This window comes from Mesorhizobium sp. M0768 (assembly GCF_040320195.1).
Lineage (GTDB): Bacteria > Pseudomonadota > Alphaproteobacteria > Rhizobiales > Rhizobiaceae > Mesorhizobium.
Window position 1 is genome coordinate 169,769 of the sequence record NZ_JAMYPD010000006.1, and the last position, 98,783, is coordinate 268,551.

Sequence of the window (98,783 nt, forward strand, 5' to 3'; positions counted from 1 at the left end):
AGGCGGAAAACCTCGCCCAGTCCGCACCGCGCAGGTCCGCTGTCGTGATGCCGACCGCGCCGGCCTTGGCGACGCTGTCGGGATTGTCGTCCCAGGCCAGCACATCCGCGCCGCCCTCGATCAGCGCGCGCGCCGTGGCAATCCCCGAGCCACCGAGCCCGAAGAGCGAAACGCGCTTGCCTGAAAAGGATGCGGCGGGGATCAAGCGGCCTCCTATCTGAGCTTCAGGGTCGACAGGCCGACCAGCGCCAGGATGACGGCGATGATCCAGAAGCGGATCACCACCTGGCTTTCGGTCCAGCCGAGCTTTTCGAAATGATGGTGGATCGGCGCCATCAGGAAGACGCGCTTGCCGGTCATCTTGAAGTAGCCGACCTGGATGATGACCGAGAATATCTCGACGACGAACAGGCCGCCGACGATGACCAGCACGATCTCGTGCTTGGTCGCCACCGCGACCGTGCCGATCAGCCCACCCAGCGCCAGCGAGCCGGTGTCGCCCATGAAGATCGCCGCCGGCGGCGCATTGAACCAGAGGAAGCCGAGACCGGCGCCGATCACCGCTCCAAGGACCACCGCAAGTTCGCCGGTGCCGGGCACGAAATGGATCTGCAGATATTCGGCGAACACCGCGTTGCCAGAGAGATAGGCGATGACGCCGAAGGATGCGGCCGCGATCATGATCGGCACGATCGCCAGCCCGTCGAGACCGTCGGTCAGGTTCACCGCATTGCCGGCGCCGACGATGACGAAGCACGAGAACGGGATGAAGAACCAGCCGAGATTGACGAGAAACTCCTTGGCGAAAGGGAATGTCAGCGATGACGAGAACGGCGCCTGGCCGTTATGCATGATCACCCAGGCGGCGATGCCGGCGATAACGAATTCGAGCCCCAGCCGCGCCTTGCCGGAAAAGCCGAGATGCGATTGCTTGGTTACTTTGAGATAATCGTCGTAAAAGCCGATCGAGCCGAATCCCAGCGTCACCAGCAGGACCACCCAGACGTAGATGCTCGACAGGTTCGCCCACAGCAGCGACGAACCGACGATGCCGGACAGGATCATCAGTCCGCCCATTGTCGGCGTTCCCGCCTTCTTGAAATGCGTCTGCGGCCCGTCGGCACGGATCGGCTGGCCCTTGCCTTGCCGCAGCCGCAGCGAATTGATGATGGTCGGTCCGAAGATGAACACGATCAGCGCCGCTGTGATCAGCGCTCCGCCGGTGCGGAATGTTATGTAGCGGAAGACGTTGAAGACCGAGATCTTGTCCGCAAATTCGACGAGCAGTGTTAGCATGCGCTTGCGTCCCCCGGACCGATCCTAGGTCTGTCTGCTGGTTGTGGCTTCCGCCGGAAACTTGCCGAGCAACGCCTCGACCAGCTTTGAAAAGCCTATGCCCTTCGACGATTTGATCATGACCACGTCGCCGGGCTTCAATTCCGATAGAAGAACCGGTTTCAGATCTTCCGCACCGGCGCGGTATTCCGTCTTGATCTCGTCGGGCAAAACGTCGGCCAGCGCCCGCATTTCCGGACCGCCGAGAAAGACCGTGCGCGTGTCGGTGCCGACGATCAGACCGGCAAGCGCGGCATGCAATTTCGCCGAATGGCTGCCGAGCTCGAGCATATCGCCGAGCACGGCAATGCGCCTGCCCTCGCCCGACACCGGCGTCGTGTTGAGCAGTGCCATTGCAGCGCTCATCGACGCCGGATTGGCGTTGTAGCTCTCGTCGATCAGCGTGATCGGCCCGTTGGGGTGACGCAACACATAGCGCTTGCCGCGTCCGCGTTCGGGCGAAAGATCGGCCAGCGCCTGCGCAACCCTGTTAACGTCGGCACCGACCAGATGCGCGGCACCAAGCACCGCGAGCACGTTCTGCACCATATGGCGGCCCGGCGCGCCGATCCTGGCGACAATCTCGTGCCCGCCAATCTTGGCGGTGATGACCGAGTGATCGGCATTGAGCTCGCATTTGATCAGTTTGAAGGTCGCCCGGGCATTCTCGCCGAACCCGTAGACATGCTCGACGCCGGCCTCTTTGGCCATCTTCTCCAGCAGCTTCCAGCGCGCATCGTCGCGGTTGAGAAGGGCGGCGCCACCGGGCTCCAGTCCCTCGAAAACCTCTGCCTTGGCCTTGGCGATCTCGTCCAGGTTGCGGAAGAAGCCGAGGTGAGCGGCCGCGATCAACGTGACGATGGCGACATGCGGCCGGACCATCTTGACCAGCGGCCGGATCTCGTCGGGATGGTTCATGCCGATCTCGAAGACGGCATAGTCGCAATCCTGCGGCATGCGCGCCAGCGTCAGCGGCACGCCCCAGTGATTGTTGAACGACTGGGCCGATGCATGCACCGTACCGACCGCGGAGAGAGCGTGGCGTAGCGCTTCCTTGGTGGTGGTCTTGCCCGCCGATCCGGTCACGGCAATGACCCTGGCCTTTGAGCGTGCGCGCGCCGCAACGCCGAGCTTTTCCAGAGCGACAAGCACGTCCTCCACGACGATCATCGGTGCAGTCAGCCGCCCCAGCGACGGCAGCTTGCCCTCGGCGACGACCAGCACGCCGGCGCCCGCCTTGATGGCGGCGGTGACGAAATCATGGCCGTCCATGGCCTCGCCCTTGATGGCGAAGAAAGCGTCTCCCGGCTGCAGGCTGCGGCTGTCGATGGAAATGCCGGCGATGGCTTCAGGCATCGGACCGAGCGGCCGGCCATCCATGGCGGCAACCAGCGCCTCGGAGGTCCACAGATAGCTCACGCCGCTTGCTCCCGCAGCGCCGAGCGAACTTCCTCATGATCGGAAAAATGCAGCGTCTCGGTGCCGATGGTCTGGCCTTCCTCATGGCCCTTGCCGGCCACGATCAGCGTGTCGCCAGCGTGAAGCATCCCGACCGCCTCGTGGATGGCCTTGCGCCGGTCGCCGATCTCGATGGCGCCAGGTGCGGCTTCCAGGATCGCGGCGCGGATCGTCTCGGGTACTTCCGAGCGGGGATTGTCGTCGGTGACGATGACCACGTCGGCCAGTCTTGTGGCGATCTCGCCCATGATCGGCCGCTTGCCCCGGTCCCGGTCGCCGCCGCAACCGAATACGACGATGACGCGGCCGGTGGTAAAGGGGCGCACCGAAGCCAGCACGTTTTCCAGCGCATCCGGCTTGTGCGCGTAGTCGACATAGACCGGCGCGCCGTTGGCGGCCGTCCCGACAAGGTCGAGCCGTCCCGGCGCGCCCTTCAATTTCTCCAGCGCCATCAACGCTTTGGCAACAGATGTTCCAGTCGAAATGGCGAGTCCGGCCGACACCAGCGCATTTGCAATCTGGAAGTCGCCGGCCAGCGGCAAGTCGACTTCATGGAGAACGCCGTCCGCTTCGACCTCGGCGCGCTGGCGGTGGCGCTCGTGCTCGACCCGCTTCAGCCGCAGGAAATCGCCGTGGCGGCCGACCGTCAGCACATTCAGTCCCGCTGCCCGCGCCGCCTTGATCGTCGGCTCCGACCACGGGTCGTCGGCAAAGATGACCGCCGGCGCGCCCTTCGGCAGCAACGCGTCGAACAGACGCAACTTGGCGCGATGATAGTCCTCGACCGTCGGATGATAGTCCATATGGTCGCGGCCGAGATTGGTGAAGCCGCCGGCCGCAAGCTTGACGCCGTCGAGCCGGCGCTGGTCGAGGCCATGGCTGGACGCTTCCATCGAGGCGTGGGTGACGCCGGCCTCCGCCAGCTCCTTGAGCAGCCTGTGCAGTGCCACCGGATCCGGCGTGGTCAGCGAGCCATATTCGTTGCGGCCCGGCGCCACCACGCCGGTCGTGCCGATCGAGGCGGCGGCAAAACCCGCCTGCTCCCATATCTGCCGGGTGAATGCGGCGACCGAGGTCTTGCCGCTGGTTCCGGTCACCGCGACCATGGTTTGCGGTTGCATGCCGAAAAAACGTGCAGCACTCAGCGCCAGTGCAAGGCGCGGATCGTCTACCACAAGAACCGGGACTGGCAGCCCGGCGACCGCACTGCCTTTGCCGACCACGATCGCTGCAGCGCCGCGGCTTGCGGCATCGGCTGCGTAGGCTGCGCCATCCGCCTTGGAGCCGCTGAGCGCGAAAAAGACGACGCCCCGTGTTACCTGGCGGGAATCCGACGAAATCCCTGTAACCTCCATGTCGAAGGAAGCTGTCCCCTCGACAGGCAGGATACCGGCTAGATTTTTCAGCTTCATCGAACCCCGTTCATCGCAACAAAATAGCGCGCAGTTGCCGGCGCGCCCCAAGAATCACTGATAGGAAACCAGCGTTGCACCATTTTCATGGCTGAAATCTGGCTTTACGCCAAGCATGGAAGCCGCACGTCGGATGATGTTCGCAGCCATGATGCCCGCGTTCGAGGCGGCCGTACCACCCATGCCGGGCTTTTCCGGCTTCGGTTCGTCGGCGATCGTAAGCACTATGTATTGCGGATCGTCCATCGGGAAAGCCGCAACGAAGGCGTTGAAATTCTTTTCCTTCGAGTAACGGCCGTTGACAACCTTCTCCGCCGTTCCCGTCTTGCCGCCCACCCGGTATCCTGGCACCCGTGCATTGCGGCCGGATCCCTTTTCGGCATTGAGTGCATAGAGATAGCGCATGCCCTCGACCGTCTTGTCGCTGACCACTTTCTTGGCCACCGCCATCGCCTGCTCCTGCGTGCGCGGCAGGAAGGTCGGGTCCATCAGATAGCCGCCATTCATCAGCGCGGCGCAGCCGACCGCTGTCTGCAGCGGCGTCGTCGACACACCGTGGCCGAAGGCGATGGTGATCGAATTGACCTGCTTCCAGACCTTGGGCTCGGTCGGCCGAGCGACTTCGGGCAGTTCGGTCTGCATCTTCTCGAGGATTCCCAGGCGATGCAGGAATTCGCGGTGTCCGTCGATGCCAACCGCTTCGGCTTCCTTGGCAGAGCCGATATTGGAGGAGTAGATGAACACTTCCGGCACCGACAGTACCCGGCCCTTGCCATGGAAATCATGGATGGTTTGATGGCCGATCCTGATCGGGCGCGACGCGTCGAAACGGCTTTGCAGCGTTATCTTGCCGGAATCGAGCGCCATAGCGGTGGTGAAGCTCTTGAAGGTCGACCCCATTTCATAGAGGCCGGCCGACATACGGTTGAGCCTGTCCTTGTCCTGCGCGTTATAGGGGTTGTTCGGATCGAAATCCGGAACCGACGCCATCGCCAGCACCTCGCCGGTCTTGACGTTGAGCACGACGGCGCCCGCCGCGATCGCGTGGTACTTTTCCATGCCGGTGGCGACCTCATCGCGCACGATATGCTGGACGCGCAGGTCGATCGAGAGCTGCACCGGCTTCAAATCCTTGGCCACCGCCAGACCCGACGCCTGAAGGTCGCTCAAGCCTTGTTCGTCGATGTATTTCTCCATGCCGGAGATGCCCTGATTGTCGATGTTGGTGAGGCCGACAATGTAGGACGAGGTTTCACCGGCCGGATAGAACCGGCGCTTTTCGGTGCGAAAGCCGAATCCGGGGATGCCGAGTTGCATGATGTCGGCCTGCTGCTTTGGCGTCAGTTGACGCTGCAGCCAGACGAACCCGGCGCCGCTCTTCAGCTTGTTGTATGTCTGCTCGTAGTCGATCTCGGGAAGCACCGTCGACAGCTTTTCGATCGCCTCGTCGGCATCGACGATGCGGCGCGGTTCGGCAAACAGCGACGCGGTCTTGATGTCGGTCGCCAGCACTTCGCCGTTACGGTCGACGATGTCGGGTCGCGATGCCGTCACCCGGCTCTGCGGGCCGCCCGACAGGTCGGGATTCTGGAAACCCAGATAGACCAGCCGCCCGGCAATGGTCGAATAGATGCCGAAGAACACTGCCATGGTCATGACGATGCGAGTCCTGCCCTTGCCACCGGTCGCCTTGCGGGCACCTTCGACCACGATCGATCCGCCTGCACCGGGCTTCGAACCGCGCTTCAGCAGCCTGCCAATCTTTGGAAATCTGGCAGCCATTGGAAATCCGGTGATCATTGGACGATGCCTCCGGTCACCACGGGATCCTTGCCGCCGATATCGGCCATGCCGCCCAGCCGCTGCGATGAAAGGTCCTCGATGTTGACGGGTTTCGCCGGCAGATCGTCCAGCCCGACGATCTGCCGCGCATTGACCGGCTCGAGTCCGAGTTGCGATTTGTAGATTTCGGTGAGCTTCTGCAGGCGCGACGGCTGGGTGAGCAGGCTCCAGTCCGCCTTGAGCAGGTCGATCGTGTCCTCCTCATAACGGATCTGCGCCTGGATCTTGTGCACTGCCGCCAGTTGCTCCTCGGCCTCGCGCTTGGTCTTGTAGGTCAGGGCAGCCGCTGAAACCATGACGGCGATCAGGACTATGTCGCTGGTACGAAACACGTGCTCACCTCTCTCCCGGTCGATCGGCGCCGGGAAGCTTTGGGCCAGGCAGTTTTGGCAGGCCGAAAATCGAAAAATCGCCGGCGCGCGCCGGCGCCTCTGTACGGATCGCAGCGCGCAGCCTTGCCGAGCGCGCCCGCGGATTTGCCGATATCTCGGCATCGCCAGGTGTCACGCCGCCGCCCTTCTTGGTGAAGGTGGCGGTGCGCGCCTGCGCCTCGGGCAGGTGCCGCGATCCGGTCGCTGAATCGCCTCTGTCGGCGATGAAGCGCTTGACGATGCGGTCCTCCAGGGAATGGAAGGTCACCACGACAAGCCGCCCGCCCGGTTTCAGCACGCGCTCTGCGGCAAACAGTGCCTTGGCCAGTTCGCCGAGTTCGTCATTGACGAAGATGCGCAGCGCCTGGAAAACGCGGGTGGCCGGATGGATCTTGTCCTTTGGCGCGCGACCGATATGCGTCTCGATGGCATCGGCAAGATCGAGCGTGCGCTCGAAGCGGCGTTTTTCGCGACGGCTCTCGATCATGCGGGCGATGCGCCCGGCATGGCGTTCCTCGCCGAGAAAACCGAAGATGCGGGCAAGATCGCCCACCTTGAAGGTGTTGACGACGTCGGCGGCGCTCAGGCCCGCCTGCGCCATGCGCATGTCGAGCGGCCCATCGGCCCGGAACGAAAAGCCGCGCTCCGGCTGGTCGATCTGCATGGAGGAGATGCCGATGTCGAGCACGACGCCATCGGCACTTTCAACCTGTTCGTCGAGCGTCGAGAACGGTGCCTGGACAAGCCTGAGCTTGCCGCCGGACTGCTGTTCAAGGGCCCGCCCCGCCGCGATCGCATCCGGATCGCGGTCGATGGCGACGACCGAGGCTCCGCTTGCCAGAATGGCCTTCGTGTAGCCGCCGGCACCGAACGTGCCGTCGACGATCACCTCGCCTTTTGTCGGCGCCAGCGCCTCCAGAACTTCGGCAAGGAGGACCGGAATGTGACGGGCTGGTCCGCCAGCGGCATGAACTTCATCGCCGTCGCCCGCCATCATTCCGGCCGCTCCGCGGGCTTCGTCCCCTGCCGAAGTTGCAAAAGCCGGGCGCGTGCTTCCGTCCCATAGGCGCTGAGCCGTCCCGGCTCCCAGATCTGAAAGAAATTGCCCCGGCCAACGAAGGCCACTTCCGCTGAAATGCCGGTATGCTCGCGAATGAAATCGCTCATCGTGATACGGCCGTCCTGGTCGAGCTTCAGAAACGTTCCATCGCCATGGCAGAAGAACGACATGTCGTCCGCCGTCTGCAGGAACGGGTCTTCCTGGGCGATACGCTGCTCGTAGCGATCGAGCAGGTCGAGCCCACCGACATCCATCGCCGGGCGATCCAGGCAGCGTAGCGCATAAAGTTCCGAATAGCCGCGTTTCTGCACAACGGCACGGAAATGCGCCGGCACGGACACCCGTCCCTTCGCATCGATCCTGTTCACCGCGTTCGACAGAAACCGGTCCATTACGCGTTACGGCCGCTTGCGCCGCCGCACCCCTCTGCATCTTCCTGTCCGCGCCGCCCCAGCCCGGTCGGCGTCCAAAACCCACTTCGTTATAACGGGCGAACGCAGGCAAACGCGCAGCCGCCGCGGCTGCCCGATTGGCGTACGCTTCACCCTGACACGAAACGAAGGCTTGAGTATCGGAATGGGATATCATGGGGTGTTATGGGCGTCAACGGGAACAGTCTTCAAAACGCGCCTGCCACGACTGGGGAGAGCAGCTTTGACGGCACTCCCGTCTTTATCGTCTATTAAGCCTAACGAAGCGTTTAGAGCCGTGTGGCCCAACCGGAGCCGGCTTGCTGCGGATCGCTGCCGCGCATAGCCTCGGCATGTCCTTTTCCGGTCAGTAACGAGGTTGAAACCATGTCCGAAACAGCCAAGTCACGCGCCGCGGCACTTCCCCATCTGCGCCGCGGCGGGCTGGCCAAGGGCGACCCGATCCCCTTGCCCCTGACGATGGCCGCCATCTTTCATGCGCCCGGCGACGCCACCGGCTTCGATCAATATGGCCGCTTCAGCAATCCGACCTGGGATGCGGTCGAGCACATGCTGGCGCATCTGGAAGACGCCCCATGCGTCGCCTTTCCCTCGGGGATGGCTGCCATCTCGGCGGTATTTTTCGGCCTGCTCAAAGCCGGCGACCGTGTCCTGCTGCCGTCCGACGGTTATCATACGACGCGAGCGCTGGCAGACCGTTTCCTAAAATCCTTCGGCGTTGCCTACGATGTCCGGCCGACGTCGAGCTTCCTCGACGGCGGCTTCGATAGGTATCGGCTTGCGTTCGTCGAAACGCCCGCCAACCCAGGACTGGACATATGCGACATCGCAGCCGTCGCCGAGGCCGCGCATAGAGCGGGTGCGGTGCTTGTGGTCGACAACACGACGATGACGCCTTTCGGCCAGCGCCCGCTCGATCTCGGCGCAGATATCGTCATTGCCGCCGACACCAAGGCACCAAACGGCCATTCCGATGTGCTGTTCGGCCATGTCGCCAGCCGCGACGCGGACATTATCTCGAGGGTGACCGACTGGCGCGAGACGTCGGGCGCTATCCCCGGGCCGTTCGAGGCATGGCTGGTGCATCGCGGCCTCGAAACGCTGGACGTGCGCTTCGACCGCATGTGCGCTTCCGCCGAAATGATAGCGCGACGGCTGAAAAACCATCGCGCGATCAGCGGCTTGCGCTTTCCGGGACTGGAGAGTGACCCATCGCACAATCTTGCCCGCGCCCAGATGGAGCGCTTCGGCTTTCTCATCTCGTTCGTGCTCGCCTCGGAGGACAAGGCCGAGGATTTCATCAACAACTGCGCCTTGATGCAGGCAGCGACGTCGTTCGGCGGCGTACACACTTCGGCCGAACGGCGATCAAAAAGGGGAGATGCCGTTCCGCCCGGCTTCGTTCGCCTGTCGATCGGCTGCGAGCCGGTGGAAGAGCTTTGGCAGGCGATCGAGGCGTCGCTAGACGCAATCGGTGGCTGAATCGGCAATCACGAACTTAGATCGTCGGCATCAATCTTGCGCCGGCCGTGCAGCACGCGAATGATTTCGATCGCCTCTTCGCGGACACGATACAAGGTGAGGTATTCGCCGACCATCAGGTGACGGATTCCGGTTGCGATGTCTTCGCGCGGCGCACCTGAGAAGGGGTGCAGGGTCAGCAAATCCCACCGCCTTTGCAAGAGATCCACGAGCCGAACCGCCGCATTTGGATTCTGTTCGGCAATGTAGTCGCCGATGGCTTCGAGGTCGATCAATGCCTGAGGAAGCAGGCGGTATTTCACTCCTCAAGGCCTTTGGTTCCGGCCATTTTCAGATATTTGGCGCGCAGCCGTTCCATGATTGGCGGCCCGTCCAGCCCCGGCCCGCTGTCGATCCCCTCCTGCACCAGTCTGCGCAATTCCTCGACCGTGTAGCCGAGCAGGTCGCGCCGGTCCTTCCATTGCCTCAGCGCGTCGCGGATCACCTCGCTCGCCGAGGCATATTCGCCGGCGGCGACCACGTCGTCGACCGCCGCGGCCAGTTCCGGCGACAGCGTGATGCTGCGTTTATCGACCTGTCCCATGACGCGCTCCTGAATACCGTCATCCAAAATGGTACGATTTAATCGCACCATTTTCAAGGAATGCCGCGCTTAATTGCGGGTCGAAAGTGAATCAACGGCTGCGCCCGAAAACGCAACCTGCTGATCTCAGGCGATTTCCTTTTATCGGGGAAAACTGCCAGCTGGCCTGTAAGCCGGGTTCTGTATGGCCCTCGCCCCTTACGGGGCGAGAACGTGGCGGCCATTCATCTTGGGCGCATGTTGCCATACGCCTCACGCAACCTACCCGGACGGTGAGCCGGAAACAGCCCTCGAGGGTTTCCCCTCGCACCGCCCCTATTCGGTCTTGCTCCCGGTGGGGTTTACCGTGCCGCTCCTGTTGCCAGTCGCGCGGTGGGCTCTTACCCCACCCTTTCACCCTTGCCACGATTGGATCGTGGCGGTTTGCTTTCTGTGGCACTTTCCCTGGGGTCGCCCCCGCCGGCCATTAACCGGCACCGTGTCTCCATGGAGCCCGGACTTTCCTCACCCGCAGCCTTTCGGCTTCGCGGGTGCGGCCGCCCGGCCAGCTGGCAAGGCGTATAAAGGGGTTCAGGCCCGAAAACGCAAACGAAAAAGCAAGTTGTCGCTTGTCAGGCGGGCGCTCCAAGTGCAGCCAGCTGGACCTTGACCTTGCCGCAATAGGCTGCGGACACCGGGTTCATCCGTGTGGCGGCATGGCCGGCATTGTATTTCAGGATCGTGCCGCAGGTCGTGCCGCCGCCGAGATCCCGCGCCATGGCGAGGTACTTCATGCCGTATTTGATGTTGGTATCTGGATCATAGAGGCCCTGAACCGAACCGCTATAGCCCATCATCCGCGCCGTCGCCGGCTTGATCTGCATCAGGCCGATCTCGCCGGCGCTGCCGACCTGGTTCGGTTGGTAGTTGCTTTCGATCTTGATGACGGCGTTGGCGAGCGACACCGGGACGCCATAGCTGGCGGCATAACGCGCAATGATCGCCGAATACTGTCCGCTGGCGCCGACTACCACCGCCTGAGGCGCTGGCCTGCTCTTCGGAGCGACTGACGCCGTTGCCATGTGGTCGATGCTTTTGCGGTTACGCTTCACATAGTGTTTTGAGATTGTCTTTCTTGCAGCGGTTGGCTTTTTCGCAGGGGCCGGCTTTTTCGTCCTTACCGCGGTTGCTTGTTCCACTTTTGCGGTGGCGGTCTTCTCTACTTTTGCACCACGGGTGGCTTTCGGCACGGCGGTTTTGCCGGCTGCGGCACTGAAGCCCTGATCGGCCCGCTGGCTCAGCGGTGCGCTGTTTGCCGCACTGAAGGCAAAAGTCATTACGCCGGCAGCAATGGCTGCCGTTAAAACGGTCAATTTCTGCATGTGATCCTGTTCTGTTTGATCTGCACAAAGAACTTCGCGCAGATACCCTCAATCAACATCGGAACATTTGGGGGGATAGACGTCCGACAATCTGTACGGATCGCCTTTGACGACGGAATTGGCGCCAAAGAAGGCGACGCAAGTCACTTTGAGTAACAGATTGTAATTTTTAAGCTGGCAAAAGATTATTTGAGAGAGGCTATCCTTACGGAAGCGAGCAGCCTTTCCAGCGTGCGGATCGTCGATCCATCAGCCATGCCATCGACCAGGCGCTGCCGGAAATGCCGCTGAAATGCCTTGACCACGATTTCGGTCTGCCGATCGAAGGCGCCGGTGATCTCGACGCCATAACCATAGAGCGCCAGCATCGACTGCAGCGCCTCTACCTCGGCGCCGGTATCGCCTGGCTTCAGCACGGCGCCGCGCCGGATCGGTGCTGCCGGCACAACATGGCCGATACCGACGGCAAACAAGGCCTTCCATGGAAATTTCTCGCCTGGATCGACCTTGCGCCCCGGTGCCACGTCGGAATGGGCAAGCACCCGCTGCGCCGGAATGGAATGGCGCTCGATGATGCCGGCGCACAGGCCGATCACCGCACCGATCTGCGGTTTTGCAAAGTTGCGATAGCCGAGCGTATGCCCCGGATTGACGATCTCGATGCCGATCGAACAGGAGTTGATGTCGCTCTGTCCGAACCACGAGCTCTTGCCGGCATGCCAGGCGCGGTCGCTTTCCCTTACCATCTGAACAATGCGGCCGTCCTCATGGACCAGGTAGTGCGACGAGACCTCGCTTGCCGGATCGCACAACCATGCCTCGGCACCGGCGCCGGTAGCCATGCCGGTGTAGTGCAGCACGATCATATCGGGTCCGAGCGTCCCGCGCCGTGGTCCGAAATTCGGCGATACCCTGACCTCGGCGCTCGGCTCATCGGGCGGAAAGCCGCTCATGCGTGCCGCAGGCCTCGCTCGATCATTTCATAGGCCGCGTTGATCGCCGCCAGCCTGGTCGTCGCGATCTTGATGAATTCCTGCGGCAGGCCGCGTGCGATCAGCCGGTCCGGATGATTGTCGGAGACCAGCTTGCGGTAGCGCCTGCGGACCTCCTCGAACGGCTTCCCGCGCTCGATGCCGAGCACAACATAGGGATCGGCGGCACCCAGATCGACATGCCGGGCCAGGATGCTCTGGTAATGCGCCTCATCGATGCGGAATATCTCGGCGATGCGATGCAGGAATTCGCCCTCGCGCTCATGCACCAGCCCGTCGGCCTTGGCGATGTGGAACAGCCCGTCGAGTATATCCTCGAGCATCAGGCAGTTCGAATGGCCCGAACCGCAAAGCTGCGCCATCCGCTCGGCATAGGTCTCGAAACCGGCAATGTCGCGTTTGGCCAAATCGTAGAGCCGCGCCACATTGCGCCTCTGTTCCTTCGGCACCTCGAATATTTCCTGGAAGGCGCGCACCTCGTCTTGCGTGACGATGCCGTCTGCCTTGGCCATCTTGGCCGACAGGGCGATCATCGCCACCGAGAAGGCGACGCGCCGGCGCAGATCGGCATCGCCGGAGAAAACCGTGCGCACGGCCTCGACCACTTCGGCGACGCCTGACGACGCTGAAGATGAAACGCGTGTGACGAAGTCGCCAAGGCGGTCCCAAATCGACATGGGGGCTTCATAGGACCAACCACCCATCGCTATCAAGCCAAGACAGTGCCGCAGGGGCTGGCCCAATCGATTTGGCGCAATGCATGAGGCGGCTGGCGCCAGCGCTCACGTCGTCGCACTCGGCCGCCAGGCGCTGGTATCGTAAGCAGCAGAAAGGCCGGCCTGTGAGGCCAGCCTTTCCTTGGTTGTCACATTGACTACTGAGCCGGAGCAGCCGGCGCAGGCGCAGGTGCCGGAGCCGGAGCCGGCTCGGCAGGCTTGTTGGCGTCAGGAGCAGCCGGCTTCATCGTCTGGTCGGATGCCGGCGGGTTGGTGCTCTGCGTCGTGGTGTTGTCGGTGCCGCTGTTGCTGCAGGCGGCAAGGCCAAGCAACGCAAGCGCCGACACCGACGCAAGAATGAGTTTCTTCATGATATCTCTCCTCTACTCACGCCTCCGTTACCGGCGGCGGTCGAGGACACAATGCGTAAGCTGCGCATGAGTTTCGTAACGTTGCATTTCTTCCTGTAACATATTCCAATCACTTGACGATTGCCGGTCAGGGCCTCGCGAGCTAACAGATCGAACAGGGAAAAATCCCGGGAGCGCCGCTGTGACTGCAAAATGGGATTTCTGGATCGACCGCGGCGGCACCTTCACCGATGTCATCGGCCGTGACCCGCAAGGCGCGCTGCACCCGCGCAAGCTGCTGTCCGAGAATCCCGAAGCCTATGCCGACGCTGCCATCCAGGGCATTCGCGATTTGCTCGGCGTCCAACCCGGCGCTCCAATCCCCTCCGCTCTGATCGGCGATGTCAAGATGGGCACCACGGTTGCCACCAATGCGCTTCTCGAGCGCAAGGGCGACCGTGTGCTGCTGCTCATCACCAAAGGCTTCCGCGATGCGCTGAGGATTGCCTATCAGGCCAGGCCAGATATCTTTGCCAAGCAGATCATCCTTCCCGAACAGCTCTATGAGCGCGTCGTCGAGATCGACGAAAGGGTTCGCGCCGACGGCAGTGTCGAGCGCCTGCTCGACATTGCTTCGGTACGCCCGGCTATTGAGCAAGCCAAGGCGGACGGCATCGATGCGGTCGCGATCGTCTTCATGCATGCCTGGAAACATCCCGATCACGAAAAGGCAGTTGCGAAGGTCTGCAGAAAACTCGGATTTTCGCAGGTCTCGGTCAGTCACGAGGTCTCGCCGCTGATCAAGCTGGTCGGCCGCGGCGACACCACCGTGGTCGACGCCTACCTGTCGCCGATCCTGGCTAGGTATGTGCAAAGGGTTGCCGGTGAGCTGGGCGTGGCTCCAATCTCCCTCCTCGTGGGGGAGATGTCGGCGAAGCCGACAGAGGGGGGCGCTGTCCCGCCAGCATCTCAGCATCTTAGTGACGCCAATCATGACACAAAGCACCCTACGGCGCCCCCCTCTGCCCTGCCGGGCATCTCCCCCACAGGGGGAGAGATCGGCCAATCTCCTCGCCTCATGTTCATGATGTCGTCGGGCGGCCTCACCGCCGCCGACATGTTCCAGGGCAAGGATGCGCTGTTGTCCGGCCCGGCCGGCGGCGTCGTCGGCATGGTCGAGACGGCAAAACTCGCCGGTTTCGGCAAGGTCATAGGCTTCGACATGGGCGGCACCTCCACCGATGTCGCCCATTACGATGGCGACTACGAGCGCGCCTTCGACACCGAGGTCGCCGGCGTGCGCATCCGCGCGCCGATGATGCGCATCCACACCGTCGCTGCAGGCGGCGGCTCGATCCTCCATTACGAGGCCGGCCGCTTTCGCGCCGGGCCGGATTCGGCCGGCGCCAATCCCGGCCCGGCCGCCTATAGGCGCGGCGGCCCGTTGGCCGTCACTGACGCCAATGTCATGCTGGGCAAGCTGCAGCCCGAGTTCTTCCCGGCTATCTTTGGACCGGGCCAGGACGAACCGCTCGACGTCCAGACGGTTCGCGAAAAATTCACCGCACTTGCCGCCCAGATCGGCGACGGCCGCTCGCCGGAAACCGTCGCCGAAGGGTTCATCACCGTCGCCGTCGAAAACATGGCCAACGCCATCAAGAAGATTTCGGTGCAGCGCGGCTACGATGTCACCGAATACCTCCTGAACTGCTTCGGCGGCGCCGGCGGCCAGCACGCTTGCCTGGTCGCCGATGCGCTCGGCATGGAGGCGGTGCTGATCCATCCGTTCTCCGGCCTGCTATCGGCATACGGCATCGGCCTGTCCTCTGTATTTGCGTCACGCCAGCAGGCGCTGCTGAAGCCGCTGGCGGACAATTCCGGGCCAGCGATCGATGAACTCATCGCAACGCTGCGCAAAGCCGTCATCGACGAACTCGCCGCGCAAGGCATCAGCGAAGACGCGGTCGCCTCGAGACCGGTGCTGCAGATCCGCTACGACGGCACCGATACCGCGCTGCCTGTGAACTTCGGGCACGGCTCGATTGCGCAGGCCAAGGCGGACTTCGAACTGGCGCACAAGGCGCAGTTCGGTTTCGTCTACGACGACAAGCCGATGATCGTCGAATCGGTCGGCGTCGAGGGTACCGATACCGGCGGCACCGGCCGCGACGAAAGCGATTCAGTTGTTGAAGACATGGCCGCAAGTCCTTCCGGGAACCGGAAAATCTTTGTCGACGGCGTCTGGCGCGACGCCGGCATCTTCCCTCGCGAAACGCTGAAGCCTGGTAACAAGATCGCCGGCCCCGCTTTGATCATCGAGCCGAACCAGACCATTGTCGTCGAGCCGGGCTGGCAGGCCGAGATCACCGCCAAGGACCACGTATTGATGCGGCGCGTCGAGAAGAAGCACCGGCACGCCGCACTCGGCACCGAAGCCGATCCGGTGATGCTGGAGGTCTTCAATAACCTGTTCATGTCGATCGCCGAACAGATGGGCGTAACGCTGCAAAACGCTGCCTATTCCGTCAACATCAAGGAGCGGCTCGATTTCTCCTGCGCGGTTTTCGACCGGGATGGCGCGCTGGTCGCCAATGCACCGCATATGCCGGTGCATCTCGGCTCGATGGACCGCTCGGTGGAGACCATCATCCGGCTCAATTCCGGCGACGTTCACCCCGGCGACGTCTTTGCGCTGAACGCACCTTACAATGGCGGCACGCATCTGCCTGATATCACCGTGGTGACGCCTGTCTTTGAGGAAGAGCGCCCAATCTCCCCCCCTGTGGGGGAGATGTCGGCGAAGCCGACAGAGGGGGGCGCTGTCCCGCCGACCTCTCATTCTGTCACGCCCCCCTCTGCCCTGCCGGGCATCTCCCCCACAAGGGGGGAGATCGGCCAATCGCCGAAGATCCTCTTCTACGTCGCCTCGCGTGGCCATCATGCCGACATCGGCGGCACCGCGCCCGGCTCGATGACGCCGCTTGCCACAACCGTCGACGAGGAAGGCGTGCTGTTCGACAATTTCCGCATCGTCGATCGCGGCCGGTTCCGCGAGAAGGACCTGGAGACGCTGCTCACCGACCACCCCTACCCGGCGCGCAATCCGCACCAGAACATCGCCGACCTCAAGGCGCAGATCGCCGCGAACGAAAAGGGCGTCGCCGAGCTGCGCAAGATGGTCGCGCATTTCGGCCTCGATGTGGTCGAAGCCTATATGGGCCATGTCCAGGACAATGCCGCCGAAAGCGTGCGCCGCGTTCTGGAGCGGCTGCCCGACAGTTCGGAATACGAATATCCGACCGACACCGGCCAAATGATCAAGGTGAAGATATCGGTCGACCGGCGGAAGCGCGAAGCCACCGTCGACTTCACCGGAACGTCGCCGGTGATGAAGAACAATTTCAATGCGCCAGAGCCAGTCGCCCGTGCCGCGGTGCTTTATGCCTTTCGCGTCATGGTCGAAGACAACATCCCGATGAATGCCGGATGTCTGCGGCCGATCAACATCATCATTCCCGACGGCTCGATGCTGAAACCCGCCTATCCCGCGGCGGTCGTCGCCGGTAATGTCGAGACCTCGCAACACGTCACCAACGCGCTGTTCGGCGCCATGGGCGCGATGGCCAATGCGCAAGGCACGATGAACAATCTCACCTTCGGCAACAAGCAGTATCAGTATTACGAGACGATCTGCTCGGGCTCGCCGGCCGGCCGGATGAACGACGGCCGCGGTTTTGCCGGCACCTCCGGCGTCCACACCCATATGACCAATTCGCGCCTGACCGATCCGGAAGTGCTGGAACTGCGTTTCCCGGTATTGCTCGAGGATTTTCATATCCGCGAAGGCTCCGGCGGCGAAGGCAAATGGAATGCCGGCGACGGCACCAGGCGCACCATCCGCTTCCTCGAAAAAATGGAATGCGCCATCCTGTCCTCGCATCGCAACCGCCCGCCGCGGGGACTGGACGGAGGCGGCGATGGCGAGGCCGGTTCGACCAAGGTCCGCCGCAAGACCGGCGCGATCGAGACGCTGAAAGCCTGCGATCAGACCATCCTCGACGCTGGCGAGGCGGTCATCGTGACGACGCCGACCCCAGGTGGATTTGGCAAGTCGTAACGCGCAAGTGTAACGCGCAAGATAAGATGATATCGGCCGCCTAGGCAGGGCAAGGTGGGAAAACGGCGGGCACGATTGCGCAAGCTATGGAAAGCAGGGGGCCTATGGAAAGCAGGGGGCTGAGAGCGATCCGGCGGGACCAAACCGACCGTGGGCCAAAAAGGGTTGCGGGCGCAATTTCGATGTCGGCGGGCGGATCAAACCCTCAAGGGCGAAGAGCAGCTTCGCCATTCTATACCAAAGACTTCCAGGACCGATGAGGACTTAGCACCCATATGGATGAGTATACGCGCCTCCCGAACTATGATCCAGATTTCTGTCGAAGGGTTGCTAAGTGGGGAGCTATAGTCTGTTTTTTGGGAGTTGTTGTGGAGGCCTTCATCTTTTCGCTGGTCGACCCAGCGCGAAGTAGTTGCACTGGGTGGATCATTCACGGCGGGCAACCCATACCGCTAAAGATGATATTCGCACTGACGCTTTTTCCTGCATTTTGGGCTTGCTTCGTTTTTCTAAGATGGAAACATTTTTCTAAGACGATGCATGCTGCCGCTACAGGTAATTATGTGCCGCCCTTATCAAAACTCTTAGGTCATCCCAAGATCGATCCGTTCACATTCCCTCATGATCAAGTGTTTCGAACGGTGATCGTGCTGTGGTGCATATTCTGCACAAGCCCTCTTTGGTTGATGCTCACTTTCTGTACAAATACATTTGGCTATCTTGGTTTCAACCGCTGACAAACTCATGAAAACTGCGACACCGGAACCGACATTTGGGGATGCTCGCCTGCCTCTACGGATTGATCGTAGATTCATGAACTACGATTCGACTGGCCCTCGATTTTCCAGCCAAATTCGCTGCCAAGTAAGGTTGTGCCAAGGCACCACCTAATTTTGCGCGCCACAGCAATGCTTGAGCCGGCGTCAACAGGCTGTCACTGGCCTGTCATCACCCTGCGCTACCGGCTTGCGCCAAAGCAAACGGGGAATCGCCTTGCCATGACGGACATTTCTGGGGACCTGGTTTTTCGCCGCGGCAAGGAAGTCGGCAAGGCCGTCTACCAGAACCGCCCGCTGTCGAAAGCCGGCATCTCCGAGCGCCTGTTCGCCTTCCTGTTCTCCGGCCTCGTCTATCCGCAGATCTGGGAAGACCCCGAAATCGACATGGACGCGATGCAGCTCGGGACGGGCCACCGCATCGTCACCATTGCCTCCGGCGGCTGTAACATCCTTGCCTATCTCACCCGCTCGCCGGAAAGGATCGATGCCGTCGATCTCAACGCTGCCCATATCGCGCTGAACCGCATGAAGCTCGAAGCCGTCCGTCACCTGCCGTCGCAGGGCGACCTGTTCCGTTTCTTCGGCGCGGCTGAGACCGGGCACAATTCACAGGCCTACGATCGCTTCATCGCACCGCATCTCGACCCGGTCAGTCGCCATTATTGGGAGCGCCGCAACTGGCGCGGCCGTCGCCGCATCGCCGTCTTCGACCGCAATTTCTACCAGACCGGCCTGCTTGGCCTGTTCATCGCCATAGGCCACCGCACCGCAAAATTCTTCGGCGTCGACCCGGCCGGCATCATGGACGTCAAGAGCATCGCCGATCAGCGCCGCTTCTTTGACGAAGAGCTGGCGCCGGTCTTCGAAAAACCGCTGCTGAAATGGGCGACCTCGCGAAAAGCCTCGCTGTTCGGCCTCGGCATTCCGCCGGCCCAGTACGATTCGCTGATCACCTCGGGTGACGGCACCATGGCCAGCGTGCTGAAGGCACGACTGGAAAAGCTCGCCTGCGATTTTCCGCTGAAGACCAATTATTTCGCCTGGCAGGCTTTCGCCCGCCGCTACCCTGATCCGGGCGAGGCCGCCCTGCCCGCCTATCTCGAAAAGTGCAACTACAAGACGATCCGCAACAATGTCGATCGCGTTGCCATCCACCACGCCAATCTGATCGAGTTCCTTGCCGGCAAGGATGCCGGCTCGGTGGATCGCTTCGTGCTGCTCGATGCACAGGACTGGATGACCGACCACCAGCTCAACGGGTTGTGGGCCGAGATCACCCGAACCGCCTCAACCGGCGCCCGCGTCATCTTCCGCACCGCAGCGGAACCCAGCCTGCTGCCCGGCCGCGTCTCGAATTCGCTGCTCGACCAGTGGCGCTACGAGAACGACGCTTCGCGCGAGTTTTCGGAGCGCGACCGCTCGGCCATCTATGGCGGCTTCCATCTCTATGTGAAGCGGTCCTGATGAGCACGACCGACTTGCCGGCCAGCCATGCCGAGCTGATGGACGGCGTCTACCGCTGGCAGCGTCATATCTACGACCTGACCCGCAAATACTATCTGCTCGGCCGCGACCGGCTTATCGCCGGACTGGATGTGCCGGCCGGCGGCACCGTGCTCGAGCTCGGCTGCGGCACCGGCCGCAACATCATCCTCGCCGCCCGCCGCTATCCCGGCGCGCGCCTCTTCGGCCTCGATATTTCGGCCGAGATGCTGGAGACGGCGACTGCCGCCCTCGCGCGCGAAGGCCTCTCCGGCCGCGTCACGCTGGCGCGCGGCGATGCCACGAATTTCGACGCGAAAGCGCTGTTCGGCGTCGAAAGTTTCGACCGCGTCTTTGTCTCATATTCGCTGTCGATGATCCCCGGCTGGGAAAAGACGGTATCCGCGGCTCTTGCTGCTCTGTCACCGGGCGGCTCGCTGCATGTCGTCGATTTTGGCCAGCAGGAAGCCTTGCCCAGCTGGTTCCGCAAGCTGCTGCGCGGCTGGCTGAAAAAATTCCATGTCGAGCCGCGTGAAGTCCTGCGCGACGTCCTGGAATCGGAATCTGCGAGAGTTGGTGCAAGCCTTCGATTCAGAACACTTTATCGCGGCTACAGCTGGCTCGCCGTGATCAAGATCGCCATCTAACATCAATTTTGGCGTGGAAGGTTTTGGGGCTCCAATCCTAAATGGGGGCCGTGGCTGAAATCAGTTAATTTGGCTAAATCACACATTGCCATGTGACCCAAGGAGTGGTACATTATCTCCTCGCCGGAAGCATGGGATGATCATCGGATTTAGAGATGGATGGCTGCGGGCTTTCTTCGTGGACGACACCCATTCCCGCAATATTCCGCCCGATCTCGAAAGCCGCTTGTTCCGCAAGCTCCAGATGATTGACGACGCGGCGATCGATCAGGATTTGCGTGTGCCGCCCAGCAACCATTTCGAGAAGTTGCGCGGCAATCTCGAAGGCTTCCATTCGATCCGTGTCAACAAACAATGGCGGCTCGTCTTCCGCTGGGACGGGGGCCGGGGCGAGGCGTCGGACATCTATCTCGACGACCACAGTTATATATAAGTGAGGTGAGACATGTTGATGACCGCACGCAAGCCAGCAACGGTTGGCGAAATTCTTACGGAAGAATTCATGCAACCACTCGGCCTGACACAGGCGGCTTTGGCCGAAGCTATGAGCGTCCAGCGCAAGCATGTGAACGAATTGTGCAACGGCCGCCGCAACGTGACGGCGGCTACCGCGCTCATTCTGGCGCGGGTGTTTGGCAACAGCCCGGATTTCTGGTTGAACGTCCAGCGCCGTAACGATCTTTGGACGGTTATGAATTCACCCGACGAGCGGGCGCGTGTTGATCGCGCCAAGCCTTTGGCGACAACCGCATAGACAAGACTGCGACCGCCGCATTCCTCAGTGTAGCGCCTTGACCAGCCCCGCTACCATCGCCTGCGGCCGGTAGCCGAGCCTGGCCGGCGTCAGCCCGAGCCGCACCACAACCAGCTGCTCCGAGGGGATGATGGCAACCGTTTGCCCATCATGCCCCTCCATCCAATAGGTGTCCTTGGGCAGGCCGGCGGTAGTGCCGGCGCCGGGGTTTTCTTCGTCGCCCGGTCCTTCTATCCATAATTGCCCCTTGCCGTAGACTTTCGAGGCAGTTGCCGGTTCCCGCATCCAGTCGACGAAGCCGGCGGGCAGCATCTCCTTGCCGTTCCAGACGCCGCCCTGCAGCAGGAACTGGCCGAAGCGCGCCCAGTCGCGTGCCGTGGCGTAGAGGTAGGACGAGCCGACGAAGGTGCCGTGCTCGTCGGCCTCCAGCACTGCACTCTGCATGCCGAGCGGATAGAACAGCGCGGTCCTAGGCCACGCCAGTGCCTTGTCCTTGTCGCCGATCGCGTCCTGCCACAATCGGGACAGCATCACCGCCGTGCCGCTCGAATAGGAAAACACCTTGCCGACCTCGCCGGTCAGCGGCTTGGATCCGGCAAAGCCGGCCATGTCCGGTTCGAGGTAGAGCATGCGCGTTACGTCGGCGACGTCGCCGTAATCCTCGTTGAATTCCAGCCCGCTCGACATCGCCATCATGTCGGCGAGGCTGATCACGGCGCGGCCATCTCCCTTCCAGGGACCGAACAGACCCTGGTTGGTCATCGCCAGCTTGCCCTCCTTCACCAGCGTGCCGACGATCGCCGCATTCACCGTCTTGGTCATTGACCAGCCCAATAGCGGCGTCTTTTCGGAAAAGCCGTCGCCATAACGCTCAGCGACGATGCGGCCGTTCTTGACCACCACGACCGCCCGCATCCCGGCGCCGGTCATGGCTGGATTGTCGAGGACTTTCGCGACCTCGGGATCCTGCGAGGCATCGGCCTTGTCGCCCTCCGGCCAGATCAGATCGGGCAGCGGCGCCGGCGTCGGTGCAGCTCCGGCGACAGCCTTGGCGGTGGCAATATCGCCGTCGGGAACCGAGGCGCAGCCGAGCCCCTCGCGGGCGACCGCGACACTTTTGCCGAGTGCGCCGAACAGGCCCGCCGAAACCGTTCCCTTCTCCTTGTCCACCGACACTCTCATCAGCTTCAGCAGCGGATGACCCGGCGCCTGCACATCGACGGCGAGCACGTCGTCGGCGTCTCGCCCGGCGATGAAGACGTTCGAGCAGACGATCTTGGCGGCATAGCCGGAACCGACGCGGATCAGTTCCGGCGGCGCGAAATACAGCCAGCCGGCGAGTATCGCGGCGGCCAGCACAGCCAGGCCGAGCAGCCATTTGACGAACTTCAAAAGGATCTGCATTTGAGTTCCCCCGGGCGCGCTCGATCTATGTCATCGATTTGCCGCCATTGTTTCGGCAAAATCGCGGCTCTTGTCGAGCGCCGTCAACCGAATATCAACCATGATCGGCGATCACAGGTGCATGTCGCCCAGAAGTGCGCAGCGGTTTTGGGACAACGACATGCATAGACAAAAGAGCTAAGCGCGTCGAAGCGACGCGCTTGGGACAGACCGGGCGATCCTGTGGGGTGACCGTCCGGCGGGGCTTGAATGCATGCGTCCCAAAACTGCGTAACGGTTTGGGAATGCATGAAACGAAGATCCAGGCGCGTCGCGTAAGTCAGTTTCAAACGCGCCGCGCCCGGTCGAGGGGCCACCCGCGGAAAGACCCATCAGCGGCCGGCTGAAACCGGCTCGGGAAGTAGCGATGCGCCGTTTCGCGGTCCTCATCACGCTGATGCTGCTTGGCGCCTGCTCGACGGTCGAGGATCTGACGCCATCGCTGTCGTCGTCCAGCGCCTCGATGGTTGCGGTACGCGCGCCGCGTTTTGCCGATTCCGACCCGCATGAATGGGACAGCGGCGCACCGTGGAGCTATGCCGTCCACGGCACCGACGTCTCCAAATACCAGACATCGATCGACTGGCCGGCGGCCAGGGCCAGCGGCATCTCCTTCGCCTTTATCAAGGCAACCGAAGGCGGAGACCGTTTCGATGAAGCTTTCAACGAGCATTGGAGCCGCACCAGGGCGTCGGGCATCCCCCGTGCCGCCTATCATTTTTTCTACTTTTGCACGCCGGCCGCTACCCAGGCGCGCTGGTTCATCCAGAACGTGCCCAGAGACGGTTCGGCGATGCCGCCGGTTCTCGACATGGAATGGAACCCGAAATCGCCGACCTGCAAGCTGCGGCCCGATCCCGCCACGGTACGCAGCGAGATGAGCACGTTCCTCGAAATCGTCGAAAAATACTACGGCAAGAAGCCAATCATCTACACGTCTGTCGATTTCTTCGAAGATAACGGTTTATCGGGCTTCCGCAATTACCCCTACTGGCTGCGCTCCGTCGCCGGGCACCCGCGCCAGAAATACGGCAGCCATCCCTTCACCTTCTGGCAGTATACCGGAACGGGTGTCGTGCCGGGCATGGCCGGAAACGCCGACATCAGCGTCTTCAACGGCTCCGAAGCCGCGTGGAAGAAGTGGTTGCGGCAGAACACCCGTTGACACCAGGCCTGCCGCCTGCTTTTCGACACAGCCAACGACGAATGCCTGCAACCGCCGGTAATCTTCTTGGAAGGATAGCGATGCGATTGCGCTTTGGACTTCTCGCGGCGCTGCTCCTGACCGCCGTGCCGGCCGCGGCACAGCAATGCGGCGGGGATTTCGAGTCATGGAAGCACGGCGTGGCGGCGGAGGCCAGGGCGGCCGGCGTCGGCGCTGCCGGCCTTGATGCGCTGGAAAACGCCACCCTCGATGAGAAGGCGTTGGCACGCGACCGCGCCCAGGGCGTCTTCACGCAGACCTTCATCGAATTCTCGAATCGCATGATCTCGTCGCATCGGCTGAAGCAAGGTGCGGCCAATCTGCAAAAATATGCCGAGGTCTTTGTCCGCGCCGATCGCGAATACGGCGTGCAGGCGCCGGTCATCGCCGCCTTCTGGGCCCTGGAGACCGATTTTGGCGCCGTGCAGGGCGATTTTCATACGCTGAACGCGCTGGTGAGCCTCTCGCATGACTGCCGCCGTCCGCAGCTGTTCCGGCCGCAGATCGTGCCGCTGCTGATGTTGATCGATCGCGGCGTGGTGCCGGCCGACGTGACCGGTGCCTGGGCCGGCGAGATCGGCCAGACGCAGATGTTGCCTTCCGACTATCTCGGCCACGGCGTCGACGGCGACGGCGACGGCCTGGTCGACCTGCGCGGCAGCGCGCCGGACGTGATCATGAGCACGGCCAGCAAGATCCAGTCGCGCGGCTGGAAGCGCGACCAGCCCTGGATCGAGGAAGTCCGTGTGCCTGACGATTTGCCGTGGGAGCAGACGGGACGCACCAACAAGCTGCCGTTGACGCAATGGAGCCAGTGGGGCGTTACCAGGCCCGACGGTACGCCGCTTCTCGACAACGGCCTGAAGGCCGGCCTGGCGCTGCCCATGGGTCGCAAGGGGCCAGCCTTCCTGACCTACGACAATTTCGACGTCTATCTCGAGTGGAACCAGTCCTTCACCTATGCCCTGACCGCGGCAAATCTTGCCGCCCGACTGGGGGGCGCGCCGCAATTCGATCCGCGCAACCCCGAACCCGGCCTCGACGCCGACCAGATGAAGGCGCTACAGACCAAGCTCGAAGCGAAAGGCTATGACGTGGGCACCGTCGACGGCATCCTGGGCACCAACACCCGCGAAGCCATCCGTAAGGAGCAGATGCGTCTGGGCCTGCCGGTCGACGGCTGGCCGACTCCGGAGCTGCTGGCCAGGCTGTGAAGGAGGTGAATGGTGAATGGTGAATGGTGAAAAGAATAGCACCGGAGCCGCATTGAGCACCAGAGCTACCACACCATTCACTATTCACTATTCACTATTCACTATTCACTATTCACTATTCACCATTCCACCATTAACTAATCCGCCATCGTCTCCAGGCTGGCGAACCCCTGCGGCGCATCGCCTTCGTCGAACGGCGTCGCCACCTCGACGAAGGTGTCGGGATAGAAGCCGTTGAACCGTGTTCTGAGCGACAGCGAATAGGCCCCGATATGGCCGATCTCGATCCAGTCGCCGGTATCGACTGTTTCGGGCAGCCAGAACGGCCGCGACAATATGTCGACGGAATCGCAGGTCGCGCCACAGACCTTGAACGGCACGATGGTCTTGTCCTCGCCATTGCGCGAGCGGATCGCCGGATCGGGGATGAAGCGCGCCGGCAGCGTGATCTTGCCGGTCCATGAATCCGACAGCGATGCCCAGATGCCGTCATTGATGTAGAGCCTTTTGCCCTTGCGCAGCAGCACGCGCACGATCAGCGACAGGCAGCGCGCCACGATCACCCGGCCGGGCTCGGCCACCAGCGGCATCTGGTCGAACTGGTACTCCTGGAGGTCGCCCGACAGCCGCGACATGATCTGGCCGAGCGACGGCATTTCCGGCTTGCGGCTGTTCGGATCATGACCGTATTCGGCGGGAAACCCGCCGCCGACATCGAGCCCGGCAACGTCGAAGCCGACGCGGTTGCGCACCCAGTCGGCGGAGGCCAGCGCCCGCTCATAGGTGTCGGGATCCTCGATCTGGCTGCCGACGTGAAAGCACAGCCCGACCTTGTAGCCCGTCCGGTTCAGCCGTTCGGCCAGTTCGACCGCATTGGCCGGTCCGGCGCCAAACTTCTTCGACAGTTCGTAGGCCGCCGAGCCTTTCGTCTGGATGCGCACGAACACGGTGATGGCGCCCGGATCGATGTCGAGCGCCCGCACCACCCTGGTCAGCTTGGTGACCTCGTCCTCATGGTCGAGCGAAATGACGCGGATGGCGTATTTTTCCAGCGCCAGCCTGATGTCCGACTGCGCCTTCACGGGGTGCATGTAGAGCATCTCGGCGTCCGGCGAGACGGCGCGCACGGCGGCGAATTCGCCGGGCGAGGCCACATCGAAGGCACCGACGCCGGCCTCGACCAGGGCGTTGAGCACGATCTGCTCGCCATTGGTCTTGACCGCATAGGCGGTCTTGCCGGGAAACATGCCCATGAACTGTTTGGCGTCCGCCTTCAGCACCTGCGGGCGGAAGCAATAGATCGGATCGTCCGGGCGAAGCGCCAGCGCTGCCTCGCGGGCATTTTCGAATCGCTGCATGGACGAATCCCTTGACTGAGGCTGCGCACAATTAATCCAAGCTAGCGGCTAATGAAAACAATTCTATGTCTCGCCGCCCTGGCTTCGCGGCGCTACGCCGGTGCTGCACGCCGGTTATGAGCGAGCTAGGCCATCGCTCAGGTTTCGGGTGGCCCTTGCGGCCGGATCGGGTATGGCGTGAACAGACGCCTGAAGAGCAAGGCATCTCGTCTGGGAGGACGACCAATGGCGATAGCTGCCACCACCACGATGCGCGGTCCGATGGTGCTCAAGGACTGGGCGCAGCTTCTGCTGCTCGGCGCCATCTGGGGCGGCTCGTTCTTCTTTGCCCGTATTGCGGTAGCGGAACTTCCGCCGCTGGTGCTGGTGCTGTTCCGCGTCACCATAGCTGCGATCGCGTTGCAGCTCTATCTTGCGGTCCGTGGCCCGTCGTTTCGTCTCGCCTTGCCGCATGCCGGCCTGTTCTTCCTGCTGGCGCTCGCCAACAACGTCATCCCTTTCTCGCTGATCTTTGCCGGCCAGACCGAGCTTGGCGCCGGTGTCGCCTCGGTGCTCAATTCGACGACGCCGTTCTGGACGCTGATCCTCGCCAACGCCCTGACCAGCGACGAAAAGCTGTCGTGGAACAAGCTTGCCGGCATCGCCCTCGGTATCGCGGGAACGGCGGTGATGATCGGCCCCGGCCTCGTCGCCGGGCTCGGCGGTCCGGTCTGGGCGAAATTCGCGCTCATCGGAGCATCGCTATCCTATGCGGTTGCGCTGATGATCGCCCGCCGCTTCAAGGGTGTGCCGTCACCGGTCATTGCCACCGGCCAATTGACCTGCTCGACCATCATTATGATCCCGGTCGTTCTGTTCACCTATGATGCCGCCAATCTGTTTTCGGCCTCGCCGCCGGTGTGGGCGGCGGTGCTGGCACTGGCGCTGCTGTCGACGGCCTTCGCCTACATCCTCTATTTCAATCTCGTCGCCTCGGCCGGCGCCACCAACGCCTCGCTGGTCACGCTGATCGTGCCGGCCAGTGCCATCCTGCTCGGTTTCCTGTTCCTGGGCGAGCGGCTCGAACTGTTCGAACTCGGCGGCATGGCGCTGATCGCCCTCGGCCTCGTCACCATCGACGGTCGCCTGTTCGGGCGGCGTTAGAGATGGCGCAGCGAAGTTGTCGCTCCCGATCGTGCGCTATATGGGCGTGATCGCGGGAACAGATGAACCCTGCCATTCCAGACGCCAGATACCGCCTTGCCTGAGATTCTGAACGAGATCGGGATGAAAGGCGGCAAGGCAGGTCCCGCCGACATGTCTCGCGGAAGGATAGACAAAGCCGCTCGCGGCGTCTTGCTTGCGGAGTTGCTTCGCCAGCGCCTGACCGGCAGGATAGGCTAAGACAGTATCCGGATCGAGCACCGGGTCCTTGCTGAACTCAGCACCGCGCAGATCGTGAAACGAGCCTATGAAGTCGGCAACGAGCTCCGCGTAGTCGGTGACGTTTTCAAACCGTTCGATTGCGGCAAGCTCGCGCGTCAGATGAAAAGAGACCTCGCCGAGTGCAGTTTCCGCATCGAACCCACAGTACCAGACGCCCCTGGCATCATCGTTGAAACGATTGCCGCCCGGACGGGTGTAAGCGAACGCCGCATTGATGAAGGTGTAGCCCGGCCTCCCGAAAACCAGTTCGCGCGGATCGAGGTCGGGCAATCCCCCTTGCTGCGCCTGAAGACGGCCGCTGGTGGCTCCTTCGAGCTCAGCAAGGTCCTCCAAATCTCCATGATTCCTGGCCAACGGCATCAGGACCGGTTCCTTGAGCCTGCCTGTCGAAATGAGCCGGATCGTGTCGCGCTGGGAAATGTCAGCGCGCGGCGGGATCTGCATTCAAAGTCCACCGCGCAAAGCGTCGATATGTTGGCGAACCTGCAGCAGCTTCGGAATGCCGCCCTCGATCATTACGTCCAGGGGGCGCCGGCCACCATAAAGAGGTCCTTTGTTCGGCAACCGCACCCATTCATCGGCAAACGCTTCGGAGAACAGAAGCCGCAGTCCCTTGAAGATGCCGATCAGGGCGCTGATGCGTGTCAGCGAATCCTGGGAGAGAGCGCCCTCCCACTGGCCTTTCTTCATGCGGAACCAGGTTCTCTCCGACACGTCGCCGATTAAGGCACAGATCTCGGTGCTGGTCAGATGCCAGATGTCTGCGAGCCTGACGATGCCGGCAACAGCCGCTGGCGTGAGCCGTGCCCGTGCCGAGGCATCCGCCAGATTTGCCGGCAAAGCCTGATTTGCAGGATCGCGAACCGCATAACCGACACTCATTCCGGCCTCCATCACTTGGCAGACAATATACTGCCAATTGGCAGAAAATTCAAGTCCTGGCTATCTCACAACGCTGCCGGTTGCCCACCGCATTCGTATAGCGTGCAGCACCCGGTTGGACATGCAAAGGGCGCTCCGACGCTCCGAATCTTCAGTCGTTCCGAAAATCGATTCCGATTTCCGCCGCGGTAGCGCTGCCATTCTCGCTGCTGCCACGGCTTTGCCATAAATTATTCACAGGTCCCGGGCCGGCTTTTGACAAAGAGTTTCAATGCCTAACGGCAAACGGCAGGTCGCAAATTCCACAATCTCGTCGCATTGCAGCAAAGTTTCTGCTTGCCTGTGGCACAAATGACCCTAGACTCTCGCCATAGCTCTTTAAGAGGAGGCTATGACATGGGACTGACGAGGCCGATCAACGCATTGATGATTTGTGCTGCGTTTGCATTCATCGGCGCCCTCATTATGGGCGTCCTTCCATAAGGCCGCTGAGCGGGGGAAGACCAGCACCGAATACTCCAAACCATTTGAAAAGGCCGGGCATTTTGCCCGGCCTTTTGCATTCCCCCGATGTTTGACATTTCAAAAAGGAGCTTGCCGCCTTACGCCGCGGCTGATCCCGCCGCCTCGACTTCGTGCGACCTGATGCCGATCATGTGGCAGATGGCGAAGACCAGATCGGCTCGGTTCATCGTGTAGAAGTGGAAATCGCCGACGCCGCGCTCGACAAGGTCCAGCACCTGCTCGGCGGCCACGGCAGATGCCACCAGCGCATGCGTTTGCGGATCGTTCTGCAGCCCATCGAAACGCTCGGCCAGCCATGCTGGCACCAAGGCGCCGCACCGCGCCGAGAAGTTGGCGACCTGGGTGAAATTGTGCACCGGCAATATGCCCGGCACGATGGGTATGTAGATGCCGGCCCGCCGTGCCCGCTCGACATAGCGCTCATAGAGATCGTTGTCGAAGAAGAACTGGGTGATCGCCCGCGTCGCTCCGTTGTCGGCCTTGCGCTTCAGCATGTCGAAGTCGGTGGCGAAATCCGGGCTTTCCGGATGCTTTTCCGGATAGGCCGAGACCGATATGTCGAAATCGCCGGCGCCCTTCAGCGCATCAACCAGTTCGGCGCCATTGGCATAGCCTTCCGGATGCGGCCGGTAGGCCGCGCCGACGCCCTCGGCCGGATCGCCGCGCAGGGCGACAAAACGCTTGACGCCCATATCGGCGAACTCCCGGATCACGGCATCGACCTCGTGACGCGCCGCATCGACACAGGTCATGTGCGCCGCCGGCGTCAGCGTCGTTTCACTGAGGATGCGCTTGACGGTGCGGGCCGTCCGCTCGCGGGTCGAACCACCGGCGCCATAGGTGACCGAGACGAATTTCGGCTTGAGCGGCTCAAGCCGGGTGACCGTGTCCCACAGCCTTGCTTCCATCTCATCGTTTTTCGGCGGAAAGAACTCGAACGAAACCCTGACCTTGTCGCCGATGTCGGGGCGGCGGGAGAAGCGGAACTGGTTCATCAGGCGGTTTCCCCTATCGGATACGCATTGGCCGGTTGTCTGTCGTTGGAAGGCTCGGCAATCAGCATGCGCCGATCGCGGCCGAGCCAGAGTTTGACGGTGAGCTTGGCCTCGTTGCCGCCGCGCGGCTCGAATTCCTGGCTGTCCTCGAGGTCGAGGCCGGCCTCGGAAAACCAGTCGCCAATCTGCCGGTCGGAAAAGCCGAGACGCATATGCGCGTGCTCGTCGCGTAAAAACTCCAGCGTGTGCGGCGCGAAATCGACGATCACCAGCCGGCCGGCCGGGCGCAGCAGACGCGCCGCCTCGCGGATGGCGCGGGCGGGATCGTCGAGATAGTGCAGCACCTGATGGATGGTAACGAGATCGAAGGCGTCGCGTTCGACCGGTGGCGCAAAAATGTCGCCCTGGCGCACCTGCGCATTCGAAACGCCGGCCTTGTCGAGATTGGCGCGCGCCACCGTCAGCATCTCGCGCGACATGTCGATGCCGATACCGCGCCGATAGAGCGGCGAAAAGATCTCGAGCAGCCGTCCGGTGCCGGTGCCGAGATCGAGCATCGACTGGAACGGCCGCTTGCCGACGAGCTTGATGAGGGCTGCTTCGACGGCGCGATCCGGCACATGCAGCGAGCGGATATGGTCCCAGCTTGCGGCGTTGACCGAGAAATATTCGGCGGCCCGGTCCTGCCGCTTGCGCTTGACTGCGGCCAGCCGTTCGAGATCACGCTCGACCTGCGGATCGGCGCCGCGGATGCCGGAGACCAGCCTAAGCACGAAATCGCGCGACGCATCGGAATCCGATAGCCGGAAGAACGCCCACGAGCCCTCCTGGTAGCGGCCGATCAGCCCGGCCTCCAGCAGCAATTTCAAATGGCGCGAGACGCGCGGCTGCGACTGGCCGAGGATTTCGGTGAGATCTGAAACGGTCAGATCGCCGCGCGACAGCAGCGCCAATATGCGCAGCCGGCTGGATTCCGCCGCCGCCTTCAATGTATCTACCATCGTGTCGAGAGCGACATGCATGCGAGCATTCTCTTTGAAAAGATATAAACATATGTTTATGTCGGTTTGGATAGGCTTGCAAGCGCTATGTCGCTTCCGGACAAGAAAATGACGCATGCGTGGCGGATCGCGCAAAAACGGACGCATGATCGGGGCGAGAACCATGTTCGAGACGCGCAGCGGCGAAAAGCTCCTGGAAACCGACCCGGCAACGATGCCGCCGGATGGCCATGTCGTCTTCATCGGCCGCATCGCTTCGCCTTGGATCACGCGGGAGACTTGCCCCAAAAACATGAAGGCGGCGCGGGAGACGGAACAGCCGGCGCACTTGGTCATCGACCCGCTTTATCGGGACGGCTTGCTTGGGCTGGAACGCGCCAGCCACGTGATCATCCTGTCCTGGCTGCACCATGCGCCGCGGCAACTGATTGTCCAGAAACCCCGCCATGCGGCTGAACCGAAAGGCGTCTTTTCGCTGCGCTCCCCTGCCCGGCCGAACCCAATTGGGCTGCATGTCGCAAAGCTGGTTGCCGTCGACATCGACACCGGCCGCGTCGATCTCGATGCCATCGACGTGCTCGACGGCACGCCGGTCATCGACATCAAGCCTTATTTCGCCTCGACTGATGCCTTTGCCGATGCGACCATCGCTGGGCGGGACGAGCCAGGGCCGGTGGAGTGATGAGCGCGCCGACCGGCCGCCGCCGCGCTATCGCCAAGGCGCTGACAGCGCTGCTGCCGCTGGCGCCCTATGCCGACATGGAGAAGATCCGTGCCGATGCCGGCGCCGTGCACATGAAGACCTTGCCGCCGAGCATTGCCGTGTGGCTGGCGACAATAGCCCACATCCGCCATATGCACACCGACTACGAAAAGCTGCTGGCCGAAGGCTATGACCGCGATTCCGCGCGCTTCTTCGTCATCGAACAGACCAACAATGTGCTCACCCGCTGGCGCGCCACCCGTCTGCTCGACGATGAGGATGAGGCGTAGAGAATGGCAGGCACACGCGTCGAGTTCTACGGCGCTTCACCGTTGTGATTGGCGAAATCGAAAGGTGACGGCCAATCTCCCCCCTCGTGGGGGAGATGTCCGGCAGGACAGAGGGGGGCGCTGTCCCGCCGACCTCAGGTCGGCAGCATCGGAACTTTCAAAGCCTGAAATAAAAAACCCGCCTCGCGGGCGGGTCGTTGGAGCCCAATTGGCACCATACCCAAATTAGTAGCATAGCTGCCGGCACAAAGCAAGAACAAAATACGCCGTGACTAGAGGTCGCCTTGCCTGGACTAGGCCCGGTAAATCCACTGCTCCGGCACGCGCACCGAAATCTCCTCGCCGGCCGTGATCGTGCCGGGCTTCTCGACCCAGGCGACGAGCCCGCGCAACCGCTTCGCCGCCTTCGGGAACAGCAGCGCGCCGGCCTCATGGTCGGCCATCCCGGCATTTTCGGCGACCGATCGCCCGGCGATCCGGCAAGGCCCGTTCTGCGCGTCGACCTTGACGGTCGCGCCGCCTTTGAAGAACAGCAGCGTGCCGGACGGCAGCATGGAGAGGCGCGGCAGGCCTTCGATCAGGAGATTGGCGCCGATCCATTCCGGCTTGATCTCGGCGATGCCCATCCGTTCGGCGACGATTGCCAGTTCGTCCGCAGCCACGATCGACAATTGCCGTTCGTTGCGCATCTCGGTGCCGCGCCGATACCAGGGTTCCCGCCCGCCGGAGCGCCGCGTCGTGCCGGCATGGAAATCGCCGTCGATGCCGTCGAAACCGAGTTGCAGCGTATCCACCGCTCGTGTCTCAAAACGATCGAATGATGCGAGATAGAGCGCCGCCACCCTGGCGGCGAGTTTTCGCGACGGGACGATCTCGACCGGAGTTTCGGCTTCGGGAAACATATCCGGCATTGGTTTCATTCCTAGCTGCCGGATGCAGTTAGCCGAAGTAGATTCATAGGGTCCAGTCGAAAGCGTTGATGCTCCAATCAAGACGGCTGATACGGGTCGGCACCACCAGCGTCCTGGTTGAATCAGCCTCGTGCAAAAGCGTGCCGCATTGCTGCCGCGCTGCATCGGTTGATAATATCGATCAGGTCAAGCCCGCGGAGGTTTATCATGCATCCCGCATCGGCAATCGCACAGCTCTGGCTGCTCTGGGTGGTTTCATGGGCCGCGGCCGCCTTCTGGGCCGACCGGGCCGAAAAACGCGCCGGCTTCGGGGTGGAGCTTCCATCCCGCGCCGTCATGGTGCTCGGCACGATCCTGCTCTTCATCCCGGCGCACGGTTATGCCGGCCCGCTGAGGCTTTGGACGCCGAACCTTGCCGAAGCGTGGATCTGCGTCGCGCTGATTGCCGCCGGCCTGGCATTTGCCTGGTGGGCGCGGCTGCATCTTGGCCGCCTGTGGTCGGCCACGGTCACCGCCAAGGCCGCGCATCGCGTCGTCGACACCGGCCCTTACCGGCTGGTCCGCCACCCGATCTATACCGGCCTGCTTCTGGCGATCCTCGCCACCATGGCGGCGAAAGGCACTGTCTGGGGCGTTGCCGGCGCCATCCTCATCACCGTCGGCATCGTCATGAAGGCAAGGCTGGAGGAGCGTTTTCTGCGCGGCGAACTGGGTAGCGCTTACGACGACTATGCCAGGCGCGTTCCGATGCTGGTGCCGTTCGCGCCGAGCTAATGCATGTCGCCCAAAAGCATGCCCTCGGGCTTGAACCGAGGGTGTGCAGCGGTTTTGGGACAACGACATGCGTAAAACAAAAATCTAAAGCATGCGCAATAGCGCGCCGCCGATCGAGTAGCCGGCGCCGAAGGCGCAGAGCAGGCCGTAGTCGCCGGCCTTCATGTCGGCATGATTCTCCGACAGGGCGATGATGGCGCCGGCGGCGGCGGTGTTGCCGAGGCGCTCCAGCACCATCGGCGCGCGGTCGTGGTCGACGTCATGGCCGAACGACAGTTTCAGGATCATGGCGTTCATCCGCGCATTGGCCTGATGCAGCCAGAAGCGCCGGATCGCTTGCGGCGTCAGCCCGTGCTCGGCCAGGAACTCGACGATGAATTTGTGGCCGGCAACGGTGACTTCCTTGAACACCTTGTTGCCGATCTGCTTGATCAGATTGCCTTCCAGATCGATCATGTACGGATCGTCCTGGGTGGCGCGGGTATAGTAACCGAGATTGGTGCGGATGCTGTTCGACATCTGCGTCCAGGCGCGCGTATCCAGCACCTCGAAGCGGCCCGGCCGCTTCTCGCCCTGGGCGAGCCCTTCGACGATCATCGACACGGAAGCGTCGCCGAAGATGAAATGCGTCTGCCGGTCGCGAAAATTGAGATGCCCGGTGATGATCTCCGGCGTCGTCACCAGCACGCGTTTATGCGCCCCTGCCCGCACCAGATTGACGGCGATGTGCAACGCCGCCGCTGCCGAAGAGCAGCCAAGCCCCATATCGAAGCCGGCGCCTTTCGTCCCCAGCGCCTGCTGCATTTCGATGGCGATCGCCGGATAGGGCCGCTGATGGTGCGAGGCCGAGCAGATCACCAGGTCGATGTCGCCAGGCTTCAGCCCGGCATGATCGAGCGCCTTGCGGGCCGAAGCGATGCCGAACTCGGCCTCCAGCGACAGCGCATCGTCGGGCCGCGCCGCGAAACGCGGCGCCATGCGGGTCGGATCGAGGATGCCTTCCCGTTCGATGACATGGCGGGTCTGGACGCCCGAGGCATGGACGATGAAGGCACTCTCCGATTTCTGTACTAGCGGCTCGCCCGACACCTCGCGGCGGACGTTCTCCATGTCCACCCAGGCGTTGAAGCTGGCGACGAGCTCCTCGTTGGTGATCGAAGCTTCGGGGATTTCAACGCCGATGCCGCTGATGATGACGCGATGCATTTCCAGTTCGTCCCGTGCGCAGGCGTTGCGGCTTCATGTCGACGCCGCAAAAAGCTCGGCGCAACCTCTTTTGCACCTAGCCAGTTTATGCCGGCTTAAATCAAGTCCCTGGGACGGGTCTTTACCAGGCGCAGAGCTTGGTATTGGTCTGCGGGTTGTTCCAGCAGGCACCGTCATCGCGGCTGCGCACGAATTGCCCGGGCAGCGGCACGTTGCGGCGGCCGAGATTGACATAGCCATAGGCAAAACCCGGTCCGTCGATTTCCAGGACGTAGGTCGGATAACCCGGCGCCGAGATGCGAAAGCTGCCGGCATCGTCCAGCGCCCGATAGCTGCACGAGAAATAGCCGTCGTCGCTGGTGAAGCAGCGCGCTCGCTTGGCCTCCGCCGATAGAGACAAGGCAAGCACAGCGGCCGCACAAATGCTGCCGCCGAAACCCATCTTTTTCAGTGTCATCATCCACCCCCATGGCCCATGAAGGGCCGTGCCCCAGCGAGATGCGCATGACGGCGAAGGCCGGTCAAGCATCCGCTGCTGGCTGTTTTTTGGGTGTAGCTAAGAGTTTCTAAGCGGAACGCCGCGCCACGATGAAGAGACGGGGAAAGCGCAGCAACACCTTGCCGCTTGCCGTTTTCGGATAGGCTTCGCTGATCCCGGCCGCGTAGCGCTTCAGGAAAAGCTGCCGCTCGTTTTCGTCGAGCGGATCGAGGAACGGCTTCAGCCCCGTCGATTTCACCCACTCGACGATCGCCTCGGCATCGGCCAGCGGATGGTTGTAGATCGTGTGCCAGATATCGAGCCGATCCGAGAATGGCGACAAAAGGTCGTAATAGAACGCGACCGGCGGCAGCGGCGCGCGGGCCGCGCGCTCGAGCTTTTCGGCAAACGGCATCTCGGCCGCGGTCTCCCGCATCAGCCGGTGCGAAGGTTCGGCCATATTGTCCGGCATCTGCACGGCAAGCGCGCCGCCGGGCGCCAAAAATCCCATCAACCGCTGGAAGACCGCCGGATGCTCCGGCAGCCATTGAAACACCGCATTGGCAAAGATCACGTCGACCGGTTCGTTCGGCTGCCACGCCGCCGCATCCGCCAAGGCAAAGCTGACACCGGGCAGGCGCGCCTTCGCCTTCTCGATCATGTCGGGCGAGGTATCGAAGCCGCTGATCTGCGCCCGCGGCCAGCGCTCGACCAGCAATTCGGTCGAATTGCCCGGCCCGCAGCCGATGTCGACCACCCGGCGCGGTTCCGGCACCGGCACCTGCGCAACGAGATCGCGCGCGGGGCGGGTGCGCTCGTCCTCAAACTTCAGGTAGAGGGCGGCGGACCAGTCGGGTCTCACCTTCGCGACTGTATTCATCGATAGACCTCGCGACGGTCGCCTACTTGAACCACCCAAATCGCGACAGCGCTATCATCGATCCTTGTCAGAACTCGGAATGAGCCCACACGATATTTCCAGAGACCTGCCAGTGGTCCTGTTAGCGCTTCGCCAAGTTCGCGTGGATTATCGCGCGAGGCGAGCCTGTTTCCAGGAAGTCCACAATCCGACGCTGATCGGACCTTTGCAATCTGGAGATATCCTTCAGTGCACGCTTCTCGACACGAATTGTCCACACGATCAACCGTCACTGCGGTCGCTTGCGTCCAATCCCAGTCGTTCCTTAGCTTCGGCCAGAGAAAGCCATTCACCTTCACCATCGTTAAGGCGCTCGAGGGCGATTAGTCCGTCTTCCAGATCCTGAATTTGCTCGACAATGGCCTCAACGACTACGTCATGTTTTGTCCGGCCAGTTTTCCTTGCGACGATCTCGAGGCGTTTTTCCAGCGCGGTAGGAAGCTCGACATTAAGCATGTTTATCTCCTTCCGGTAATTCTACGAGCAGCCTGGGGCGCTTGCAACCAATCCGTTGTTACCGAGTCAGCCGCTTATACGTCATCCTGTGCGGATTGACCGCCTCAGGCCCAAGCCGGCGGATTTTGTCCTGCTCGTAGTCCTCGAAATTGCCTTCGAACCATTCGACATGGCTGTCGCCTTCGAAGGCCAGGATGTGCGTCGCCAGGCGATCGAGGAACATGCGATCGTGCGAGATGATGACGGCGCAGCCGGCGAAGCTCTCGAGCGCGTCTTCGAGTGCCGCCAGCGTTTCGGTATCGAGATCGTTGGTCGGTTCGTCGAGCAGCAGCACATTGCCGCCGGTCTTCAGCATCTTGGCCAGATGCACGCGGTTGCGTTGGCCGCCGGACAAGTTGCCGACCTTCTGCTGCTGGTCGCCGCCGCGGAAATTGAACGACGCGCAATAGGCGCGGGTGTTGGCTTCGAACTTGCCGAGCTTGACCACTTCGGCGCCGCCCGAGATCTCTTCCCAGACCGTCTTGGTCGGGTCGAGCGCGTCGCGGCTCTGGTCGACATAACCGAGCTTGACCGTCTCGCCGACGCGGATGGTGCCGGCATCGGGCTTTTCCTGGCCGGTGATCATGCGGAACAGCGTCGTCTTGCCGGCGCCGTTCGGGCCGATGACGCCGACGATGCCGCCGGGCGGCAGCTTGAATTCGAGATCGTCGATCAAAAGCGTGTCGCCAAAGCCCTTCGACAGGCCCTCGACCTCGATCACCACATTGCCGAGCCGCTCGCCATGCGGAATGACAATCTGGGTATCGCTCGGACGCCGCTTGTCGGCTGCATCCAGCAGATCCTGGAAGGCCTGGATACGGGCTTTCGACTTGGTCTGCCGGGCTTTCGGGCTGGACTGGATCCACTCGCGCTCGCGGCCGATCGCCCGCTGGCGCGCATCGTCCTCGCGGCCTTCCTGCTTGAGCCGCTTGGCCTTGGCTTCGAGATATTTGGTGTAGTTGCCTTCGTAGGGAATACCGCGGCCGCGATCGAGCTCGAGGATCCAACCGGTGACATTGTCGAGGAAGTAGCGATCGTGGGTGATGATCATCACCGCGCCCGGATAGGCCCGCAGATGCTTTTCCAGCCACGCCGTCGTCTCGGCGTCGAGATGGTTGGTCGGCTCGTCGAGCAGCAGAAGGTCGGGCTGGCGCAGCAAGAGCTGGCAAAGCGCGACGCGACGGCGTTCGCCGCCCGACAGCTTGGTGACATCGGCCTCCTTGGGCGGGCAGCCGAGTGCCTCCATCGCCATCTCGACCTGCTGTTCGAGATCCCACAGGTTGAGCCGGTCCATCTCGTCCTGCAGCTTGGCCGACTCGTCCGCCGTCTCGTCGGAATAGTTCATCATCAATTCGTTGTAGCGCTCGATGATGGCGGTCTTGGCGGCGACGCCTTCCATGACGTTTTCGAACACGTTCTTGTTCGGATCGAGCGCCGGCTCCTGCGCCAGGTAACCGACGGTAGCACCCTCGGCCAGCCAGGCCTCGCCGCTCCACTCCTTGTCGATGCCGGCCATGATCTTGAGGATCGTCGACTTGCCGGCGCCGTTGGGGCCGAGGATGCCGATCTTGGCGTCCGGGTAGAAGGACAGATGAATGTTCTCGAGCACCTTCTTGGTGCCGTAGGCCTTGTTGAGGCCGGCCATGTGATAGATGAACTGGCGTGCCACGCGCGCTTTCCCTGAAAAGTCGACTGATGTCGGATTGGATGGAAGTTGGGGGCTATGTAAGCGATGCGGCCCCGAACGGCAAACAGTTTTGGCCCTAAAGCAATTCCAGGAAAAACCGTGAAACGGTTTTCCGTCCGGAATTGCGTCAAAACAAAAAAGATGGAGCGGTTCAGCGGTTCCGTGAAACGATGACCCGCTCCAGGCGGATTTGGTCGCAGCCGCAAACGCTTAGCCGCTTCATTTCGTGCCGGCGCCCAGGCGAAAGCTCCGGTTAATCATTCCGCGTCAAACAATGTTGGATGGGAAATCGCTGGCAGCCGCGATTTCGGGGAGAGAGATCGGGCCGTGTTGAACAGTTTCCTGCTTTTTGCCGAAGCGGTTCTCTATTTCGGCATCATGGTCACGCTTTTCCGGTTCAGGGGCCGCATCGGCCTCGGCGTCTTTGTTTGCGCCCTTGGCGTCATGCATTTCCTGGAAACCTATCTCGCCAGCGTCTTCTACGTCGCGCTGCCGTTCGGCATGGTATCGCCGGGTTCGGCCGTGCTGTTTTCCGGCAAGCTGGTGATGCTTCTCCTGCTCTACATCAAGGAGGACGCGGCAACTGTCCGGCAGCCGATTTACGGCCCGCTGCTCGGCAATGCCCTGATGGTCGGGCTCGTGCTGATCCTGCGCCTGCACGACATCGCACCGCTGCCCGACGGCAAGCTTCCCGACATCGGCTTCATCGATGAGATGGGCTGGCTGATGGTGTGGGGCACGACGCTGCTGTTCGTCGATGCCATCCTGATCATTCTGCTCTATGAAAAGCTCGGCAAATACCTGCGCAAGGCGCTTTTCACCCGCATCCTGGTCTCCGTCGCCTGCGTGCTCACCTTCGACCAGGCAGGCTTTTTCACGGCGCTGCATTTCGTCACCGGTGCGCCGGTCGCGGTGTTCTTCGGCGGCTGGTTCGCCAAGATGGCAGCGGCCCTGGTCTACAGCACCATGCTGGTCGCCTATATCAGGTGGTTCGAGGCGCGGCAGGTGCCGGCGCCGCGCGGGCTTTCCGACATTTTCGACACGCTGACCTATCGCGAGCGCTATGAGGCGCTGGTCGAGCATGTTGGTCGCGACGGCCTCACCGGCCTCCTGCACAGGGGGCGCTTCGACAGCGATGGCGAGGCCGCCGTCGCCGCCAGCCTGCGGACCGCCAGGCCGCTCAGCCTGCTGATCATCGATGTCGACCACTTCAAATCGATCAACGACCGCTTCGGCCACGCCGAGGGAGACAAGGTGCTGAAAGCCCTGGCGATTTTGCTTGGCGAACTTGTCGGGACCGAAGATCAATTGTTCAGGATCGGCGGTGAGGAATTCGCCATCCTCGGCTGGCGTCCGCAGCCGCTCGCCAGGCTGCTGGGTGAAACCGTCAGGCAAGCGGTCAAGACGTCCGCGAGCACCAGCCGGTTCGACATTACCGTCAGCGCCGGCATCTCGACGGTCAGCGAGACGACCCGTTGCCTTGCCGATCTCTTTGCGCTGGCCGACCAGCGTCTCTACAAGGCCAAATCCACGGGACGCGATCGCGTTGTCGGGGAACCGGGCGGCAACGAAGCAGACGCCCGCAACACATGGACCAGGCCGGAGCGCAGCGCCGGCGCGTAACGCTGCCCAGGCCTGCGATTGGCTCAATCAGGATTGTTTGCGCCGCTGCCATCCGCCGATCGCAACCGAAACCGCCATCAGCGCGATCGCCAGCCATTTCAACGCGGTAATAATCGGGCCGGCTTCGATATCGTAGGCAATGAACAGAAGAATGCCCGGTACCAGCAGGCCGCAGAGCACGAGCGTATCCGATTGATCTGCCATGACACTTTTGCCGCAAGCGCCTGGTCGCCGGGCACGGCGACAAGCGCGGCCCGCATTGCCTTCGGCGCCACGAGCGTGGTCGAAAGACGCAGCGAAATCGGCAGGCCGATGCCGATGATCAGGAAGGCGCATGCCGCCAGGAGCAGCGAAAACTTGAGCGCACTGGTTTCGGCCGGTACCGGGAACAGCAGCGCCGCCAGCGGCAGGAAGACACAGAACATCCCGAGCGCGGCGATGGCGATGAAGATCGCCGCGTTGACCAGCGTAAACAATTGGTAGGTGCCGCCGCCGACGGGTTTGGCGAGCGTGGTCATGCGAGCCCACTCCACTTCGGTGTAGGAAAAGCCCGGCCACTCCATATGGCCGTCGCGGATCGCCGTCATGCCCTTGGCCCAGAACGCCAGCCGCGCCAGCGCGCCGCCCGTCATACCACTCATCGCCACCCCCTATGAATGATGCGCCCGGGATCATACCATCCCCGGCGCAAAGCGACAGTCGCGTACGGCCTGTTTACTGGAACCCGACGGCATCGACCGCGCCCTTCGGGCAGCCGGCCTTGGCTGTCGGCGCCGAGGCAAGCAGCAGGGCACCGAGCGAAGCGTTCGAAGCGATCGGGCCGGTCAGGCCGAGCGTCAGTTCGCCGATCAGCCGCCTGCCGTTCGAGGGATCGACCACGCAGGACACGCGGACCCGGTCGCCCGCGCCTTTGCCGAAGGCACCGTCGAAGGTGCTGCGTATCTGATCGGATGTCAGTTGCTTGCCGATGTTCTTGATGAAGAGATCGCGCACCGGCGACGCATTCATCGCGCGCATCAGGTTCAAGGCGTCGGCGAAATACTCCTGCTGGCTCTTGCCGTAGCAGGTGCCGTGCTTGATCCATTCATGCCTTTCGAGGGCGGACGCGGTGCCCGGCATCACCTGGTCGAGTTCCGCTCGCGTTTTCGGGTCAAGAGTGACCGACGGCAAATCCCGCCAGTGTGCCGGATCGTCGTTCGCCTTGTCGCTTGCCGCGACCTGGCAATAGAAATTTCCGTTCGGCTGCGGCCACAATCCATGCAAGGTGAAGTGGGTCGCTTCGAACCCGGCGGCGGTCTGCGCACGGCATTCGGCCTTGCTGGATTTGGTCTCACAAAAAGCCGGCTGCCAGCTCAGCGCGAAGACATATTCCGGCTTTCCGGACGCCGATGGCTTGTTCGGCTCGGCAGGCGCCGGTGCAGCCGGCATCGTCGACGCGCTGCCGCCCGAAACATGACCGCAGCTGATCTTGACCCAGCGGCGCTCCGGATCGGCGCCCGGCACGCGAATGAGGTAGTGCGTGGGCGCGTCCTTGTTGCCGGCCAGCAGATCATAACTCTGACCAGCCGCGGTCGAGACATTGCCGGGATTCTTGCCGCTCTTGATCGCCTGCGTTGCCGGACAGGCGGCATCGGCGACGAAAGAGCCGGTCATCTTCACATCGGCCCGCGCCGCGCTTGCGCCAGCAAACGCAAGAAACACCGCCCCCCATATCGCCCAAATCCGCATTCCGGCACTCCTCGTGATTCACGCCGCAAGCTAGAAACTTGCGACATGTCAGAATTACGATTTCTTTCGCCGGCCGTAAAAACAATCGCCAGCGCATTGAGACGGCTCCCGCGTGGTCGATCAGGATCCGCCCGCCTCCACCCGATCCGTCAGGGTGCGCAGCAGATCAAGCGAGGCTTTCAGCGCGTCGGCGTCCATACCCTCCGAAACGCGGTTCGCCCAAACATGCTGGCGTGTGCCGATATTCTTGACCGCTGCCCGGCCGGCATCGGTTATCGACAACAGCTTGGCGCGGCGATGCGCCGGGTTGTCGGCGTAGGCGGCAAGCCCCTCCGCAGCCAGTATGTCGGCCAGCCGCTGTACACTCTGACGGGCGAGACCCATGTCGCGGGCGATGTCGGCCACAGATTTCGGCTCCTTCAAAACTGCACCCAAAACCTGCCAGCGCGCTGCCGTCAGCCCGATTGGAGCGGCCAGCCGGTCGGCCGCATCCAGAAAACTGCCGTTCATCCTGAACACGGCAAGCACCAGTTCGGTGAGCACATTTGCCGCTTCGGTCCTGGTCGTCATTTCTGGCCGGCCTCGATGGTCGCGACGAAATTATTAACGGCTTCGGCTACGACCTCGGGCTTGTCAAGCATCACCCAATGGCCGCTGCCCGCCACGATCTGGCGCGGAATGTCCGTGCGCAGCCGGTAGAGCGCGGCTGGAGTTTCACTGGCCTCGGTAGCCAATACGAACATAGGCCCGCGATACGCATCGAGTGCCGGCTCCGGGTTCCATTCGGCCAGTGCCTTGCCGACACCTGCCCTCGCCGCCGGATCGACCACTGCCGCATCGGCCAGAACACGCTGGCGAACAGCCGCGTTAGGGCCGGCAATCGACGTGTAATAGGCGTTCAGGACATCACGGCCTTGCGGACCGGCCAGATCGCGGACAAAGCCGTCACGAATCGCCTGCGGCAGCGCACGAGGATCGGTCGCCGGGTCGACGAGCAAGACACCGGCTACCCGGTCGGCATGGCTGGCGGCATAAGCGAGCGCCACGCCACCACCGCCGCTGTGCGCGACAATGAGAAACCGCTTCAGGCCAAACGCGTCGGCCACGGCACCGACATCCATTGCGCGACCGTCATAACCATAGTCACCGTCCTGCGCCGGCGCGGAGGCGCCATGACCGCGAAAATCGAAGGCTACCGCCTCGCGGCCTTCGACGGAGAGCTGCATCACCCGGTCCCAGTGGGAAGCGCGGCTGCAATCTCCATGCAGGAACATGATCGGCAGGCCATTGCCGGCGTTGATCCTATAAGTGGCAAGCTGGCCTTGCGGGCCTGGAACAGTGGACCTCATCATGGTCATCTCCCTGGTTTCCTGACTGAACGCAGCAATCCCTGACAACAGGGTGGCCGTCGTGAAGGCGAAGCCCGCCAGCAAGATTGCACGCCGCGAAATGGCCCCGGTGGTTTTCATAGTCATACCCCCAATCTGCGCTGACCATTTGACAGCATGCTGTCATGTAATCACATTGACAGCATGCTGTCAACTACCGTCGAATGGGTACCCTGTCCCTTGACGTCGATCGCTGCGTCGCCCAACAGTCGCCGACGGGAGCGAGACATGCCATTTGACAAGCAGAGGATGCTGGCATCGCCGACCGGCGCCGAGCTCAACCTTTATGTGAAACACGCCATCGGCCAACCGCGCGCCATTGTCCAGGTCAATCACGGGTTGGCCGAGCACGCGGCGCGCTATGCCCGTTTCGCCGATTTCCTTGGCGAGCGCGGCTACCAGGTCTACGCGCACGACCACCGTGGCCACGGCGCCACCAAGGCGCCCGACGCGCCACCTGGCAGGTTCGCCGATGCGGATGGCGGTGCCAAGGTCATCGCCGATGTCGCTGCCGTCCATGATCTCATCGCCAGGGAACAGCCGGGCCTGCCGGTCATCGTCTTCGGTCACTCCTTGGGCGCGTCGGTCGCGCTGAACTTTGTCCTCCGCCACTCGGTGCGCATCCATGCCGCCGCGATCTGGAGCGGCAATTTCTCGGCCGGACTGCTCGGCCAAATCGCGCTGGCCATGCTTGGTTGGGAAAAGTTCCGGCTTGGCTCAGACGTGCCGTCGCGCCTGCTGCCCCGGCTGACGTTCCGGGCCTGGGGCAAGGCGGTGCCCAATCACCGGACGCCGTTCGACTGGCTGTCGCGCGATGCCGTTGAAGTCGAGCAATACATCGCCGACCCGCTTTGCGGCTGGGACGCATCGGTGTCGATGTGGCAGGACATCGTCATGATGACGCTGCATTGCGGCAGCGACCGCAATTTTTCCGGCGTGCGGCGCGACCTGTTCGTCAATCTGGTCGGAGGCGAGCAAGATCCGGCCTCGGACGGCGGCAAGGCGGTCAGCCATCTTGCCGGCCGGATGCACATGATGGGTTTTTCGAATCTCGTTTCAAAGGTTTACGCCAAAACCCGCCACGAAAGCCTGAACGAGGTCAACCGAGACATCATCATGGAGGATTTTGCCGCCTGGTCCGACCACGTGCTGAGGGCACAGTGATACTGGCCCATTGCAAGGGCCGTGACAGCGGCGCGCGGGATTGATAGAGGCTGCGCTTTCGATCAACCACGGTGATCCATGACTGAGCCTCCGCTCAAAGGCATCCGCGTCATCGAACTCGCACGCATCCTCGCCGGGCCATGGGCCGGACAGCTGCTTGCCGACCTCGGCGCCGACGTGATCAAGGTCGAGAGCCCGGACGGCGGCGACGACACCCGCAAATGGGGACCGCCCTTCGTCATCGGCCATGACGGCGAGAACCTTTCGGCCGCTTATTACCATTCCTGCAACCGCGGCAAGCGCTCCATCGCCATCGACTTCTCGACGCCCGAGGGTGCCGAGACGGTGCGCCGGCTGGTCGCGACATCGGACGTGCTGATCGAAAACTTCAAGGTCGGCGGACTGAAGAAATACGGTCTCAACTATGACAGTCTGAAGAAAATAAACCCGCGGCTGATCTATTGCTCGATCACCGGTTTTGGCCAGTCGGGACCGTATGCGCCGCGTGCCGGCTATGATTTCATCATCCAGGGCATGGCCGGCATGATGTCGATCACCGGCGAAGCCGGCCGCGAACCGCAAAAGGCGGGCGTCGCTATTTCGGATGTTTTCACCGGGCTTTATTCGGTCATCGCCATCCAGGCGGCGCTTCGCCATGCCGAGAAGACCGGCGAAGGCCAGCATATCGACATGGCGCTCTACGACACCCAGATCTCGACGCTCGGCAACCAGAACCTCAACTATCTCGTCTCCGGACAGTCGCCGGTGCAGATGGGCAATGCGCATATGAACATCGCGCCCTACGAAGTGGTGCCGGTAAAGAATGGCCACATCATCCTGGCGGTCGGCAATGATGGCCAGTTCGCAAAGTTCTGCGCTGCCGTCGGCCTCGATGAGCTGGCGTCGAACCCTGACTTCGCCACCAATCCCGCCCGCGTCGCCAACCGGGCAAAGCTGCGCGAGCATATGATCGAGGCGCTGAAAGCCTTCGATCGCGACCCGCTGCTGGCCAGGCTCGAAGCCGCCGGGGTTCCAGCCAGCCCGATCAACAACATCGGCCAGATGTTTGCCGACCCGCAGACCATCGCGCGCGGCATGCGGCTCGACCTCGATGACGGCCATGGCAATCTCTTGCCCTCGGTGCGGGCGCCGATGATCATGTCCGGCACGCCGCTGGTCTATGAACGTCCGTCACCGCGTCTCGGCGAACACACCGAAGAAATCCTTGCCGAACTGGAGAGGTCAGGAAAATGAAGACCGGCGGACAACTCATCGTCGATGCGCTCGAAGCCAACGGAACGGACCGTATCTATTGCGTACCCGGCGAATCCTATCTGGCGGTGCTCGACGCGCTGCATGATTCACCGATCCGCACAATCGTCTGCCGCCAGGAGGGCGGTGCCGCAATGATGGCCGACTGCCACGGCCGCCTGACCGGCAGGCCCGGCATCTGCTTTGTCACCCGCGGCCCAGGCGCCACCAATGCCTCGGCCGGCATCCACATCGCGATGCAGGATTCAATCCCTCTCATCCTGTTCATCGGCCAGGTCGCCAGCCACGCCAAAGGGCGCGAGGCCTTCCAGGAGGTCGACTACGTCAGGTTCTTCGGCGATATCGCCAAATGGGTGGTCGAGATCGACGACGCCGCACGCATACCCGAATTCGTCACACGCGCCTTTGCGGTGGCGACGTCCGGTCGCCCGGGTCCGGTCGTCATCTCGCTGCCCGAGGACATGCTGACCAGCCTCGCCGAGGCACCGGACGCCCGGCATTATACCCCTGTTGAGACGCGGCCTGGCGAAGTCGAGCTCGACGCACTGGAACTGTTGCTCAACCAGGCAAAGCGGCCCTTCGTCATCCTCGGCGGTACGCGCTGGGACGCGCAGGCCGTTGCACGGATGCGGACGATAGCCGAAGCCTGGTCGCTGCCGGTCGGCTGCTCCTTCCGCCGCCAGATGCTGTTCGACCATCTCCACCCGAACTATGCCGGCGATGTCGGCATCGGCATCAATCCCAAGGTAGCAACCGCCATCAAGCAGGCCGACCTCGTGCTGCTGATCGGCGGCCGTATGGGCGAGATGCCGTCATCCGACTACACGCTGCTGAAGAGTCCCTACCCCGACCAGACGCTGGTCCATATCCATGCCGACGCCGGCGAACTCGGCCGCGTCTACCGGCCGGCGCTGGCGATCAATGCCTCGCCTGCCGCTTTCGTCGAAGCCTTTGCCGGACGCAAGCCGGCCGCAACGCCGGTCTGGGCGGCTGAGGCAGCGAAGCTGCACGCCGCCTATCTCGACTGGTCGACGCCTCCGGAGAGCGGCCCCGGCGCCGTCCAGATGGGGCCGATCATGAATTATCTCGAAACGATGCTGCCGGACGACGCCATCCTCACCAACGGCGCCGGCAACTACGCCACCTGGGTGCATCGCTACCATCGCTTCCGGCGTTTCGGCACGCAGGCAGCACCCACATCCGGCTCGATGGGCTACGGCACGCCGGCGGCGGTCGCCGCCAAGCAGCTTTTCCCCGACCGCGACGTGATCGCCTTCGCCGGCGACGGCTGTTTCCTGATGAACGGCCAGGAATTCGCCACCGCCGTGCAATACGGGCTGCCGATCATCGTCATCGTCGTCAACAATGGCATCTACGGCACCATCCGCATGCATCAGGAGCGCGAATATCCCGGCCGTGTCGTCGCCACGGACTTGAAGAATCCCGACTTTGCTGCTTTGGCTCGTGCCTATGGCGGCCATGGCGAGACGGTGGAAAAGACCGCCGACTTCGCGGCGGCCTTCGAGCGAGCGCGGGCCAGCGGCAAGCCGTCAATCGTAGAGATCCGGCTCGACCCTGAAGCCATCACGCCGACCCGCACGATGTCCCAGATTCGCGACAAGGCCTGACAAAACAGGATGATTGCCCTGTTTTGTCGTCGTGATCTGCCTATTTGGCCTTCTCGATCTGGCCGCGGATCTCGCCGTCCGCATGGGCCGCGGTGTGGATGTTGAGGTAATATTTGCCAGCCTCAAGATCGGTGGCCTGGGCATCGGTCAATGTCGCCGAACCCTTGATCGGGCTCTTCAGCTTGCCTTCGAACGGCACCACCGGATCGGCGTTTTGACCCTTTGCCGCCGGGCCGTGAATGTGTGCGGCCTTCGCCGGCCCGCTGAGGCCGGAATATCTCACGGTCCAGCTGAGTTTCTTGGTGGCGGTGTTGAACCTGAGCGTGGCGGTGCCCTTGCCCTTCGTGGTGACGGGTGGGTTCTGCTGAGCACCATCGAGCGCCGCCGTCATCCTTATGGTTTCGGCCAAGGCCGGTGAAGCAGAGAAGATGGCTGCAGAAATGGCCAGCGCCGAAAGCATCGGCGTGAAGGACTGGATGCGCATTGAAACCTCCGTTGTGACACCCTTGAGGCGGATGCACCGGCACAACGATTTTGCGAGCGGATGTTTCCGCCGGTAACGTTTATTTTACCTCCCACTAAAAAGGGGCGGTCGCCCGCCCCTTTTCCGCTACAAGCCAGTTTGACAGTCCTATTTGATGGCCTTGTCGGTGATCGCCGTCGTGTAGGCGCCGGTAGGCTCCTTGCTGATGATCTTCTGGTCGAGCAGCGCCTTGGCGGTGCGCTCGTAGGTCGCCGGATCGAGCTTGCCATCGGCATTGTCGATCAGCTTGGCGACTTCGCCCATCATGCGCTTCTGGTGGTTCTCGTCCTGGCCGCCATTGTCCATGACGATGCCGGCCGCTTCGTCGGAATGGTCGACGGCGTATTTCCAACCCTTCATCGAAGCGCGCACGAAACGCACCATCTTGTCCTCGAAGGCCGGATCCTTGAGCTTGTCCTCCAGGGCATAGAGCCCGTCTTCGAGCAGATCGTTGCCCATGGCGGAATAGTTGAAGACGGTCAGCTCTTCCGGCTTGTAGCCGGCGTCGATGAGCTGCCAGTACTCGTTATAGGTCATGACCGAAATGCAATCCGCCTGCTTCTGGATCAGCGGCTGCACGTCAAAGCTCTGCTTGAGCACGGTGACGCCGTCCGGCCCGCCATCGGTCTTGAGGCCAAGCTTGTTCATCCAGGCATAGAACGGATACTCGTTGCCGAAGAACCAGACGCCGAGCGTGTGGCCCTTGAAGTCGGCTTCCGTCTTGACCGGACCGTCCTTCGGGCAGACCAGCTCCATGCCGGCCTTCTTGAACGGCTGGGCGATGTTGACCAGCGGCACGCCCTTCTCGCGCGCAGCCAGCGCGCCGCCCATCCAGTCGACGATGACGTCGGCGCCGCCGCCGGCGATGACCTGCTCCGGTGCAATGTCCGGTCCGCCGGGCTTGATGTCGACGTCGAGGCCCTCGGCTTCATAGAAGCCCTTGGCCTTGGCGACATAATAGCCGGCGAACTGTGCCTGGGTGACCCATTTCAGCTGCAGCGTCACCTTGTCCGCGGCCATCGCCTGGAACGCGGCAAGCGACATCGCGCCGGCCAGCATCGAAACAACAAGTCTTTTCATGTTTTTACCCTCTGAAGTTAGCGCCCTAAACCCACCGCCCCTATCCACCACGGACAGAAGGATGCCAAAACGTGACTGCTCTCTCGAAAAGAGCGACCACGCCATAAAAGACCGAACCCGCAAGTGCTGCAACTGCGATTTCCGCCCACACCATGTCGATGTTCATCCGCCCGACTTCCGTCGAAATGCGGAATCCCATGCCGACCACCGGCGTGCCGAAGAACTCGGCGACGATGGCGCCGATCAGCGCCAGCGTCGAATTGATCTTCAACGCATTGAAGATGAAGGGTGCCGCCGCCGGCAGCCGCAGCTTGAACAGCGTCTGCCAGTAGCTCGAGGCATAGGTGCGCATCAGGTCGCGCTCCATATGGCCGGAGGCGGCAAGCCCGGCGACGGTGTTCACCAGCATTGGGAAGAAGGTCATGATGATGACCACCGCTGCCTTCGACTGCCAGTCGAAGCCGAACCACATGACCATGATCGGCGCGACGCCGATGATCGGCAGGGCCGACACCATATTGCCAATCGGCAAAAGCCCGCGCCGCAGGAACGGCACGCGGTCGGCGGCGATGGCAACGAGGAAGCCGGCGCTGCTCCCCACCACATAGCCGAAGATAACCGCCTTGAAGATGGTCTGCCTGACATCGGCCCCCAGCACCGGCAGCGAGCCGACGATGCGCGTGCCGATGGCGCTTGGCGGCGGCAACAGGATGAAGGGAATGCCGGCACCACGCGTCACCGCCTCCCAGATGATCAGGATCCAGGCGCCGAAGATGGCCGGAATGATCAGGCGCAGGGCGGTTGACGCCCAGCGCGACGTCGGGCGAAACGACGACAAGACCGTTACGCAGCGCCAGGCCAGAAACCACGTCGCGACGAGCAGCAGATAGAAGGATGCGCGAGCGCTGCCCTCATTGCCGGTTATGCCGGCGAGCAGCATCCACGCTGCGCCATGCGCGCCAAGGAACAGCAACACCACCCCGATCATCGGTGGAAAGTTGTCGGCCTCGATTGCCACGAGCAGCAAAATGAAAATCAACACCGTAGTCGCCATGCCGTAACCGGGCGTAGCACTGACGAGCGGCCAAAGAAGCAGCGCGCCGGCAAGCAGGACAAGCGCGGCATATCCCTGCCAGGATCGAGGCGTGATTGAGGAAAGGCTCAGGACGGAGCTCATGCCGGCCTCCCGCCCATGGCGCGGTCGACAAGGCGCCCGGCGATGCCGACGACCATCACCAGCAGCGCCGCGACCACCGACCCGGCAACCAGAGCCGACCAGATGTCGATGGTCTGGCTGTAGTAGGCGCCGGCGAGCAATTTGGCGCCGATGCCGGCGACGGCGCCGGTCGGCAACTCGCCGACGATGGCGCCGACCAGGCTGGCGGCCACCGCCACCTTCATCGAGGTGAACAGGAACGGCACCGAAGCCGGCACACGCAATTTCCAGAAGGTCTGCGAGGCACTGGCATTATAGGTGTGCATCAGGTCGAGATGGGTGAGCTCGGGCGAGCGCAGTCCCTTCACCATGCCGACCGCCACCGGGAAGAACGACAGATAGGTCGAGATCAGCGCCTTCGGGATAAGCCCGGTGATGCCGATCGCCGCCAGCACGACGATGATCATCGGCGCCACCGCCAGGATCGGAATGGTCTGCGAGGCGATGATCCACGGCATCAGACTGCGGTCGAGCGTCGCCACATGCACGATGCCGACGGCGATGACGATGCCGAGCGCCGTGCCGAAAGCAAAGCCGAGCAGCGTCGACGACAGCGTCACCCAGGCATTGTAGACAAGGCTGCGGTTCGAGGTGATGCTGCGCAGAAAGGTGTTTTCGAAAAAATTTACCGCCACCTGATGCGGCGCCGGCAGCGTCGGTTTTGGCTGCGCCAGCGTCTTGCCGATGAATTCCACAATAGCCGGCGTCTGATTGGCGCGGCGGTCGAGATCGCGCTGGAACGGCGCGTTGAGGATGACAGCCATGACGTACCAGACAACGACGACACCCAGGAGGATCGAGGTCACCGGAACGATCTTGTCGCGAAACGAGTCCACCTAGCAGGCCTCGCCGGGTAAGCGCCCTCCTCTCCCCAACGGGGAGAGGAGGGCTGGAGCGAAGCGGAGGCCGGGTGAGGGTGACCGCGCTTTCGTTGTCCTAGGGCGGAGCAGCCGCGAAGCGGCGTGCGTATCGGGAGCGGCCAACCACGCCTTCGTCATCCTAGGGCGAAGCAAGGAGCGAAGCGACGCGGCGCAGACCCTAGGATCCATGCCGTAACCTCCCCGCTCCGCAACGGTGCTGAAAATGGCTCCCTCCACACCGCTCTGGCCGGCGAATATTCTGAACCGCTTGCGCCTTTCGGCTAATGTCACGGCATGGATCCTAGGGTCTGCGCAGGCCGCTTCGCGGCTGCTCCGCCCTAGGATGACGAAGGCATTGTTGACCGCTCCCTCGCGGGGCGGAGGCACCTCCTGCGTTGAACGCGCAAGCCCGTCGCGCGCGCCCTCAATCATCATAGCTGTGCCCCGCCCTCAGGCCGTCGCGCACTCGTGCCGCGATGGCCAGGAACTCCGGCGTCTCGCGGATATCGAGCGGCCGCTTTTTCGGCAGCGTCGATTCTATCACGTCGCTGACGCGCCCCGGGCGCGGCGACATGACGATGATGCGCGTCGACAGATAGACCGCCTCGGGGATCGAATGGGTGACGAAGCAGATAGTCTTGTTGGTGCGCTCCCAAAGCTCCAGCAGCTGTTCGTTGAGGTGATCGCGCACGATCTCGTCCAGCGCGCCGAACGGCTCGTCCATCAACAAAAGGTCGGCGTCGAAGGCGAGCGCCCGCGCGATCGAGGCGCGCTGCTGCATGCCGCCCGAAAGCTGCCAGGGGTATTTCTTCTCGAAGCCGCTGAGATTGACAAGGTCGAGGGTTCGCTTGATACGCGCCGCCTGCTCTGCCCTGGACAGGCCCATGATCTCCAGCGGCAGTGCCACATTGCGCTCGATGGTGCGCCACGGATAAAGTGCAGCCGCCTGGAAGACATAGCCATAGGCGCGGCTCTGGCGCGCCTGCTCGGGCGTCATGCCGTTGACGGAGATGGCTCCCGATGTCGGCTTCTCCAGATCGGCGATGACGCGCAGCAAGGTCGTCTTGCCGCAGCCGGAGGGCCCGATGAAGGACACGAATTCCCCCTTGCCGATCGTCAGGTCGACATTCGACAGCGCCTGTACCGGACCATCATTGGTCTGGAAGGTCAGGCCAAGCTTGCTTGCCGAAACAACCGCTGGCGATACTCCCGTCATCGGCCGTAGCCTGTCGCTTCCGGCCACTGCGGCGCCGGCCGGAATCCCATTGATTTTACCCCGATGTTGCTTTCCACTCGCCCAGTCCTACTCGCCGCAGTTTTACGCGCCCCAGTTCTACGCGCCCTTGTCCCATCAGATAGACGCCCGGAGTTGCCCCGATGTCGCCCAAACCGACTTGCCATCTTATCCGCCCTGAAAGCTCTTATGAAGGCAAGCAGGGCCTGAGTTATTTCGCCGGTATCGCCGCCGAAACAGTCGGCTCGTCCGGCATCTGCATGCATCTGCTGACCATGCCGCCGGGTGCCCGCGCCAAGGCGCATATGCACGAAAACCATGAAACCGCGATCTATGTGCTCTCCGGCGAAGTCCATACCTGGTATGGCGACCGGCTCGAACAGCATATCGTGGTCAAGGCCGGCGATCTTTTCTATATTCCCCCTGGCGTGCCGCATCTGCCGGCCAATTTGAGCGACGGCCCCGCCTCGGCGATCATTGCCCGAACCGATCCCAACGAACAGGAAAGCGTCGTCCTGCTGCCGGAACTGGACGGGTTGGTCGCTTGACGCCGGCATCGAGGCAGCGGTCGTCATCGGCACCGTCACGAACATGATTTCAGCGGCCCGATCTCCTCAAGGCCGGGAATGGTCACGAAGAAACCGTCCCCTCCTCTGTTGATGACCTTGACGACATCCGTGGTCGTGCCCTCCTCGCCCTCGGCGAAACAGGTGGAGCTCAACAACAGGGTGCCAGGCGCCGTCGTCAGTCGCTGTGCGAACTGGCAGCCGGTGCCATAGGTTTCGACGCTGTCGGCGGTCAGCACGACATAATCGTCGCTGTCCTGATAACCGAGCCGTACACCAGCGCAACCGACCTCATTGCCAAAGGAGCCGGCAAGGACGTCAGCCGCCGCCGGCCCGGCGGCAAGGATCACCGCGGCCATTGAGATAATCGCTCCGTGGCTCGCCAAGCTCAAACGCCCGTCGCCGGGATGCCCGTCCGTTCCACCTTGCGCGGCGCGGAAATTTCCTTCCACGTCGACAGCGCCCGGTTGACCGCCGCGTTCGGCTCGCGAGCGACGAATTCGCCATGGCCGGGCTTCGCCTTGACCTCGTTTTCCTCGATCGACAGTTCGCCGCGCGAGAAGACGAAGCGCGGCAGGCCGGTTACCTCAAAACCTTCGAAGACATTGTAGTCGATCACCGACTGCTGCTTCTTGGCCGTGATCTTCTTCTTGCGCTTCGGGTCCCATACGAGGATGTCGGCGTCCGCGCCTTCGACGATGGCGCCCTTCTTCGGGTACATGTTGAGGATCTTGGCGATGTTGGTCGAGGTCACCGCGACGAACTCGTTCATCGTCAGCCGGCCGGTCTTGACGCCGGTCGTCCACAGCACCGGCAAACGATCCTCGAGCCCGCCCGTGCCGTTCGGGATCTTGGTGAAATCGCCGACGCCGTTGCGCTTTTGTTTGGTGGTGAAGGCACAATGGTCGGTCGCCACCACTTGCAGCGACCCGGCCTGCAGGCCGGCCCACAGCGAATCCTGGTGCCATTTGTTGCGGAAGGGCGGGCTCATCACCCGGCGCGCCGCATGGTCCCAGTCCTTGTTGAAATATTCGCTCTCGTCCAGCGTCAGGTGCTGGATCAGCGGCTCGCCGAATACCCGCATGCCTTTCTGGCGCGCCCGGCGGATGGCTTCGTGCGCCTGCTCGCAGGAGACATGCACGACATAGAGCGGCACACCGGCCATGTCGGCGATCATGATGGCGCGGTTGGTCGCCTCGCCTTCGACTTCAGGCGGGCGCGAATAGGCGTGTCCCTCCGGGCCGCTGTTGCCCGCCGCCAGCAGCTTCTGCGACAGGGCGGCCACCACGTCGCCATTCTCGGCATGGACCAGCGGCAGCGCGCCGAGATCGGCACAGCGCTGGAACGACGAATAGAGCTCGTCGTCATCGACCATCAGCGCGCCCTTGTAGGCCATGAAATGCTTGAACGAGGTAATGCCCCTGTCGACGACGGTGGCCATCTCGTCGAACACCTGCTTGCCCCACCAGGTGATCGCCATGTGGAAGGAATAGTCGCAGGACGCTTTCGAGGTCTTGTTGTCCCACATCTGCAGGGCCTCGAGCAGAGACTGCTGCGGCGCCGGCAGACAGAAATCGACGACCATCGTCGTGCCGCCGGCAAGGGCCGCGCGGGTACCGGATTCAAAGTCGTCGGCCGAATAGGTGCCCATGAACGGCATTTCGAGATGGGTATGCGGGTCGATGCCGCCCGGCATCACATAGCAGCCGCTGGCGTCGAACTCATGGTCGCCATGCAGATCCGGCCCGATGCCGATGATCTTGCCGTGCTTGAACAGCACGTCGGCCTTCCACGTGCGGTCGGCGGTGACGATGGTGCCATTCTTGATGACTTTGGACATTTTCTTGTTCCCTTATTCTCTTCGCGCTTCTTGTGAGCGGCGTTGCCAGGCTATCCCATCATTCGACAATGACCGCCGTGTCCACCACCGCATGGAACAGCACGTCGGCGCCGGCCGCTGCCCATTCCTTGGTGATTTCCTCGGCCTCATTGTGGCTGAGCCCGTCGACACAGGGGCACATCACCATTGCGGTGGGTGCAACGCGGTTGATCCAGCAAGCGTCATGGCCGGCGCCCGAGACGATATTGCGATGCGTATACCCCAGGCGCTCCGCCGCATCCCGCACAGCCTTGACGCAGCCCGCGTCGAAAGTGACCGGGTCGAAATGGCCTACCTGCTCGATTTGATATTTGATGTCGAGCGCGTCGCAGATCGTGTCGATGCCTTCGCGGATGCGGCCGTCCATGGCGTCCAGCACCTCCTTTTCCGGCGAGCGGATGTCGATGGTGAAGACGGTGCGCCCGGCAATGATGTTGCGCGAGTTCGGATAGACCTCCATATGGCCGACCGCGCCGACGGCGTCGGGTTGGTAGTCCATGGCGATCTCGTGCACCAGTTCGATCACCCGCGCCATGCCGAGCCCGGCATTGCGCCGCTTCGGCATCGGCGTCGAGCCGGTGTGCGCCTCCTTGCCGGTCAGCGTCACCTGCAGCCATTTCAACCCTTGCCCATGGGTGACGACACCGATGTCGATGCCCTCGTCCTCGAGGATCGGGCCCTGCTCGATATGCAATTCGAAGAAGGCGTGGATCTTGCGCTCACCGACTTTCTCGGTGCCCTTCCAGCCGATCCGTTCGAGCTCCTCGCCGAATTTCTTGCCGTCCTTGTCGACATGTGAATAGACGTCGGCCTGGTCGAGCACGCCGGCGAACACCCCGGACGCCATCATCGCCGGCGCAAAGCGGGCGCCTTCCTCGTTGGTCCAGTTGGTGACGACGATCGGGTGCTTGGTCTTGATGCCGAGATCGTTGAGCGAGCGCACGACCTCCAGGCCGCCGAGCACGCCGAGCACGCCGTCATACTTGCCGCCGGTCGGCTGGGTGTCGAGATGGCTGCCGACATAGACCGGCGGCAGGCTGGGGTCGGTGCCTTCGCGACGGGCAAACATCGTACCCATCTCGTCGACGCCCATTTCGAGCCCCGCCTCATCGCACCAGCGCTTGAACAGATGCCGCCCTTCGCCGTCATCGTCGGTAACGGTCTGGCGATTGTTGCCGCCGGCAATGCCGGGGCCGATCTTCGCCATCTCCATTATCGAATCCCACAAACGGTCTGAATTGATTCGCAGATTCTCGCCGGGGGCGGCCATATTCTAAAACCTCATTGGTTGTGGCACGCCAGCGTCCCCCTCCCCCTCGAGGGGAGGGTGGCCGCGAAGCGGTCGGGTGGGATCGGCTGACATGCGCGCGACCTTATCCTTGACCACTTGTGCGACATGCCAAGCGCTGTTTATGACATCGGGCTCATCGACGCGAAAGATATCGAACCCGAGCGATCGCAGATAGGCATCACGGACGGCGTCGTGCCGTTTGCCCTTCTCCTGTTCGTGCAGATCACCATCGACTTCAACGACCAGCTTTACCGCAATGCAGGCAAAGTCGACGATATAAGGCCCGATCGGACACTGGCGCCGGAATTTCATCGCAGCCGATTTCAATTCGCGCAGTTCATACCAAAGCAGCGATTCGCCTTTGGTCGCATGTACTCGAAGCGCGCGCGCCTTTTGGCGCATTTCGAAGCTCACGCGGGTCCGGGGCATCACAGGCACCTATGCGGCCGAAGGTCAGGCTGGCGCACTGCCGCACCGACCCCACCCGGCCGCTTCGCGGCCACCCTCCCCTCGAGGGGGAGGGAAAGCTGCACCTGGTTCAATCCACCGCCCTCAGCACTTCGCGCACGTGGTCGATCAATTCGTTGATCTGGCCTTTGGTGATGATCAGCGGCGGCGACAGCGCGATGATGTCGCCGGTGGTGCGGATCAATGCACCGCGCTCGAACGCCTTGACGAAAGCCGAGAAGGCCCGCTTCGTCGGCTGGCCGGCGATCGGCGCCAGCTCGATCGCGCCGATCAGGCCGATGTTTCTGATATCGATGACGTTCGGCTCGCCCTTCAGCGAGTGCAGCGCGTCCTCCCAGTACGGCGCCAGTTCCTCGCCGCGCGTCAGCAGCCCTTCTTCCTTGTAGGTGTCAAGCGTGCCCAGCGCTGCCGCGCAGGCGATCGGATTGCCCGAATAGGTGTAGCCGTGGAAGAACTCGATCATGTGCTCGGGGCCGGTCATGAAGGCGTCGTGGATTTCCTTCTTCACGAACACCGCGCCCATCGGGATGACGCCGTTGGAGACGCCCTTCGCCGTGGTCATGATATCCGGCGTGACGCCGAAATAGTCGGCGGCAAACGGCGTACCGAGACGGCCGAAACCGGTGATGACTTCGTCGAAGATCAGCAAGATGCCGTGCTTGGTGCAGATCTCGCGAAGCTTCTGCAAATAGCCCTTCGGCGGCAGGATGACGCCGGTGGAACCGGCAACCGGCTCGACGATGACGGCGGCGATGGTCGAGGCGTCGTGCAAGGCGACGATGCGCTCCAGCTCGTTCGCCAGTTCCGCGCCATGCTCCGGCACGCCCTTGGTGAAAGAGTTCTTTTCCGGCAGATGCGTGTGGGGCATGTGATCGACGCCGCCGAGCAGCGTGCCGAACATCTTGCGGTTGGTGACAATGCCGCCGACGGAGATGCCGCCGAAATTGACGCCGTGATAGCCGCGTTCGCGGCCGATCAGACGGGTGCGCGAGCCCTCGCCTTTGGCGCGGTGATAGGCGATCGCCATCTTCAGCGCGGTCTCGACCGATTCCGAGCCGGAATTCGTGAAGAACACATGGTCCATGCCCTTCGGCGCGATGTCGACCAGCCGGTTCGCCAGCTCGAACACGATCGGATGGCCCATCTGGAACGCCGGCGCATAGTCGAGCTCGGCCGCCTGGCTCTGGATCGCCTCGGTGATCTTCGGGCGGCAGTGGCCGGCATTGACGCACCACAGGCCGGCGGTGCCGTCGAGAACCTTGCGCCCGTCGCTGGTCGTGTAATGCATGTCCTTGGCCGACACCATCATGCGCGGCGCCTGCTTGAACTGCCGGTTTGCCGTGAACGGCATCCAGAATGCACTGAGATCGTTCGGCGTGACTTTCAGCCGGTTGGACATGACCGAGACTTCCCCTTGTAACCTGTTTCGGTGCGGCTAACGCCTGGTCTTTCCAACTTGGTCTTCGCGACGTTTTCGTGCTACGCAAATTTTTGACCGGTTGGACAAACGTTAGCACCGCCTTATCAGCGGTCAAGGGATTACTAGCGGAAATGCGGCTTTCGAAGTGCGCTCCACAGGGCGGAGAAAAACTGGTCCAGAGAATTGGTCCAGACACTCCTCGCAGCGAAGGTTTTTCGAGGTGACGGATGCGGTCGAAAGCTCTGCTCCTCGCCGCACCCGCATCCAGGTGGAAAAGCGCGAGCTCATCCTCGAGGCGGCGCTCGAAGTCTTCTCGACCAACGGTTTTCGCGGCTCGACAATCGACCAGATCGCTGAAGCCGCCGGCATGTCGAAGCCGAACCTGCTCTATTATTTCCGCCGCAAGGAGGACATCCACAAGACGCTGATGCAGCGGCTTCTCGACACCTGGCTGGCGCCGCTGCGCGAACTCGACGATATCGGCGACCCCTTGACCGAACTGCGCAGCTATATCAGGCGCAAGCTCGAAATGGCACGCGATTTCCCGCGCGAGAGCCGGCTGTTCGCCAACGAGATCCTGCAGGGCGCGCCGCGCATCATGCCGATGCTGGAAGGCGAGTTGAAGACGCTGGTCGACGAGAAGGCCAATGTCATCAAGGGCTGGATGCGCGCCGGCAAGATTGCCCGCACCGACCCCTGGCACCTGATCTTCTCGATCTGGGCGACGACGCAGCATTATGCCGATTTCGACGTGCAGGTCCGCGCCGTGCTCGGCCCCGATCGCGGCGGCGACGGCCGTTTCGAGGATGCCGCAAGGTTTCTCGAGCAGCTGTTCATCGACGGGCTGAAGCCGAAGGGCTGAGGCAGCTCGGCTGTCGCAAACCTCCCCCATTGCTTCGTCATCCTGGGGCGCAGCAAGGAGCGGAGCGACGCAGCGCAGACCCCAGGATGACGAAGCTGGGCTCACGCGCTGCGCCGCTCGGCCGGCAGCGCATCGAGCAGCTTCTGCAGCTTGGCGATCGAGTTCTGCTCGGCGAGCGGCGTGTAGACGATCAGCTTCATGTCCGAGCCGTCGTCGATCGACAGGCTCATATGCTCGAACGCCATGGCGCCTGCCGTCGGATGCCTGACATGCTTTACACCCGATAGGTTACGGGCCACGTCGCGTAGCGGCCACCAGGCGCGAAACTCCGGGCTTGAACGTGTCATCAGCGCGATCAGCCGCTCGAAATCCGGGTCGCCGACATATCTGGCGCTTTCCGCCCGGAATGACGCCAGCACGGCACGCGCCAGTTCCTCCCAGTCGACGAGCAGGCGCCGATGCTGCGGGCTGGTGAAAACCATATGGACGATGTTGCGGGCATCGCCCTCCAGCAGGCCATAGTCGCCGAACACGGCTGCCGCGGCAGAATTCCAGGCCAGCACGTCCCAACGCCGCCCAAGGACATAGGCCGGCTGGAGGACCAGGCTCTGCAGCATGTGCAGCAACGGGCTATCGACTTTTTCCGGCGCGTCGACGCGACGCTCCGGCTGCGGGCGGCCGGCAAGAATGAACAGATGCCGTTGCTCGGCCGTGTCCAGGCGCAACGCCTGACTGAGCGCCGTGAGCACCTCGACGGACGGCCGCACGTCGCGCCCTTGCTCCAGCCAGGTGTACCAGGTCGTGCCGACGCCGGCGATCATCGCCACCTCCTCGCGCCGCAGCCCGGGCGTGCGCCGGCGCAGGCCGGTCGAAATGCCGGTGGCCGAAGGCGTCAGCCTTTCGCGCCGCGAGCGCAGAAAGGCGCCAAGCTCGCGGCGGCGGCTGTCTTCGGCGGAGTGTGTCGGTGAATCCATCGGTGCTATTATAGCAGTATCGATACCAGGATAAAGTTTGAACTGTTTGGCAAGTGGCCGGTGCCCCATCTTTCCGTTCAGAGCGATGAGATGGAGGCTCTGAACATGGAACTGAAAGATAGGACAATCCTCATCACAGGATCGACCGACGGCGTCGGCCGCGTCGTCGCGCAAAGGCTCGGCGCCGGCGGTGCCCGTATCCTGGTGCATGGCCGCGACGCGACTAGGGGCAAGGCGACCGTGGCCGAAATCGAAGCCGCCGGCGGCAAGGCCGAGCTGCTGGTCGCCGACCTCTCCTCCCTGGCGGAAGTCCGCCGCCTCGCCGAGGCGGTGCGCGCAAGGACCAAGCGGCTCGATATCCTCATCAACAATGCCGGCGTCGGCACCGCCGGCCCCAACGCGAAACGGCAGGTCAGCGCCGACGGCTACGAGTTGCGCTTTGCCGTCAATTATCTCGCCGGCTTCCTGCTCACCATGGAGCTGCTGCCGCTGCTCAAGTCCAGCGCGCCGTCGCGCATCGTCAATGTCGCCTCGGCCGGGCAACGGGCGATCGACTTCAGGGATGTCATGCTGACCCGCTCCTACGACGGCGTTCGTGCCTACTGCCAGAGCAAGCTGGCGCAGATCATGTTCACCATCGATCTGGCGGAGCAGCTGAACGGCACCGGCGTCACGGTCAACAGCCTGCATCCGGCAAGCTACATGAACACCACGATGGTGCGGCAGGCGGGCGTCACACCCTGGAGTTCGGTCGAAACCGGTGCCGAAGCCATCATCAATCTCGCCACATCGCCGGCGCTCGAAGGGCGAAGCGGCCTCTATTTCGACGGCCAAAGGGAATCCCGCGCCGATGCGCAAGCCTATGACGTGAAGGCGAGGCAGCAGTTGCGCGAATTGAGTCTCGGCCTTGTCGGGCTCGCACCCGTTTCCGCAACATCGAAGAAAGAAAATTCATGACCGAGAAAACGCAGCACGCCGTGATCGTCGGCGGCTCCTCCGGCATCGGCCTCGCCACCGCGAAAAAGCTGCTTGGCCCGGGCATGAAGGTGACTATCACCGGGCGCAACCGGGAAAGGCTCGACAACGCATGGCAAAGCCTTGGCGGCGCAGTCGAAAAGGCTGCCTTCGATGCCGCGAAGCCGGACGAGGTTCGCCAGTTCTTCAACGATCTCGGCCCTTTCGATCACCTGGTGCTGGCCGCCAGCGGCGGCAAGGGGCTCGGTCCGTTCGAAACGCTTGACCTGACCGACATCGGCGGTGGCGTCGACGAGAAGGTCCGGCCACAGCTCTCCTGCCTGCAGGCCGCCTTGCCGACGCTGAACAAGAGCGGCTCGGTGACTTTCATCTCGGCGGTGTCGGCGCAATTGTCGGCGCCGGGTGTCGCCGGCATCGCCGCCGTCAACGGCATGCTGCTGACCGTGGTGCCGATCCTGGCAATGGAGCTGAAGCCGCTACGCGTCAATGTCGTGGTGCCGGGCGTCATCGACACGCCGTGGTGGGATTTCCTGCCCGATGAACAGCGCCATGCGGTGTTTGCCGATTATGCCGGCAAGACACCGGTCGGCCGCATTGGCCGCGCCGAGGACGTCGCTGAGGCGATCGCGTTCCTGGTTTCGAACAGCTTCGTCACCGGCCAGATCCTGACCTGCGACGGCGGCTTGCGGTATGCGGCGTGAGCGGCTGCCTCCAAGAGGCATCAGTCGTTGTCAAAGCGACTGCGCGATCAGCGCCAGAAATCCTCCGGCCAGCGCGACGTTGCCGACAAAGCCATTGATGCGGGACGCGCGCTCGGGCCCCTGATGATCCCAGAAATTGTGGAACATCGGCGTAGCAAAAACCAGGAACAGGATCAGGCATGCCGCCGCCGCAGCGGTCCAGATGTCCGCGATCACCAGCGCTCCGGCGATGATCTGCAGGACGATCCCCAGCCAAAGAACCGGCCGCGCCTGCGGCACGCCGCGCGTCGTCATCAATTGGCTCACCAACGCCGCATTCTGGATGTTGCGCAGGCCGGCAAAGACAAAGGCGCCGCCAAGCAGCAGGCGGGCGGCGAATAGAATCTCACTATCAAAGTTTGAAAACATGCTGTCGGGTCCTCGGGCAGAAAAGAGGCGCGCGGCGGAAGGCCGCGCGCCTGGTCCATGCTCAAGCGGCCAAGACTGCTGGCATCGGATGGATTGCATGAAACGGAACGCAAAGCCGGTTCCAGGTGTTGATCATGCCGAGCGCAACCGAGAGCTTGACCAGCTCCTGTTCCGAGAAATATTCGAGCGTCCTTGCATAGAGTTCGTCCGACACACCGTAGTCGGCAATCCTGGTCAGCGCGTCGGTCCAGGCCAAGGCCGCGCGTTCGCGCTGTGAAAACAGCGGCGATTCCTTCCAGGCGGAGACGAGATAGAGCCGCTGCTCGCTTTCGCCGTCGCGGCGCGCTTCGCGGCTATGCATCTCGACGCAATACGAGCAGCCGTTGATCTGCGACGCCCTGAGCTTGATCAGATGCAACAGGCTTTTTTCGAGCCCGCATTCGTCGACTGCCTTGTTGAGCGCTGACACCGCCTTCATGATCTCCGGCGCCGCGCCGAAAAATTGCAGCCTCTGTTTCATCGTCTGTAGCCTTTCATGCTTGCTTGGTTGAACTTGATTTCTGCGGCCGCCGATGGCGCTCGACGAAGGCGCAGTTCGCGGCGACCGAACGGGGATCGGCATCGGCCGTGTATTCTGCAACGATGTCGGACAGCCAGGCGTCGGCGAGCGCGGCGCGATAGGCGCGCTCGGCCTTCAGCATGGCTACGTTGATGCCGCAGGGTTTGACATAGACCGAGGCATCGAGCTTCGCTGGGCCGCGCTGGCGGATTTCGGCGCAGCGGAACGCCGGTTCACGCCCCTCGACGGCCAGCACGATGTCGAGCAGCGTTATGCGTTCCGCCGGCCGCGCCAGCCGGTAGCCGCCGGACGGCCCCGGCACTGATTCCAGAATGCCGGACGCAGTCAGCGCGTTGAGATGCTTAAGCAGATAGCTCGGCGACAGCCCGAACGCTTCGGCCATGGCAGCACCTGGCAAGGTCGCGGCGCCATCAACGCCGGCGAGCATCGCGGCGCAGTGGATGGCTGCTTCGACGCCTTCGCCCAGCTTCATTTCGCTCTCCTGTTCATGGATATAGATTATCTTGGATATTTTTTATCCGCAATAGGAAAGTCAAAAAGCGGCGCCCATGGACGCCGCTTTTTTCGAAATGCTATTCCGCCGCCACCTTGGCCATCGGATTGTTGGGATGCGTCGTCCAGTTGGCATAGATCGGCGACACTGGCCTACCAGTGCGCTCATCGATCGCGCCAACCGCCAGTGGCTCCATGGTGATGCAGTTCTCGACCGGGCAGACATTGACGCAGAGATTGCAGCCGACGCATTCGGCCTCGATCACCTCGAAATGCCTGACGCCGTCGACCATGCTGGTGATGGCCTGGTGCGAGGTGTCCTCGCAGGCGATGTGGCAGCGGCCGCATTTGATGCAGGCCTCCTGGTCGATATGCGCCTTTGCGATGTAGTTGAGGTTGAGATACTGCCAGTCGGTGACGTTGGGAGTGGCGCGGCCAATGATGTCGTCGAGCGAGGCATGGCCCTTCTCGTCCATCCAGTTTTCCAGGCCGGCGATCATCTCCTGCACGATCTTGAAGCCATAGGTCATCGCCGCCGTGCACACCTGCACATTGCCGGCGCCAAGCGCCATGAACTCGGCGGCGTCGCGCCAGGTGGTGATGCCGCCGATACCGGAGATCGGCAGGCCCTTCGTTTCCGGGTCGCGCGCGATCTCGGCCACCATGTTCATGGCGATCGGCTTCACCGCCGGGCCGCAATAGCCGCCATGCGAACCCTTGCCGTCGATCGTCGGCTCCGGTGCGAAATTGTCGAGATTGACGCCGGTGATCGAATTGATGGTGTTGATCAGCGACACCGCGTCGGTGCCGCCGGCAAGGGCAGCGCGTGCCGGCTTGCGTATGTCGGTGATGTTGGGCGTCAGCTTGGTGATGACCGGCATGCGGGTATTGGCCTTGCACCAACGCACCACCATTTCGATGTATTCCGGCACCTGGCCGACTGCCGCACCCATGCCGCGTTCCGACATGCCGTGCGGGCAGCCGAAATTGAGCTCGATGCCGTCAGCGCCGGTCTCCTCGACTACCGGCAGGATCGCCTTCCAGGCATGCTCCTCGCACGGCACCATCAGCGAGACGACGATCGCCCGGTCGGGCCAGTCCATCTTGACCTGCTTGATCTCGCGCAGATTGACCTGCAGGTCACGGTCGGTGATCAGCTCGATATTGTTCAGGCCAAGCAGGCGACGATCGGCGCCCCAGATGGCGCCGTAGCGCGGCCCGTTGACGTTGACCACCGGCGGCCCTTCTTCGCCGAGCGTCTTCCAGACAACGCCGCCCCAGCCAGCCTTGAATGCGCGGATGACGTTATAGGCCTTGTCGGTCGGCGGCGCCGAGGCTAGCCAGAACGGGTTCGGCGATTTGATGCCGACGAAATTGTTGCGGATGTCTGCCATGCTCATGCCCTCCCGTTCGAGGTCAGTGCCCGATGAATGCTTTCCGCCGCGTCGCGGCCTTGTGCGACGGCCGAGACTGTCAGGTCGTCGCCGCCAAAGATGCAGTCGCCCCCGGCCCAGACGTTTGGCAGCGAGGTGCGGCCTTCGGCGTCGACCTTGATGCGGCCGGCTTCCAGGTCAAGCAAAGCCCCGCTGCCGTTGAGCGCAGCCGGGACAAAACTCTGGCCGATCGCCTTGAACACCTGATCGGAGACGAGCGTCAGCCGCTCGCCGGTGCCGACGAGCCTGTCGCCGTCCATCGCGGTGTATTCGAGCTCGATCGCCGACACCTTGCCGGCATCGGCAATGACCCGCTTCGGCTGCAACCAGTGCCGGATGATGACGCCGTTGGCGGCAGCCAGATCCTGCTCGAATTCGGAGGCATTCATGTGCTCCGGGCCGCGCCGATAGCAGATCGTCACCTCTTCGGCTCCGAGCAGCTTCGATTGCACCGCCGCGTCGATCGCCGTCATGCCGCCGCCGATGACGACAACACGCCGGCCGACCGGCAGGCTGGCCAGATCACTGGCCTGACGAAGCTCGGCAATGAACTCGACGGCATTGGTGACGCCTTGCGCCTCCTCGCCTTCCGCTCGCAAGGCATTGACGCCGGCAAGCCCCATGCCGAGGAACACCGCATCGTAATTCCTGGTCAGGTCCGACAGCTGGTAATCACGGCCGAGCGCCTTGCCGTTCTGGATGTCGATGCCGCCGATCGACGTGACATAGTCGACTTCAGCCTGGGCGAAATTGTCGACGCTCTTATAGGCGGCGATACCGTACTCATTGAGGCCGCCGGGCTTTGGCCGAGCTTCCAGGATGGTCACGTCGTGGCCGTAGCGGGAGAGCCGATGCGCGGCCGCAAGCCCGGCCGGTCCGGCGCCGACCACGGCGACCGTCTTGCCGGTCGGTTCGGGGCGCTCGTAGAACTGCTTGTTTTCGGCCATGGCGACATCGGTGGCGTAGCGCTGAAGGCGACCGATCTGCACCGGCTTGCCTTCGGCCACCTCCCGCACGCAGACTTCTTCGCATAGCGTCTCGGTCGGGCAGACGCGGGCGCACATGCCGCCCAAAATGTTCTGGTCAAAAATAGTCTTGGCTGAGCCGATGGGATTGCCCGTCGAAATCTGGCGGATGAACAGCGGGATGTCGATCGAGGTCGGACACGCATTCATGCACGGCGCGTCATAGCAGAAATAGCAGCGGTCGGACTCGACCAGCGCCTCGTGATGATCGAGCGGCGGGTGCAGGTCGGCAAAATTATCGGCATATTGTCCCGGCGAAAGCCGCCCGCCGGCAATGCCTTGCTTGAACTGGCCTTCTGGCATCGTCAGTTCCCCATGTTCTTGTTTTGGAGAAGGCTAGCACGTTTTATTTTTTTATCAATTGGTCAATTTTCTGTGCAAACTGCTGAAAAGCCACGAATAAACATGACAAGTGTACTCATGTTACCAAAGCCGCCGACAGGGAAGCTTGGCCATAGCGGCACTGCCGTTGCTGGACTGAGTGGTCAGCCTGGTAAGCTTAGCGTTGGTTTTGATCACCGAAGGCAAAGGGCCCTGAAGTCTTCGTCCGTCAGCTGCGTCCAGCTGCCATCGGGGCCGGGATCGGCCTCCTCCCGATGGCACAGCGCGACAAGTTCGGAAGTGAGCGACATCCGGCGCATGGATCAACAACCCCTCGTTGACTGCGAGCAAAGTCGAAAACCGCAGGGCGCGCAACCCGGTAACATTTCCAATTTGCCGTCATCTTTTTGGTTGGCTGTCGGATTTTCGTCGTGAAGATCGTCCTAGAATGGATCGCGCATGATCGATTGTACAAACCGCAAGGAGTACGACAATGCCACAGTCCCCCATCCCCTTCTTCTGGTACGAGCTGATGACCACCGATCTCGACGCCGCCGAGGCGTTTTACACCTCAGTGGTGGGCTGGAGGGGGCAGCCTTTCGAAGGGGCCCAGGGCATGCCGCGCTATATCGTCATGAATGTCGGCGAGCGCGGCGTCGGCGGGATGATGACGCTGCCCGATGACGCGCGCAAGATGGGCATGCCGCCGGCCTGGGTCGGTTATATCCTCACCGGGGACGTCAATGCCGCAACGGCCTCCCTCAAGAAGGCTGGTGGCGCCGTTCACCGCGAGCCCGACGACATTCCTGGCGTCGGCCGCTTCGCCGTCGTTGCAGACCCGCAAGGTGCGATGTTCAACTTCCTGCAGCCCAGCGGCCCCGACCAGCCGCCGCTACCGTTGGCGACCCCCGGCAACATCGGCTGGCATGAGCTCTACACGTCAGACTGGAAGGCGGCGTTCGATTTCTATTCCAGCCAGTTCGGCTGGGAGAAGGGCGACGCCATGGATATGGGTCCGATGGGCGTCTACCAGCTTTTCGCCTTCGGCGGCGAGCCCGTTGGCGGCATGATGAACAAGCCCGAGCAGATCCCGGCGCCGGTCTGGCAGTTCTATTTCAACGTGCCCGGCATCGACGCGGCAGCCAAGCGCGTCACCGACAATGGCGGCAAGATCCTGATGGGTCCGATGGAGGTCCCCGGCGGCAGCTGGATCGTACAGTGCACGGATCCGCAAGGCGCCCATTTCGCGCTAATGGCACCGACGCGGTAACAGGCCGCGCCAATTGCGGGGCCGCCATCGTGCGGCCCCAAGGCTGCAGCACGCCTCACGACTCACTCACCGACAGTTGAATGAAGGCCGGACTATGTGAATGGTCCGGCCTTTGGCGATGACCTATGGCCGGGCTAGGTGAAAATGGAGTCGTAGATGAAGCTTTTCGAAGGCCTCGCCGGATATCAACCGTTCGCCCTTGCCACCTTGCGCATCATGACGGCGCTGCAGTTCATTGAGCACGGCACCCAGAAACTGTTCAATTTCCCCGTCGGCGACCATGCCGGCACCATGAGCGGGCTATCGCTGACCGCGGCCATCCTGGAATTCGGAGGCGGCATCCTGCTGGTATTGGGGCTTTTCACCAGGCCGGTGGCATTCCTTCTCAGCGGCGAGATGGCGATCGCCTATTTCATGGCGCACATGCCGCAGAGCTTCTTCCCGGTCAACAATGGCGGCGATGCCGCGATCTCCTTCTGCTTCATCTTCTTCTATCTGGTATTCGCCGGCCCCGGCGCCCTGGCACTGGACAACCGCAAAACATCGTAGCCGGGCGGATCAGCGCGCGCTCAGGCCGACTTGCGCGCAATCAGGCCCGCGAAGGCGATGAACCCGAAGAACTCTCCGGCTTCGACACGCCGGCGCGCCTCGTGCTTCAGCCCGTCGCCAAGCGCCTTGTCGAGTCGCTTCCAGCCGGCCAGAATATCGGCGCCGCGATCGACCAGAGTCAGCATGTAGTCGGGCGCGGCAATTTGGGCGTAGCCGTAGCTGTCGAATTTTTCGACGACAAAGCCCGCCGATTTCGCCAGCAGCGGCAGCCGGCGCGTCAGCCAGCGGTCATTCACCAGCGCCGCCATTGCGGCATCCACGCAATCCTGCAGCGGATCATGATCGCCGATGGCGACCGTCGTCGTCGCGTAATCGCCGTCGAAGATCGCCAGGCAGCCGCCTGGGCGAAGCACGCGCAACGATTCCGTCAGGGCCTTTTCGGGACCGGGCACATGGGTCAGGCAGGTATGGAAGATGACCACATCGAACGAGTTGTCCTCGTGCGGCAGCGACCTGGCATCCCCTTCGACGAAGTTCAGGTTGGGGATATCCGCGGCAAGCTCGCGCGCCTTCGCCAGAAATATCGGCGACGGATCGAGCCCAACAACCTCGTTCACCCCCGGCCAGCGCGCAAGCTCGCGACTGATCGGTCCCGAGCCGCAGCCGCCTTCGAGGACGCGTGCCCTTTCCGGAAAATCGATCGAGGAGAAAAACGAGTGGCGGATTGCCTTCTGGCGCGGGTCTGCGGCCCGCAACTCCATCGCGTTGATAAGAACCGCGACAACAGCCGGATCAGCGGTTGTGATCTGCGCATACACATCGGGCATGGTGGACCTCCGAAGCAATTGCCCAGCCTTCCGCCGCAGCTCGACAATAAAACCAAAGGTCACCGCGCGAAAGAATTTTCACTATCGCGAAATCGTCCTCCCCCTTTCATCGTGCCACCGGCACGGCGACTTCGCCATGCCACTCGGTTCCTCAACCGCGCATCCGCTCGAAATTGGCGTCGAACAGCGGTGTCTGCTGCATACGTGCGGCGTAACGCTTGCCCAATAGCTCGATCTCGAAACCGTTGGCCTCATCGGCGATCTCTTTCGGCACGTAACCGATGGCGACGGACTTTTTTGAATGATGCGCGTAGCCACCCGACGTGACCCAGCCGCGCACGGCACCGCCATACCAGATTGGCTCGTCGCCGATGACGTCGGCATCGGCAGCATCGACGACAAAGGCCCGCAACCGCAGTCTGCCGCCTTGCTTGCGCTCTGCCAGTGCTGCCTGCTTGCCGATGAAATCGGCCTCTTTGCCATAGGCGACGAAGCGGTCGAGGCCGGCCTCCAGCGGCCCATAGATCGGCCGGTATTCGCGCGCCCATGAGCCGTAATTCTTCTCGAGCCGCAGCGCATTGAGCGCGCGCGAGCCGAACAGGCCGATGCCGAATTCCTCGCCCGCCGCCATCAGCGCCTGATAGGCGGCACGCTGATATTCCGGCGCCACCCAGATTTCGTAGCCGAGGTCGCCGGTGTAGCTGACGCGCCCGACCAGGCACGGTGCCATGCCGATATCCATCCTGCTGATGGCCATGAACGGAAAGGCCGTATTCGACACGTCAGATCGTGTGACCTTTTCAAGAAGGTTCCGCGCGCTCGGCCCGGCGATCGACAGGCCGGTGAGTTTTGCTCCCAGCGCCTCGACGTTAACAGAGCCGTCCTTCGGCAGATGCGCTTCGAACCAGCGCATGTGGTACTGCTCGGCGACACCGCTGCCGGCCAGGAACCAATCCTTGCTTGCAGAATTTGGACCGCCGAGATTGGCCAGCGTGAAATCGCCGATCAACCTGCCGTCTTCCTTCAGCATCGGCGCCAGCGTCATGCGGCCGGGCCTTGGCAATTTGCACGCGAGCATACTGTCGAGCCAGGTTGCTGCGCCCTCGCCGGTCACTCTGTATTTGGCGAATGACGAGATTTCCGACAGACCAACGCGTTGCCGAACCGTCTCCACTTCTTTCGCGACATGCTCGAAGTCGCTCGAGCGGCGCCAGGAGAATTCGTCCTTGACCCCTTCGGGCGCATACCATAGCGGCACTTCCAGCCCATAGGCGACGCCCCATTGCGCGCCCTCGGCCGACAACAGATCATAGACCGGCGTCGTCTTGAGCGGTCGCCCAGCCGGCAGTTCCTCGTTCGGGAAGCGGATCGAAAACCGCCGCGAATAATTCTCGCGCACCTTGGCGTTGGTATAGGCCATCGTGGCCCAGTCACCGTAGCGCGACACATCCATCGCCCAGATGTCGGCGCCGGGATCGCCCTCGATCATCCAGTTCGACAGCGCCAGGCCGACGCCGCCGCCCTGCGAGAACCCCGCCATGACACCACAGGCCACCCAGAACCCCGGCAGGCCGCGCACCGGCCCGACCAGCGGATTGCCGTCCGGCGCGAAGGTGAAGGGTCCGTTGATGATCTGCTTGATGCCGGTGTTCTGGAACGCCGGGAAATGCCGGAAGCCAACCTCCAGCGACGGTGCGATGCGGTCGATATCGGGCTCCAGCAGTTCGTGGCCGAAATTCCATAGCGTCTGGAATTCGGACCATGGCTTGTTGGCCTTTTCATAAGTGCCCATCAGCATGCCGCCGCGTTCCTGGCGCAGATAGAGCTCGCCGTCGAAGTCGACCGCATGGATGATCTCCGTGCCGGTCTTCTGGTTCCAGGCGGCGACCTCCGGCATGTCCTCGGTGATCAGGTACATGTGCTCCATCGCCAGCACCGGCAGCTCCAGCCCGACCATGCGGCCGACCTCACGCGCCCACAGGCCGCCGGCATTGACGACATGTTCGGCCACAACCTCGCCCTTGTTGGTGATGACGCGCCACAACCCGTCGGCGCGCCGCACAATGTCCTCGACCTTGGTGAAACGCTCGACCTCGGCACCAAGCTTCCTCGCCGCCTTGGCGTAGGCGTGGGTAACGCCGGACGGGTCGAGATGACCGTCCTCCTTGTTGCGCACGGCACCGACGAACTGCTTGGGATCGAGCAACGGCATCAGCTCGGCCGCCTCATCAGGCGATATCTCCTCGAGCTCGATGCCGAGATAGCGGCCCTTGGCGACGACGCCGCGCAGCCAGTCGAGCCGCGCCTCCGTCGCTGCCAGCAAGACGCCGCCAGTCAAATGCACGCCGGTCGCCTGGCCGGACAGTTCCTCTATCTCCTTGTAGAGCGAGATTGTGTATTTCTGCAGCTTGGCGACATTGGGATCGCCATTGATCGTGTGCATGCCGCCGGCGGCGTGCCAGGTCGAGCCGGAGGTTAATTCATCGCGCTCCAGAAGCACGATGTCTGTCCAGCCGTGCCGGGCCAGATGGAACAGCACGGAGCACCCGACAACGCCACCGCCGATAACAACGACCTTTGCATGCGATTTCATGGGATTCTCGTCGTTTCAAAGAGTTGGATGGGTTTCATGATTCTGGAGGAGAAGAGAATGAAGCCGAACAAGACGAGCGGCGCTTAAGGCTCGCCCGCCCCGATCGCTTCCTTGCGCTTGGCCACGCACGCCTCAAGCGCCTCGCGTCTGGAGATTTCCATCACCGGCTCGACATAGTCCTCCAGCGCCTTCTTCCACAGCCTCGTCGCTCGCGCCGTGGCGTCTAGCCCACCAGCTTCCTGCCAAGCCTCGAAATTCTGCCAGTTGGACAGCATCGGCTGGTAGAAGGCCGTGGCGTAGCGCTCCAGCGTGTGCGGCTCGCCGAAGAAGTGGCCGCCGGTCGGAACCGCACCCAGAGCCTCGACGGCAAGCTCGGCCTCGTTGACCTCGATCGGGCGCAAAAACTCCATCATGTGCTGGATCATCTCGACGTCGATGATGAACTTTTCGAACGACGCTGTCAGTCCGCCCTCTTGCCAGCCGGCGGCATGGTAGACGAGGTTGCCATGGCCGAGCACCGCGCCCCACAGCGCCATCAGCGTCTCATAGGCGCCTTGCGCGTCGGCGGCATTGGAAGCCGAGCCCGGCGTTGTGCGATAAGGCAGGTTGTAACGCCGCGCCAACTGTCCGGACGCGATATTCGCCTTGGTATTTTCAGGCGTGCCGAACGCCGGCGCTCCCGATTTCATATCGACATTGGAGGTGAAGGCGCCATACATCACCGGCGCGCCGGGGCGGACGAGCTGCGTCAGCACCACGCCGAACAGCGCCTCGGCATTCTGCTGGGCGAGCGCGCCGGCAAGCGTCACCGGGCTCATCGCTCCCATCAGCGTGAATGGCGTTACCGCCACCGACTGGCCGAACTCGGCCATCGTCATCAGCCCCTCGGCCATCATCTCGTCGAAGCGGCGCGGCGAATTGACCGAAATGATCGTGGTGACGCCGGGATCGTGGCGCATCTCATCAAGCGTCAGTCCGCGCGCGATTGCCATCATTTCGATGCCGTCGAGCGCCCTGCCGCGGCCGATGGCCGAGACGTGAAAGCTTTTGTCGGTCAGTGTCAGATTGGCGAAATAGGTGTCGAGATGACGGGAATTCGCCGGCAATTCTACCGGCGCGCAGACCTGGTTGCCTAGCATGTGGATGCAGTTGAAATGCTGCGCCAGCCGGACGAGATCGGAATAATCGCGCAAATTGCCGGCACGGCGGCCGCGCTCCATGTCGTGCACATTCGGCGGCCCGGCGACGAGCGTGAAGTTGATGGTATTGCCGCCGAGGTGGACGGCATGGGCGGGATTGCGCGGCGTCAGCGTATAACTGGACTGCGTCGTCTTCAGCGCTTCCTCGATCATGCCGCGATCGATGCGGACGTTCATCGTGGCATGATCGACCTTGGCTCCGGCCTTCTCGAACAGGGACAGCGCCCGCGGGCTCATCACCTCGATGCCGAAATTCTCCAGGATATGCATTGACGCCTGGTGGATCGCCTCGATCTGGTCGGCCGAGAGCATCGCCATCGGCGGATAAGGATTTGTCACCCGCCTGAGCGGCAGTTGCGGGATGGCGGTCGGTCCCCTGTTGCTGGTTCGCTCGGCGCCGCGCTTGCGTCTTGGTTCGCTCATGCCGCGCATCAAAGCGCCGGCACGAGGATCGAGCTGTCAAGAATCCGCCACCTGCGGGCGTGATTTTAGCCAAGGCGCCATTGCGGGAATTTCACATCGGTAAAAGCGACAACAAACGTCGGAATGTTTATACCTGCTCAGTGTCGGCCAAGCGGCCGATGAGCCGTTAAGGAAGACAGCAAGATTCCTTTTATGTTTTCGGCCTAATGCTCTTCCGATGCGTAGGTCGAGTTTTAGTAAAATTATAGCGATTGCCGCGCCGCTGGCGCTTTCGGCCTGCGCGACGCCACCGAACCATATCAACGATGTGTGCGCCGTTTTCGACCAGAATGACGGCTGGTTCGACAATTGGCAGGCGGCGGCACAACGAACCGAGCAGAAATACGGTGTGCCGGTTCCCGTGCTGATGGCGACGGTGCGCAAGGAATCCGGCTTCAAGAGCAACGCAAGGCCGCCGCGCACCAAGCTGCTGGGCTTCATTCCCTGGAAACATATCTCCAGCGCCACCGGCTTCTCGCAGGCGCTCGACGGCACCTGGGCGCAATACCAGAACGAGACCGGAAGCTGGGCGGCGCGCCGCACCAGGTTTGCCGATGCCGTCGATTTCGTCGGCTGGTATCATTCCAAGACCGCCGACACGCTCGGCGTCGCCCGCAACGACACCTACAATCTGTATCTCGCCTACTATCTCGGCTGGAATGCCTACAAGCGCGGCAGTCGCGGCGACGCCGACGTGCAGCGCTATGCGCATGCCACCGAACAGATGGCGCAGGACTACGCCGCGCAGCTACGGCAATGCGCGCCCTAGCCTATTAACGGCTCTCAGCCGCCCTTGGGTTTGCGCGGCTTGCGCGTGGCGTCCTCGGCCTGTCGGCCGTCGCCGACAGTCGGCGGCATGATTGGTGCCACCGCGCTGTCGGCAGAGCTTGAGGTGCCGGTCTCTGAAACCTCGTCGCGAACCTCGTGACGGCGGGCTTTGGCGACCGCTTCGGCATTCTCCACTGCCTGGCCCTCGGCATCGGCTTCAACGCTGCCAGTCTTTCCATGCGGGCGCTTGGGCGGATCTCCGGCAAAGCCCGGGCCAACACCGTGGTTTGCATCATCCGGCACGCCCTCATTTGCGGCGTGCTCCTTGTCGAATTTGATCACCGGCTCCATTTTCGCCAGCACGTCGTCGGACAGCCAGCACAGGCTCATATGGCCGTCGCCGAGATTTTTGACTGGCGGCACCATGGTTTCGCAAAGGTTGTCCGGCACCAGTTTCTTGTAGCCGCAGCGCGTCTGGAACGGACAGCCGGACGGCGGGTTCATCGCCGAAGGGATGTCGCCCTCCAGCACGATGTGCTTCTTGACCACGCTTGTGTCGGCGATCGGGATCGCCGACAGCAATGCCTCGGTATAGGGGTGATAGGGCGGCGCGAATATCTGGTCGGTCGTGCCTTGCTCAACGATATAGCCGAGATACATGACGACGACGCGGTCGGCGATGTAGCGCACCACCGACAGATCGTGGCTGATGAACAGCATCGTCGTCTTGTTCTTGCGCTGGATGTCCATCAAGAGCTCGGTCACCGCGGCCTGGACCGACACATCCAGTGCCGAGACCGGCTCGTCGGCCACCACCACCTTGGCGTCGCCGGCAAAGGCACGGGCAACGCCGATGCGCTGTTTCTGGCCGCCTGAAAGCTGGCGCGGCTTGCGCGACTCGAACGCCCTCGGCAGCTTCACCAGGTCGAGCAATTCCAGCATTCGCTTGCGGCGGTCGGCCACCGTGTCGCCGACGTTGAACTTTTCCAGCGTACGGATGATCTGCGAACCGACCGAATGGCTGGGATTGAGCGTGTCGAACGGATTTTGGAACACCATCTGGATCGACGACACCGTGTCGACGCTGCGCTTCTCGATCCCGGTCGACTGGATCTCCTTATTGCCGAGCTTGACGCGGCCGGAGCTTGCCGTTTCGAGGCCGAGCAGCACCTTGGCCAGGGTCGATTTTCCGCAGCCGGATTCGCCGACGATCGCGACGGTCTCGGATTCGCGCGCCATGAACGAGATCGTCTCGTTGGCCTTGACGACACGGCCCTCGCTCGAGCCGAACACTTCGCTGCCGCCGACCTTGTAGTACTTCCGGAGGTCTTCGATCTGGAGCACCGGCGCACCGGGCACCACCCGCTCGTTGACCTTCTTGGCGCCGGGTGGCAGCGCCTCCCAGTCGATCTCGTTGAAGCGCACACAGCGCGAGAAATGCCCGTCATGGCCTTCGACCGCGATCATCGGAATTTCGGCGGCGTTGCAGACGCCCTCGACGAAATGGTGGCAGCGCGGGCCGAAATTGCAGCCCTTCGGCCGCTCGTGCGGTAGCGGCAACTGCCCCGGGATGGATATCAGCGGCCGCGAATTCTTGTCGGCGCCCGGCAACGGGATCGAGCGGAACAGGCCTTGCGTGTAAGGATGGCGCATCCGGTCGAAGACGTCCTTGATCTTGCCGGTCTCCACCGCTTCGCCCGAATACATCACCGTGATGCGGTCGCAGGTCTCCAGGATCAGGCCGAGGTTGTGCGACACGAAGATCATCGAGGTGCCGAACTTCTCGCCCAGCCCCTTGACCAGGTCGACGATGCCGGCCTCCACCGTCACGTCGAGCGCTGTCGTCGGCTCGTCGAGCAGAAGCAGCGCCGGCTTCGACAGCAGCGCCATGGCAATGACGATGCGCTGCTGCTGACCGCCGGAAAGCTGGTGCGGGTAGGAACGCATCATGCGCTCGGGATCCGGCAGCTTCACCGCGCGCACCATTTCCAAGGCGCGTTTGTAAGCTTCGTCCTTCGACACCTTGTCGTGGATCAGTGGCACTTCCATCAGCTGCTGGCCGACCTTCATCGCCGGGTTAAGACTGGCCATCGGCTCCTGGTAGATCATCGCGATCTTGTTGCCGCGGATAGCTCGCAGTTCCTCGTCGGACAGTTCTCCCATGTCCTTGCCCTGGAATTTGATCTTTCCGCCGACGATCTTTCCGATGTTGGAGAGGTCGCGCATGATGCCCAGCGACACGGTCGACTTGCCGCAGCCGGATTCGCCGACAATACCCATCGCCTCGCCAGGCATGACCGTGCAGGAAAAATCCATGACCGCCGGGATTTCGCCCTTGCGGGTGAAGAAGGAGATCGACAGGTTCTCGATCTCGATGATCGGCCCATTGGTCGGCTTGGCGGGATTTCGAACTGCCTCGTTCATGGGTCGCTCCAATCCTTGTTCTTCAGGCATGTCGGGCCGAACCCGGCATCGATCTTCCCGGCATCAATCTTTCATAGACTGTTCGCGCAACGAATCCGCCAGGAGGTTGAGGCCGAGCACGAACGACATCAATGCGATCGTCGGCGGCAGCGCCGGGTGGATGAAGGAGCGCAGCAGCCGGCTGGCATCCTTGATCGCCGTGCCCCAGTCCGGGCTTTCCGGCGCCAGTCCCAGCCCGAAATAGCCGAGCGTGCCGAGCAGGATCGTGGTGTAGCCGATGCGCAGGCAGGCGTCGACGATCAGCGGCCCGCGCGCATTGGGCAATATCTCCCACAGCATGATGTACCAGGGCGATTCACCGCGCGTTTGTGCCGCCGCAACATAGTCGCGCGTTTTGATGTCCATGACCAGGCCGCGCACGATGCGGAACACGCCGGGGCTGGAGGCGAACACCACCGCCACGAAGATGTTGAGCTGGTTGGGATCGATGTGGATGATCTTGAACGGATCGGCATCGAAGACAAGGCCCGCATAGATCCAGCCGCCAAGTACCAATGTCAGGCCAAGCAGGATATAGAGGCGGTCGGGGCGGTTCTTGTAGCGCGTCCAGAACAGCACACTGAAGAAGATGATCGGAAACAGGAAGAACAGCCCTGCCATCGCGTAGGGGATCGGCGTGTCCATGATGCCCGGCGTCACCAGCAGGTAGAACAGGAGGATCACCGGGAAGGCCAGCACAAGGTTGGCGAGGAAGGACAGCACCGTATCGATCTTGCCGCCATAATAGCCGGCCGGCAGGCCGAGCGTAATGCCGACCATCAGCGCAAAACCGGTCGCCGCCGGCGCGATGATCAGCACGATCTGGCTGCCATAGACCATGCGGGAGAACACGTCGCGGGCGAGCTTGTCGCCCCCGAAATAGTATACAAGTTTCGACCCCGGCTCGATTGCGCCCGGCAGCGCGTCCTTCATGATCGGCACTTGGGCGAGCGGATCGAAGGGCGAGATGGTCGACGCGAAGATCGCCGTAAACAGCCAGAACAGGCAGATGCCGACGCCGACGATGCCGACGCCGCTGTCGAAAAGCTGGCCGTAAAGGCCTAGCTTCTTCTTGTAGCCGAAGCTCGCCCCCATCACCAGGGCGAGAGCGATCCAGACCGGCCAGAAGCGGGTAAGCACGCCGAGTACGACGTTGAAGGCGCTGAGATATTCGACCTGCATCCGCCGGTCTCCTATTGAACTCTGATGCGCGGATTGAGGAACGCGTAGCCGACATCGGAGATGAGCTGTGTGATCAGGACGATAAACACCGAGACCAGCGAGCAGCCGAGCAGAAGATCGATGTCGTTGTTGCCGGCGGCCTCGACCAGGGTGTAGCCGAACCCCTGGTAGCGGAACATCACCTCGACGATGACGACGCCGGTGAGCAGCCAGGGGAACTGAAGCATGATGACCGTGAATGGCGCGATCAGCGCGTTGCGCAGAGCGTGCTTTATCACCACGCTGCCGAAGGAGAGGCCCTTCAGCCGGGCGGTTCGGATATATTGCTGTGTCATCACCTCCACCATCGAGGCGCGGGTCATGCGAGCGATGTAGCCGATGCCGTATATCGCCAGCGTCATCACCGGTAAGGTGAAATTATAGAAGGTGATGCCCTGGCTGGCCGAGGCCGCCGAACCGTTCAGCACGCCGAGCCAGGAGGCAAAGATCACGGTGAAGATGACGCCCGAAACATATTCGGGCGTCGCCGTCGAGGCGATCGAAGCCACCGACAATGTGCGGTCGGTGCGTGAACCCTCGCGCATGCCGGCGAGAATACCGATCAAAAGCGAGATCGGCACCATTACGGCCAGCACGCAGAGCATCAGGATGCCGGTGGCGCTGAGCGCCGGAAAGAGTTTCGAAGCGACCGTCGTCTTGAACTTGGTCGAGCAACCGAAATCGCCTTGCAGGATGCCGGAGAATGTCGGCACGACCGGATCGTTGCAGAAGGAGAAACGCTGTGCGGGCTTGCCGGTCGCCGGGTCGGTCACCGGCTGCTTGGGCATGATGCCCAGCCATTGGCCGTAGCGGATAAAGAAATTCTGCCGATAGCCATGGTTGACCAGCCAAGCCTCAAGCTGCTCGGCGGATGTGTGCATTTCGGTCTGGCTGATCGCGAGCTTCTTCAGATTAGGCCCGAGATTGACCAGGAAGAAGACGATCATCGTCAGGCACAGCATCGTCACTGCCATGGTGCCGAGACGCCTGATAACGAAAGAAAGCATGGCGGTCCCCTGCCGGTCGGGTTGGGGGGTGGAACCGGTTTGCAAGCCGTGCGCTGCCGCCAGCGGCAGAACAAGCCTTCAGACCAGTCCCAGATGCAATACCCTTTTTATTGCAGACCCAGGCCGAAGAGTCCGCAACTTTTTGCTGCGCCGACTTCCGGTCCAGGACCATGCAAAGAGCGAGGGAAAGGGGCGAGACGCCCCTTTCCGGATCGTCCGGTCAGGCCTGGTCGAGCCAGACCTTGCCGTAGTCGCGCTCGAAGGTCGGGTGCATCTTATAGTTCTGCACCGCCTTGACCGAATGGCTGTAGAGCTTGCGCCAATAAGGCTGGATGATAATGCCGGAATCCTGCAGGATCTGCTCGATATCCTTCATCATTTCCTTGCGCTTGGCGGCGTCGGCAACTGCCAGCGCAGCGTTGAGCTTGGCATCCCACTCCGGATTCGACCAGGCCGTCTCGTTCCAGGCCTCACCTGTGCGATAGCCGATCGCCAGAACCTGGACGCCGAGCGGCCGCATGTTCCAGTTGGTCATCGACAGCGGATACTTCGTCCAGTCGTTCCAGAAGGTCGAACCCGGCAGCACCGTACGCTTGACCTTGATGCCGGCGTCGCGCATCTGCGCGGCGATCGCATCGCCTGTGTTCTTGTGCCAGTCTTCGTCGACCGTGATCAGTTCGTGCTCGAAATCGGCCTGGCCGGCTTCGGCCATCAGCGCCTTTGCCTTGGCCGGGTCGCGAGCAATCTTCGGCAATTCATAGTATTCCGGATGGATCGGGGCGACATGGTGGTTTTCGGCAACCGTGCCGGCATTGCCGTAGCCGAGCTGGAGGACGACATTGTTGTCGACCGCGAGCTGCAGGGCGTTGCGAACCTTCTGGTCGCCGTAAGGCTTGTTGGTGACGTTGGTGCGGCAGACGATCGTCGACGCGGTGACGACCTCCGACTTCGCCAAGTCCATGCCGTCGAGAATGGACACATAGTCGGCCGAGGTTTCGAAGTTGGTGTGCACTTCGCCTGCCTCGAAGGCGCTGACCATGGCCGCCGGATCGGTGCCGTAGTCGATGAACTCGATGCCGTCGAGGAAGACCTCGCCGTCCCACCACTTGTTATCTTCACGACGCTTGTAGACCACCTTCTGGCCGACATCGTAGGAGACCAGCTCGAACGGCCCAGTGCCGATCGGGCAGGACTTGAAGTCGCCGCCTTTTTCGTCGAACGTCTTGTGGACGATGAGGCCGGGATAGTCGCACACGTTGGGAATGAGGGCGATATCCGGCTTGCTGAGCGTCAGCTTGATCGTGTGGTCATCGACCTTGGTCACCGCGCTCTCATCCAGCTTGTCGTCCTTGACCAGCGAACCGAGGCGACCTGGCATGGAATTGCCTTCGGCCTTCTTGTCGGCCCAACGCTTGAGGTTGAAGATGACGTCGTCTGCGGTGAACGGATCGCCGTTGTTCCAGGTGACGCCTTTGCGCACATGCAGCGTGTATTCGGTGGCGTCGTCATTCACGTCCCAGCTCTCCAGCAGATAGGGGCGGAACGTGTATTCGGTGGTGTATTTGACCAGCGGCTCGAGCGCCTGGCGCTCGGCATTGGCGATTTCCGACCAGTCGGACTTGCGCGGATCCTTCGGATCCTTGATCCATTGCGCGACCTTCAGTATGCCGCCTTTCTTGCCCTTCACCTCTTCCGCCTTGGCCGGCGTCGGGTCTGCAAGGCCAAGCATGCCATAGGCCATCGCCGTCGACGCGCCGAAGACGCTGGCGAGAGCCAGAAATTCGCGACGATCCATCTTGCCTGCCTTGGCGTCTTCGGCCATGGCCAGGACGTGATCGGGAACGCGGTCGCCGTTACTCTTGTAGATCGTCATGACTTACTCCCATTGTTGGCTTTCTGCCTTTTAACATTCCGCATCCTCGCCATGATGTCAAAGACGGCAGGGATTGGGAACATGCCAAGGAATGTGCAACTTTGAAAGCAGGGCGGTTCGCGCGATAACGACAGTCTTGGCGCAAATTTGCTACTGCGCCAGGGATTTCGTCCGAAATCCCCACAGGCAATTAAACTGGGACATTCGCCGCTGCGCCACTCGTTCTCAGGCAACCAGTTGTTCTGCGCGAACGGCCGGTTTCAATATTCCCGTTCGTAGAAAACACCGCCTTTGGCTTCGCCGGCGTCGGTTGCCTCGCCACGCAGCTTGACGCCGCGCCCAACGTCGAGATCGACGGTTGCCTTGCCCGAGCCCGGCCTGTCGCCCTTCTGGATCGTCACATAGGTACGGTCGTTGAGATACTTGCCCGCCGAGACGGCGGTGCCACCCTGTTCATCGGTGATTACGTCGAGATCGTCGACGCCGATTGCGCTGCGCAGGTTCTGCAGCAGGGAGGTCGAGCCGCCGACGCCGGCCAATTGTCCGGCAGCTTCGGCAAGCTGCGCGATCTGCAGCGGCGACAGGTTCGACATCGAACGGCCGAAGATCAGCTGCGCCAGCACCTCATCCTCCGGCAACGCGGGTACCGAGGAGAAGGTGAATTTCGGGTTGTTCGCCTCGCCCGACACCACGATGGTCACGGTGGCGCTGGTCGTCTTCGATTGCGCCGTGAGATTGAGGTAGGGCACCAGAGAGCCGGAAAAGCCGACGGTGCCTTCCGTGAAAGTCAGCCGCTTGGCAAGGATCGTCAACCGTCCGCGCCGCAAGGTGAAGGTGCCGACCGCCTGGGGTGACGATGCCGGACCGGTCAGCCGCAGCGAACCGCCGAGCTCGGCGTCGACGCCCCTGCCCTGGATGAAGATCTGGCTCGGTGCATTGACCGTGACGTCGAGGTTGAGGCCGCTGCCGCCAGCATCGCTGCTTGCGGCGGCCGGACGCAACGCCTTGTCCTGCGCACGCACGGCTGCCGGCGCATTCTTGTGCTTGACGTTGAGCTCAGCCAGCGAACCGGGCAGCTTTTCGGGTACGGTGATGACCGTCTTGGCCAGGTTGACGGTACCGGAAATCACCGGCGCGGAGGTGAGCGGTCCCTTGACGGTCAGGTCGCCGCCAAGATTGGCGGTGACCACCTTGCCGTCGGTATAGCGGCCGTTGACGAGCTTGATCGACAGATCGGCCGGAAAACCCTTGGCCGGATCGAGGCCGACGGTGCCGCTGGCCGAAAGGCTGCCGCGCGTCGATAGCGTGCCGGTCAGGCGATTGATCCTGGCCACGCTGTTGCCGATGGCGACATCGGCGGTGATGTCGTTGATCGCAAGCCCCGAGCGCGCGTCGAGCAGGCGGGCGCCTGACGTGCGGACCGTGCCTGAGATCACCGGCGACGTCGCCGGGCCGCGCACCTGCAAATCGACATCGGCCGTGCCGCTCAAGGACAGGCCTTGCGCGGCGAGTGTCCTGGTGAGGAAGGCGAACGGCACCTTGCCGGAAAACTTGAGATCAAGGGTGGGCGCGCCTGATGTCGTCATCGTGCCGCCGCCCTTGAGGCCGAGCCCGGCGGCATCGCTCATGTTGGCGTCGAAGGTCAGTCTGTTGCCCGAATACGTACCGGAGGATGAAACGCCCATGCCGCCGAAACCTGCACCGCGGGTCTGCGACGTCTGAACGCCTGCGGCGTCGATCTTGAAGGCAACGGCCGGATTGGCCGGCGCGCCCGTCACCTTCACCGTGCCCGAAATGGAGCCGGCGGCATCGAGGCCCGGCGAAAAACTGTTGGCTATCGAGATCGGTACGCGCGCCAGCGCCGCGTTGAGGTCGAGCGCCTGCCCAGCCTTGCCGGTGACCGTCGCCGTTCCGCCGCCGAGGTTGAGCACCAGCCTGTCGAGGCTGGTCACTCCATTGGCGATGTTGATGGTCGAGGCCTGGGCGATAGCCGCTTTGATGCCGCGAATGGTCGCCTCGCCGGAGGCAAGTTCGACCGTCGTCGTGCCCTTGACCGCCCTGACCCGGCCGGCGGCCTTCAGCGGAATATCCTCGACGGTGGCGCCACCTGAAAAGCCGGTCCATTCGCCGTCGCGCTTGAGATCGACGTTGACGCCCCCAATAGCCGTGCCGCCGGAAGTTACGCTGTCGGCACGGATTTTGCCCGAGATCACCGGTGCCGCCAGATAGTTGGCGATCAGCGCATCGATGCTCACGGCCTTGGCCGAGACATCGCCGCGCGAGATCGAGGCCGTCGTCGCCTTGACGGCGACTTGCGGCACGGTACCCGCCTTGGAGAAGGCAATCGTGCCGCGCACATCGCCATCGGCCTTTTCCAGTGCCAGGGCCGCAAGCGGACCGATATCGGGCAGGTCGAGCGCTACCGTGCCTGCCGGGACGAAGGCATCGTCGAGCGCCAGGTCGCCGGAGATACGGTTCTTGCCGAGCGACAGCAAAAGTCCATTGATGGCGCGTTTGCCGTCCGATGTCGCCAGCACGGCGCTGCCCTGCAGCGGTTGGCCGCCGACATTTCCGGTGAGTTGCACATTCGCAGCCGGGTTGGCGGCATCAGCCTTGCCGGTGGCAGTGAGCTTCAGACCGGTGATCTCGCGCGCCGCGACCGAAAGCTTGTCGCTGTTGACAGTCAGCGACAGATCCGGCGCGATGCTGGCGCCTTGCGCATTCAGCGCGAAAGAGATGGCGCCTCCGGCATCCTTGGATAGCAGCGAGACGTCGCCTAGTGCGCCTTTGACGTCGGCGCTCAGCTTGTTATCGGCAAGGCTCGCCTGCCCGTCTGCGGTCAGCGCGCCTGATGACAGCCTGATCGCGTTGGCGGTGACATTGCCGTTGGCATCCCGCTTCAGCGCGGCACTGAATTGCGTTCGCTCGGCGAGCACGCCACGTACCGCCCCCGGCAGCGCCGCCGAGGCGGCGTCCGCCTTGACATTGAGGTCGACGGCGCCGTCGGCCAGCGAGACCCGCCCTTTGAAGCCGCTGTTCAACGCGTCGCTGGTCACCGTGCCGCTATCGATGACGATGGCATCGGCGGCAAGGCTGCCGGCGAGTTTGGCGGTGACCTTGCCGGCGATCAGCGGCGCGATAGTCGGATTGTCGATGCCGATTTTTGCGGCAGTCACGGTGCCGGAGATCGGCCCGCTCCGGGCTTTCACGTCAAAGCGATCGGAGTGCAGCGCAAGCGTGATGCCCTCGATCATAGCTAGATTGGTGGCGGCCGATGGCAGCGTCGCGGAAATGTCGAGCTTCGGCTGGGCGCCCTGCCCGGCCGCCGTTAGCGATATCGCCTGTAGCTCGAGCTTGATCGGGCTCTCCTTGCTGCCAAGCGACAACGGCAGGCTCGGACCGGTAGAGGCCAGGTGGAGCGAAAAATCGCTGGCACCGTTCGGATTGATGGTGCCGGCTGCCTTGCCGGAGATCTTCTCGCCGGCAAGCGTCGCCTGCTCGATGGCCAGGCCGCTGGCCGACGAGAAACGGCCTGCTGCGTCGAGATCCAGCGGCCCGAGCCCAGCCTGCCGGGTCTGGCTGGTTTCGGCGCCGTTGAGCCGGGCGGTGAAGCGAATATCTGGGGCAGTCGACGATCCGGTGACCTGCGCGGTGCCGCTAAGCGCGCCCACGGCATCGAGACCCGGTGAAAAATCATTGGCAAGCGCTGCCGGCACCGCCGACAAGGTGGCAGCGAGATCAAGCGTCTGGCCGGCCGTACCCGACACGGCAACCGAACCACCGCCGACACCGAGCGCCAATTTCTCTATGCTCACCCTGCCATTGGCGATTGTCAGCGCTGATGGCTGCGCGACAGCTGCCTTGATGCCGCGGATGGTCGCCTCGCCCGAGGCAAGCTCGATGCTGGTGGTGCCGTTCGCAACCCTGACCCGCCCGGACGCGCTGGCCGGAATGCCGGCGACCGTGGCGCCGCCGCTAAAGCCGGTCCAGTCGCCATCGCGCTTCAGGTCGACATCGATGCCGCTGATCACCGTGGGTCCGGAGGTGATCGTGTCGGCCTTGATCTTGCCGGCGATTGCCGGTGCTTTGAGATAATTGGCGACCAGCGCGTTGACGGCGATTGTCTTCGCCGCCAGTTCGCCGCGCGAAATCACGGTGCTCGTCGCATCGATCGCGACCGTCGGCGCTCCGTTGTCGTTCGCAAAGCGGATGGTGCCACGCACGTCGCCGGCTACCGACTGGCCTGCGAGTGCGGCCAGCGGAGCAATATCGGCGGCATCGAGGGTCAACGTGCCGAGCGGCAGCAGGTTGCCGTCGAGCCCGAGGTCGCCGGAGACCTTGTTGTCGGCTAACGAGACGGCAAGTCCATTGATGGAGCGCTTGCCGTCGGTTGTGACCAGCGATGCCTCGAGGTCGAGCGGCTGGTCGTCGACCGAGCCGGTCAGCGAGACATCGGCGGCGGGACTGGCGATATCGGCCTTGCCGCTCGCGCTCAGCTTGATCTGCTTCACCGCATGGCCGGACGCCGTCAGGCTGTCGCTGTTGGCCGAAACCGAGAAATCCGGTGCGCTGCGCGCGCCGCTTGCGGTAAGCCCGAAACCGACGGCGCCGCCGACCTTGGCGCCGACCAGCGGCGACAGCACCGACACGTCGCCCAGCGTACCCTTGATATCGGCCCGGATATCGGTGCCTTGCGCACTTGCGGTGCCGCTGGCGCTAAGCGTGCCGGAGGTGAGTTGCAATGCGTTGGCGGCGAACGCACCGTCCGGGTCGCGTGTCGCGGTTGCGGAAAACTGCACGCGCTCGCCGAGAACCGAGCTGATTTGCGGCGGCAGCGCCGTCGAAGCCGCGTCGGCATTCATCTTGAGCGTCATCGACAGATCGGCAAGCGCCACTGTGGCTGTTACGGACGCATTGAGCGCGTCGCTGCGTAGCGTCCCTTCGTCGACGACAATCTGTTCCTTGCTGACGGAGCCGGCGAGACCGGCGCTGACCCTGCCCGTTATCAGCGGCGCCAAAGTCGCGACGTCGGTGTTCAGGCCGGCCGCCGTCAGCTTGATGGTGACCGGCCCGCTACGGCTCTGGATGTCGAAACCATCGGAATGCACTTGCCCGATCAGGTCGTCCACCCGCGTGCCGCCCGCCACCACCGAGACCAGCGACGCGCCGATATCCATCATCGGCGCCTTGCCATCGCCGAAAGCGCGGGCCGTGGCATCCTTGATTGCCACGGTGATCGGTTGCGCCTCGCTGCCGAGGCTGAGCACGATCGGCGGCCCCTTTGCGGCGAGCTTCACCGAAAGGTCGCTGGCGCCGTTCGGATCGACAATGCCGGCGGCGGTCGCGTGCAAGGCGCCGCTGTCGATATTGGCGCGCTCGACATCGACGCCGCCGGCCGCGGTCGCCGTGCCGGCGAGGTCGAAGGTGGTCTTGCCGGCAAACAGCGGTTTCAGGGTTTCGGGCAGGAAGCGCTCGAATTCGCCATCGCCGTTGGCCTCGACATAATGACCCTTGTCGGTGAGCTGATGGCGACCGGTAAGCTGGGTGACGATCCGGCCGTCGACAACGAAGGTCCCGATGCCATTCCAGTTGGCGAGCGGTCCGGTGCCGGAAACGACAATGTTGACCGGCGGCGCGCCCGGCAGGTTGAGCAGGTTGGCGATGATGCCGCCGGCCGGCTCGGATGCCTTAAGGTCGAGGTCGAGCTTGTTGTCGGCCGGCGCGAAATGGGCTTTGGCGTCGACCGTGCCTTGCTTACCGTCGTGGCGAACGATGTTGAGGTTGGTCTCGATCGCCAATGGTGAGGCGTTCGCCTTGAGCGCTCCCTTGGCTGCAAGTTCGGCGACACCGCTGCCGGCCAGAGCCCGCCCGAGCGCGATTTCGGGAAGGTCGAGTTGCCTGACGTCGATGGAAACCGGCAGCGTCGTCGCTCCGCTTTGGCTCGACTGTGTATTGGCCACCGGCAGCCTTGCCAACTCGATACGCTCGGCCCCAATGCGATCGGCGCTGAAGCTCTTCGACAGGAGTGCCAGCGGCGACCAATCGACGGCCACGTTGCGCGCCACCATCCAGGCGCCTTCGCGATCCTCCAGAACGACATGATCGACCCTCAGCGCGCCCGACCAGATACCGTCGATGCCGACGACAGTGACCTTGCGATCACCGGTCGAGGCCATGGTCGAGATGATGCCGGCAAGGTTTTCGCGGCCGCGCTCGGTTTTGGTCAGCACGACGAGCGCCCCCACCGCCGCTGCCACGACGATGAGCAGCGTGTAAAAAAGGATACGGAGGATGCGCCTGAATATTGCCATCAGAATGCCTGGCCGATGCCGGCATAAATGCCGAAATGAGGATCGTCGGGGCCGCGGTTGAGCGGCACCGCCGCGTCGACGCGCAGCGGCCCGAACGCCGTCAGATAGCGCAAGCCTACACCCGCGCCGACCTTCATGTCCGAAAAATCGGGGACCTGCCTGGTCGACACCGTGCCGGCATCGACGAACGGCACGACGCCGATCTTGTCGGTGACGGCGATGCGCATCTCGACCGAGGTCTCAAAGAAGGAAAGCCCGCCGATCGGTTCTCCATTGCTGTCCTTCGGGCCGATGCCTTGATAGGCATAGCCGCGCACCGAACCGCCGCCGCCTGAGTAGAAGCGTCGATCTGCCGGAACATCTTGAAGACTGGCGCCGATGATAGAGCCGATGGCGACACGTTCGGCGAAAACGAATTTCGAGGCCGAATCGAGTGACTGGTAGGCCGACCCCTCGCCCTTCAGCTTGACAAACGCAGCCCCGCTCAAAATGTCGTAGCTCGGCTCGCCATAGGCCAGCACCCTGAAGCCCCGGGTCGGATTGAGCTTGCTGTCGCGATTGTCGTAGACATATTGCAGTGGAATGCTGGCGATCAGATAGGTGTGCTTGCCGAAAGCGTCGTGGATCCTCGAATAATCCAGCGCGACCTGCGCGGAAACCGTCTGCTTCTTGTCGAGTTCGTAGGACAGGCCGGTGCTGCCCTTGACCGAGAAATGGTCGTAGGCGTCGGGGTGTTCCAGCACGGTATTGACGCTGGCAATGAATTTCGACGCCGGCCCGACCACGCCCGGCTTTTCGAACATGACGCCGGCATTGTAATTGAGCTGGGTCAAGTCGTTGCTGCCGATGCCGCTGATCTTGCCGTCGATGCGCAGCTTTTCGGCGCGGCCAAACAGATTGCGATGCCCCCAATAGCCTTCGAGGCCCAGCCCTTCGGTGTTTGAGAAGCTGCCGCCAATGCCGAAATAGCGCGGCTTGCGTTCGCTTACCTGGACACCGATCGGGATGTTGCCCTCGGCGTCGAGTGCGTCGGCTTCCTTCACCGTCACGCTGTTGAAGACATCGAGCCCGAGCAGCCGGTCGCGCGCATCGTCGATCTCATCGGGCGAATATTGGCGGCCGCGCTTCAGGCCGGTCATATATTCGGTGAAGTCGCGGTCGACCTTTTCCGTGCCCTCGACAGTGGTGTCGCCATAGCCGGCGACCGGGCCGGCCGCGACGGCAAGCGTCACATCGAGCGTCGAACCGGCGTGCTCGGCGACGATCTCGCGGCCCGTCACCTTGGCCAGCGGCCTGCCTTCTTGCTTGAGTGCCCGCACGATCGCCGCCTCGGCCTTGAGCACGGCGCCCGAACTGGCGTCACCGCCGGCGATCAGGCCGAAATCGGCACTTGCCAGCCCCGCCGCATCGCCTTCCAGTCTGATGTTGCCAAGCGTGAATTTCGGCCCGGCTGCTATGCGTATCACTACCGGTATCGGCTGCGGACCCGAAAACTCGGCATCGGGCGGCAGATCGTCGAGCGGCTTGCCCTGAATAGTGATGGTGACGACACCCTCGTAGCGGGCGTCAGTGTAGAGTGCGGCAACAAGTTGCTCACGGTCACTGCGCGCCTTGGCCAGCAGGCCGAGAGAACCGGATACCGGATGTTCCTCGTCGGCCTTCAGCGCCGAGGCGTTTTCGAGCTTCTCGGCGAGATCCTTGTCGGCGTCCGGCGCCTCGATCGTCACCCCATAGCGCAGCGGGTCGACGATATCGGCATCTTCGTCTTTGGATCCCCACAGCTTGATGCCGAAAATCTCGAAGGCTGCCGCACTTCCGGTTTCGGCAACAAGTGCCGTAGAGCACAACAATGCGAAAAGCAGGGCGCACGAAAGCGCGCGCCGTGGCGCGGTTCCTCCCGACATCTGCCTTTCATACGCCGGCATTACGCTCCTAGCCTAGCTCGCAAACCTAAAATTGGAATGAAGTTCTGAAGCACTCGTAAAGGGGCCACAATCCAATTGCTGAAATAGACAGGGCTTGGAACTCACACCTTCTGCGTCGCCGCAAGAAAGCGTGATCCCCTGTCCTATGGAGCTACTACCGGTCACCGGCCGGAAAGCAAACCGTTGGCAGGCGGATCCTGCCGCGTCCTGATGTTGACAAGCGCGACTGAAGCTTGAAGATTTCTGGACGTAAGCACTTGTCTGGAGGGGTTTATGGCAATGCGCGCGGCTCGTGGTCTATCGATTCTTTTCCTTCTCTTTTTTGCCTGGAGCGGTGTCGCGCAAGCGGCCGAAGCCCGGCGCGTGGTGACATCGGACAATTCCGACTATTTCGGTTTCGATCTCAGATCCGACCAGAATGTCAGCCTCGACCAGTGCAAGACCACCTGCCTCGGCGACCCGGCCTGCCGCGCCTTCACCTACAACCTCAAGGCCAAATGGTGCTTCCTTAAATCCGATTACAATTCGTTGAAACCCTTCGGTGGCGCCGTCGCCGGCAAGGTCGTCAACATCGATGGCGATCCCGACATCGGCGCGCCACCCGAACTCGCCTTCTTCCCCAACTGGATGGCCGACCAGGCCCAGCAATACCGCAACAACCTCACTGGCCCGACCTACACCAAGCCGACCGAGGGGCTGACGGCGCTGAGGGCCGCCGCCGAACGGTCGGCGCTGACGGGCGACCATCGCTCGGCCATGCACAAATACGAAGCGGCGGTTTCGGTGCTGCCGGATGATGGCCAGCTCTGGCTCGAGTTGGCGCGCGAAACGCTTGCCGTCCATCCGACCGCCAACAGCTCGGAGCCGTCGACCCTGCCGGCGAACGCCACTTCCGCCGCCTTCAACGCCTACAAATTGCTGCGCACCACCAAGACGCGCGCCGACGTGCTGGCGCTGCTCGGGGACGGCCTTGATCGCCGCGATCTCTACAGGCCGGCTCTGCAGGCCTACGAGGCGAGCCTCGCTCTCGTCAATTCGCCGGCAGTCAGGGCCGCCTATCAGGATCTCAAGGCCCGCAAGGGCTTCCGCGTCATCGATCATACCGTCGATGCCGACACCAGCGCGCCACGCATCTGCGCGCAGTTCTCCGAGGAACTGGTCAAGACCGGCGTCGACTACTCGCAGTTCGTTACTGTCGACAACGCCGCTCCCAAGGGCGTCGAAGCCAAGGACAAGCAGATCTGCGTCGAAGGACTCGAGCACGGCCAACATTATGACGTGACCTTCCGCGCCGGCTTGCCGGCCGCCATTGGCGAGGTCACCGCGGCACCGGTGGTTCTGTCGATCTACGTGCAGGACCGCGCGCCTTCGGCCCGCTTCACCGGCGACAGCTTCGTGCTGCCCGCCGGCGCACGCCGAGGTATACCGGTCGTCACCGTCAACATGAATGCCGCCCAAATGAAGCTCTTCCGCATCGGCGACCGCTCGCTGGCCCAGCTTCTGTCGGGATATCAGTTCCTGCGCCAGCTTGACGGCTACGACATTTCGAACATCTCCGAACAGATGGGCGAGCCGGTCTGGCAAGGCCAGCTCGACATCGCCAACGACCTCAACAAGGAAGTCACCACCTCCTTCCCAATCGACGAGGCTTTGCCGAAGCGCAAGCCCGGCGTCTATGTGCTGACCGCACAAGCCGTCAACGATCGCAGCGACGACTATGATTCGCACGCCACGCAATGGTTCGTCGTCTCCGATATCGGCCTGTCGACCTATACCGGACAGGATGGGCTGAACGTCTTTGCCCGTTCGCTCGCAACCGCCAAGCCGATCGCCGGCGCCGAGCTGACGCTGCTGGCCAGGAACAATGAAATCCTCGGCACCGCGACCACCGACGCGGAAGGGCGGGCGGTGTTCAATCCCGGCCTGACGCGCGGCGACAGCGGCATGGCCCCGGCCGTGCTGATGGCCAAACAGGGCGACGACGATTTCGTCTTCCTCGATATGGGCCGCGCCGGCTTCGACCTGTCCGACCGTGGCGTCGCCGGACGGCCGGCACCTGGCGCGCTCGACGTCTATGCCTGGACCGAGCGCGGCATCTACCGCGCCGGCGAAGATGTCCATGTCGCGGCCCTTGCCCGCGACAGTGCCGCCAAGGCGGTCGAGAACCTGCCGCTGACCTTCATCTTCTCGCGGCCCGACGGCGTCGAGGACCGCCGCATCGTCAGCGACGGCGCATCGGCCGGCGGTCACGCTGTCGACCTGCCGCTGGAACCCAACGCCATGCGCGGCACCTGGACGGTGGCGATCCATACCGATCCCAAGCAGGCGGCGGTCGCCAGCCAGATGTTCCTGGTCGAGGACTTCGTGCCGGACCGCATCGAGTTCGACCTGTCCTCCGACAAGCAGGAGATCGCCCAGGGCGAGACCGCCAACATTACCGTCGACGGCCGCTTTCTCTACGGCGCGCCGGCCGCGGGCCTCGCGCTCGAAGGCGAATTGACGCTGTCGACCGCCCGCGATTGGGACCGCTTCAAAGGCTATTCTTTCGGTCTGGCCGACGAACAGTCGGCTGAACCGACGGTGACGCCCTTCACCGGCCTGCCGGTGGTCGGCGAGGACGGCAAGGCGACTTTCCCGGTCTCCGTCGATCAATTGCCATCCACCACCAAGCTGGTCGATGCAAAGGTCACTGTCAGGATGCGTGAAACCGGCGGCCGTGCCGTCGAGCGCTCGCTGAATATCGGCATCCGCCCGCAGGGCCACATGATCGGCATCCGCCCGGATTTCGACGACGACGAGGTGCCGCAAGGCGGCACGGCCAAGTTCAGCCTGATCGCTGTCGACCCAGACGGCAAGCGTGAGGCGCTGAAGGGCGCGCAGTGGTCGCTGGTCAAGGTCGAGCGCAGCTACCAGTGGTACCGCTCGAGCAACTCCTGGAACTATGAGCCGGTCACCTTCACCAAGGCGGTGGCCAACGGCCAGGTCGACCTGAGCGCCGATGGCGAGGCGACGGTGTCGCTGCCGGTCGACTGGGGCCGCTACCGGCTCGAGATCGAGACAGCGGATCCGGAAGGCCCGGCCACCAGCTACGAGTTCGACGCCGGCTGGTATGTCAGTTCCACCACCACCGAAACGCCCGACGGCCTAGAGATCGCCCTCGACAAGGATACCTATGCGGCGGGTGAAGTGGCGAAGCTCAAAGTGTCGCCGCACTTTGCCGGCGAGCTGCTCGTCACCATCGGCGCCGACAAGCTCCTGAAGACCGTCACCGCCAGCGTGCCGGCCGGCGGCAGCACCGTCGACATCCCGGTCGGCGACGACTGGGGTGCCGGCGCCTACGTCACGGCAACGCTGTTCAGGCCGGGCGATGCGCAAGAGACGCGTATGCCGGCGCGCGCCATCGGCGTCAAATGGCTGAAGCTCGATCCCGGCTCGCGGAAGCTTGCCGTCAGCTTGGCGCCGCCGGACAAGACCATGCCGCGCCAGCAGCTGTCGATCCCGGTGGCCGTAGCCGGCGTGCAGCCCGGCACCAACGCCTATGTCATGGTCGCGGCCGTCGACGTCGGCATCCTCAACCTGACCAACTACAAGGTACCGGATCCGGAGAACTGGTTCTTTGGCCAGCGCATGCTCGGTCTCGAGGTTCGCGACATCTATGGCCGGCTGATCGACGGCTCGCTGGGCACAACCGGTAAGCTGCGCACCGGCGGCGACGGCGCCAACATGCAATCGCAAGGCAGTCCGCCGACCGAAAAGCTGGTCGCCTTCTTCTCCGGCCCGGTCCAGCTCGACTCCGACGGCAAGGCGCGGATCGACTTCGACATACCGCAGTTCAACGGCACCGTGCGCGTCATGGCCGTCGCCTGGACAAAGGAAGCAGTCGGCCATGCCCAGTCCGACGTCATCGTTCGCGATCCGGTGGTGATCACCGCCGGCCTGCCGCGATTCCTGGCGCCCGGCGATTCCGCCGTCATGCGGCTCGATGTCGCCGACACCGACGGCCCTGCTGGCGACTACAAGCTGACCATCGACACGACGGGCGACCTGTCTACCGGCAGTGCCGCCTTGCCTGAAAAGCTGACGCTGGCCAAAGGCAAGCGGCAGACGCTGACCGTGCCGTTGATTGCGCGGACCGCGGGCAACGCCTCGATCACCATCAAGCTTGCGCATGCCGACGGCACCGCTGTCGAGCAGACGCTCTATGTGCCGGTGCGCCCAGCGCAACTGCCGGTGACCACCCGCATGGTCGTCGACCTCAAGGGCAATGGCGGCGCGCTGCGCGTCGACAAGGAACTGCTGGCGGCAAGCCTGCTCGATGGCGCTTCGATCAGCGTCGGCGTTTCGCAGGCGGCTGCCTTCGATGTACCGTCGCTGCTGATGACGCTCGACCGCTATCCCTATGGTTGCGCCGAACAGACCACCAGCCGCGCCATGCCGCTTCTCTACGTCAACGAGATGGCTTCCGGCATCGGCATGGCCAGCGACCCCGATCTGCATGGCCGCGTCCAGGACGCTATCTACAAGGTGCTGAGCTACCAGGCATCGGCCGGCAGCTTCGGCCTGTGGGGTCCGGGTTCCGGCGATCTGTGGCTCGACGCCTATGTCACCGATTTCCTGACCCGGGCGCGCGAGCAGAAATACGACGTGCCGGCTTTGGCGATGAACCAGGCGCTGAGCAATCTGCAGAACGCGATCGGCTACGATCAGGACGTCCAGGATCGCGGCAGCGAGATCGCCTATGCGCTCTATGTGCTTGCCCGCAACAAGAAGGCCTCGGTCGGCGATCTGCGTTATTATGCCGACACCCAGCTCGAAGCCTTTACCAGCCCGATGGCCGTCGCCCAGTTGGCGGCGTCTCTCGCGCTCTACGGTGACACCCAGCGCTCGGAGGCAACCTTCCAGGCCGCGCTGCAACTGGCCAAGTCGACGCCCGAATATGACTATTACCGGTCCGACTATGGCTCGCCGCTGCGCGACGGCGCGGCGATCCTGGCGCTTGCCGCGGAAAGCAAGCCGGTGCCGACCATCGTGCCGGCGCTGATCCAACTAGTGACCAGGGAACGCGCCGACGCCAGGTGGACCAGCACACAGGACGAGTCCTGGATGCTGCTGGCGGCCCGCGCGCTGAAGGCCGGCAATGATTCGATCGCGCTGACCGTCAACGGCGCACCGCATGCCGGCGGCTATTCGGACCAGATCGCTGGTGGCGACCTGGCCGACAGTCCGCTGACCATCGTCAACACCGGCAGAAATCCGCTGCAGGCGGTCGTCACCACCGTGGCCTCGCCGATCCAGCCTCTGCCGGCCGGCGGCAACGGCTTTACCATCAGCCGTACCTACTACAAGCTAGACGGCACAGAGGCCAACGTGACGGAGGTCAAGCAGAACGAACGCTATGTCGTCGTGCTCAAGGTTTACGAGCAGAACACCTGGCCTTCGCGACTGCTGATCACCGACCTGTTGCCGGCCGGCTTCGAGATCGACAATCCGGGCCTGGTCTCCAGCGCCCAATTGACGAACTTCTCCTGGCTGGCGCAGACCGATGCCGCTCATCTCGAATTCCGCGACGACCGTTTCGTCGCGGCTTTCAATCCCAACGACGGCGACGGCGACCGCAACATCACGCTCGCCTACGTCGTGCGCGCGGTGACGCCGGGCACCTATGCCCACCCGGCGGCAACGATCGAGGACATGTACCGGCCGCAATATTCGGCCCGCACCGCCACCGGCATGATGGAGGTCAAGGCGCCGTAAGGATAGGAATATGGCGGTGGCGCTGCCCCTCATTGCCCTGCCGGGCATTTCTCCCCGTATAGAGACGGGGAGAAAGAGCCATGCGCCGAAGTTTTCGCCGAACTTTAACGTCGCAGAAAAGGCGCCAAGGGTCGCGACAGCCCGCTTCTCCCCGTCACTAAACGGGGAGAAGGTGCCGGCAGGCGGATGAGGGGCGGCGCCATGCTCTCCAGAAAATTCCTGCGCCGAGCGGCCATCACGGGCATTTCCTTGGCCGGTCTCGCGGCAATCACCGCCTTCGGCCTCTGGCAGCTCGACCGCGCATTTCCGCCGCCGCTGCCGGCTGCTTTGACGGTCTCGACCGAGGTGCAGGACCGAGACGGCCAGCTGCTGCGCGCCTTCGCTACGCCGGATGGCTACTGGCGGCTCGCTACCAGCCTCGACCAGGTCGACAAGCAGTTCGTCGACATGCTGGTCACCTATGAGGACAAGCGTTTCTGGGATCATCAAGGCGTCGACGTGCTGGCACTGGCGCGTGCCGCCGGCCAGTTCGCGACCAGCGGCCATATCGTCTCCGGTGGTTCGACGCTGCCGATGCAACTCGCCCGGCTGATCGAACCGCGCGACAGCCGCAGCCTCGGCTCGAAGATCAAGCAGATGCTGCGCGCCCTCCAGATCGAACGGCGGCTTTCCAAGCGCGAGATCCTCGAACGCTATCTGACGCTGGCGCCCTATGGCGGCAATCTCGAAGGTGTGCGCGCCGCTTCGCTTGCCTATTTCGGCAAGGAGCCGAAACGGCTGACGGTCTCGGAGGCGGCCCTGCTCGTCGCTTTGCCGCAATTGCCGGAAAAGCGGCGCCCTGACCGCAACCTCGACGTCGCCCATGCTGTCCGCGACCGCGTGCTGACCCGCATGGTCTCGGCAGGCCTGCTCGGCGAACGTGAGGCCGCGCGTGCCGCGCTCGACGATGTGTCGGGGCTGCGGCGGACCTTGCCGGCGCTCGCTGCCCATGCGGCCTATACGATGCTGTCCAAGGCCATTCCCGGCCAGAAGCTGCAACTGACGATCCGCAAGAGTGTCCAGGAAGGGCTGGAGCAGGTGGCCAAGGATGCGGCCGCCAGGCTCGGCCCTCGCCTCTCGGTGGCCATGGTACTGGCCGATGCCCGTACCGGCGATATTCTTGGTGAGGTCGGCTCTGCCGATTTCTTCGATGCCAGCCGTTCGGGCTGGATCGACATGACCAAGGTCGTTCGCTCGCCTGGCTCGACGCTGAAGCCGTTCATCTACGGCCTCGCCTTCGAACAAGGCCTGGTGGCGCAGGAGATGCTGATCGAGGACAGCCCAGCCGATTTCGCCGGGTATCGGCCGAAGAACTTCGACATGGGCTATCAGGGCGATGTCAGCATCAGGCAGGCGCTGCAATTGTCGCTCAACGTGCCGGCGATCCGCGTGCTCGACGCGGTCGGCCCGGCCCGGCTGATGGCACGCTTTCGACAGGCCGATGTGACCCCTATCCTGCCCGTCAACGAAGCGCCCGGCCTGGCGATCGGCCTCGGCGGCGTCGGGGTGACCCTGCGCGACCTGGTCCAACTCTATGCCGGCCTTGCCAATGGCGGCAAGGCACACACGCTGCATGACGGCACCGAGCCGGCGAATGCCGAACGCTCGACCACCACCATCCTCGACGGGCAGGCGACCTGGCAGATCACCGACATCCTGTCAGGCGTCAAGCCTCCCCAGGGTGCCGCCCAACGCAGCATCGCCTACAAGACCGGCACCTCCTACGGCTATCGCGACGCCTGGTCGGTCGGCTTCGACGGCCGCTACGTGCTCGGCGTCTGGGTCGGCCGCCCCGACGCCGGTGCGGTGCCCGGCCTGTCCGGCTATGTCTCGGCTGCGCCCATCCTGTTCGAAGGTTTTGTCCGTTCCGGCCTGGCCGCCGTACCACTGCCGAGCCAGCCGTCCGGCGTCCGGCGTCCGAAACGCGAGGAGCTGCCGGTGACGCTGACGCGCTTCGGCGCCGGCACCGATGGGCTGGTGCAGGCGACGCCGACCGAACCTGCGCCAACCATCATCTTTCCGCCCGACGGCGCTCGCGTCGATCTCGGCACTTCCTCGGCCGACGCCTCGCCGCTGGTGCTCAAGCTGCAAGGCGGCCGCGCACCATTCCGCTGGCTGGCCAACGGCAAGCCGCTGGTCGGCATCGACCGGCGGCGCACCGCGACCTGGCAGCCGGACGGCGCCGGCTATTCGACCCTGACCGTGATCGACGCGGCGGGACGCGCGGCCAGTGTGAAGGTTTTCGTCGAGTGAAAGTTTCCCTTGAATAATTTCCGGCAGGTGATTCAGGGGATTGGGTTTTACGTCTTGCTTTCGGGCGCCGGTATTTCCTCGGCCTTTGCTGACACCCTCCCCGCCGGCTTTGTTCGGCTAGCCGACATCGATCCCAATATCCGGCAGGATATCCGCTATGCCGGCCTCGAGAATTTCCTGCATCGCAAGGTAAGCGGCTACGATGCGCCGGTATGCATCCTCACCAGGCAAGCGGCGCAAGCGCTTTCGGCAGTGCAGAAAGCGATTGCCGCCGAAGGACTGACGCTGGTCGTGTTCGACTGCTATCGCCCTGCGCGGGCTGTCTCCGACATGGGTGACTGGACAAAAACGAGTGGGCCACCGGACGCGCAATGGTACCCAAAGGTCAAGCGCAAGGATCTCATCGCCAAGGGCTATATCGGCGAACTGTCCACCCATTCGCGCGGATCGACGGTCGATGCCGCGATCGCGCGAGCCGACCGCAAGAGCGCTCCGAAACCGGCCTGTGGCGCGACCGATGCCGACACGCTCGATTTCGGCACGGGTTTCGACTGTTTCGATCCAGCGAGCGAAACGGCTCACCGACCGATAGCCAGTGAAGCGGCGGCTAACCGCAAAAGACTTGTCGAGGCGATGCGTGCCCGCGGCTTCAAGAATTACGCCCGCGAATGGTGGCACTTCACGCTGGAGAACGAGCCGTTTCCAAAAGAGCGCTTCAACTTTCCCGTTACCGCCGAATAGCCGGCCGCAACCTTCGGGCGCAACGCAGCCATTGCCGAAGAGCTAGCCGTCTCTAGATAATCGCGTCGGGATCGCAATCATGGTCCATGCGGGGAAAATAGTTTCTCGCATCGCCGAAACTGGGCGAAAAATTGCTTCAATAGGCCAAAAAAGGCAACATTGAATGCATCTAAATTCTATCAATTCGGTAGATTGGCGCGAGTTCAACGGAGGCGGAAATGACCAAACCTCATTTCAGGAAACTGCTCGGCGCACTGGTCGCCACATCTGTCCAGTTCGGCACGCTCGGTTTCGCGTTTGCCGACACCACCATTCTCAACGTGTCCTATGATCCGACGCGTGAGCTCTACAAGCAATTCGATGAGGCCTTTGTCGCCCACTGGAAGGCCGAGACAGGCGAGACCGTCACCGTCCAGCAGTCGCATGGCGGATCCGGCGCCCAGGCGCGCGCCGTGATCGACGGGCTCGACGCCGACGTGGTGACGCTGGCGCTCGAAGGCGACATCAACGCCATTGTCTCGAAAACGAAGAAGATCAATCCCGACTGGCGGACGAAATTCGAAAACAATTCGGCGCCCTACACCTCGACGATCATCTTCCTCGTCCGCAAGGGAAACCCCAAGGGCATTCATGATTGGGGCGATCTGGTCAAGGACGATGTCCAGGTGATCACGCCCAATCCGAAAACCTCCGGCGGCGCGCGCTGGAACTATCTTGCCGCCTGGGCCTATGCCAGCGCCAAGGATGGCGGCGACGAGGCCAAGACCAAGGAATTCGTCGGCAATCTCTATGCGCATGTCCCGGTTCTCGACACCGGTGCGCGCGGCGCCACCGTGACCTTCGCGCAAAAAGGACTGGGCGACGTGCTGCTCGCCTGGGAAAACGAGGCCTATCTGGCGCTCGACGAGTTCGGCGCCGACAATTTCGATATCGTCTACCCGCCGACCTCGATCCTGGCCGAGCCGCCGGTCGCCGTGGTCGACGCCAATGTCGACGCCAAAGGCACGCGCAAAGTTGCCGAAGCCTATCTGAGCTACCTCTATTCCAAGGAAGGCCAGACGCTCATCGCCAAAAACCATTATCGCCCTTCGAAGCCCGAACTGGTGCCGGCGGAGGACTTGGCCAAGCTGCCTGAGATCAAGCTGGTCACCATCGACGACCCGCTTTTTGGCGGCTGGAAGAAAGCACAGCCTTATCATTTCGGCGACGGTGGTATATTCGACCAGATCTACAAGCCGGCCCAGTAGCATTTAGATCAGGACGACATGACCACAGCACCCGCCAAGGCGGGGTGGCGATTCAGGCAGCCGAGCGTCATTCCGGGTTTCGGATTGACGCTCGGCTTCTCGCTTGCCTACCTCACCCTCATCATCCTCATTCCCCTGTCCGGGCTGGTCTGGCGCTCGGCGGCGCTCGGCTGGACCGACTTCTGGGCGATCGTCACCGACCGCCGCACCATCAACGCGCTTGAAATCAGCTTCGGCACCGCCTTCATTGCCGCTGCGGTCAACGTCGTCTTCGGCACGATCGTCGCGTGGGTGCTGGTGCGCTACAGCTTTCCAGGCCGCCGCATCGCCGATGCCATGGTCGACCTGCCCTTCGCGCTGCCGACGGCGGTTGCCGGCATCGCTTTGACCACGCTTTACGCACCGAATGGCTGGATCGGAAGCCTGCTGACGCCGCTCGGCATCAAGGTCGCGTATACGCCGCTCGGCATCGTCATCGCGCTGATCTT

Annotated in this window: 85 protein-coding genes, 1 other RNA gene and 1 pseudogene (1 of these 87 cut by a window edge); 29 read left to right on the forward strand and 58 right to left on the reverse strand. The window is 62.8% G+C overall.

Annotated elements, in window-relative coordinates; translation table 11 throughout:
• The 8 genes in view from murD to mraZ are tightly spaced (at most 54 nt apart) and all read right to left on the reverse strand, a layout consistent with a single transcriptional unit that may run on beyond the window.
• On the reverse strand, nucleotides 1–205 hold the 5' end (the start) of the coding sequence (gene murD / locus NKI08_RS10950) for a UDP-N-acetylmuramoyl-L-alanine--D-glutamate ligase (protein WP_352471558.1). 1,196 nt of this gene lie to the left of the window's left edge; 205 of the gene's 1,401 nt are visible here — the first part of the coding sequence; its start codon is at nucleotides 203–205; the stop codon falls past the left edge of the window.
• A gap of 8 nt (nucleotides 206–213) precedes the next feature.
• Nucleotides 214–1,296: a phospho-N-acetylmuramoyl-pentapeptide-transferase gene (gene mraY / locus NKI08_RS10955; RefSeq protein WP_023676767.1), complete on the reverse strand. Its 1,083-nt coding sequence runs from the start codon at nucleotides 1,294–1,296 to the stop codon at nucleotides 214–216.
• A gap of 24 nt (nucleotides 1,297–1,320) precedes the next feature.
• Entirely contained in the window at nucleotides 1,321–2,754 is a 1,434-nt protein-coding gene (locus NKI08_RS10960) for a UDP-N-acetylmuramoylalanyl-D-glutamyl-2,6-diaminopimelate--D-alanyl-D-alanine ligase (RefSeq protein ID WP_352471557.1), read from the reverse strand.
• A complete protein-coding gene (locus tag NKI08_RS10965; RefSeq protein WP_352769044.1) occupies nucleotides 2,751–4,205 on the reverse strand; it encodes a UDP-N-acetylmuramoyl-L-alanyl-D-glutamate--2,6-diaminopimelate ligase in 1,455 nt (484 codons plus the stop codon). Before NKI08_RS10965 ends, NKI08_RS10960 begins: the two co-directional genes overlap by 4 nt.
• Before the next feature lie 54 nt (nucleotides 4,206–4,259).
• The gene (locus NKI08_RS10970) at nucleotides 4,260–5,987 is read right to left on the reverse strand and encodes a peptidoglycan D,D-transpeptidase FtsI family protein (protein ID WP_352471555.1); all 1,728 of its coding nucleotides are present in this window, start codon (nucleotides 5,985–5,987) and stop codon (nucleotides 4,260–4,262) included.
• Nucleotides 5,988–6,001: 14 nt separating this feature from the next.
• A complete protein-coding gene (gene ftsL, locus NKI08_RS10975; RefSeq protein ID WP_023676771.1) occupies nucleotides 6,002–6,379 on the reverse strand; it encodes a cell division protein FtsL in 378 nt (125 codons plus the stop codon).
• A gap of 4 nt (nucleotides 6,380–6,383) precedes the next feature.
• Nucleotides 6,384–7,415 (reverse strand): 16S rRNA (cytosine(1402)-N(4))-methyltransferase RsmH, encoded by a 1,032-nt coding sequence (gene rsmH, locus NKI08_RS10980; RefSeq protein ID WP_352769048.1) that lies wholly within the window; start codon nucleotides 7,413–7,415, stop codon nucleotides 6,384–6,386.
• Complete coding sequence (gene mraZ, locus NKI08_RS10985) at nucleotides 7,412–7,870, reverse strand: division/cell wall cluster transcriptional repressor MraZ (RefSeq protein WP_352471553.1); 459 nt, start codon at nucleotides 7,868–7,870, stop codon at nucleotides 7,412–7,414. Before mraZ ends, rsmH begins: the two co-directional genes overlap by 4 nt.
• A gap of 405 nt (nucleotides 7,871–8,275) precedes the next feature.
• Between mraZ and NKI08_RS10990 the strand changes: the two genes are divergently transcribed.
• Nucleotides 8,276–9,391: a cystathionine gamma-lyase gene (locus tag NKI08_RS10990; protein WP_352471552.1), complete on the forward strand. Its 1,116-nt coding sequence runs from the start codon at nucleotides 8,276–8,278 to the stop codon at nucleotides 9,389–9,391.
• 8 nt (nucleotides 9,392–9,399) lie between these two features.
• Here the strand turns inward: NKI08_RS10990 and NKI08_RS10995 are convergent, their stop codons facing one another.
• The 7 genes from NKI08_RS10995 to NKI08_RS11025 form a co-directional block, all read right to left on the reverse strand.
• Nucleotides 9,400–9,693, reverse strand: a complete 294-nt coding sequence (locus NKI08_RS10995) for a type II toxin-antitoxin system RelE/ParE family toxin (RefSeq protein ID WP_352471551.1) — start codon at nucleotides 9,691–9,693, stop codon at nucleotides 9,400–9,402.
• A complete protein-coding gene (locus tag NKI08_RS11000; protein ID WP_352471550.1) occupies nucleotides 9,690–9,974 on the reverse strand; it encodes a type II toxin-antitoxin system ParD family antitoxin in 285 nt (94 codons plus the stop codon). The genes NKI08_RS10995 and NKI08_RS11000 overlap by 4 nt, the downstream gene beginning before the upstream one ends.
• A gap of 153 nt (nucleotides 9,975–10,127) precedes the next feature.
• An RNA gene (gene rnpB, locus NKI08_RS11005) (RNase P RNA component class A) lies at nucleotides 10,128–10,526 on the reverse strand.
• Nucleotides 10,527–10,585: 59 nt separating this feature from the next.
• Nucleotides 10,586–11,335, reverse strand: a complete 750-nt coding sequence (locus NKI08_RS11010) for a lytic transglycosylase domain-containing protein (protein WP_352471549.1) — start codon at nucleotides 11,333–11,335, stop codon at nucleotides 10,586–10,588.
• 185 nt (nucleotides 11,336–11,520) lie between these two features.
• Nucleotides 11,521–12,288 (reverse strand): peptidoglycan recognition protein family protein, encoded by a 768-nt coding sequence (locus NKI08_RS11015; protein WP_352769053.1) that lies wholly within the window; start codon nucleotides 12,286–12,288, stop codon nucleotides 11,521–11,523.
• Nucleotides 12,285–13,004 carry a TerB family tellurite resistance protein gene (locus NKI08_RS11020; protein ID WP_352471547.1) on the reverse strand — a complete coding sequence of 240 codons (720 nt, stop codon included), beginning with the start codon at nucleotides 13,002–13,004 and terminating at the stop codon, nucleotides 12,285–12,287. The genes NKI08_RS11015 and NKI08_RS11020 overlap by 4 nt, the downstream gene beginning before the upstream one ends.
• Nucleotides 13,005–13,201: 197 nt before the next feature.
• Entirely contained in the window at nucleotides 13,202–13,414 is a 213-nt protein-coding gene (locus tag NKI08_RS11025; RefSeq protein ID WP_352453143.1) for a hypothetical protein, read from the reverse strand.
• Between the two features lie 181 nt (nucleotides 13,415–13,595).
• Between NKI08_RS11025 and NKI08_RS11030 the strand changes: the two genes are divergently transcribed.
• From NKI08_RS11030 to NKI08_RS11050, 5 genes are all read left to right on the forward strand, one after another.
• Nucleotides 13,596–17,510, forward strand: a complete 3,915-nt coding sequence (locus NKI08_RS11030; RefSeq protein WP_352769055.1) for a hydantoinase B/oxoprolinase family protein — start codon at nucleotides 13,596–13,598, stop codon at nucleotides 17,508–17,510.
• 998 nt (nucleotides 17,511–18,508) lie between these two features.
• Entirely contained in the window at nucleotides 18,509–19,753 is a 1,245-nt protein-coding gene (locus tag NKI08_RS11035; protein ID WP_352769058.1) for a BtaA family protein, read from the forward strand.
• Nucleotides 19,753–20,418, forward strand: a complete 666-nt coding sequence (locus tag NKI08_RS11040; RefSeq protein ID WP_352769060.1) for a class I SAM-dependent methyltransferase — start codon at nucleotides 19,753–19,755, stop codon at nucleotides 20,416–20,418. The genes NKI08_RS11035 and NKI08_RS11040 overlap by 1 nt, the downstream gene beginning before the upstream one ends.
• Nucleotides 20,419–20,554: 136 nt before the next feature.
• The gene (locus NKI08_RS11045) at nucleotides 20,555–20,851 is read left to right on the forward strand and encodes a type II toxin-antitoxin system RelE/ParE family toxin (protein WP_352471542.1); all 297 of its coding nucleotides are present in this window, start codon (nucleotides 20,555–20,557) and stop codon (nucleotides 20,849–20,851) included.
• A gap of 12 nt (nucleotides 20,852–20,863) precedes the next feature.
• Nucleotides 20,864–21,172 carry a HigA family addiction module antitoxin gene (locus tag NKI08_RS11050; protein WP_352769063.1) on the forward strand — a complete coding sequence of 103 codons (309 nt, stop codon included), beginning with the start codon at nucleotides 20,864–20,866 and terminating at the stop codon, nucleotides 21,170–21,172.
• A gap of 24 nt (nucleotides 21,173–21,196) precedes the next feature.
• Here the strand turns inward: NKI08_RS11050 and NKI08_RS11055 are convergent, their stop codons facing one another.
• Nucleotides 21,197–22,576 carry a serine hydrolase domain-containing protein gene (locus NKI08_RS11055; RefSeq protein ID WP_352769064.1) on the reverse strand — a complete coding sequence of 460 codons (1,380 nt, stop codon included), beginning with the start codon at nucleotides 22,574–22,576 and terminating at the stop codon, nucleotides 21,197–21,199.
• 406 nt (nucleotides 22,577–22,982) lie between these two features.
• On the opposite strand from NKI08_RS11055, the gene NKI08_RS11060 reads away from it, so the two are divergent.
• Together NKI08_RS11060 and NKI08_RS11065 are read left to right on the forward strand one after the other, a co-directional pair.
• Nucleotides 22,983–23,780 (forward strand): glycoside hydrolase family 25 protein, encoded by a 798-nt coding sequence (locus NKI08_RS11060; protein WP_502899585.1) that lies wholly within the window; start codon nucleotides 22,983–22,985, stop codon nucleotides 23,778–23,780.
• A gap of 80 nt (nucleotides 23,781–23,860) precedes the next feature.
• Nucleotides 23,861–25,033 (forward strand): lytic murein transglycosylase, encoded by a 1,173-nt coding sequence (locus tag NKI08_RS11065; RefSeq protein WP_352769066.1) that lies wholly within the window; start codon nucleotides 23,861–23,863, stop codon nucleotides 25,031–25,033.
• Between the two features lie 137 nt (nucleotides 25,034–25,170).
• On the opposite strand, the gene NKI08_RS11070 is transcribed toward NKI08_RS11065, so the two are convergent.
• Entirely contained in the window at nucleotides 25,171–26,391 is a 1,221-nt protein-coding gene (locus NKI08_RS11070; protein WP_352539504.1) for an alanine racemase, read from the reverse strand.
• Between the two features lie 225 nt (nucleotides 26,392–26,616).
• On the opposite strand from NKI08_RS11070, the gene NKI08_RS11075 reads away from it, so the two are divergent.
• Nucleotides 26,617–27,534 carry a DMT family transporter gene (locus NKI08_RS11075; protein ID WP_352501075.1) on the forward strand — a complete coding sequence of 306 codons (918 nt, stop codon included), beginning with the start codon at nucleotides 26,617–26,619 and terminating at the stop codon, nucleotides 27,532–27,534.
• Between the two features lie 36 nt (nucleotides 27,535–27,570).
• On the opposite strand, the gene NKI08_RS11080 is transcribed toward NKI08_RS11075, so the two are convergent.
• The 4 genes from NKI08_RS11080 to NKI08_RS11095 form a co-directional block, all read right to left on the reverse strand.
• A complete protein-coding gene (locus NKI08_RS11080) occupies nucleotides 27,571–28,260 on the reverse strand; it encodes an RES family NAD+ phosphorylase (protein ID WP_352769070.1) in 690 nt (229 codons plus the stop codon).
• A complete protein-coding gene (locus NKI08_RS11085; RefSeq protein ID WP_352769073.1) occupies nucleotides 28,261–28,698 on the reverse strand; it encodes an antitoxin Xre/MbcA/ParS toxin-binding domain-containing protein in 438 nt (145 codons plus the stop codon).
• Between the two features lie 602 nt (nucleotides 28,699–29,300).
• Complete coding sequence (gene metF / locus NKI08_RS11090) at nucleotides 29,301–30,218, reverse strand: methylenetetrahydrofolate reductase [NAD(P)H] (RefSeq protein WP_352769076.1); 918 nt, start codon at nucleotides 30,216–30,218, stop codon at nucleotides 29,301–29,303.
• Nucleotides 30,218–31,240: an ArsR/SmtB family transcription factor gene (locus NKI08_RS11095; RefSeq protein WP_352492725.1), complete on the reverse strand. Its 1,023-nt coding sequence runs from the start codon at nucleotides 31,238–31,240 to the stop codon at nucleotides 30,218–30,220. The genes metF and NKI08_RS11095 overlap by 1 nt, the downstream gene beginning before the upstream one ends.
• A gap of 142 nt (nucleotides 31,241–31,382) precedes the next feature.
• Between NKI08_RS11095 and tsaA the strand changes: the two genes are divergently transcribed.
• Both tsaA and NKI08_RS11105 read left to right on the forward strand, forming a co-directional pair.
• Nucleotides 31,383–31,901, forward strand: coding sequence for a tRNA (N6-threonylcarbamoyladenosine(37)-N6)-methyltransferase TrmO (gene tsaA / locus NKI08_RS11100; protein ID WP_352769080.1), 519 nt, complete (start codon nucleotides 31,383–31,385; stop codon nucleotides 31,899–31,901).
• Nucleotides 31,901–32,212 (forward strand): DUF2293 domain-containing protein, encoded by a 312-nt coding sequence (locus NKI08_RS11105; RefSeq protein ID WP_352769083.1) that lies wholly within the window; start codon nucleotides 31,901–31,903, stop codon nucleotides 32,210–32,212. The genes tsaA and NKI08_RS11105 overlap by 1 nt, the downstream gene beginning before the upstream one ends.
• A gap of 293 nt (nucleotides 32,213–32,505) precedes the next feature.
• Here the strand turns inward: NKI08_RS11105 and NKI08_RS11110 are convergent, their stop codons facing one another.
• A complete protein-coding gene (locus NKI08_RS11110; RefSeq protein ID WP_352769086.1) occupies nucleotides 32,506–33,123 on the reverse strand; it encodes an MOSC domain-containing protein in 618 nt (205 codons plus the stop codon).
• A 207-nt stretch (nucleotides 33,124–33,330) separates the two neighbouring features.
• On the opposite strand from NKI08_RS11110, the gene NKI08_RS11115 reads away from it, so the two are divergent.
• Nucleotides 33,331–33,897, forward strand: a complete 567-nt coding sequence (locus NKI08_RS11115) for a methyltransferase family protein (RefSeq protein WP_352492729.1) — start codon at nucleotides 33,331–33,333, stop codon at nucleotides 33,895–33,897.
• A gap of 84 nt (nucleotides 33,898–33,981) precedes the next feature.
• Here NKI08_RS11115 and NKI08_RS11120 read toward each other — a convergent pair whose 3' ends face one another.
• The 6 genes from NKI08_RS11120 to ettA form a co-directional block, all read right to left on the reverse strand.
• Nucleotides 33,982–35,103 (reverse strand): beta-ketoacyl-ACP synthase III, encoded by a 1,122-nt coding sequence (locus NKI08_RS11120; RefSeq protein ID WP_352769089.1) that lies wholly within the window; start codon nucleotides 35,101–35,103, stop codon nucleotides 33,982–33,984.
• Between the two features lie 121 nt (nucleotides 35,104–35,224).
• The gene (locus NKI08_RS11125; RefSeq protein ID WP_352471527.1) at nucleotides 35,225–35,560 is read right to left on the reverse strand and encodes a hypothetical protein; all 336 of its coding nucleotides are present in this window, start codon (nucleotides 35,558–35,560) and stop codon (nucleotides 35,225–35,227) included.
• Between the two features lie 109 nt (nucleotides 35,561–35,669).
• Nucleotides 35,670–36,461, reverse strand: a complete 792-nt coding sequence (gene tam / locus NKI08_RS11130) for a trans-aconitate 2-methyltransferase (RefSeq protein ID WP_352769092.1) — start codon at nucleotides 36,459–36,461, stop codon at nucleotides 35,670–35,672.
• Nucleotides 36,458–36,802: a type II toxin-antitoxin system RelE family toxin gene (locus NKI08_RS11135; protein ID WP_352769095.1), complete on the reverse strand. Its 345-nt coding sequence runs from the start codon at nucleotides 36,800–36,802 to the stop codon at nucleotides 36,458–36,460. The genes tam and NKI08_RS11135 overlap by 4 nt, the downstream gene beginning before the upstream one ends.
• Nucleotides 36,723–36,956 (reverse strand): type II toxin-antitoxin system RelB family antitoxin, encoded by a 234-nt coding sequence (relB, locus tag NKI08_RS11140; RefSeq protein WP_352471524.1) that lies wholly within the window; start codon nucleotides 36,954–36,956, stop codon nucleotides 36,723–36,725. The genes NKI08_RS11135 and relB overlap by 80 nt, the downstream gene beginning before the upstream one ends.
• A 58-nt stretch (nucleotides 36,957–37,014) precedes the next feature.
• On the reverse strand, nucleotides 37,015–38,664 hold the full coding sequence (gene ettA, locus NKI08_RS11145) for an energy-dependent translational throttle protein EttA (RefSeq protein WP_352453385.1): 1,650 nt from the start codon (nucleotides 38,662–38,664) through the stop codon (nucleotides 37,015–37,017).
• A 345-nt stretch (nucleotides 38,665–39,009) separates the two neighbouring features.
• On the opposite strand from ettA, the gene NKI08_RS11150 reads away from it, so the two are divergent.
• Entirely contained in the window at nucleotides 39,010–40,305 is a 1,296-nt protein-coding gene (locus NKI08_RS11150; RefSeq protein WP_352769099.1) for a GGDEF domain-containing protein, read from the forward strand.
• 98 nt (nucleotides 40,306–40,403) lie between these two features.
• Here the strand turns inward: NKI08_RS11150 and NKI08_RS11155 are convergent, their stop codons facing one another.
• The 4 genes from NKI08_RS11155 to NKI08_RS11170 form a co-directional block, all read right to left on the reverse strand.
• On the reverse strand, nucleotides 40,404–40,946 hold the full coding sequence (locus tag NKI08_RS11155; RefSeq protein ID WP_352769102.1) for a hypothetical protein: 543 nt from the start codon (nucleotides 40,944–40,946) through the stop codon (nucleotides 40,404–40,406).
• A gap of 73 nt (nucleotides 40,947–41,019) precedes the next feature.
• A complete protein-coding gene (locus NKI08_RS11160) occupies nucleotides 41,020–42,033 on the reverse strand; it encodes a ribonuclease T2 family protein (RefSeq protein ID WP_352767709.1) in 1,014 nt (337 codons plus the stop codon).
• A gap of 120 nt (nucleotides 42,034–42,153) precedes the next feature.
• Nucleotides 42,154–42,603: a MarR family winged helix-turn-helix transcriptional regulator gene (locus NKI08_RS11165; RefSeq protein WP_352769105.1), complete on the reverse strand. Its 450-nt coding sequence runs from the start codon at nucleotides 42,601–42,603 to the stop codon at nucleotides 42,154–42,156.
• The gene (locus NKI08_RS11170) at nucleotides 42,600–43,385 is read right to left on the reverse strand and encodes an alpha/beta fold hydrolase (RefSeq protein WP_352769107.1); all 786 of its coding nucleotides are present in this window, start codon (nucleotides 43,383–43,385) and stop codon (nucleotides 42,600–42,602) included. Before NKI08_RS11170 ends, NKI08_RS11165 begins: the two co-directional genes overlap by 4 nt.
• Nucleotides 43,386–43,649: 264 nt before the next feature.
• On the opposite strand from NKI08_RS11170, the gene NKI08_RS11175 reads away from it, so the two are divergent.
• The 3 genes from NKI08_RS11175 (at nucleotide 43,650) to NKI08_RS11185 (ending at nucleotide 47,485) form a co-directional block, all read left to right on the forward strand.
• On the forward strand, nucleotides 43,650–44,585 hold the full coding sequence (locus NKI08_RS11175) for an alpha/beta fold hydrolase (protein ID WP_352769110.1): 936 nt from the start codon (nucleotides 43,650–43,652) through the stop codon (nucleotides 44,583–44,585).
• Nucleotides 44,586–44,663: 78 nt separating this feature from the next.
• Nucleotides 44,664–45,839, forward strand: coding sequence for a CaiB/BaiF CoA transferase family protein (locus NKI08_RS11180; protein WP_352769112.1), 1,176 nt, complete (start codon nucleotides 44,664–44,666; stop codon nucleotides 45,837–45,839).
• Complete coding sequence (locus NKI08_RS11185; RefSeq protein WP_352769115.1) at nucleotides 45,836–47,485, forward strand: thiamine pyrophosphate-binding protein; 1,650 nt, start codon at nucleotides 45,836–45,838, stop codon at nucleotides 47,483–47,485. Before NKI08_RS11180 ends, NKI08_RS11185 begins: the two co-directional genes overlap by 4 nt.
• A gap of 40 nt (nucleotides 47,486–47,525) precedes the next feature.
• Here the strand turns inward: NKI08_RS11185 and NKI08_RS11190 are convergent, their stop codons facing one another.
• From NKI08_RS11190 to NKI08_RS11210, 5 genes are all read right to left on the reverse strand, one after another.
• The gene (locus NKI08_RS11190; protein WP_352769117.1) at nucleotides 47,526–47,969 is read right to left on the reverse strand and encodes a CHRD domain-containing protein; all 444 of its coding nucleotides are present in this window, start codon (nucleotides 47,967–47,969) and stop codon (nucleotides 47,526–47,528) included.
• 147 nt (nucleotides 47,970–48,116) lie between these two features.
• A complete protein-coding gene (locus tag NKI08_RS11195; RefSeq protein WP_352471510.1) occupies nucleotides 48,117–49,088 on the reverse strand; it encodes an ABC transporter substrate-binding protein in 972 nt (323 codons plus the stop codon).
• A gap of 40 nt (nucleotides 49,089–49,128) precedes the next feature.
• The gene (locus NKI08_RS11200) at nucleotides 49,129–50,265 is read right to left on the reverse strand and encodes an ABC transporter permease (protein WP_352769119.1); all 1,137 of its coding nucleotides are present in this window, start codon (nucleotides 50,263–50,265) and stop codon (nucleotides 49,129–49,131) included.
• Entirely contained in the window at nucleotides 50,262–51,140 is an 879-nt protein-coding gene (locus NKI08_RS11205) for an ABC transporter permease (protein ID WP_352769122.1), read from the reverse strand. Before NKI08_RS11205 ends, NKI08_RS11200 begins: the two co-directional genes overlap by 4 nt.
• Nucleotides 51,141–51,588: 448 nt before the next feature.
• Nucleotides 51,589–52,380: an ABC transporter ATP-binding protein gene (locus NKI08_RS11210; protein ID WP_352503196.1), complete on the reverse strand. Its 792-nt coding sequence runs from the start codon at nucleotides 52,378–52,380 to the stop codon at nucleotides 51,589–51,591.
• Between the two features lie 161 nt (nucleotides 52,381–52,541).
• Here NKI08_RS11210 and NKI08_RS11215 point away from each other — a divergent pair, with 161 nt between their 5' ends.
• Nucleotides 52,542–52,946, forward strand: coding sequence for a cupin domain-containing protein (locus NKI08_RS11215; protein WP_352769125.1), 405 nt, complete (start codon nucleotides 52,542–52,544; stop codon nucleotides 52,944–52,946).
• Between the two features lie 35 nt (nucleotides 52,947–52,981).
• Here the strand turns inward: NKI08_RS11215 and NKI08_RS11220 are convergent, their stop codons facing one another.
• The 5 genes from NKI08_RS11220 to aptA form a co-directional block, all read right to left on the reverse strand.
• Nucleotides 52,982–53,323: a hypothetical protein gene (locus tag NKI08_RS11220; protein ID WP_352767700.1), complete on the reverse strand. Its 342-nt coding sequence runs from the start codon at nucleotides 53,321–53,323 to the stop codon at nucleotides 52,982–52,984.
• Between the two features lie 29 nt (nucleotides 53,324–53,352).
• Nucleotides 53,353–54,804, reverse strand: coding sequence for a dihydropyrimidinase (hydA, locus tag NKI08_RS11225; RefSeq protein ID WP_352503194.1), 1,452 nt, complete (start codon nucleotides 54,802–54,804; stop codon nucleotides 53,353–53,355).
• 58 nt (nucleotides 54,805–54,862) lie between these two features.
• On the reverse strand, nucleotides 54,863–56,113 hold the full coding sequence (locus NKI08_RS11230; protein WP_352769128.1) for a Zn-dependent hydrolase: 1,251 nt from the start codon (nucleotides 56,111–56,113) through the stop codon (nucleotides 54,863–54,865).
• Nucleotides 56,114–56,116: 3 nt separating this feature from the next.
• Entirely contained in the window at nucleotides 56,117–56,548 is a 432-nt protein-coding gene (locus NKI08_RS11235; protein WP_352769131.1) for an endonuclease domain-containing protein, read from the reverse strand.
• A 124-nt stretch (nucleotides 56,549–56,672) separates the two neighbouring features.
• The gene (gene aptA / locus NKI08_RS11240; RefSeq protein WP_352471500.1) at nucleotides 56,673–58,001 is read right to left on the reverse strand and encodes an omega-aminotransferase AptA; all 1,329 of its coding nucleotides are present in this window, start codon (nucleotides 57,999–58,001) and stop codon (nucleotides 56,673–56,675) included.
• 241 nt (nucleotides 58,002–58,242) lie between these two features.
• Here aptA and NKI08_RS11245 point away from each other — a divergent pair, with 241 nt between their 5' ends.
• On the forward strand, nucleotides 58,243–58,884 hold the full coding sequence (locus NKI08_RS11245; protein ID WP_352503191.1) for a TetR family transcriptional regulator C-terminal domain-containing protein: 642 nt from the start codon (nucleotides 58,243–58,245) through the stop codon (nucleotides 58,882–58,884).
• Between the two features lie 101 nt (nucleotides 58,885–58,985).
• On the opposite strand, the gene NKI08_RS11250 is transcribed toward NKI08_RS11245, so the two are convergent.
• The gene (locus tag NKI08_RS11250; RefSeq protein ID WP_352769135.1) at nucleotides 58,986–59,858 is read right to left on the reverse strand and encodes a helix-turn-helix transcriptional regulator; all 873 of its coding nucleotides are present in this window, start codon (nucleotides 59,856–59,858) and stop codon (nucleotides 58,986–58,988) included.
• A 105-nt stretch (nucleotides 59,859–59,963) separates the two neighbouring features.
• Here NKI08_RS11250 and NKI08_RS11255 point away from each other — a divergent pair, with 105 nt between their 5' ends.
• Complete coding sequence (locus NKI08_RS11255) at nucleotides 59,964–60,815, forward strand: SDR family NAD(P)-dependent oxidoreductase (RefSeq protein ID WP_352769138.1); 852 nt, start codon at nucleotides 59,964–59,966, stop codon at nucleotides 60,813–60,815.
• Nucleotides 60,812–61,534, forward strand: a complete 723-nt coding sequence (locus NKI08_RS11260; protein WP_352769141.1) for an SDR family oxidoreductase — start codon at nucleotides 60,812–60,814, stop codon at nucleotides 61,532–61,534. Before NKI08_RS11255 ends, NKI08_RS11260 begins: the two co-directional genes overlap by 4 nt.
• A gap of 30 nt (nucleotides 61,535–61,564) precedes the next feature.
• On the opposite strand, the gene NKI08_RS11265 is transcribed toward NKI08_RS11260, so the two are convergent.
• From NKI08_RS11265 to NKI08_RS11290, 6 genes and pseudogenes are all read right to left on the reverse strand, one after another.
• Entirely contained in the window at nucleotides 61,565–61,942 is a 378-nt protein-coding gene (locus NKI08_RS11265; RefSeq protein WP_352769144.1) for a DoxX family protein, read from the reverse strand.
• A 61-nt stretch (nucleotides 61,943–62,003) separates the two neighbouring features.
• Nucleotides 62,004–62,462 carry a carboxymuconolactone decarboxylase family protein gene (locus tag NKI08_RS11270; RefSeq protein ID WP_352769147.1) on the reverse strand — a complete coding sequence of 153 codons (459 nt, stop codon included), beginning with the start codon at nucleotides 62,460–62,462 and terminating at the stop codon, nucleotides 62,004–62,006.
• A gap of 13 nt (nucleotides 62,463–62,475) precedes the next feature.
• On the reverse strand, nucleotides 62,476–62,994 hold the full coding sequence (locus NKI08_RS11275) for an RrF2 family transcriptional regulator (protein ID WP_352684717.1): 519 nt from the start codon (nucleotides 62,992–62,994) through the stop codon (nucleotides 62,476–62,478).
• Nucleotides 62,995–63,094: 100 nt separating this feature from the next.
• Nucleotides 63,095–64,408 carry an NAD-dependent dihydropyrimidine dehydrogenase subunit PreA gene (gene preA, locus NKI08_RS11280; protein WP_352473536.1) on the reverse strand — a complete coding sequence of 438 codons (1,314 nt, stop codon included), beginning with the start codon at nucleotides 64,406–64,408 and terminating at the stop codon, nucleotides 63,095–63,097.
• A gap of 2 nt (nucleotides 64,409–64,410) precedes the next feature.
• Nucleotides 64,411–65,775: an NAD(P)-dependent oxidoreductase gene (locus NKI08_RS11285; protein ID WP_352769151.1), complete on the reverse strand. Its 1,365-nt coding sequence runs from the start codon at nucleotides 65,773–65,775 to the stop codon at nucleotides 64,411–64,413.
• A 215-nt stretch (nucleotides 65,776–65,990) separates the two neighbouring features.
• A pseudogene (locus tag NKI08_RS11290) lies at nucleotides 65,991–66,113 on the reverse strand (gamma-glutamylcyclotransferase); the annotation flags it as partial.
• 173 nt (nucleotides 66,114–66,286) lie between these two features.
• Here NKI08_RS11290 and NKI08_RS11295 point away from each other — a divergent pair.
• Both NKI08_RS11295 and NKI08_RS11300 read left to right on the forward strand, forming a co-directional pair.
• A complete protein-coding gene (locus NKI08_RS11295; protein ID WP_352769154.1) occupies nucleotides 66,287–67,063 on the forward strand; it encodes a VOC family protein in 777 nt (258 codons plus the stop codon).
• A 156-nt stretch (nucleotides 67,064–67,219) separates the two neighbouring features.
• Nucleotides 67,220–67,612 (forward strand): DoxX family protein, encoded by a 393-nt coding sequence (locus NKI08_RS11300; protein WP_352769157.1) that lies wholly within the window; start codon nucleotides 67,220–67,222, stop codon nucleotides 67,610–67,612.
• Nucleotides 67,613–67,632: 20 nt separating this feature from the next.
• Here NKI08_RS11300 and NKI08_RS11305 read toward each other — a convergent pair whose 3' ends face one another.
• The 3 genes from NKI08_RS11305 to NKI08_RS11315 form a co-directional block, all read right to left on the reverse strand.
• Nucleotides 67,633–68,439 carry a class I SAM-dependent methyltransferase gene (locus tag NKI08_RS11305; protein ID WP_352473532.1) on the reverse strand — a complete coding sequence of 269 codons (807 nt, stop codon included), beginning with the start codon at nucleotides 68,437–68,439 and terminating at the stop codon, nucleotides 67,633–67,635.
• A gap of 151 nt (nucleotides 68,440–68,590) precedes the next feature.
• Nucleotides 68,591–71,032 (reverse strand): GcvT family protein, encoded by a 2,442-nt coding sequence (locus NKI08_RS11310; protein WP_352769159.1) that lies wholly within the window; start codon nucleotides 71,030–71,032, stop codon nucleotides 68,591–68,593.
• An 83-nt stretch (nucleotides 71,033–71,115) separates the two neighbouring features.
• Entirely contained in the window at nucleotides 71,116–72,654 is a 1,539-nt protein-coding gene (locus NKI08_RS11315; RefSeq protein WP_352769162.1) for a trimethylamine methyltransferase family protein, read from the reverse strand.
• A gap of 217 nt (nucleotides 72,655–72,871) precedes the next feature.
• Here NKI08_RS11315 and NKI08_RS11320 point away from each other — a divergent pair, with 217 nt between their 5' ends.
• The gene (locus NKI08_RS11320) at nucleotides 72,872–73,462 is read left to right on the forward strand and encodes a transglycosylase SLT domain-containing protein (RefSeq protein WP_352453201.1); all 591 of its coding nucleotides are present in this window, start codon (nucleotides 72,872–72,874) and stop codon (nucleotides 73,460–73,462) included.
• A 14-nt stretch (nucleotides 73,463–73,476) separates the two neighbouring features.
• Here NKI08_RS11320 and NKI08_RS11325 read toward each other — a convergent pair whose 3' ends face one another.
• From NKI08_RS11325 to NKI08_RS11350, 6 genes are all read right to left on the reverse strand, one after another.
• On the reverse strand, nucleotides 73,477–75,885 hold the full coding sequence (locus tag NKI08_RS11325; RefSeq protein ID WP_352769165.1) for a dipeptide ABC transporter ATP-binding protein: 2,409 nt from the start codon (nucleotides 75,883–75,885) through the stop codon (nucleotides 73,477–73,479).
• A 63-nt stretch (nucleotides 75,886–75,948) separates the two neighbouring features.
• Nucleotides 75,949–77,106 (reverse strand): ABC transporter permease, encoded by a 1,158-nt coding sequence (locus NKI08_RS11330; protein WP_352456230.1) that lies wholly within the window; start codon nucleotides 77,104–77,106, stop codon nucleotides 75,949–75,951.
• An 11-nt stretch (nucleotides 77,107–77,117) separates the two neighbouring features.
• Complete coding sequence (locus NKI08_RS11335; RefSeq protein WP_352453204.1) at nucleotides 77,118–78,152, reverse strand: ABC transporter permease; 1,035 nt, start codon at nucleotides 78,150–78,152, stop codon at nucleotides 77,118–77,120.
• Between the two features lie 220 nt (nucleotides 78,153–78,372).
• Nucleotides 78,373–80,025, reverse strand: a complete 1,653-nt coding sequence (locus tag NKI08_RS11340) for an ABC transporter substrate-binding protein (RefSeq protein WP_352769169.1) — start codon at nucleotides 80,023–80,025, stop codon at nucleotides 78,373–78,375.
• A 260-nt stretch (nucleotides 80,026–80,285) separates the two neighbouring features.
• Nucleotides 80,286–86,336, reverse strand: coding sequence for a translocation/assembly module TamB domain-containing protein (locus NKI08_RS11345; protein WP_352769172.1), 6,051 nt, complete (start codon nucleotides 86,334–86,336; stop codon nucleotides 80,286–80,288).
• Entirely contained in the window at nucleotides 86,336–88,261 is a 1,926-nt protein-coding gene (locus NKI08_RS11350) for an autotransporter assembly complex protein TamA (protein ID WP_352769174.1), read from the reverse strand. Before NKI08_RS11350 ends, NKI08_RS11345 begins: the two co-directional genes overlap by 1 nt.
• 273 nt (nucleotides 88,262–88,534) lie before the next feature.
• Between NKI08_RS11350 and NKI08_RS11355 the strand changes: the two genes are divergently transcribed.
• From NKI08_RS11355 to NKI08_RS11380, 6 genes are all read left to right on the forward strand, one after another.
• Complete coding sequence (locus NKI08_RS11355) at nucleotides 88,535–94,015, forward strand: alpha-2-macroglobulin family protein (RefSeq protein ID WP_352769177.1); 5,481 nt, start codon at nucleotides 88,535–88,537, stop codon at nucleotides 94,013–94,015.
• A 10-nt stretch (nucleotides 94,016–94,025) separates the two neighbouring features.
• The gene (locus NKI08_RS11360; protein ID WP_352769180.1) at nucleotides 94,026–94,205 is read left to right on the forward strand and encodes a hypothetical protein; all 180 of its coding nucleotides are present in this window, start codon (nucleotides 94,026–94,028) and stop codon (nucleotides 94,203–94,205) included.
• Between the two features lie 11 nt (nucleotides 94,206–94,216).
• Nucleotides 94,217–96,307 (forward strand): penicillin-binding protein 1C, encoded by a 2,091-nt coding sequence (gene pbpC / locus NKI08_RS11365; RefSeq protein WP_352769183.1) that lies wholly within the window; start codon nucleotides 94,217–94,219, stop codon nucleotides 96,305–96,307.
• Between the two features lie 9 nt (nucleotides 96,308–96,316).
• Entirely contained in the window at nucleotides 96,317–97,048 is a 732-nt protein-coding gene (locus tag NKI08_RS11370) for a M15 family metallopeptidase (protein ID WP_352769186.1), read from the forward strand.
• Between the two features lie 218 nt (nucleotides 97,049–97,266).
• Entirely contained in the window at nucleotides 97,267–98,295 is a 1,029-nt protein-coding gene (locus NKI08_RS11375; protein WP_352473515.1) for a sulfate ABC transporter substrate-binding protein, read from the forward strand.
• A gap of 18 nt (nucleotides 98,296–98,313) precedes the next feature.
• A partial coding sequence (locus tag NKI08_RS11380) for an ABC transporter permease (protein ID WP_502899586.1) occupies nucleotides 98,314–98,783 on the forward strand: 470 nt, incomplete at its 3' end.

Bases quoted from the DNA above. Each gene is read 5' to 3' on its own strand.
- NKI08_RS11210 (WP_352503196.1), bottom strand. From the start codon at position 52,380: ATGACGGGAGTATCGCCAGCGGTTGTTTCGGCAAGCAAGCTTGGCCTG.
- NKI08_RS11045 (WP_352471542.1), top strand. From the start codon at position 20,555: ATGATCATCGGATTTAGAGATGGATGGCTGCGGGCTTTCTTCGTGGAC.
- NKI08_RS11230 (WP_352769128.1), bottom strand. From the start codon at position 56,113: ATGGCCGCCCCCGGCGAGAATCTGCGAATCAATTCAGACCGTTTGTGG.
- NKI08_RS11095 (WP_352492725.1), bottom strand. From the start codon at position 31,240: ATGCATGTCGCTCTCGACACGATGGTAGATACATTGAAGGCGGCGGCG.
- NKI08_RS11200 (WP_352769119.1), bottom strand. From the start codon at position 50,265: ATGAGCTCCGTCCTGAGCCTTTCCTCAATCACGCCTCGATCCTGGCAG.
- rsmH (WP_352769048.1), bottom strand. From the start codon at position 7,415: ATGATGGCGGGCGACGGCGATGAAGTTCATGCCGCTGGCGGACCAGCC.
- NKI08_RS11305 (WP_352473532.1), bottom strand. From the start codon at position 68,439: ATGCCCGATGTGTATGCGCAGATCACAACCGCTGATCCGGCTGTTGTC.
- NKI08_RS11165 (WP_352769105.1), bottom strand. From the start codon at position 42,603: ATGACGACCAGGACCGAAGCGGCAAATGTGCTCACCGAACTGGTGCTT.
- NKI08_RS11350 (WP_352769174.1), bottom strand. From the start codon at position 88,261: ATGCCGGCGTATGAAAGGCAGATGTCGGGAGGAACCGCGCCACGGCGC.
- NKI08_RS11160 (WP_352767709.1), bottom strand. From the start codon at position 42,033: ATGCGGATTTGGGCGATATGGGGGGCGGTGTTTCTTGCGTTTGCTGGC.
- NKI08_RS11175 (WP_352769110.1), top strand. From the start codon at position 43,650: ATGCCATTTGACAAGCAGAGGATGCTGGCATCGCCGACCGGCGCCGAG.
- NKI08_RS11125 (WP_352471527.1), bottom strand. From the start codon at position 35,560: ATGACACTGAAAAAGATGGGTTTCGGCGGCAGCATTTGTGCGGCCGCT.
- NKI08_RS11215 (WP_352769125.1), top strand. From the start codon at position 52,542: ATGTCGCCCAAACCGACTTGCCATCTTATCCGCCCTGAAAGCTCTTAT.
- NKI08_RS11020 (WP_352471547.1), bottom strand. From the start codon at position 13,004: ATGTCGATTTGGGACCGCCTTGGCGACTTCGTCACACGCGTTTCATCT.
- NKI08_RS11265 (WP_352769144.1), bottom strand. From the start codon at position 61,942: ATGTTTTCAAACTTTGATAGTGAGATTCTATTCGCCGCCCGCCTGCTG.
- metF (WP_352769076.1), bottom strand. From the start codon at position 30,218: ATGAACCAGTTCCGCTTCTCCCGCCGCCCCGACATCGGCGACAAGGTC.
- NKI08_RS11105 (WP_352769083.1), top strand. From the start codon at position 31,901: ATGAGCGCGCCGACCGGCCGCCGCCGCGCTATCGCCAAGGCGCTGACA.
- NKI08_RS11320 (WP_352453201.1), top strand. From the start codon at position 72,872: ATGCGTAGGTCGAGTTTTAGTAAAATTATAGCGATTGCCGCGCCGCTG.
- NKI08_RS10970 (WP_352471555.1), bottom strand. From the start codon at position 5,987: ATGGCTGCCAGATTTCCAAAGATTGGCAGGCTGCTGAAGCGCGGTTCG.
- NKI08_RS11050 (WP_352769063.1), top strand. From the start codon at position 20,864: ATGTTGATGACCGCACGCAAGCCAGCAACGGTTGGCGAAATTCTTACG.
- NKI08_RS11270 (WP_352769147.1), bottom strand. From the start codon at position 62,462: ATGAAACAGAGGCTGCAATTTTTCGGCGCGGCGCCGGAGATCATGAAG.
- mraY (WP_023676767.1), bottom strand. From the start codon at position 1,296: ATGCTAACACTGCTCGTCGAATTTGCGGACAAGATCTCGGTCTTCAAC.
- NKI08_RS11065 (WP_352769066.1), top strand. From the start codon at position 23,861: ATGCGATTGCGCTTTGGACTTCTCGCGGCGCTGCTCCTGACCGCCGTG.
- NKI08_RS11070 (WP_352539504.1), bottom strand. From the start codon at position 26,391: ATGCAGCGATTCGAAAATGCCCGCGAGGCAGCGCTGGCGCTTCGCCCG.
- NKI08_RS11025 (WP_352453143.1), bottom strand. From the start codon at position 13,414: ATGAAGAAACTCATTCTTGCGTCGGTGTCGGCGCTTGCGTTGCTTGGC.
- NKI08_RS11180 (WP_352769112.1), top strand. From the start codon at position 44,664: ATGACTGAGCCTCCGCTCAAAGGCATCCGCGTCATCGAACTCGCACGC.
- NKI08_RS10965 (WP_352769044.1), bottom strand. From the start codon at position 4,205: ATGAAGCTGAAAAATCTAGCCGGTATCCTGCCTGTCGAGGGGACAGCT.
- NKI08_RS11195 (WP_352471510.1), bottom strand. From the start codon at position 49,088: ATGAAAAGACTTGTTGTTTCGATGCTGGCCGGCGCGATGTCGCTTGCC.
- NKI08_RS11035 (WP_352769058.1), top strand. From the start codon at position 18,509: ATGACGGACATTTCTGGGGACCTGGTTTTTCGCCGCGGCAAGGAAGTC.
- aptA (WP_352471500.1), bottom strand. From the start codon at position 58,001: ATGTCCAACCGGCTGAAAGTCACGCCGAACGATCTCAGTGCATTCTGG.
- NKI08_RS11000 (WP_352471550.1), bottom strand. From the start codon at position 9,974: ATGGGACAGGTCGATAAACGCAGCATCACGCTGTCGCCGGAACTGGCC.
- NKI08_RS11135 (WP_352769095.1), bottom strand. From the start codon at position 36,802: ATGGTGAAGGTGAATGGCTTTCTCTGGCCGAAGCTAAGGAACGACTGG.
- NKI08_RS11300 (WP_352769157.1), top strand. From the start codon at position 67,220: ATGAAGCTTTTCGAAGGCCTCGCCGGATATCAACCGTTCGCCCTTGCC.
- NKI08_RS11040 (WP_352769060.1), top strand. From the start codon at position 19,753: ATGAGCACGACCGACTTGCCGGCCAGCCATGCCGAGCTGATGGACGGC.
- NKI08_RS11345 (WP_352769172.1), bottom strand. From the start codon at position 86,336: ATGGCAATATTCAGGCGCATCCTCCGTATCCTTTTTTACACGCTGCTC.
- NKI08_RS11315 (WP_352769162.1), bottom strand. From the start codon at position 72,654: ATGAGCGAACCAAGACGCAAGCGCGGCGCCGAGCGAACCAGCAACAGG.
- NKI08_RS11355 (WP_352769177.1), top strand. From the start codon at position 88,535: ATGGCAATGCGCGCGGCTCGTGGTCTATCGATTCTTTTCCTTCTCTTT.
- NKI08_RS11360 (WP_352769180.1), top strand. From the start codon at position 94,026: ATGGCGGTGGCGCTGCCCCTCATTGCCCTGCCGGGCATTTCTCCCCGT.
- tsaA (WP_352769080.1), top strand. From the start codon at position 31,383: ATGTTCGAGACGCGCAGCGGCGAAAAGCTCCTGGAAACCGACCCGGCA.
- NKI08_RS11080 (WP_352769070.1), bottom strand. From the start codon at position 28,260: ATGCAGATCCCGCCGCGCGCTGACATTTCCCAGCGCGACACGATCCGG.
- NKI08_RS11295 (WP_352769154.1), top strand. From the start codon at position 66,287: ATGCCACAGTCCCCCATCCCCTTCTTCTGGTACGAGCTGATGACCACC.
- NKI08_RS11340 (WP_352769169.1), bottom strand. From the start codon at position 80,025: ATGACGATCTACAAGAGTAACGGCGACCGCGTTCCCGATCACGTCCTG.
- NKI08_RS11155 (WP_352769102.1), bottom strand. From the start codon at position 40,946: ATGAGTGGTATGACGGGCGGCGCGCTGGCGCGGCTGGCGTTCTGGGCC.
- NKI08_RS11220 (WP_352767700.1), bottom strand. From the start codon at position 53,323: ATGGCCGCGGTGATCCTTGCCGCCGGGCCGGCGGCGGCTGACGTCCTT.
- preA (WP_352473536.1), bottom strand. From the start codon at position 64,408: ATGGCAGACATCCGCAACAATTTCGTCGGCATCAAATCGCCGAACCCG.
- NKI08_RS11275 (WP_352684717.1), bottom strand. From the start codon at position 62,994: ATGAAGCTGGGCGAAGGCGTCGAAGCAGCCATCCACTGCGCCGCGATG.
- NKI08_RS11010 (WP_352471549.1), bottom strand. From the start codon at position 11,335: ATGCAGAAATTGACCGTTTTAACGGCAGCCATTGCTGCCGGCGTAATG.
- NKI08_RS11375 (WP_352473515.1), top strand. From the start codon at position 97,267: ATGACCAAACCTCATTTCAGGAAACTGCTCGGCGCACTGGTCGCCACA.
- NKI08_RS11170 (WP_352769107.1), bottom strand. From the start codon at position 43,385: ATGATGAGGTCCACTGTTCCAGGCCCGCAAGGCCAGCTTGCCACTTAT.
- NKI08_RS11310 (WP_352769159.1), bottom strand. From the start codon at position 71,032: ATGAAATCGCATGCAAAGGTCGTTGTTATCGGCGGTGGCGTTGTCGGG.
- pbpC (WP_352769183.1), top strand. From the start codon at position 94,217: ATGCTCTCCAGAAAATTCCTGCGCCGAGCGGCCATCACGGGCATTTCC.
- mraZ (WP_352471553.1), bottom strand. From the start codon at position 7,870: ATGGACCGGTTTCTGTCGAACGCGGTGAACAGGATCGATGCGAAGGGA.
- NKI08_RS11260 (WP_352769141.1), top strand. From the start codon at position 60,812: ATGACCGAGAAAACGCAGCACGCCGTGATCGTCGGCGGCTCCTCCGGC.
- NKI08_RS11115 (WP_352492729.1), top strand. From the start codon at position 33,331: ATGCATCCCGCATCGGCAATCGCACAGCTCTGGCTGCTCTGGGTGGTT.
- NKI08_RS11110 (WP_352769086.1), bottom strand. From the start codon at position 33,123: ATGCCGGATATGTTTCCCGAAGCCGAAACTCCGGTCGAGATCGTCCCG.
- NKI08_RS11120 (WP_352769089.1), bottom strand. From the start codon at position 35,103: ATGCATCGCGTCATCATCAGCGGCATCGGCGTTGAAATCCCCGAAGCT.
- NKI08_RS11060 (WP_502899585.1), top strand. From the start codon at position 22,983: ATGCGCCGTTTCGCGGTCCTCATCACGCTGATGCTGCTTGGCGCCTGC.
- relB (WP_352471524.1), bottom strand. From the start codon at position 36,956: ATGCTTAATGTCGAGCTTCCTACCGCGCTGGAAAAACGCCTCGAGATC.
- NKI08_RS11185 (WP_352769115.1), top strand. From the start codon at position 45,836: ATGAAGACCGGCGGACAACTCATCGTCGATGCGCTCGAAGCCAACGGA.
- NKI08_RS11330 (WP_352456230.1), bottom strand. From the start codon at position 77,106: ATGCAGGTCGAATATCTCAGCGCCTTCAACGTCGTACTCGGCGTGCTT.
- hydA (WP_352503194.1), bottom strand. From the start codon at position 54,804: ATGTCCAAAGTCATCAAGAATGGCACCATCGTCACCGCCGACCGCACG.
- NKI08_RS10990 (WP_352471552.1), top strand. From the start codon at position 8,276: ATGTCCGAAACAGCCAAGTCACGCGCCGCGGCACTTCCCCATCTGCGC.
- NKI08_RS11055 (WP_352769064.1), bottom strand. From the start codon at position 22,576: ATGCAGATCCTTTTGAAGTTCGTCAAATGGCTGCTCGGCCTGGCTGTG.
- NKI08_RS11085 (WP_352769073.1), bottom strand. From the start codon at position 28,698: ATGAGTGTCGGTTATGCGGTTCGCGATCCTGCAAATCAGGCTTTGCCG.
- NKI08_RS11075 (WP_352501075.1), top strand. From the start codon at position 26,617: ATGGCGATAGCTGCCACCACCACGATGCGCGGTCCGATGGTGCTCAAG.
- NKI08_RS11250 (WP_352769135.1), bottom strand. From the start codon at position 59,858: ATGGATTCACCGACACACTCCGCCGAAGACAGCCGCCGCCGCGAGCTT.
- NKI08_RS11325 (WP_352769165.1), bottom strand. From the start codon at position 75,885: ATGAACGAGGCAGTTCGAAATCCCGCCAAGCCGACCAATGGGCCGATC.
- NKI08_RS11285 (WP_352769151.1), bottom strand. From the start codon at position 65,775: ATGCCAGAAGGCCAGTTCAAGCAAGGCATTGCCGGCGGGCGGCTTTCG.
- NKI08_RS11190 (WP_352769117.1), bottom strand. From the start codon at position 47,969: ATGCGCATCCAGTCCTTCACGCCGATGCTTTCGGCGCTGGCCATTTCT.
- tam (WP_352769092.1), bottom strand. From the start codon at position 36,461: ATGAATACAGTCGCGAAGGTGAGACCCGACTGGTCCGCCGCCCTCTAC.
- NKI08_RS11255 (WP_352769138.1), top strand. From the start codon at position 59,964: ATGGAACTGAAAGATAGGACAATCCTCATCACAGGATCGACCGACGGC.
- NKI08_RS11015 (WP_352769053.1), bottom strand. From the start codon at position 12,288: ATGAGCGGCTTTCCGCCCGATGAGCCGAGCGCCGAGGTCAGGGTATCG.
- NKI08_RS11335 (WP_352453204.1), bottom strand. From the start codon at position 78,152: ATGCTTTCTTTCGTTATCAGGCGTCTCGGCACCATGGCAGTGACGATG.